Here is a 115,064-nt window from a genome sequence, read left to right on the forward strand (position 1 = left end):
CCTGTCTCAGGAGTCACACAGACAACACGACGCCGGTCCCCCGTCGTCGCGGAAAGGACGGCCTCCATGGTCATCGCCCTCCCCCCGGCGACGGTGCCACCGAACGCAGTCATCCCGACGCACGTGGTCAGCCACAGCACCCCGGCCCCGCACGGCTGGACGAACTACACCGTGAGGAGCGGTGACACGCTCATCGGCCTCGCCGCGACGTTCCGCACGACGCCGCGCACACTCGCGGCCAGGAACGGCATCAGCGATGCTCGGCGCCTCTGGGCCGGGAGCACCATCCAGGTGCCGGCCCGCGCGAGGGCCGCGGCCAAGGCGGCCCCGCGCGCCACCGCACGCAGGCTCGGCACCCACACGGTGCGGGCCGGCGAGACGCTCTCCGACATCGCCGCCCGCTACCGCACCACCGTGCCGGCGATCGCCAAGGCGAGCGGCATCTCGCCGCGCTCGTTCATCTTCCCCGGCCAGAAGCTGCGCCTCTCGACCGCCGCCGCTCCGGCGCGAGCGACCGCGAAGTCCGCGGCTGCGGCGAAGTCGCGGGGGACGGCATACCGCGTCCGCAACGGCGACACCCTGCTCGGGATCGCCGCCAGGCACGGCCGCACCGTCTCGGCCCTCGTCAAGGCCAACCGCCTGAGGGGCACGACGATCTACGCCGGCCAGCGGCTCGTCATCCCGGGCACCCCCGCGCGCAAGTCGGCGCCGAAGACCCTGCCCAACACGTTCGCCGGGCGCACGTACCCCGACAAGATCGTCCGCAACGCCGCTCGCAACCGCGCGATCCTCGCCAAGCGCTCGGTTCCCACGCGGGCCCAGACCAAGAAGCTCATCGCCTCGACGGCCCGTCGTCACGGTGTCGACCCCCGGCTGGCCCTCGCGATCTCGATGCAGGAGTCGGGCTGGAACCAGCGGCAGGTCTCGGTCGCCAACGCCGTCGGCATCATGCAGGTCATCCCGTCCGGCGGTGAGTGGGCCTCGTCCCTCATCGGCCGCAAGCTCGACCTGCTCGACCCCGAGGACAACGTCACCGCTGGCGTCGTCATGCTCCGGGCGCTCACCCGGATGGCCGCGTCGGAGGACCAGGCGATCGCCGGGTACTACCAGGGGCTGGCCTCGGTGCGCTCGCGCGGCATGTTCACCGACACCCGGGCCTACGTCGCGAACATCAAGGCACTCAAGGGCCGTATGTGACACCGGCGGGGTCGAGCACCGGGGTCCACGGGCCGCCTCCGGGCAGTCCGTACACTCGTCGGGTGTCCACCGCCCCCACCGACGACCTCGTCGGCGAGACCCTCGACGGCCGATACCGGGTCCTCGAGCGCCTGGCCGACGGTGGCATGGCCTCGGTGTACCTCGCGGTCGACACCCGGCTCGACCGGGAGGTCGCCCTCAAGGTCATGCGGCCCCACCTCGCCCGGGACGAGGCCTTCCGCTCGCGGTTCCACCGTGAGGCCCGGTCGGCTGCCCGGCTGTCGCACCCGGGCGTCGTCGCCGTCTTCGACCAGGGCGAGGACGACGGACGGATGTTCCTCGCGATGGAGTACGTCCCCGGGCACACCCTGCGCGAGGTCATCGAGGCCGAGGGTGCGCTGACGCCCCGGGCGGCGGTCGACATCATGCTGCCGGTGCTCGACGCCCTCGCGGCCGCCCACCGGGCCGGGATCATCCACCGCGACGTCAAGCCCGAGAACGTCATCCTCCGCGAGGACGGCGCCGTCAAGGTCGCCGACTTCGGGCTTGCCCGTGCCGTGACGTCCCACACCGTCACGTCCTCGTCCGGGCTGCTGCTCGGCACGGTCTCCTACCTCTCCCCCGAGCAGGTCGAGCGCGGGATCGCCGATGCCCGCAGTGACGTCTACGCGGCCGGGCTCCTGCTCTTCGAGATGCTCACCGGCTCCAAGGCGTTCGACGGGGACACGGCGATCAACGTCGCCTACCAGCACGTGCACGCCGGTGCGCCGCGGCTGCGTGACCGTGACCCGCATGCCCCGGAGATCCTCGACGAGCTCGTGGCGACCGCGACCTCTCGCGACCCCGACGGCCGCCCGGCGGACGCTGCCGCGTTCGCGACGCTCCTGCGCACCGCGCGGCGCGAACTCACCCCGGCCGAGCTCGACGACCGCCCCACCGCTGCCGCCGCCGGGGCCGCCGCCGCCACCGTCACCCGCACGACCGCCCTCCCGGTCGAGCGCCCCACGACCCGGGAGCGCACCCAGCACCAGCCGGCGTCCGCGACCTCCCTGCGCGAGCAGGTCCGCGGCGCACCTCCGGCCACCGCCGGCCTCCCGGCACGCACCTCCGGTCCGCAGGGGCGCCGCCGTGCCGTGTGGCCGTGGATCCTCGTCGTCGTGTCGGCAGCCATCGCGTCGGCGACCGCGTGGTTCTTCATCGCCGGTCCCGGCGCCCCGACCATCGTCCCGGCCGTCGTCGGCAAGCCCGTCGTCGCGGCCGAGTCCGCCCTGCGCGCCCAGCACCTCGACGCGTCGCGACGCGAGGGGTTCAGCGAGACGGTGGCCCGCGGGGTCGTCATCTCGAGCAGCCCCAAGGCCAACGACGAGGTCCGGCGCGGCACGGTCGTCACCCTCGTCGTCTCCAAGGGACCCGAGCGCTACGCCGTCCCAGCCCTTGCGGGCAAGAGCCTCGCCGAAGCGACCGAGCAGGTCACCGCGGCCAACCTCGCCCTCGGGAAGGTGACGGAGGCCTTCAACGAGAAGGTTCCCGACGGACAGGTGATCGCCACCGCCCCGAAGGCCGGCACCGCCCTCAAACGCGGCAGCGTCGTCGCCCTCACCGTGAGCAAGGGCCGTCAGCCGGTCCCCGTCGAGAACTTCACCGGCAAGCCGCTGGACGCCGCCAAGGCGGCGCTGGGCAAGGCCGGCCTCGTCGTCGAGGTGTCCGGCGAGGAGAACAGCGACACCGTGCCCGCCGGCTCGATCATCCGTCAGGAGCCCGCCGGCGGCACCCTCTTCAGGGGCGACAAGGTCACCGTCGTCACCTCCAAGGGACCGGTGCTCATCACCGTCCCCGGCGGCCTCATCGGCAAGCAGTTCACCGAGGTGCGGCAGATCCTCACCACGGCCGGGTTCAGGGTGACCGAGCGACAGGCCATCCCCGGCATCAACTTCGGCACGGTGCAGGGCCTGAGCCTGCCCGAGGGGTCGCAGCAGCCCAAGGGCTCCGAGATCGTCGTGACGACGGTCTGAGGTGACCGCACGCCCCTCGCCGGTCCACGACGGCCGAGCCCGTCTCGCCGTCCTGCTCCTGCTCGCCGTGACGGCGGTCTGGGGCTCGACGTTCTTCCTCATCCGCGACCTCGTCGACCACGTCCCGTCGGCCGACTTCCTCGCGGTCCGCTTCGGCATCGCCGCCGTGCTCATGTTCGCGCTCTTCCACCGGCAGACCCTCGCCCTGAGCCGGCGTGGGCTCTCGCTGGGCGCCGGTCTCGGCGTCCTGTATGCCGTCGCACAGCTCCTCCAGACCGTCGGCCTCGAGACGACCGCGGCATCCGTGTCCGGGTTCCTCACCGGCACCTACATCGTCCTCACCCCAGTCCTCGGCGCGCTCCTCCTGCGCGACCACGTCCCCCGCGCTGCGTGGATGGCCGCCGTCATCGCGACGTTCGGCATCGGCGTGCTCTCGCTGCAGGGCCTCGCGATGGGCTTCGGTGAGGCCCTCACCCTCGGCTCGGCCGCGGTCTACGCCCTGCACATCCTCGCCCTGGGTCGCTGGTCGACGGCCTCGACCGCCCTCGGCCTCTCGACCGTCCAGGCCGCCGTCATCTCGCTGGTGTGCCTGGTCGCGGCCGTGCCGGACGGCGTCACCCTCCCCGGGACGGGCGGGCAGTGGGTCTCGCTGCTCTACATGGCGGTGTTCGCCGGGGCGGGCGCGCTCATCGCACAGACGTGGGCGCAGGCCCACCTCACCGCGACGCGGGCCGCCGTCGTCATGGCGATGGAACCCGTGTTCGCTGCTCTCTTCGCGGTCGCGTTCGGTGACGAGGCCGTCACGTGGCGGCTGCTCGTCGGTGGTGGCCTCGTCCTGGGCGCGATGTACCTCGTCGAGCTGCGCGGGAGCGGTCACGAGGAGGGCGTGTCGGCGCTCGAGGACCCGCCGGCGGAGATCCTCCACCACGACGTCTGAGCGCCTGCGGCACTTTTCGACCAATTGGTCACGAAGTGCGGACCGGGCCTGCGGCACTTTTCGACCAATTGGTCACGAAGTGCGGACCGGGCCTGCGGCACTTTTCGACCAATTGGTCACGAAGTGCGGACCGGGCCTGCGGCACTTTTCGACCAATTGGTCACGAAGTGCGTACCGGGCCGGCCACGACCGTCCGGGTCGCTCAGGAGAGGAGGTCGACGAAGACCTCGGCCGCCGCGTCCGTCCCGGCGTCGTCGACGTCGAGGTGCCAGACCAGCCGCACGCCGGTGGGCCCGGCGGCATACGTCCGTATGCCGCGTGCCCCCGCTGCCTCGACGAGCTCGGCGGGTGCCCAGGAGGTCCCCGACAGGTCGAGCATGACGATGTTGGTCTCGACGCGGTCCGGTGAGACCACCGCGGGGGCGACCTCTCCCACGGCCGCGGCAAACCGGGCCGCGCGCGCGTGGTCGTCGGCCAGCCTCTCGACGTGGTGGTCGAGCGCGTGCAGTCCGGCAGCGGCGAGGATGCCGACCTGCCGCATGCCTCCACCGAATCGCTTGCGCCAGATGCGGGCCCGCGCCATGTCCTCGGCCGAGCCGACGAGCACGGACCCGACCGGAGCGCCGAGTCCCTTGGACAGGCACACGCTCACGGTGTCGAACTCCCGGCCGTAGTCGGCGAGCGGGATCCCGGTGGCGACGTGGGCGTTCCACAGCCGGGCACCGTCGAGGTGCAGGGCGACGCCGGCCTCCCGGCTGGCGGACCGCACCTCGCGGATCGCCTCGAGCGGCTGGATCGTGCCACCGCCGAAGTTGTGGGTGTTCTCGACGACGATGAGCGCCGTGCCGACCTGGTACGGGCCGGCACCTGTGCTCATGAGCCCCAGCGGGGCCGACGGCTCGAGCCTCCCGCGGTCGGCGGCCCAGCTGCGCGAGGAGATGCCGGACAGCACCGCCGCGGCACCGAGCTCGGCGCGCAGGACGTGCGCCAGGGAGTCGGCGATGACCTCCTCGCCGGCCGCGACGTGCAGTCGCATGCCCAGTTGGTTGGCCATCGACCCGGTCGGGGTGAACAGGGCCGCCTCGTGGCCGAGCAGCGCCGCCACGCGCGACTCGAGAGCGGCGACGGTCGGGTCCTCGCCGAAGACGTCGTCGCCCACGGGCGCCTGCGCCATCGCCGAGCGCATCGCCTGGGTCGGCTGGGTGAGCGTGTCCGAGAGCAGGTCCGCGACCCAGCGACGCGGCATACCGGGCTCCGCTGCGGGCGCCACGTCCAGGCTCACGGCTCGCGGCTGAGCATCTCGGCGACGAGGAAGGCCAGCTCAAGGCTCTGCTGGTGGTTGAGCCGGGGGTCGCACACCGTCTCGTAGCGCTTGTTGAGGTCGGCGTCCAGGATCTTCTCGGAGCCGCCGATGCACTCGGTGACGTCGTTGCCGGTGAGCTCGACGTGGATGCCTCCGGGCACCGTGCCGAGCCCCTGGTGCACCTCGAAGAAGCCGCGCACCTCGTCGACGACGTCCTCGAAGTCGCGTGTCTTGTAGCCGGACGCCGACTCGAAGGTGTTGCCGTGCATCGGGTCGCAGATCCACGTGACCGCGGCACCGCTCGCCGTGACCTTCTCGACGATCGCCGGCAGGGCGTCGCGGACGTGGCCAGCGCCCATGCGGGTGATGAAGGTGAGGCGCCCCGGCGTGCGGTCGGGGTCGACGAGGTCGATCATCCGCAGCAGGTCGTCGACCTGGGCCTTGGCCGAGACCTTGACGCCGATCGGGTTGTGGATGCGGCTGACGAAGTCGAGGTGCGCCCCGCCGAGGTCACGGGTGCGCTCGCCGATCCAGATGAAGTGGCCCGACGTGTCGTAGAGGTTCCCGGTGCGCGAGTCGACCCTCGTGAGCGGACGCTCGTAGTCGAGGATGAGCGCCTCGTGCGCGGCGAAGAACTCAGTCGTGCGCATCGCCTCGAAGTCGGCGCCACAGGCCGCCATGAACTTCATGGCCTTGTCGATGTCGCGGGCGAGCTTCTCGTAGCGCTGGTTCGCGGCGTTGGCGACGAAGCCACGGTTCCAGTCGTGGACGTGGCGCAGGTCGGCGAAACCGCCTGTGGTGAAAGCCCGCACGAGGTTCAGCGTCGCGCTGCTCGCGTGGTAGGCGCGCACGAGCCGCTGCGGGTCCGGGTGGCGGGCCTCGGGGGTGAACTCGAAGTCGTTGACCATGTCCCCGCGGTATGCGGGAAGGGTGACGTCCTCGCGGGTCTCGGTATTGCTGCTGCGCGGCTTGGCGAACTGCCCCGCCATCCGGCCGACCTTGACGACCGGGACCGACGCGCCGTAGGTGAGGACCGCGGCCATCTGGAGGATCGTCTTGATTCGGTTCTTGATGTTGTCGGCGGTCGCACCGGCGAAGGTCTCGGCGCAGTCGCCGCCCTGGAGGACGAACGCCTCGCCCCGGCCGGCCGACGCCATCCGGTCACGCAGCACGTCGCACTCACCGGCGAAGACCAGCGGCGGATAGGTCGAGAGCTCGGCGACGGCCGTCTCGAGGGCGGCAGCATCCGGCCAGACCGGCTGCTGGGCAGCGGGAAGGTCGGGAGTCGCCTCGAGGAAGGTGCTCAGGTCTGGGCCGATGGTCGTGCTCACGCGTCAAGGATAGGCGCGTCTCGTGATGTGGCCTGCGGCGCCCGTATGCCGGTCAGTCGCGCTGAGTACGTCTCCTCATGGTCTGCGTCAGGCGGCGACGCCACACTGGCATGGATGTTCGATGTGAGGAGACACGCGATGAGCTCTCGAACCAGTGCGACGGCGGCCCCCGTCGCGTTCTTCCTCGTCGTCGGCCTCGGTGCCTGCTCCGGCCGGATTGCGGGGATCGGGTGCACGGGAGCCACGCGCGACACCCTGACCTCGGTCACCCATGTCGACAGGGCGACGATGACCGTCAGCCCCAGCTATGACGACTTCAACCGATCGGTGTGCGGTGGGCGTATGGAGACGAGCTCGAGCGAGTCGTCCGTGATGGAGCACTACCGAGCGGAGCTCGAGCCAGACGGATGGACGGTGCAGGAGACGCAGCGCTCCGTGCTGCAGGCGAGAAGAGCGGACATGTGCCTCACGGTCGGGGCCGAGGGCGGTGCGTCCCGGCCGACGGCCGTCTACGTCAACGCCGGGCCCTGCCACGAGATGCGTGACTACGACCCGGGCGTGCTGTGAGACCGGGTCAGGGCGCGCCGTTCTGGCCGTCCTCGAGGCCCCGGGCGAGCGCGAAGCGCACGAGCTCGACCCGGTTGTGGAGGTGGAGCTTGCCCAGGGTGTTCTGGACGTGGTTCTGCACGGTGCGGTGCGACAGGACGAGCTCGGCCGCGATCTCCTTGTAGGACATGCCGGTCGCGACGAGCCTCAGGACCTCGGTCTCGCGGTCGGTGAGCTCGGGGATCGGTCGCGTGTTCGCGGCAGGAGTGGCCTCGGCCTCGGCGCCACCGGCGGCCATCCGCCGGAACTCCCCCAGCACGAGGCCGGCGAGACCCGGCGTGAAGACCGCCTCGCCGCGGGCCGTCGCGGCCACGGCGTCGACGATCTCCTGGCCGGAGGCCGACTTCACGAGGTAGCCGGTGGCGCCGGCCTTGATGGCGGCGAGGACGTCGAGCTGCTCCCCGCTCGCCGAGAGGATGAGCACCCGGGTCTCGAGGTCACCCAGGGCCCGGCACACCTCGTCGCCGCGCAGACCCGGCAGGTTGAGGTCGAGGACGAGGACGTCGGGCCGGGTCGCCCGCGCCCGCCGCACCGTCGACGGGCCGTCGGCGGCCGTGGCGACCACGTCCAGCCCGGCCTGCGCGAGGTCACGCTCGAGGGCACCGAGCCACAGCGGGTGGTCGTCGGCGACGAGCACCGTCGTCCGGCGCGACGTCGCGCCCTCGGCCGAGGCGTCGGTGGGGTGGTCGGTCATGCGGGCTCCTCGCGGGGGACGGTGATGACGACCCGGCAGCCGGCGCCGGGTCGGGTGATGACGTCTGCAGTGCCGCCGAGGTCGCGTACCCGGCCCACGATCGACTGGCTCACGCCGAGACGGCCGCGCTGGGACGCCGAGAGGAGGTGGCCCTGGTCGACCCCGACGCCGTTGTCGCGCACGGTCACCGTGACGGTGTCGCCGTGGTCCTCGAGGAGCAGCCAGGCCTTGGCGTCCTCCCCCGCGTGGCGGGTGACGTTGTCGAGGGCGGCGGCCACGGCGGCGTCGAGCTCCTCCGCGCGGTTCTCCTCCAGCGGCACGGGACCGCCCGGCAGGGACACGCTCACCCGTTCGCCCTCGTGGGCGCCGAGGAGCAGCCGCAGGTCACGGCGGATCTCCCCCGCCACCGAGGCAGCGAGGCGTGGCCCGAGGACCTCCTCGGACACGAGCCGGCGCAGGGCACGCTCCTGGTCGGCGGCCAGCGCCCCGAGCTCGGCGCCCTGGCCGCCGATCTCGTCGCCCCGGCGGTGGATGAAGGCGAGCGTCTGGAGGACCCCGTCGTGGACGACCCGGGCCAGCCGCTCGCGCTCGCGGAGCCGCTCGCGCTCGGCGAGCACCTGCTCGTAGCGCTGCAGACCCTCACGCGCGAGGTCGACGGCCAGCCCGATGAGCCCGCCGAGCAGGAAGAGCAGCAGGATGTTGTGCCACGTACCGCCGTTCGGCGAGCCGATCTCGATGAGGTCTGCGGCGGAGACGATGGCCGCGACGACCAGCCCGCCCACGCGTCCGTGCAGCACCCCGCCCCCGACGACGCACCCCGCCGCCCACATCGTCGGCAGTGTCAGCGTGCCGGCGGCGACGTCCTCGGGGTGGTCGGCCAGCAGTGTCGCGAAGATGCCCCCGACGGCGAGCGCCACCTCGACGGCGAGGAGCCATGTCGTGCGCCGACGGAAGACGAGCAGCAGCAGGCTGAACCCCATGAGGACGGCGATGACGGTGAACGCCACCCACGGGCGCAGCATCGTGTCGTGGCGACCCCAGACGAGGACGCCGGCGTAGAGGGCCGCCGCGGGGCGAAACCAGTCGAGACCGCGGGAGAACGCCTCGACGATGACCGGCTCGGTGCGACCGGTGCGGACCGACCTCGTGGTGACACCGAACAGCGCCCCCCGGGGCCTGACCGTCTCAGCCCGCACGTTGCTCGTCGGCACCTCGGGTCCCGTCGCTGGTCTCGCCCGCGTCGAGCTCGCGCTCGAGCTCGTCGACGGCGCGGCCGGGCTTGGCGGCCTCGGCCTGCTCACGCTGGAGGATCCGCTTGGCCCGGGTGATCCGGTCCTTCATCGACCCGGCATACATGTCGACGTACTCCTGGCCGGAGAGCTCCATGAGGGCGTACATGACCTCGTCGGTGATCGAGCGCAGGACGAAGCGGTCGTCCTCCATGCCCTTGTAGCGGGAGAAGTCGAGCGGCTTGCCGATGCGTACACCGACCCGCATGACCTTGGGGATGACCTTGCCGGTGGGCTGTGCCTTGTCGGTGTCGATCATCGCGACGGGGATGACCGGGACACCGGCCTCGAGCGCCATCCGCGCGACGCCGGTCTTGCCCTTGTAGAGCCGTCCGTCGGGAGAGCGCGTGCCCTCCGGGTAGAGGCCGAGGAGCTCACCGCGGCGCAGGATCCGCAGGCCGGAGCTCAGGGCCGCCTCGCTGGCCTTGCCTCCCGAGCGGTCGACGGGCACCTGGCCCACGCCCTTGAAGAACGCGGCGGTGAGCCGGCCCTTGAGACCGACCCCGGTGAAGTAGTCGGCCTTCGCGAGAAAGGTCATGCGGCGCGGCACGACGAGGGGAAGGAAGATCGAGTCGGAGAAGGAGAGGTGGTTGCTCGCGAAGATCGCGGCGCCGGTCTCGGGGATGTTCTCCTCGCCGTCGACCCATGGCCGGAACAGAAGCCGCAGGATCGGCCCCAGGAACACGGTCTTGAGCACCCAGTAGAACACCAATGTCCCTTCCGTCGAGTCCAGCACGACTCTAGTGCACGAGCGCGGACGGCCCGACGGACTAAAGAGGAGTCGGGACGTGTTGCCGAAGACGTTCCCGGTCACGGACGACTCGTGACGTGGCACCATTTCTCCTGTCCGTCCCAGCACCCGTGAGGCAGCCATGAACGACCGTGACATCGATGCGGAGTTCGACGCGATCGTCGCCCACTGGGACGACGGCGCCGCGTCGAGCACCCCTCCGGCGCCGCGGACCGTCCAGGACATCACTGCCGCGTATGCCGCACTCTCGCGTCCCGAGGTCGACTCACCCGCCCCGGTGGACGAGCCTGCGGCCGACGCCGCCCCTGACTCCCACGCCGGCGCCGACGCCACCACCGACTCCCCCGTGGATCGGACGTCCGAGCAGGTGCCGGACACCACGAGGGACCGTGTGCAGGACGTCGCCCCGCCGATCGCGCAGGAGCCTGTGCGAGAGGTCGTCGTCCCCCTTCCGGTGCACCGCGACGAGCCCGAGGATCAGGCCGGATCCGCGCCGGAGGCCTGGCGTCAGGGGCACAGCACCGACGAGGAGGACGAGCACTTCGAGCCGCCGCCGGTGCAGCTGCCCCCGGGCGAGGACATCGGCTACTGGGGCGCGCTCCTCGGACTCGTCGGCGGACCGCTCGTCCTGCTCTGGGTGGTGCTGTCCAAGCCGTTCTACGCCGGGTGGTGGACGCTCGGGGCCATCCTCATGTTCTTCGGCGGCTTCGCCCTGATGGTCCTGCGACAGCCCAGGGACCGCGACCCGTTCGACGACGACAACGGCGCCCGCGTCTGACCACGGCAGGCCCTCACAGGGCGTGGGACCCACCACGCGACGTGGGTTCCGGTCACGTCGGCCGACCTGATCGGTGCGGCGACGTCACCCGTTCCGGCCGTCGGTGACGTCACCCGCCGACGCCTGCTCGGCGGGCTCCGTCGCCACCTGGGCCGCCTCCGACTCGGCCTCCTGCACCATCTCCTCGGTCACCGACTCGCTCGCCCGGGCCGAGGCATCCTCCGCTCGCTCCTGCACGACCGAGGGCTCCTCGAGGCGGATGTCGACCCAGGTCGGACGGTGGTCGCTGCCGGCGACGAGGTCGGCCTCCGGGATGTCCAGGGCCACGTGCGGCTCGGCCTGCAGGCCCGACGACGCGAAGATGACGTCGAGGACGCGCCGGGGCCTGATCGCCGGGAAGGTGGGGGTCATCGGCGAGACCGGGCGCATGACGCCGGCGAACGCCTTCCACGCGTCACCGGACTCGTTCTCGTTGAGGTCACCGGCGAGGACGACCTCGCCGCCGACGTTGACGGCTCGCAGGATGACCTGGGCGTGCGCAGCCCTCTCGCGGGCGTCGAGACTGAGGTGGACGCTGGCCACGGCGATGGGCTCGCGCCCCGGCGCGGCCACGCGGGCGAGCGCGAAGCCCCGGGTCCGCTGCAGGAACGCCACCCGCAGGCGCTGGTGGCGAGACTCGACGACGTCGACGCGCAGGGACGTGAAGATCGTCGTCCCACCGCTGCCGCGGTGCCGCCCGGACCAGTACATGCCGCAGTCGCGCGCGAAGTTGGCGACCCGGTGCGTCGAGAACAGCCGGCGTGGCACCTCCTGGAGGCAGAGCACGTCCGGGTCGATCGCGCGCACGACGCGCGCCGCGGCATACGGGTCCTCGAGGAAGTCCCTCGTGTTGTAGCTCGCGACCCGGATCGTGCTCACGGTGTGGCCGCCCCCACCGTCACGAGGGCGACCCGTTGCGGGCGAGGTCGGCAGCGCCGATGAGGCCGGCCTCGTTGCCGAGGCGGGCGGCGACGATTTGCGCCTCCGGCCGGTAGCCGCGACCGGTGAGCCGGCGGCGGAAGGTCTCTCGCGCCGGTCCGAGCAGCAGCTCCCCGGCGGCGGAGACGCCGCCGCCGATGACGAACGTGCCGGGGTCGAAGGCGGCCGCGAGGTTGGCGATGCCGATGCCGAGCCAGTGCCCGATCTCGGCGAGGAGCTCGGTCGAGGTCGGGTCGCCGTCACGGGCGGCTTCGGTGACGATCGGCCCGGTGAGCTCGTCGGCCCGACCGTCCACGCGCGCGGCGAGGTCGGTGGCGACCGGAGAGTTGGCGAGGATCATGGCCCGGGCCTCACGCACGAGGGCGTTGCCGGAGGCGTACTGCTCCCAGCAGCCGCGGTTGCCGCACTCGCAGCGCTGCCCCTCGGGCACGACCTGCATGTGCCCGAACTCGCCGGCGATGCCGTAGCGACCGCGGATGAGCTCGCCGTGCATGAGGATCGCGCCACCGATCCCCGTGCCGAGGTTGACCATCACGACGTCGGACTCGCCCTGGGCCGCGCCGAAGCGCCACTCCGCCCAGCACGCGGCGTTGGCGTCGTTCTCGACGAGGATCGGCGAGTCGATGCGCTTGCTCAGGGCGTCGCGCAACGGCTCGTGCCGCCACGACAGGTGCGGCGCGAAGACGACGGTGGCCCGGTCGGCGGCGACGAAGCCGGCCGCGCCGATGCCGACGGCGGTGACGTCCGGGCGCTGCGAGCGCAGCTCCTCGACGACGTCGACGATGGTGTCCTCGACGACGCGGGGCCGCTTGGAGCGGTGCGGGGTGTCGCGGCGGGCCCGGACGAGGACCTGTCCGTCCTCGTCCACGACTCCACCGGCGACCTTGGTCCCGCCGATGTCGATGCCGATCGCCAGGCTCACGGGGCGTCCTCCTCGTCGACGACGGTGATGGGTTCGGTGCGAGGTGTGCGCTCGCTCGTCGAGTGGCGCTCGGTCGCGTTCGCGCCTGCGGACTCCGTATGCCGGCTGGCCAGGTCCGCGAGGACCGTCGCCGCGGTCGTGGCGAGGTCAGCGAGCCGGCTGAGGGTCTCGGGACTCACGCCGCGCAGTGCGGTGACCGAGCGGCAGACCGGGCACCACGTGCAGGACTCGGCATCGCCCATCGCCACGTGGACGTGCTCGCCCTCCTGCTGGTCCGGGTCGTCGAGGTCCTCCTGTGCCGTCGGGCCCTCGTCCGGGCGGGGCTGCGGCCCCCGCCCCAGGGCCTCGAGCAGCCGGGTGGCCTCCTCGGCCACGGAGCCCACGGCGGCGTCGAGTCGCGCGTCAGCGTCCACGGGGCCACACCTCCTCATCACGTTCGAAGCGCACCCGGAGCATCCCGGAGCGCACACCGGCATTCTTGACGATGCAGCGTCTGAGCACCGAAGGCAACGCGATGACCCTGCGCACACCACCCACGTCGACGACGAGGTCGTCACCGCGGCGGGCGAGGTCGACGTCACCGGACCGCGCGAGCGGGAGTGACAGCAGGAGCACGAACTCCTCGCCGTCGGCCTCGACGTGCAGGCCGCCCACCCGAACCGGCGCCTCGAGCGGGGCGAGCTCGCCCGCGAGGGTCGTCGTCCGGTCGGCGAGGTCCGCGAGCGCGTCCGGGCCGGTCGGCTCCCCCGCGAGATAGGGCGCGACGAGCACGGGCGTGCCGTGGAACGACGCCGTGATCGTGGCGATCCCGGCCGACTGCGCCGCGTTCCAGGCCGCGCGCCACGGGTCGTCGTCGACGGGGATGACCCGGTTCACGACGACCGCGTCCACGGCATACCCGTGCAGTGACAGCGACGTGAGGATGCGGCGGGCCTCGGCGATGACGACGTTCTCGGGCGTGAGGACGATGCGCACGCTCGCGCGCTCGGAGGTGAGCAGGGCACGGACCTCCGCCATGTGGGCCCGCCAGGTCGCGATGACGTCGAGGACCGCGCCGTCGGGCATCGGCAGCCCTGCGGCCTTGGCGGCGGCCGGTCGCATCGCGGTGAGCAGGCGGCGCTGTGCCGGCAGCAGGCGGTCGAGGTGCCACCCGAGCACCTCGGGCAGGGCGAGGAGCCGCAACGTCTCGGCGGTCGGAGCGCAGTCGACGACGATGACGTCCCATTCGCCGCTCGTCGCGTGGTGACCGAGGGTGAGCAGAGCGCTGATCTCGTCGGCGCCGGGCAGGGCGGTGAGCTCCTCGGCCACGACGGGGTCGACGCCGACCGAGTCGAGCACGGTGAGCAGGTAGTCACGCAGGGTCCCCCAGTCGGCGGCCACGCTCGTGCGCGACCCGACGGCCTGGGCATGCAGCCGCTCCTCGACCGGCAGCGTCTGCTCCCACGAGGGGGACGTGCGCAGGTCGACGTCGAGGGCGTCGCCGAGGCTGTGCGCCACGTCCGTGGACATGACGAGGGTCCGACGGCCCACCCGGGCCGACTCGACCGCCATCGCGGCGGCGGTCGTCGTCTTGCCCACGCCACCCTTGCCGGTGACGAGCACGACGCGAGGTGGCGTCGCGGGGGCCGGTTCGGCGGGGTCGACGCGGTCGGCGGTGTCGATGGGGTGGGCTGGGCCGATGGCAGCGGTGGGGTCGGTGGCGCTCAGGCGAGGGACTCGGCGCGCTTCTTGAGCTCCTTGAGCGCCGTGTCGGTGATGAGCTTCTCGGCCTTGCGCTTGAGCATCCCGATCATCGGGATCTTGACGTCGACGGCGAGGTTGTAGTCGACCTGCGTGCCGCCCTCGCTCGGCGTGAGCGTGTAGGAGCCGTCGAGCGCCTTGAGCACCCCTGCGCGGACGAGCTTCCAGGAGACGAGGCCGGAGCCGTCCTCGGCGATCCCGTCCCAGTCGTACTCGAGGACGTAGGTGTCCTTGACCGCGCCGGCGTCGAGGACGTACTCGACCTGGTCGGCCCAGCCGTCGCCGTCCTCGCTGAGGATGCTGACCCGCTTCACCTGCTCGGCCCAGTCGGGGTAGGCCTCGAAGTCGGCGATGACGTCGAGCACGGCGCCCGGTTCGGCGGCGATGTGGATGGACGACGACGTGCTTTCTGTCATGGGCGCAGGTTACCCAACCGTCGCTACCTCTAGGATCGGAGTACGGCAGATGTCGCGTCTGTCGCACAACCGCTGGTGACCAGGCCCTGACGATGACGTCGATCGGTCGGCCGAAGGAGAGCACGTTGCACGAGAAGTCCACTCCCGCCCTCGCCCCCGCGACCACCGAGGGCAGCCTGGCTGACCTGCCCGCCCGCCATCGCCGCGACAACCCCGGCAAGGCCGTCTTCGCCAAGCGTGCCGGTTCCGGCTGGAGCGACGTCTCGGCCAAGGAGTTCGCCGACGAGGTCGACGCCCTCGCCAAGGGTTTCCTCGCCGCCGGCGTCACGCCCGGCAGCGCCGTCGGCATCATGTGCCGCACCCGCTACGAGTGGACCCTCACCGACTTCGCCCTCTGGACCGCCGGCGCCATCCCCGTGCCGATCTACGAGACCTCCTCGCCCGACCAGGTCGAGTGGATCCTCAAGGACTCCGACGCCGTCGGCGTCGTCCTCGAGACCGAGAAGCACAAGAGCGCCCTCGTCGGGGTGTCCGGCAACCTGCCGACGCTGGCCCACAGCTGGGTCATCGACAACGGTGACCTCGACACGCTCGCCGCGTCCGGTGCCGCCACCGACGACGCCGCCCTGGAGGCCGCACGCGCCGACGTCGACCGCAGCTCCACCGCGACGATCATCTACACGTCCGGCACGACCGGCCGCCCCAAGGGCGTCGAGCTCACCCACGGCAACTTCCTCGACCTCACCGAGAACACCGTCGAGAAGCTCAAGGAGGTCGTGAGCAGCGAAGGCGCCTCGACGCTGCTCTTCCTCCCCCTCGCCCACGTCTTCGCCCGCTTCATCGAGGTCCTCTGCGTGGCCTCCGGGGCCAAGATGGCGCACTCGGCCGACATCAAGACCCTCCTCGACGACTTCGCGAGCTACCAGCCGACCTTCATCCTCGCCGTGCCGCGCGTCTTCGAGAAGGTCTACAACTCGGCCGAGGCCAAGGCCGTCGCCGGCGGCAAGGGCAACATCTTCGCCAAGGCGGCCGAGACCGCCATCGCGTGGTCCGAGGCCAAGGAGTCCGGCTCGGTCGGCTTCGGCCTCAAGGCCAAGCACGCCGTCTTCGACAAGCTCGTCTACGGCAAGCTGCGTGACGCCATGGGCGGCAAAGTCCAGTACGCCGTCTCCGGTGGCGCCCCGCTCGGCACCCGCCTCGGCCACTTCTTCCGCGGCATCGGCGTGACGATCCTCGAGGGCTACGGCCTCACCGAGACGACCGCGCCGATCACCGTCAACCTGCCCGAGCGCCTCAAGGTCGGCACCGTCGGCCCGCCGCTCCCCGGCACCACCGTCCGGATCGCCGAGGACGGCGAGATCCTCGTCAAGGGCGTCAACGTCTTCGCGACGTACCGCAACAATCCGGATGCCTCGGCCGAAGCCATCCGCGACGGCTGGTTCCACACCGGCGACATCGGTGAGCTCGACGAGGACGGCTACCTCAAGATCACCGGCCGCAAGAAGGAGATCCTCGTGACGGCCGGCGGCAAGAACGTCGCCCCCGCCGTCCTCGAGGACCGCCTGCGCGCCCACCCCCTCGTGTCCCAGTGCATCGTCGTCGGTGACCAGAAGCCGTTCATCGCAGCGCTGCTCACCCTCGACGAGGAGATGCTGCCGATGTGGGCCGCCAACCACGGCCTCGAGGGCATCACCCCAGCCAAGGCGCGCACCGACGAGACCGTCCTCGCCGAGCTGCAGAAGGCCGTCGACGAGGCCAACAGCGCCGTCTCCAAGGCCGAGTCGATCCGCAAGTTCGCCGTACTCGAGGCCGACTTCACCGAGGAGTCGGGCCACCTGACGCCGTCGCTCAAGCTCAAGCGCAACGTCGTCATGCGCGACTTCGCGGACGAGGTCGATGCGCTCTACGGTGGCTGACCCCACCTCGCGCTCGACCTCCTCCACGCGCACCACCAGCATGACGTCGTATGCCGTCGTCCTGGCTGTGCTGTGGCTCGCCTGCCTCGGCGTCCTCCAGTGGAGCGTCGTCCGGTTCCGCGTCCCGATCGTGCTCACCCTCACGGTGGGCGCGATCGGGCTCGGTGTCTGGCTGTGGCGTCGCACCGAGATCCGTTCTGCCCCACCGTGGCTGGTCCCCGTCGTACTGCTGGCGTCGGTGGCTATCACGTGGTCGGTGCCGCTCTTCAGCTACCTGCGAGACGGCTCGCTGACGGCGGCGCTCGCCACCCTGACGGTCGTCGGGGTGGGCTGCGCCGCGCTCCTGGCGCGGCCGAGCGCGGCGCTGGCGCGGACGGCATACGGGCTCGCGGTCGTCGGCCACGTCGTCACGGCGGCGATCACCACGATCGGCGACCCGGCTCCGAAGATCGACGTCTGGGTGACGCTCCAGCAGGCGAGCGACGCGCTCGCCCGTGGCGAGAACTTCTACGACATGAGCTGGACCGACTCCCCCGGGATCCAGGACGCGTTCACCTACCTCCCGTGGACGACCGTGCTGCTCGCGCCGGGCCGGTGGCTGGGCGGCGACGTCCGGTGGGCGATCGCGTTCTGGTCGGTCGTGCTCTTCGTGGGCATCTGGGCGCTGGCCCGCCCGCGAGAGGGTGACGCCCCGAGCAGCGCCTGCGTCACCGCCTTCCGGGCCGCGGTGCCCGTCGCCGTTCTCGTCGTCGCACCCGGGACCCTCACCCAGGTCGACCAGGCGTGGACCGAGCCGCTGCTGGCTGCCGGCATCGTCTGGTGGGCCGTGCTCGTCCGTCGCGGCCACGCGTGGTGGGCCGTCGTGCCGCTGGCGCTGGTCTGCGCGAGCAAGCAGCACTTGGCCCTGCTGCTCCCGCTGCTACTCCTGTGGCGGCCGTTCGGCCCCCGTCGCGCCGTTGCGACTGGGGCGTTCACCGGGGTCCTCATCGCTCCGTGGTTCCTGGCCTCACCGTCGGACTTCGTCCACGACACCGTCACCCTGCTCGTCGGGTTCCACCCGATCCGGTTCGCCAACACCTGGTACCTCTACTTCCTCAACGAGCACGGCGTGACGCTGCCGTTCTGGGTGACGGGCCTCGTCGTGCTCGGTGCACTCGGGGTCGCGGCGGGGCTCATCCACCGCCGCCAGCCCGAGGTCGACGAGCTGCTGCGCTGGTTCGCGTTCGTGCTGCTGGCGGCCAACCTCGTCAACAAGCAGGCCTTCTACAACCAGTTCTGGCTCAGCGCCGCACTCGTCGCGGTCTCGCTCGCCGTGCCACCCCGGGAGCGCGCGGTCAGTCCTCGGAGCTCACCAGAGCCGCGATGACGTCCGGCCAGAGCCAGGGGCCGAAGTGGTTGACGCCGTCGATCGCGGTCACCTCGGGGCGGCCAGCCGGTTGAGCTCGGACAGCCACGCCTTCGTGAACGCCGCCCTGGTCGTGCCGAGCACGTCGACGAAGGCCCGGTCCATCGCCGTGTCGGCGGCGGCGGAGGAGCTCGTCACCGTGGACGCCTCGTGGAACCGTTGCAGGCTCGCCTCGCCGTGACGACGGGCGATGAGGTCCACGGCGAGCCAGGACGCGAGGTAGCTCGGTGCGATCTCGCCCTGGCTCGGGTCGAAGTCGGCCTGGGTCGGCAGACGTCGAGGACCCGCGCCGTCGCGCACCTCGGCCAGCAGCGGCGCCGCGAGGTCGGCCTTGCGCCGCCCCGACGCGGCGTAGCCCACGTGGTCGGCGTAGCCCTCGGTGAGCCACAACGGGGCAGCGCCGGCGAGCGAGCTGCGGACGGCGACGTGGGTGGACTCGTGGGTGAGGACGAACTGGCGACCCTCGGGCGTGAGCCGGGCGAAGGCGTCGGGATTGAGGACGATGCGGTCCCCCGTGGCACGGCCGTCGGCACCGACCGGGCCGTCGGTGATCGCGGCGACCTGACCGAGGTCGTCGGCCCGCCCGACCTGCTCGCGGAAGGCGGTGGCGTCGCCCGGCGCGACGACGGTCACGCGACGTGGCCACGGGCGCTTCCAGCGCTTCGACACCTCCGCGACGGCGCGGTCGGCCATCGCGGCGTATGCCGTGAGCGTCGCCTCGTCGAGGGTGCCGGTCACGGTGCTGGCGCGGCCCCGGACGGTGCGGGCTCCGGCCAGCGGGCTGGGCGACTCGGCGCCGGCCGGGGGTGAGGCGGCGAGGGTGGGCAGGGCGGTCGGGGCGGGCTGGGCGGTCTCGGGACCCGTCGGCCGGGCCACGGTGGCACTGGGCGCCGGGGTGGCTGCGTCACGGTCGCACGCGGAGGTGAGCACCAGCGCCGACGAGACCAGCGTGACGGCGAGGGCGCGACGGGCACGCGAGGTGCGCCACGGCATACGCAACGTCAGGTCGGTCGGGGGCACGGACCCATCGTGTCAAACGGCACTCAGCCGACGGCACGCCCGAGGGCGAACGGGACCCGCTGGGAGCGGACGGTCGCGGCGGACTCGGCCGTGACGAGGCCCGCGCGCACACACGCCGTGACGGCGGCCCGCTCGTCGGTGTCGAGGGGCAGGTCGCTGCCGAGCCCCATGGACTGGGGGTCGAGCAGGGCGGTGACCATGCAGTCACCGCAGTGCAGGTCGCGCACCGGACAGCGCGAGCAGACGATGGTCAGGCTGTCGTGAGTCAGGTCGTGGGTCATGTCATCACCTCTTTCATCGGGTTGCCACCACGCTAGGAGACCCCACCGACAGTGCCTCGCGACCGCCGCGCCGCACCGCCTCCGCCGGGCTGTCGGACCACGCACCTAGCCTCGCTCGCATGCGGATGGTCCAGGGCACGCTCGACGAACTGGGGACACCCCTGTCGGACGTGACCTTCGTCGTCGTCGACCTCGAGACCACCGGTGGCAGCCCGAGCGAGTGCGGCATCACCGAGATCGGTGCGGTCAGGGTGCGCGGGGGCGAGGTGCTCGGGGAGTTCCAGACCTTCGTCAACCCCGGCGAGCCGATCCCCGCCTTCATCTCGGTCCTCACCGGCATCACCGACGCGATGGTGCGCGACGCCCCCCGGGTCGAGCCGGCCCTCGTGGCGTTCCTCGAGTTCGCGGCCGGGTCCGTGCTCGTCGCCCACAACGCCGGCTTCGACATCTCCTTCCTGCGAGCGGCGTGCGCGCGCGCCGACCGCGACTGGCCGCGCTTCCCCGTCGTCGACACGGTGCACCTGGCCCGACAGCTCGTGAGCCGGGACGAGGTGCCCAACCACCGGCTGGCCTCCCTCGCCCGGCTGTTCGGCGCCTCCACGACCCCCGACCACCGTGCCCTCCACGACGCCCGGGCCACCGTCGACGTGCTCCACGGGCTCATCGCCCGCGTCGGCTCGCTCGGGGTGCACTCGCTCGAGGAGCTCAAGGCCTACTCCGCCAAGGTGCCCGCAGCCACCCGCCGCAAGCGACACCTCGCCGACGGCCTGCCCGAGGCGCCGGGGGTCTACATGTTCAAGGACGCGCAGGGGCGAGTCCTCTACGTCGGCACGTCGGTGTCGATCCGCACCCGCGTCCGCAGCTACTTCACGGCGTCCGAGCAGCGACGCCGCATGGCCGAGATGGTCCGCATCGCCGAGTCGGTGACCCCGGTCGTCTGTGCGACGGCGCTCGAGGCCGAGGTGCGCGAGCTGAGGCTCATCGCCGAGCACAAGCCGCGCTACAACCGCCGGTCAAGACACCCCGAGCGCACCTGGTGGGTCAAGCTCACGGTCGAGCCCTTCCCCCGGCTGTCGATCGTGCGCCACGTCGCCGACGACGGCACCCGCTACATCGGGCCGTTCGCGTCGCGCGGGTCCGCCGACGACGCAGTGGCCGGCGTCCACGAGGTCCTCCCGCTGCGCCAGTGCCTCGAGCGGCTGTCGGCCACGAAGCCCCGCTCCGCGTGCGCCCTAGCCGACATGGGTCGGTGCGGTGCCCCCTGCACGGGAGCCCAGAGCGTCGAGGAGTACGCCGCCGTCGTCGCCGAGGCGGTCGAGCTCCTCGCCGGCGACGCCCGCCGGGCCGTCTCCACCTGGCGCGAGCGGATGGACCGGCTCGCCGAGCAGGAGCGCTTCGAGGACGCCGGGGTGGTGCGCGACCGGATGATCAGCCTCGTGCGTGGCGCCTCCCGCGCCCAGCGGCTCGACCCGCTCGCACGCACCGCCGAGCTCGTGGCCGCACGGCGCAGCGAGACCGGCGGTTGGGAGGTCATGTGCATCCGGCACGGTCGCCTCGCCGGGAGCACGGTGGCACCTCGCGGAGCCGACCCGATGCCCTACGTCGAGGCGCTCCGAGCCAGCGCCGAGGTCGTGCCGGCCTCGCTCTCCCCCGCCACGGCGGCGACGCCCGAGGAGAGCGAGCGGATCCTGCGCTGGCTCGACGCGCCCGGAGTGCGCCTCGTCGACATCGACGGCGAGTGGACCTGCCCGGTCGGCGGCGCCACGGGGGTGCGCCACGAGCTCGAGCCGGTCGAGACGTCCCGTCGCCTCGCCGCGGGCTTCCGGTCGGCCTAGGCTCGCTCGCGTCGTCGGCGGTGGCATGACGCCACCGCGCTCTCGAAGCCGAGGAGTGGTGTGAGTGTCCTATCCCCCGCGTCTCTACACGGGTGAGTCCGGCGAGAGGTCGGCCTGGGTGAACCCCCTCCATGTCCCTCCCGGTGGGCTGCACGGCTTCCGCAACGAGGACGGACCGGCCACGATGCTCCTGCACTTCGCCCCCGGTGCGCCGCGGGAGCCGTACTTCGAGGGTCTGGCGCAGGGGGGCGGGGTCGCGGCGATGGCCGACGACGAGCGCGAGGAGTTCATGGCCGCGCACGACAACTTCTGGGTCGAGGAGTGAGCCGACTACGCTGCGAGACGTGATCACAGCCATCGTTCTCATCACTGCCGACGTCGACCGGATCCCCGAGGTGGCCCAGGAGGTCGCCGAGCTCGACGGCGTGAGCGAGGTCTACTCGGTCGCCGGTGACGCCGACCTCATCGCCATGGTGCGCGTGCGCCAGCACGACGAGCTCGCGAGCGTCATCGCCGACCGGCTCAACAAGGTCAAGGGCGTCACCGGGACGGCCACCCACATCGCCTTCCAGACCTACTCGAAGCACGACCTCGAGGCGGCCTTCAGCCTCGGTCTCGAGTAGACCCCCGAACCCGGCAAACCCGAGCCGGGTATGCCGTCCCGAGCCGCATCGGGGCGGCGCGGGAGCGCTGGCCCGGCCGGCGACCCATCCGCTCAGGCGGACGCGCTCAGGCGGACGCGGCCTCGCGACTGGCCGTGACCCAGCGGTCGAGCTGGGCCGCAGCGTCACCCGAGTCGATCGCCCGGGCTGCGGCGGCGATGCCGAGCCGGATGGCCTCGTGGATGTCGGCATCGGAGAGGCCGTCGGCGCCGGCCGCAACGGCCAGGGCAGTCCCCGCGTTGAGGAGGACGGCGTCGCGGGCGGGGCCCTGCTCGCCGGCGAACACGCGACGAGCCACCTCGGCGTTCTCGTCGGCCAGTCCGCCCTTGATGCTGTCGATGGTCCCGACGTCGAGCCCGACGTCGGACGGGTGCACCGAGATCTCGGTCAGCGCGTCGTCGCGCACCCACAGGAGGGTGGTCGGGCCGGCGATCGACATCTCGTCGAGCCCCTCGTCACCGCGGAAGACCGCCGCCGTCGTCCCCCGGTCCGCGAAGACCCCAGCGATGACCGAGAGGAAACGGGCGTCCGCGACGCCGACCGCGGCATACGTCGGCTGTGCGGGGTTGGTCAGCGGGCCCAGAAGGTTGAACGCCGTGGCGACCCCGAGCTCGGCGCGCGCCGGCCCGGCGAAGCGCATCGAGGGGTGGAAGGTCTGCGCGAAGCAGAAGGTGATCCCCGCGTCGAGCGCGACCTGGCGCACCTGCTCGGGGGTAAGGGTGAGGTTGACCCCGAGGGACTCGAGGACGTCTGCGGAGCCGGACTTGGAGGAGGCCGCGCGGTTGCCGTGCTTGACGACGCGCAGGCCGGTCGACGCGATGACGACCGACGACATGGTGGAGATGTTCACGGTCCCGAAGCGGTCGCCGCCCGTGCCGACGATGTCGATGCTCTCGCCCGGCACGTCGATCCGACGGGCGTGCTCGAGCATGACGTCGGCAAGCCCGCGGACCTCGGCCACGGACTCGACCTTCGAGCGCAGGGCGATGAGGAAGCCGGCTACCTGGGCGACGCTCGCCTCGCCGCTCATGATCTGGTCCATCGCCCAGCGCGACTGCTCGAGCGAGAGGTCCTCGCGGGCCAGGAGCCGGGTCAGCAGGTCGGGCCAGGTCGGGCCCGGAGGGACCGTGGCCCCCACGTCAGCGGGCCGAGCTGCGCCGGCGTGCGAGGCCGGCGATCGCCTCGGCCACCTTGATCGGGTCGAGCGGGTGCGGCACGGCGTCGTCGGCGAGCGACCACGCGGCGAGCCAGCCGTCCTGGGGGCGACCGGTGAGCACGAGGACGGGCGGGCAGTCGTAGATCTCGTTCTTGAGCTCGCGGCACAGGCCCAGGCCACCGTTCTTGGCCGCCTCACCGTCGAGGACGACGACGTCCCAGCCGCCGGCGTCGAGCGCCTCGGTCACGGCGAACGCCGTCGCGCACTCGAGCCATCGGGTGACCTCGACGTCGCGCGCGGGGCGCCGGCCGGCGGCGGCGCGCACGGCGTCGCGCGTGGTGATGTCGTCGCTGTAGAGGAGGACCGCCACCTGGTGGACTTCGGCACCTGAAGTGGGGGCCGTCCCCGCCGTCGCGAGGTGGTCCGCGTGGGGGGCCGCGTGCGCTGAGGTCATGCCCCTCATCCTAGCCACGCGCCAATTGTGGACCGGACACCACCAAAGCCGGGGTCGGTGCAGCGCTCGACAGGGTTTGACGACATAATGACGCTCGTGGCGACTGCAGAAGCAACGACTCGAGTGTCCGGTCCGGTTCCCAGCATCCCGGACTACGGTCCGGCGACCCGTCCCAACATGGTTGCGGTCGGGACGATGGTCTGGCTCGCGAGTGAGCTGATGTTCTTCGCAGCCCTCTTCGCGTTCTACTTCTCCCTCCGGGGCAACCTCCCCGACCTCTGGGACGAGCGCGCAGCGCAGCTCAACGTGCCCTTCGCCTTCGCCAACACGATCGTGCTCGTCGTCTCCTCGGTGTGGTGCCAGCTCGGCGTCTGGAAGGCCGAGGCAGGGCAGGTCGCGCGCACCGGCTCGCTCCTCGCCGTCAAGGAGTGGGGCATGCGTGAGTGGTACGTCCTCACCTACGTCTTCGGCTCGATCTTCATCGCGGGCCAGGTCTACGAGTACGCCCACCTCGTCCACGAGGGCATCACGCTGAGCACCGACTCCTACGCGTCGATCTTCTACCTCGCGACCGGCTTCCACGGCATGCACGTCACCGGCGGCCTCATCGCCTTCCTCCTCATCATCGGGCGGACCTTCACGACCCGCCGCTACACCCACCTGCAGGAGACGGGCGCCGTCGTCACCTCGTACTACTGGCACTTCGTCGACGTCGTGTGGATCGCGCTCTTCGCGATGATCTACCTGCTGAAGTGAGGTGTCTCCCCTGCCGACTAGCCTGACCTGCTCCCCCGGACCACACATCCCCGAGACCCCGACAGGACCCACGCCGTGAACGCACTGGCCGCCCGCCGCCGCCACCCGGCAGCGATCGCCATCCTGCTCATGCTCGGCCTCCTCGTGACCGGCTTCGCCTATGCCGCGGTCGCGCCGCAGCCGGCGAAGGCCGAGACGAGCTCGGCCGAGGACGTCGACGCCGGCAAGCAGCTCTTCCAGGCCAACTGCGCGTCCTGCCACGGCGTCAACGCCGAGGGACGTGCGACCGGCAACGGCGACAAGATCGCCGGACCCGCGCTCGCCGGAGTCGGCGCCGCGGCCGTGGACTTCCAGATGGGCACGGGTCGCATGCCGATGCGCGCACCCGCGGTCCAGGCGCCTCGCGGCGAGGTGCAGTTCAGCCAGGAGGAGATCGACCAGGTCGGCGCCTACATCGCGTCCCTGGCCCCCGGTCCGGCCGTCCCGTCCGAGGAGGACGTCGACGCGTCCCAGGGCGACCCGGCCAAGGGTGGCGAGCTCTTCCGCGTCAACTGCGCCATGTGCCACAACTTCGCCGGGTCCGGCGGAGCCCTGACCCGCGGCAAGTACGCGCCCTCGCTCATGGGTGTCGAGTCCAAGCACATCTACGAGGCCATGGAGACCGGCCCGCAGTCCATGCCGGTCTTCAACGACGGCAACATCGCCCCCGAGGACAAGCGCGACATCATCGCCTTCCTCAAGTCCATCGAGGAGGCTCCCCAGCAGGGCGGGCACGCCCTCGGTTCCCTGGGCCCGGTGACGGAGGGCTGGTTCGCCTGGTTCTTCGGTCTGGGCCTGCTCGTCGCTGCCGCCGTCTGGCTCGGGCAGAAGTCCGCCTGAGCCATGCCGGCCACCGCTTCCCACTCTCCGTCGACAGGATCGATCATCCGATGAACGAGCAGGACAGCCACCCCACCGGAGGCGAGGTCACCCCCACGGGTGAGTTCGGCTCCAGTGCAGTTCGCCTCGACCAGGGGCACGTCGTCGGAGACGGCGGCATCCCTGCGCGCTTCCAGAACCCGGGGTTCGAGCCCCACGCCGTGCGTGGCGCGGACCTCGACGAGGCCGCCGCCAAGCGCGCCGAGCGCATCGTCGGCGGGCTCTTCGTCATGTCGATCCTCGGCACGCTCGGCTTCATCGTCGCGTACTTCGCGATCGACTCCGAGGCGACCGTGTTCGTCCCCGGCACCGGTCGGACCAACGCGGTCCACGTCGTCCTCGGCATCTGCATGGCGCTGTCGCTGCTCGGCATCGGGCTCGGCGCGGTCCAGTGGGCCAAGACGCTCATGAACGACCACGAGGAGGTCGAGATGCGGCACCCGCAGCGCTCGGCCGACGAGGACCGCAAGAAGTTCGTGCAGATCCTCTCCGACGGCGACGAGAACGCGCAGCTGTCGCGCCGCCCCCTCATCAAGTACGCCCTCGGTGGCGCCCTCGGTCTCTTCGCGGTCCCGGTCGTCCTGCCGCTCATCGGCGGACTCGGTCCGATGCCCGGGGACGACCTCTCGGTGAGCTTCTGGAACGGTGAGCAGGAGGAGGACGGCAAGTACCCCAACGAGCCGCTGCGCCTCATGCGCGACCCGCAGAACACACCCATCAAGGCCAGCGAGGTCACGATCGGGTCGGTCTTCCACGTCATGCCCGAGGGCCTGCTCGACCTCGAGGAGCACATCCTCGAGGCGAAGGCCAAGGCTGCCGTCATCGTCATGCGTCTCGACCCTGACGACATCAAGTCCCAGAAGGAGAAGGACTGGGGCCACCAGGGCATCGTCGCCTACTCCAAGATCTGCACCCACGTCGGTTGCCCCGTCGGTCTGTACGAGCAGCAGACCCACCACCTGTTGTGCCCCTGCCACCAGTCGACGTTCGACGTGACGCAGGACTGCAAGGTGATCTTCGGCCCGGCCAAGCGGCCTCTTCCCCAGCTGCCGATCACCGTCGATGATGAGGGCTACCTCATCTCCAAGGGCCCGTTCAAGGAAGCCCCTGGGCCGAGTTTCTGGGAGCGTGGTTCCGCATGAGCACCGACACCTTTCCTGCCGGCCGCCCCGCCGACCGTCTGCGTGACGGTGACGAGGACGTGACCCCCGCTCCCAGCGCCGTCGCGCGCAAGGTCGGAGGTGTCGCGGGCTGGATCGACGACCGGACCAACGGAGCCAAGGGCGTCAACTACCTCCTGCGCAAGGTCTTCCCGCACCACTGGTCGTTCATGCTGGGCGAGATCGCGATGTACTCGCTCATCATCTGCCTGCTCTCCGGCGCGCTCCTCACGATCTGGTTCGTGCCGAGCGCCGGCCACACGATCTACGACGGCTCCTACGTCCCCCTGCGTGGACAGCAGATGTCGGAGGCCTACGCGTCCACGCTCGACATCTCGTTCGACATCAAGGGCGGCCTGCTCATCCGCCAGATCCACCACTGGGCCGCACTGATGTTCCTCGTCGGCCTGACGGTGCACATGTTCCGGGTCTACTTCACCGGCGCCTTCCGCAAGCCGCGCGAGCTCAACTGGGTCATCGGCACCGTCATGGCCCTGCTGGCCGCCATCGAGGGCTTCGCCGGGTACTCGCTCCCCGACGACCTCCTCTCCGGCACCGGTATCCGCGCCATGGAGGGCTTCGTCCAGACGGCACCGGTCATCGGCTCCTACCTCGCCTACGCGATCTTCGGCGGCCCCTTCCCGGGTGAGGCGATCATCCCCCGCCTGTATGCCGCGCACGTCCTGCTCATCCCGGCGATCCTCGTCGGCTTGTTCGTGGCGCACGTCGTGCTCGTCGCCGTCCACAAGCACACCCAGTACCCCGGTCCCGGCCGGACCAACGACAACGTCGTCGGTCACCGCGTCATGCCGGTGTATGCCGCCACCGCGGGTGGGTTCTTCTTCATCGTCTTCGGCATCATCACGGCGATCTCGGCCCTGTTCACGATCAACCCGATCTGGGCCTACGGTCCCTACGACCCGTCGCCGGTGACCGCCGGTTCGCAGCCCGACTGGTACATGGGCGCCTACGACGGGGCCCTGCGCCTCCTGCCGGGCTGGCTCGAGTTCAGCGCCCTCGGCTTCACCATGTCGCTCAACATCGCACTCGGGGCGCTCGTGCTCCTCCCGCTGGTCTACATCGTCCTGGGCGCCTACCCATTCGTCGAACGTTGGGTCACCGGTGACGACCGTGAGCACCACCTGCTCGACCGGCCGCGCAACAACCCCACGCGCACCGGCATCGGCATGGCCGGCATCGTCGCCTACTCGATCTTCATGTTCGCCGCGGGCAACGACATCATCGCCATCAAGCTCGGCATGTCGATCAACGACATCACCTGGGTGTTCCGGATCGGGCTCTTCGTCCTCCCGCCGCTGGCCTTCTGGGTCACCAAGCGGATCTGCCTGAGCCTGCAGCGCCGTGACCGCGACCTCGCACTGCACTCCCGCGAGTCGGGCCGGATCATCCGCGGCGCTGACGGCTCGTTCCACGAGCGGCACGACGAGCTCTCGGACCACGATCGCTGGATCCTCGTCCAGCACGAGCCGGTGGCACCCCTCCAGCTCGAGCCCGAGTACGACGAGAACGGCGTGGCGCGTCCCGCGGCCCGCAAGGACCGCCTGCGTGCCAAGCTCTCGCACTTCTACTTCAAGGACGCGGTCAACCCGGTCACGCCGGCCGAGCTGGCGGCGGCCCACCACGACGGCCACCACGCGGAGGCTCTCGAAGCGCCCTTCGACTACGAGGGCATCGAAGGCGACGGCGACGGCGACGGTGGCAGGGGCGGCTTGGGTGCCGACACCGATGCCGGTCGCGGCATCGGCAGCGCCAGCCGGCTCAGGGAGTGACCCCTCCCCTCGGCCGCTGAACTCAGGCCGACTCATCGAAGCGGCCCTCCGGACCTCGTCCGGAGGGCCGCTTCGTGTCTGCGGTGAGCTCGCCCGGTGGGGCGCGCGGGACGAGCTGGCCGAGACAGCTCATCGGACTGCCCGACAGGCGGCCCGGCGGCGTCGCAGGCTGGGGCGTGGCGTGACAGGGTTGGGCCGTGGATCCCATTGCGCCCGAGGAGTTCGAGTCGATCGTCGAGGAGGCTCTCGACGACGTGCCCGAAGAGCTCATGGCCATGCTCGACAACGTCGTCTTCCTCGTCGAGGACGAGCCTCCCGCCGATGACCCGGACCTCCTCGGCGTCTACGATGGAATCCCCCTGACCGAGCGCGACGCGGGGTGGGGCCTGGGCAACCTTCCCGACCGGATCACGCTGTTCAGGGGGCCGCTCACGCGGATGTGCGACGACCTCGAGGACCTGCGCGAGGAGATCGCCGTGACCGTGGTGCACGAGATCGCCCACCACTTCGGCATCGACGACGCGGCGCTGCACGACCTCGGCTGGGGCTGACGAGGGTGAGTGAGGCACGCGACCGACGTCTTCTGGCGTGGATGGGGGCAGGGCTTCTCGCGGGCGGGATGCCCGTCCACGAGGTCGAGGAGGACGTCCGCGACCTCGCCTCGTCCCTCGGACACCCCAGCGCCCAGATCGCCTGCTCCCCGACGGGACTGATGGTCTCCCTGCGATCCGGTGAGCCGGCGACCTTCGAGCAGGTGGACGGCGGCCTGCGCCTCGACCAGCTGGCCGACGTCCTTGCCCTTCGATCCGGACTGAGCTCCGGGCGGAGCACCCCCGACGACGCGCTGGACCAGCTGGCCCGCCTTCGCGCCCAACCGCACCGCTACCGGACCTCGGGCTTCGTCGGCGGGGGCGTGCTCTCCGGGATCGGGATCGGGCTCATCCTGGCTCCGGCGCTCGCGTCGTTCCTCTTCACCGTCGTGGTGGCCCCGCTGACTCCCCTGTTCCTGCTGCTCGCCGGCCGAGGTCGAGCGCTGCGCACCCTCACGCCGTTCCTGGCGGGCTTCGCCGTGGCCCTGCTGGCCTTCCTCGCCGCGGGTCAGGGCTGGCTGGACGCACCGCTGCGCACGCTCGTCGCACCGATCGCCGTGCTGCTTCCCGGTGCGCTGATCGTCACCGGGCTGACCGAGCTCGCCGCCGGCGCCATGGTGGCGGGGAGCTCGCGCCTGGCCTTCGGCCTGGTGCAGCTGCTCCTCTTCGTCCTGGGCGTCGGGGCGGCCCTCGCCCTCGTGGGCGGACCTGACGGCCTGCTGGAGACGACGTCACCCGCGAATCTTCGATGGTGGGCTCCGTTGGTCGGACTGGCGGTCGTCACCATCGCGATCGCCCTGCTGGAGTCCGTCCCGGTGCGCCAGCTGCCGTGGCTGGGCGGTGCGATCCTGGCGACCTTCACCGCACAGTCCCTGACGCTGACGCTCGTCGACGAGCGCTGGGCCGGCGCCTTCGTCGGCGGGGCCGTGGCCGCGCTGGCGTCGACGCTGTTGGAGTACGTCCGGCCGGAGCTGCCGCGGATGGTGGCCTTCCTCCCGAGCTTCTGGCTGCTCGTCCCGGGTTCACTGGGCCTGATCTCGCTGGCCCAGTTCGAGGTCGGTCCGGGGGAGGCGGCGATTGCCCTCGTGGACGTCGTGGCGGTGGTCGCCGCCATCGCCCTCGGCGTCATTGTCGGAGCGGCCCTGGCCGCTCCGCTGCGTCAGCTCGCGCGTCGGCTGGGGCTTCCCCACCTGAGACGTCTGATGAGCACCCGACGCCTGACGAGGTGAGCACTCCGTCCCAGAACGACGGGACCGGCCTGCGTCGTCAGACGCGGCCGGTCCCGTCGTTCTGCTGCAGACCCGAGGGTCAGAGGGCGTGCGGGCCCCTCCAGTACTCGAAGACCCAGCCGATGAGCGCGGGGACGGCGAAGAACGCACCCACCGCCACGATCCACCAGCCGACCGCGAGCCCGAGGAAGATGAGCGCCGAGGTCAGCGCCAGGAAGAGCGGCCACCAGCTGTGCGGGCTGAAGAAGCCGTAGTCACCCGCGATGTCGCTGATCTCGCCGAGCGGGTCGTCCTCCGGAGGGACGCCCTCGAGCTTGCGACGGGTGATGTTGAGGTAGCCGCCGATCATGAAGCCGAGGAGCGCACCGAGCGTCAGCCCGACGACGCCGACGGGTTCGGTCCACCCGTTCCAGACGCCGTAGATGACCGCCATGGATGCGGCGAACACCCCGAGGAGGTAGCCGATCCGTTCCATCGCCAGCATGGGTCAGTGCTCCTGCTTCTTCGTCGAGGACATCGCTTCGTCGCCGAGGTCGGCCGGGCCCATGGCCCGCACCAGACCGCTGCGCTCATAGCCAGCAGGCGCGGCCTCGGGGTGGTTGAGGTCGAACGCCGGGCGCTCGGAGCGGATCCGCGGGATCGAGTTGAAGTTGTGCCGCGGCGGCGGGCAGGACGTCGCCCACTCCAGTGAGGCGCCGTAGCCCCACGGGTCGTCGGTCTCGACGAGCGGCGCGTAGCGCCACGTCTTCCAGACGTTGTAGAAGAAGGGGATCATCGAGGCGCCGAGAAGGAAGGCACCAGCGGTCGAGATCTGGTTGGCGACGGTGAAGCCGTCCTCGGGGAGGTAGTCGGCGTAGCGGCGCGGCATACCCCAGATGCCCAGCAGGTGCTGGATGAGGAAGGTCGTGTGGAAGCCGATGAACAGCATCCAGAAGTGGACCTTGCCGAGCTTCTCGTCGAGCATCCGACCGGTGAGCTTGGGCCACCAGAAGTAGAACCCGCCGAACATCGCGAACACGACCGTCCCGAAAACGACGTAGTGGAAGTGCGCCACGACGAAGTAGCTGTCGGTGAGGTGGAAGTCCAGGGCCGGGCTGGCGAGGATGACGCCGGTGAGCCCGCCGAAGAGGAAGGTCACGAGGAAGCCGATGGCCCAGAGCATCGGGGTCTCGAAGGTGACCTTGCCGCCCCACATCGTGCCGATCCAGTTGAAGAACTTCACGCCCGTGGGCACCGCGATGAGCATCGTCATGATCGCGAAGAACGGGAGCAGGACCTGGCCAGTGCCGTACATGTGGTGGGCCCAGACCGAGACCGAGAGGGCCGCGATGGCGATCGTCGCGTAGACGAGCGTCTTGTAGCCGAAGATCGGCTTGCGCGAGAACACCGGGAGGATCTCGGAGATGATCCCGAAGAACGGCAGCGCGATGACGTAGACCTCGGGGTGGCCGAAGAACCAGAAGATGTGCTGCCACAGCATCACGCCCCCGCTGTCGGGGTCGAAGATGTGCGCGCCGAACCGGCGGTCGGCGCCGAGCGCGAAGAGCGCGGCGGCCAGGGCCGGGAAGATGAGGAGCACGAGGATCGAGGTGATGAGCACGGTCCACACGAAGATCGGCATCCGGAACATCGTCATGCCGGGGGCGCGCATCGTCAGGATGGTCGTGATGAAGTTGACCGACCCGAGGATCGTGCCGAAGCCGGCGAGCGCGAGACCGAAGACCCAGAGGTCGCCGCCCATGCCCGGGCTGTAGGACGCGTCCGACAGCGGCGTGTAGGCGAACCAGCCGAAGGCTGCGGCTCCACCCGGGGTGAGGAAGCCGCCGGCGGCGATGAGGCCACCGAAGAGGTAGAGCCAGTAGGCGAACATGTTGAGCCGCGGGAACGACACGTCGGGCGCGCCGATCTGCAGCGGCATGAGCGCGTTGGCGAACGCCGCGAACAGGGGCGTCGCGAAGAGCAGCAGCATGATCGTGCCGTGCATGGTGAAGAGCTGGTTGAACTGGTCGGGGTTGTCCACGACCTGCATGCCCGGCTGCATGAGCTCGGCCCGGATGATGAGCGCCATGAGGCCACCCATGAGGAACCAGGCGAACGAGGTGATGAAGTAGAGGTTGCCGATGACCTTGTGGTCGGTCGTCGTGGCCCACTTGACGACGGTGGCCCCCGGGGACACCCGCGGGTGACGGACGGCCTCTCGCCCACGAAGCATCGTGCGGGATTCGGTTGCGGCGCTCATCTGGTCAGTTCCTCAGTTCCTCGGGCAGCTTCTGCTGCTCGCCCGGCACGAGATCCTCGCGGTTCAGGTCGGTCCCGAGCATTCCGGTCTGACCCCGCGACTTCAGGTCGGCCATGTGCGCGTCGAACTCGGCGCGGGGGACGACCTTGACGTTGAACAGCATCTGGGAGTGGTAGGCACCGCAGAGCTCGGCGCACTTGCCCTTGAAGGTGCCCTCCTCGGTCGGCACGACCTGGAACTTGTTGACCTTGCCCGGGATCATGTCGAGCTTCTGGAGGAACTGCGGCACCCAGAAGGAGTGGATGACGTCGCGGGAGGTGAGCACGAACTCGGTGCGCTCACCGACCGGGAGGTACATCGTCGGGATGGTCTCCTCGGCGCCGGGCGTGCCCGTCAGGATCGCCTGCGTGCCGACCTCGTGGACGTCGTCCTCGACGTAGTTGAAGTCCCAGGACCACTGCTTGCCGACGACGTTGACCGTGACCGCGGGGTCCTCGCTGGTATCGAGCAGCGTGGTCTGGTCACGCGCGGTGTAGAAGAAGAAGACGGCGATCATGAAGATCGGGACGATCGTGTAGAGGATCTCGAGCGGCACGTTGTAGCGCAGCTGCACCGGAAGCTCGTTGTCGTCGCGGCGTCGTCGGTAGGCCACGACGCACCACCCGATGAGGCCCCAGACGAGCGCCCCCACGACGAAGAGGGCGATCCAGGCGCCGATCCAGAGGTCGCGCACGCGCTCGGAGTTCTCGGTCACTCCGCTGGGGAGGTAGCCGTCCTTGAACTCACCCAGCTCGCATCCGCTGAGCGCCACCATCGCACCCACGGCCACAGCGGCCCACAGGGCCACTCGGCGACCGCGTGAGCGGGGGTTGAAGTGGTCGTGCTGAGGCACCGTGGCACCCTCCTGCGTCGTCTGCTGGAACACGAGGAAACACTAGTGCATGGTGCGGAGCTTCGAAGGGACGGGTGGAGTTACGGTCGAGGCGTGCTGGACGCCCTCCGCAGCCCTCTGCACCCTGCTGCCCGAGAGACCCTCCTCGCCGCTCTCGACGCCGGCTGGGCCGATCCCCGGCGCCTCCACCGGGAGGGACGCCGGGCCCGCCACCTCCTCGACCGGGCCCGCGAGAGCCTCGCCGCGTCGCTCGGCACCCGACCCGACGAGCTGTCCTTCCACCCGAGTGGCTCCCACGCGCTGCGCGTCGGGGTCGCGGGGCTGCAGCACGCCCGACGGCGCGCCGCCACGCGGATCGTCACCTCCGCGGTCGACCGGGCGGTGCTCATCCAGGAGGCCCTCGAGGCCGACCCGGACGGCACCCTCCTCCCGGTCGACCGCCTGGGCCGGGTCGACCCCGAGTCCCTGTCGATCGCCCTTCGGCCGGACGCCCCCGGCGACGCCCCGGTTGCCCTCGTCGCGCTCCAGCACGCCAACGCCGAGGTCGGGACGATCCAGCCGGTCACCGCGCTGCACGACGTGTGCCGGGCCGCGTCCGTCCCCCTCCTCGTCGACGGCACAGCCTCCCTCGGGCGCGTCGAGACGCCAGACGAATGGGACGTCCTCGTCGGCGACGCCTCGACGGTCGCCGGTCCCCCGCTGGGTGTCGTGGCCGTCCGCACGGGGACGCGGTTCGGCCTGCCGGGACCCCGCTGGGAGCCGGAGCACGGCCGCGAGGTCGAGGACCCCTGGGTGCCACTGGCCCTCGCCGCTGCCGAGGCGTGGCAGCAGTCGGTCCACGCACGCGACGAGGAGGCGATCTCGGCCCGCGCCCTCACCGACCGCATCCGGGCCGCGGCAGCCGCCGTCCCCGACGTCGAGGTGGTGGGCGACCCCGACGACCGGCTGCCCCACGTCGTGACCTTCAGCGTGCTCTACGTGGACGGCGAGAGCATCGTCGAGGCGCTCGACGAGCGCGGGGTCGTCGTGGCGTCCGGGTCGGCCTGCACCTCCAGCCGGCTCGAGCCCAGCCATGTCCTCAGGGCCATGGGAGTGCTCACGCACGGCAACGTCCGCGTCACCCTTCCGCTCGCCGCCGTCCGGCCCGATCGCGCCGACGACGTCGAGGCGCTGTGCCGCGAGCTCCCGGCCGTGGTGTCCGGCCTCAGGGACAGGCTTGGGGTGAGCGACCTGTGAGCCCACAGGTCGGGCCCGAGCCCACCATCTCCCCTGGACCGGGTCCTGACCTCGACGCGCGTGGGCTCACGTGCCCGCTGCCCGTCATCCGGCTCGCCCGCCTCGCCCGCGACCTGCCCGCCGGCAGCACCCTCCACGTGCTCGCCGACGACCCGGCCGCTGAGGCCGACATCCCGGCGTGGGCCCGGATGCGCGGCCACACGGTGGCACTCGAACGACGAGGTGGGCACACGGCATACGTCGTCGTCCTCGGCTGACCGTCAGCCGAAGTCGAGGTCGGGAGCCGTCAACGCCTCACCCAGCGCCTCGAGGTAGCGCCGGCGTGGCCACTCGACGACGCCCAGGCGTTCGAGGTGCTCGGTGCTCCACTGCACGTCGATGATGCGTCGCTCGTCCCCGTCCGCGCCGACGATGTCGACGAGGGCCGCCAGGGCCACCTTGGAGGCGTCACGCACCGAGTGGAACATCGACTCCCCCGCGAAGAGCCCACCGATCGCGATGCCGTAGAGGCCGCCCACGAGCTCCCCGTCGCGCCAGGTCTCGATGCTGTGCGCCCAGCCGAGCCGGTGCATCTCGGTGTATGCCGTGACGACCTCGTCCGTGATCCAGCGCCCCTCCCGCTCGGGGTCGGCGCAGCGCCGCATGACGTCGGAGAACGCCGTGTCGACGCGGACCTCGAAGCGCGCCCTCGACTTGGTGAGCGATCGCCGCTCGCGGAAGTCCCCGGGGAGGAGGACGCCGCGCGGCTCCGGTGACCACCACCCGATCGGCCGCGTGCCGTGGTCGCCCAGGCCCATCGGGAACAGTCCGGCCCGGTAGGCGGACAGCAGGGTGCCGGGAGCCAGGTCGGCACCTGCCGCCACGAGGTCCTCACCCTCGGTGGGCCGCAGGTGGCCCAGGGCCCACTCGCTCGGGGGCGGCTCGGTCGGGGGGAACGGGACGGTCACGGCCGTGCGGTCAGGGCCTCGCGCACGTGATGTGCGGCTCGACGTCGGCGGCCGACTCGTCTCCGTAGGACTGGGCGAGGCGGTCGAGGAACGCGGACGTGTCGAGGACGTACTCCTGGGTCCCGACCGTCTCGAGGACGTAGGTCGCGAGGAGCGAGCCGATCTCGGCGCAGCGGCGGTACTCGAGCCCTGCGGAGAGCCCGGTGAGGAAGCCCGCACGGAACCCGTCGCCGACACCGGTGGGGTCGGCCCGGCGGGTCTCGCGCGCGATGGGCACCTCGATCGGGTCCTCGCCGCGGGTGACGATGACGGCGCCGTCCTTGCCCTTGGTGATGACGCGCGTCGTCACCTGGGCCGCGATGTCGTCGGCGCTCCAGCCGGTCTTCTGCTCGGTGAGGTGCGCCTCGTACTCGTTGGTGAAGAGGTAGTCCGCACCCTCGATGAGCTTGCGGATGAAGGGTCCGTCGGCGAACGCCAGCTGCTGCGACGGGTCGGCGACGAAGGTGAGTCCGCGCGTCCGGCACTCGTCGGTGTGGCGCAGCATGGCCTCGGGGTCGTTGGCGCCGACGAGGACGAGGTCGAGGCCGCTCTCGGCGATCGGTCCGAGCTCGATGAGCCTGGCCTCGCTCATCGCGCCGGCGTAGAACGTCGCCATCTGGGCCATGTCGTCGTCGGTCGTGCAGACGAACCTGGCCGTGTGCCGCGAGTCGGAGATGTGGACGTGGTTGCAGTCCACGCCGTGACGGGTCAGCCAGCTGCGGTAGTCGCCGAAGTCCTCCCCGGCGGCGCCGACGAGGAGCGGCCGCTGGCCGAGTGCGGCCATGCCGAAGCAGATGTTGCCTGCCACTCCCCCGCGCCGGATCTCGAGCGTGTCCGCGAGGAACGACACCGAGATCTTGTCGAGCTGCTCGACGACGAGGGAGTCGGCGAACCGGCCGCGGAAGGTCATGAGGTGGTCGGTCGCGATGGACCCGGTGACTGCGATGCGCACGTCGGCAACCTACCCCGTCGCAGTCACCACGCCCCCATCCCGGCTGCGGCGCAGGCTGCGCCTCACGGCTGCGGCTCGCGGCTGCGGCTCGCGGCTGCGCCACTCCGCAGTCGCAAGTACTTGACATTGCACAGTACTGGCCATCACAGTGAACCCATGACGGCCCACGACCCGCAGATGCTCAAGGGAGTCCTCGGGCTCCTCCTCATGAGCGTGCTGTCGACCGGCGACAACTACGGCTACGGCCTCGTCACGCAGCTTCGGGCAGCCGGGTTCGAGGACCTCGCCGAGGGCAGCGTCTACCCCGGCCTGACCCGGCTGGAGTCAGCGGGCCTCCTCGAGTCCCACCTCGTCCGCAGCGACTCGGGGCCCGCCCGCAAGTACTACCGCCTCACCGCTGCCGGCCACACCGAGCTCCGTACCCGGCGCACGGCGTGGGAGCACCTCGTCCAGTCCGTGCACACGGCGACCGCCACCACGCTTCGTCCAGGGGAGAACGCATGAACACCATCGACCGGCTCCGGATCGAGTCCGCCATCCTGCGCTACGACTTCTGGCTCGAGATGCGTGGCGTGGGCGGGTCTCGTCGCAGGGACCTGCGCCGAGAACTCCGCGCCAACCTCACCGAGGCCGGTGCCGACGTGGGCACGACCGCGGCCCTCTTCGGCATCGGCTCCCCCAAGGAGCTCGCGTATGCCGCGACCGACGCCGACCCGTCCCGTCCGAGGTGGTCTCAGGGCCTCATGTGGGCGGCGGGGACCCTCCTGGTCCTCCTGGTCTGGCTGGCGATCACGAGCCTCAACCTCGTCCAGGCGGTGGAGGCCACGGGATCGACGCAGGCGGTCGACGTGAGCCCCTTCCCGTGGTTCGGCACGACCTTCACGGTCCAGTCCTCCCCCGGCGTCCTCGAAGCGAGCATCTCGCCGCTGTGGCAGCTGCTCGCCGGCCCGATGCTCGCGTTCCTCCTCGTCGCCCAGCCGTGGCGGCTCCTGCGTCGTCGACGGCCAGCCGCCCTGACCGGGGCGCCGACCGCCGGCGGCGGGCGCGCCTGACCCGGTCCGCGACCCGAGCGGGACCAGGCGTCGCGGGTCTTGTCTGCGGCAGCATCGACCCAGCAGAGTGCAGGGCATGGACACTCCCCGCTGGCAGGACGCCGACTTCACGGGCCTGAGGGCCATCGTCTTCAACTGCACGCTCAAACGCTCGCCCGAGAAGAGCCACACGCAGGGGCTCATCGACGTGAGCACCGCGATCATGGAGAAGCACGGGGTCGAGGTTGAGGTGCTGCGCCCCGTCGACCACGACATCGCCACCGGCGTCTACCCCGACATGACCGAGCACGGCTGGGAGAGCGACGCCTGGCCCGAGATCTGGGAGCGGGTCCTTGCCAGCGACATCATCGTCATCGCCGGCCCGATCTGGCTCGGGGACAACTCGAGCGTCACCAAGCAGGTCATCGAGCGCCTCTACGCCATGAGCGGCCTGACCAACGACCGGGGCCAGTACATCTACTACGGCAAGGTCGGCGGGGTGATCATCACCGGCAACGAGGACGGCATCAAGCACTGCGCGTCCAACGTCCTCTACAGCCTGCAGCACCTCGGCTGCTCGATCCCGCCGAACGCCGACGCCGGCTGGATCGGCGAGGCAGGGCCGGGCCCGTCCTACCTCGACGAGGGCAGCGGTGGTCCGGAGAACGAGTTCACCCAGCGCAACACGACCTTCATGACGTGGAACCTCATGCACCTCGCGTGGCTGCTCAAGGAGCAGGGTGGCTTCCCTCCCGGCGGCAACGAGCGGGTCAAGTGGGACCAGGGCGCGAACTTCGACCACCCGAACCCCGAGTACCGCTGAGGCGAGGCGGCTGCACCCCGGTGCGGGACGGCATACGGCGAAGGGCCCCTCACCGCCGTGGTGAGGGGCCCTTCGGTATGCCGTGGTGTCGACTCAGCTGAACGAGTCGCCGCAGGCGCAGGAGCTGCCCGCGTTGGGGTTGTCGATGGTGAAGCCCTGCTTCTCGATGGTGTCGGAGAAGTCGATCGTGGCCCCCTCGAGGTAGGGACCGCTCATCCGGTCGACGACGACCTCGACACCGTCGAAGTCGCGGACCAGGTCACCGTCGAGCGAGCGCTCGTCGAAGTAGAGCTGGTAGATGAGGCCGGAGCAGCCACCGGGCTGCACGCCCACGCGCAGGCGGAGGTCGTCACGACCCTCCTGCTCGAGGAGCGACCGGACCTTGCCGGCAGCCAGGTCGGTGAGGAGGACGCCGTGGGCCGGGGCCTCGGCGGCCGTGTCGGCGGACGTCTCAGTCTTGGTGTCGAGCTCGCTCATGGGTGACTCCTGTGATGCGTCGGGGCTCGGGTGGTCTGTGGTCCTGCACGAGGTCGCAACTGCCGGCGACCGCGATCTGTTCCCGAACGTCACCTCAGGATACGTCCACCGGGCGACATCACCGACCAGCGGACCACGTTCTGGCCACCCGAGCCGCCCTGGCGCGCAGGGTTCCGACCGGGTCGAGCAGGGCCGCGTCGAGCTGTTCGGGGGTCTCGGCGACGGCATACGTGCCGCTGATCCCGAGCCCCATCGTCTCGCGACGGCCCACGAGGACCTGCCCCGCGAGGACGACGGTGGGCAGGCCGGCCTCGAGCGCGGCCTCGGCGACGCCGGACGCGACCTTGCCGTGCAGGCTCTGCCAGTCGAAGGTGCCCTCACCGGTGATGACGAGGTCGCTCCCCCGCACGACGTCGTGGAAGCCCACCGACTCGAGGACGAGCTGGACACCGCTCACGCGTCGCCCACCGAGCAGGAGCAGGGCGTAGCCCAGGCCTCCGGCGGCACCGGCCCCCGGCTCGCGCTCGAGCCGGCGCGGGGCGCCCGACAGCAGGTCCAAGGGTTCGGGGAGGGTGCGGGCGACGATCTCGGTGAAGCGGCCGAGGGCACCCTCGAGCTCCTGGGCGACCTCGGGCGTGGCTCCCTTCTGGGGTCCGAAGACGGCGCTCGCGCCCTTGAAGCCGAGCAGCGGGTTGTCGACGTCGGTCGCGATGACGAGGTCGACCTCTCGGAGCTGCTCGCGGACCGCCAGCAGACCGGAGAGCGCGTCGTCGGGCGCCGTCGCGAGGGCGCGGCCACCGCGCGCGAGGTCGTGCGCGGGACCCGCACCGAGGGCGGCCAGCAGGCCCGCACCGGCGTCGTTGGTGCCGCTGCCCCCGAGCCCGACGACGACCCGGTCGGGCTTCTCCTCGAGGGCGGCCAGCAGGAGCTCACCGACCCCCCACGTGCTCGTGAGGGCCGGGTTGCGCTCGTCCGCGGCCAGCAGGTGCAGGCCTGCGGCCTGGGCGGACTCGACGTATGCCGTCCGCCCGCCGTCGCGCTCGACGACGAGGACCGCTCCGGGCACCTCGCGGCCGAGCGGGTCGCTCACCGTGACGGCGACGGTGTCACCCTCCAGCGAGCGGCCTAGCACGTCGATGAAGCCGGGACCGCCGTCGGAGAGCGGGAGCAGGGTCAGCGCGTCCCGTGGTGCGGTGTCGTGCCAGCCGGCGGCCATCGCCTCGGCCGCCTGGGTCGCGGTGAGGGTTCCGGTGAAGCAGTCCGGGGCGATGACGACGTGCACGGCACGCACGGTATCGGGTCCGTGCGGGTCGGTGGAACGGCCGAGGGCCGGCCACCGTGTCGGTGACCGGCCCTCGGGCTGGGTTGCTGACGGCTCAGGAGAGCGGGCCGTCGTGGTCGTGGTCGTCGTGCAGGCCACCACCGCTGAGCGTGCCGGCGCCGACGGGCTCGCCCTCGACCTGCTGGCCGGGGGGCGAGGCCGGACGGCCCTTGCCGCCGTTGACGTCCGCGGTGCTCATCGCGTAGGTCACGACGGCGTGGGCCATGGCGTCGGAGTTCTCGTCGACGGCCGTGACGTTGACGTTCGCGATCGTGTCGCAGGCCTGGTGGTAGCAGGCGTCGTAGGCGACGCCGGCGGTGCCACCGAAGACGGCCGCCTGCTCTGCGGTCTTGACGCCCTCGGCGCCGGTGAACAGGCCACCGGCCGGGATGCCCTCGGCGATGAAGGGCCCGTAGTCACTGCGCCCGGAGAACGGCGTCTCCTCCGACGGGAGGTTCTGCGAGGCGAAGTAGTTGTGGAACAGCTCCTCGATGGCGCCCGAGCCCTCCGGGCCCTCGGCGGCGCTGGGGCCGACCGGGAACCGCGAGTTGTCGCCGTCGTAGACGAACCGGACGTAGTTCGGCGAGCCGACCATGTCGAAGTTCAGGTAGAGACCGATGTCGGCGAGGCCCTCCGGGTCGTTCTCGACGAGGTCGGCGACGTAGTGCTCGGAGCCGAGAAGACCGAGCTCCTCCGCACCCCACCAGCCGAAGCGGACGGTGTTCTTGGGCGTGGCCTTGGCGAACTGCTCCGCGACCTCGAGGAGGGCGCCGCTGCCGCTGCCGTTGTCGTTGATGCCGGGGCCTGCGATGACGCTGTCGAGGTGGGCACCGGCCATGACGATGTTGTCGTCGTTGCCCGCGGCCGTCTCGGCCAGGACGTTCCACGTCTGACGGATCTCGGACTCGGTGTCGGTCTTGACCCGCACGACGGGGGCCTGGAGGGAGGCCAGCTCCGCGCCGACGGCGTAGCTCGCGCCGACGACGGGGATGGTGACCCCGGGTCCGCCGAGGGTGCCGGCGACCGCGGCGGTACGGCCCGGCTGGCCCTCGTTCATGACGATGACGGCCGAGGCCCCGGCCGCCTGGGCGAGCTGGGCCTTGAGACCGAAGTTGCAGGTACCGCGCTGGACGAGGGCGATGTTGCCGGCGGGGAACCCGGCGAAGGCGGATGCGTCACAGGCGGAGACGGTCTGTCCGGCCGGCGCGGTCGGCGGCAGCGTCAGCTGGACGGCCGTGACCGGGGCGGTGACGTTTCCGGAGCCGGAGTAGGTCATCGTGGCGAAGTCGGTGCCGACCACGTATGTCCGCGGCGACGGCGACAGGCGCTCCATCTCGGCGGGCGAGTTCTCGCGGTAGAACGGGAAGTCGAACTCCTGCACCGTGGGCGTGTAGCCCGCGGCAGTGAGCCGGTCCACGACGTAGTCGCGGGAGGCGGCGTACCCCGGGGTTCCCGAGGCGCGGGTGTCGTCGTTGGCATCCGCGATGGCCTGGAGGTTCTCGAGGTGCTCCATGACGCCGGCCGAGGTGACGGCCTTGCGCAGCTTGGCAGAGGTGTTGTTGGCGGGGTCTGCACCGGCCGGCGCGGACGCCGCCAGCACGAGGGCCGCTCCGCCGGCCGCTGCTCCGAGCCGGAGCCACAGGGCGCGTGTGAGGTCCTGTTTCTTCACGTGTGGTGCCTTTCAGTGACGGCCACCTGCCCCATTGCAGGTGGTCTCATGGCCCGAGCGGGGCTCGGGCCATGGTCACCGTAGGGGCGCGCGGCACGCCTGCGCCAGACCTCCGTCAAAGATCATCCGGAAACCACCCCGAACCGCCTGCCCCTCGGTCCGGTGGCGGGTCGGACAGTCCCGTGGTTGGGTCGAAGGACCACGACCTCCAGGAGACACACCCATGCGCCTGCGTCACCTCGCCCTTGCGGCCCGGGATGCTCATCGACGGCGACGACGCGGTGACCTCGTTCACGAGCCGGGGCTTCGACTGGGGCGGGCACTGGACCTCGCTCAGGGACTACCAGCACAGGGAGATCCGCCAGCCATGAGCTGAGCACACCCAGCGGCTGAGAAGGCGGGAGGCGCACCGGCGTCGGTGACCCAGCACACCGGCATACGATCGTGCTCGTGACGACCACGCCTGCCGCTCCGCTCCCCCTCCTCGTCCTCGGCCAGGGCCGCGACCTGCGCTCCGAGCGGGGCGTCGAGTGCCCCGGTGACCTGCCGTCACCGTCGGACCCCGGCCTCGTCGCGCGAGCCCGGGCGGCCAAGGAGGCACTCGGGGACAAGGTCTTCGTCCTCGGGCACCACTACCAGCGCAACGAGGTCATCGAGTTCGCCGACGTCACCGGCGACTCGTTCAAGCTCGCCAAGGAGGCCGCCGCCCGGCCGCACGCACCGTGGATCGTCTTCTGCGGAGTCCACTTCATGGCCGAGTCGGCCGACATCCTCACGAGCGACGAGCAGACGGTCATCCTCCCCGACCTGGCCGCAGGCTGCTCCATGGCGGACATGGCCGCCATCGCCCAGGTCGAGGACTGCTGGGACGAGCTCGTCGCCGCCGGTGTCGCCGAGGACACCGTCCCCGTCACCTACATGAACTCGTCGGCCGCGATCAAGGCGTTCACCGGGCGTCACGGCGGCACGGTCTGCACCTCGTCCAACGCGAAGACCGCGCTGGCCTGGGCGCTGGACCGGACCGGCGGGCTCGGCGGTTCGGGCAAGGTCCTCTTCTTGCCCGACCAGCACCTCGGCCGCAACACCTGGACCCGTGACCTCGGTGGCTCTCTCGAGGACTGCGTGGTGTGGGACCCGCACCGCCCGATGGGTGGGCTGACCGTCGAGCAGGTCACGGCCGCCCGGATGATCCTGTGGCGCGGTCACTGCTCGGTCCACGGCCGGTTCACGACCGAGGCGGTCGCGGCGGCGCGTGCCGAGATCCCGGGCGTCAAGGTCATCGTGCACCCCGAGTGCCGGCACGAGGTCGTCGAGCTGGCCGACGAGGTGGGCTCGACCGAGAAGATCATCCAGACCATCGCCGCGGCACCGGCCGGCACCGCCTGGGCCGTCGGCACCGAGCTCAACCTCGTCCAACGACTGGCCCAGATGTTCCCCGAGCAGCGGATCGCCTTCCTCGAGAAGAACGTCTGCTACTGCTCGACGATGAACAGGATCGACCTCCCGCACCTCGTCTGGGCGCTCGAGTCACTCGTCGACGGGCGGGTGGTCAACCCGATCCGGGTCGACGCCCAGGTGGCGGCCGATGCGAGGCGCGCCCTCGACCAGATGCTCGCGCTGCCGGGTGAGACCTCGAAGGACTGACGCACCGACGGGGTCAGGTGATCCGGACCCACGTCCGAGGGCCCGGGAGGCACCCGTCGCTCGGGCTCGTCGTCCTCATCTGACCCCCGGTGATGGTGACAGAGGAGAGGATCAACGGGCAGCTCGGTTGCACGCCCGAGTCGGGCAGGAAGACGGGTGAACCGTCCTCGCGCAGCGTGACGCGGCCCCGCTGGTCGGGGTCAGTCAGCCCGTCACCGTCGTCGTCGAGGACGTACCGGAGAAGACCACTGCGCCACGGGTCGCCCACGACGAGCAGCGTGTGGGTCTCCACGTGCAGCCAGACGCCGTGGAGGAAGGGTGATCGACTTCCGGGGCCCACCTCGGAGAGGGCTCGGGGAGACAGCTCTCCATCGAGGTAAGGCGCTGGAGAGATCCGCTCCAGCGAGAGCTGATCCGGCTCGTCCTCGCCCGTGCAGGAGTTCTTCGGGAACGTCGCCAGCACCACTCCCGGGCTGACTGTTCGGAGGTGCAACGGCCGGTCGCAGCCCTCTTCTCGCACTGTGTAGAGGTCGCCGGATCGTGACACGACATGAATGGGAAGCTCGCCCGCGAGGTAGCCGCCCGCAGTGGAGTAAGTCCCTACTCGACCGTCGGCGGTGAACACCCAGACCCAGGGGCTCTCCGGCACGTTCTGCCACGTGCCGACGATGTCGGCCGGGATCAGGGGCTGGTCCGACGTCGGCGCGCCCGCCGGGCTCGGCGTCTGCGAGTCGTCCGCGGAGAGGGCGAGCCCTCCGGCGATGGCAGCGGCCACCACCACGGCCGCGGCGGCCAGCCCCCACCGCCGTCGGGCCGGGGGAACCACCGGCGGCCCGCCGCGAAGTCGCGGGGCCGCCAGGGCGCCCATCAGTTCGGCCTCCAGCCGGGCGATGTCGCCGTCGGTGACGTCCAGGTCGTCGACGACGTGATGCAGCGCCTCGCGCGTGCGTGCCTCCACCTCGCTCACGGCGCCACCTCCATCCGCTCGTGCAGGGCGGCCAGCGCCCTGCTGGCATGCTTCTTGACCGAGCCGACGGACACCTGCAACAGGTCTGCCGTCTGGCGCTCGGTGAGGTCGAGGTAGTAGCGGCACACGATGACCTCCCGCTGGCGCTGCGGCAGGTCGCGCACCTGCCCGGCGATGCGCATCGAGGCCTCGTGCGCGAGGGCCTCGGCGTCGACACCTGGGCGCGACACGAGCTCGGGCCGCAGCGGCTCGGTGTCCACGACCCGCCGGGCGCGTCTGCGGTGCACGGAGCGGCACCGGTTCACGACGGCGGCCCTGAGATAGGCGTGCATGGCCGACCGGTCACGCAGGGAGCGCCAGTTCCGGTGCAGCGAGAAGAACGCGTCCTGCACCGCCTCCTCGGCAGCACCCCGGTCGCCCGTGAGGGCGTAGCCGAGGCGGACGAGGTCAGCGCAGTGTGCCCGGAACAGGACGGCGAGCGCCTCGTCGCGGCCGAGCTCGGCCACGGCGCCCGGAGCACCGGACCCTCGCTCACCGACCGACCGCAGAAGTGGACTCACACCAGCAGAGTCGCACCGCGGAACGGAAAGGTTGACCGCCTCGCGGAATTGGTCCGCGCATGGTCACCCGGGCACCGCCAGAGGTGGCCATGACGGGTCAGGACGAGGAGCCCGCGACCGGTCGAAGGGCCGTGAGACCGCCGGCAGCGGTCAGGCGATCCGCCTCCAGATCTGGGTCGCGCCTGCCGGCAGGCATCCGCCGCCGGCGGGGCCGGTCGTCGTGGTCATCGTGTTGTGGAGGATCGACAGCGAGGCGAACGCCAGCACGCAGGCCGGCCGCTCCGTCGAGGCGTCCGGGCGGAACACCGGCGGGGCCGTCGGGGACATGACCACACGGCCCTGCTGGTCCGGGTCCGACTTCCCGTCGCCGTCGTCGTCGAGGGTGTACCTCAGGACGCCAGTTCTCCAGGGTTGTCCGATGCCGAGCAGCGTCCCGGACTCGACATGGAGCCAGACTCCGTCGACGAGGCTGGACTGCGGGAGGAAGCCGGGCTCCTGCGACGGGGGCGGCGTCGCGAGCTCCCCGCCCAGGTACGGATCGGGCGAGACTCGCTCGAGCAGGATCGCCTCGGGGGCCGGACCCAGGTCGGGGTCGCACGTGGTCGCCAACGCCCAGAGTTCGACGGCCCCCGGACGCCTCTCCCTGATCCGTACCGTCTCGTCGCACCCGTCCTCCGAGTGGACCGTGTAGACGTCACCGGACCGGGAGAGGATCCGGCCGCTGACGTCACCGCCCTCGAGGTAGTCGGCGGCTCCGGGGTCCCTGCCCACGCCACCGTCGGCCGCGAAGACCCAGACGCCCAGGCTGTCGGGCACGGCTCGCCACGCACCCACGAGGTCGACAGGGACCAAGGGCCGGTCCGACGCCGGTGGCCGGGTACGACGCTCCACCGCCACGCGGTCGTCCCCGGACACTGCCAGGACGCCCGCAACCGCGGACGCCGCCACGGCAGCGACCACCAGACCCCACCGGAGACGCCACCGACGAGCTCCGTCGCGTTCTCGCGGGCCGACCAAGGACGTGAAGAGCTCCTCCTCCATCCGGGCCAGGTCGTCGTCGGTCACGCTGAGTCCGTCCACGACGTGGTGGAGGGCCTCACCCGTGCGTGACTCCACAGGGTTCGGCGCGACCCCTCCCTGCTGGCCGTCCAGCGTGGCCAGCGCGCGATCCGACTGCTTCTCGACCGAGCCGACGGACACCTGCAGGAGGTCTGCCGTCTCCAGCTCGGTCAGGTCCAGGTAGAGACGGCACACGATCACCTCGCGCTGCCGCTGGGGCAGCTCCCACACCTGCTCCGTGAGACGCCATGCGGCCTCGTGCGCCAGGGCCTCGGCATCCGCCCCGTGCAGGACGGCACCGTCAGGTCGCAGTGCCTTGGAGACACGAACCCGGCGCACGCGGCCACTCTCGATGGAACGGCACCCGCTCACCACGGCAGCTCTCAGGTGGGAGCGCATCGCCGAGCGGTCGCGCAGGGTTCGCCACTTCCGGTGCAGTGCGACGAACGCACGCTCCACCGCCTCCTCGGCAGCGCCCCGGTCACCCGTGAGCGCACACCCCAGTCGGACGAGGTCCGTGCCGTGAGCCCTGATGAGCACCGCCAGCGCCTGCTCGCGATCGAGCTCGGCGACGGAACCCGGTTCCCCGGGCCCCCTCTCGCCGGCCGCTCGCAGGAGAGGGCTCACACCTCCAGAGTCCCACCGACGCGCCGCTGGGCCACCCCGCTGGCAGAAATGGCCCCTCGCTGGTCACCCGGGCCCCACTGCACGTGACGCCCTCGGGTCAGTCGGGATCAGACAGCGACAGGTCAGGTCGAGACGAGGCCGTCCGGGCCGACGTGCGGGTTGTGAGCTGTCGGCACACGCTCGCCCTCGGGCGGCGGCCCGGGCGGCGTGCCGTCACCGAAGGGACGTCCGCCGAGCGACTCACGCCCGTGCGGCGTCGCCCATCCTGCGAGGTCGGGACCGGCCGGGACCACCCCGGTCGGGTTGATGTCGCGGTGGACCTCGTAGTAGTGGCTCTTGATGTGCACGAAGTCCGTCGTGTCACCGAAGCCCGGCGTCTGGAAGAGGTCACGGGCATAGGCCCACAGCACCGGCATCTCGCTGAGCTTCTGCCGGTTGCACTTGAAGTGCCCGTGGTAGACGGTGTCGAAGCGTGCCAGTGTCGTGAAGAGCCGCACGTCGGCCTCGGTGATCGTGTCGCCGACGAGGTAGCGCTGCGAGGAGAGTCGCTCCTCGAGCCAGTCCAAGGCTGTGAACAGCCGCTCGTAGGCCGTCTCGTAGGACTCCTGTGTCCCCGCGAACCCACAGCGGTAGACCCCGTTGTTGACCTCGGTGTAGACGCGCTTGTTGACCTCGTCGATCTCGGTGCGTAGGTGCTCGGGGTAGAGCTCCGGCGCACCCTCGCGGTGGTGCTCGCTCCACTCGCCCGAGAGGTCGAGGGTGATCTGCGGGAAGTTGTTGGTGACCACTCCCCCGCTCGGAACGTCGACGACGGCGGGGACGGTGATCCCCTTCGGGTAGCCGGGGAACCGGGCGAGGTAGGCGTCCTTGATCCGCGGGATCCGCAGCACCGGGTCGAGCCCGTCCGGGTCGAGGTCGAAGGTCCACGAGTCCGAGTCGTGCGTCGGTCCGCAGATACCCATCGAGATCGCGTCCTCGAGCCCGAGGAGCCGTCGCACGATGATCGCGCGGTTGGCCCACGGGCACGCGCGGGCGACGACGAGCCGGTAGCGGCCGGCCTCGACGGGCCACTGCTCACCGTCGCGCGTGATCCGGTCCTCGATGTATGCCGTGTCGCGGTTGTACTCGGCCTCGACGTAGGTGCCCGGCTGGGAGCCGGTGCTGGGGTCGGCGCGCATGCCGTCAGCCCCGCCCCATCGCACCGAGACGGGCCAGGAGCGCGGCCTCGGCCACGCAGACGTTCTCGAACTCACCCAGGTGGAGCGACTCGTTGGCACCGTGGGCCCGGGTGTCGGGGTCCTCGACCCCGGTGACGAGGATGGCGGCGTCGGGGAAGCGCTCCGCGAAGGCTGCGACGAAGGGGATCGAGCCACCGACGCCGATGTCGACCGGCTCGGTGCCCCAGGCGTCGGCGAAGGCGGCACGCGCCTGGTCGTAGACCGGACCGCTGGCGTCCGCGGCGAAACCGGCCCCCTGGTCGTCGAGCGTGACCTCGACCCTGGCCCCCCAGGGCGCGTGCTCGCGCAGGTGGGCCTCCAGCGCGGCGAACGCGTCCGCCGGCACCTCGTCGGCGGCGATCCGCATCGACAGCTTGGCCGAGGCGGTCGGCACGAGGGTGTTGGAGGACTTCTCGACCGATGGTGCGTTGATCCCGATCGTCGTGAGCGACGGCTTGGTCCACATCCGCGAGAGCAGCGAGCCGGAGCCGATCGTCGACACCCCCTCGAGGAGGCCGGACTCCTCGCGCAGCCGCTCCTCGGAGAAGTCGAGGTCCGCAGCCTCGCCCGCCTTGAGCCCGGCGACGGCGACGTTGCCCTCGTCGTCGTGCAGCGTCGCGATGAGCCGGACGAGGGCGGTGATCGCGTCGGGGACGGCGCCGCCGAACATGCCCGAATGGACGCCGTGGTCGAGCGTGGAGACCGTGACGACGACACGGATGAGGCCACGCAGCGTCGTCGTCAACGCGGGGGTGCCGATGTCCCAGTTCATCGAGTCGGCGAGGACGATCGCGTCGGCGCGCAGCTTGTCCCCGTGGCGCTCGAGGATGGTCATGAGCGAGTCGGAGCCGACCTCCTCCTCGCCCTCGACGAACACGGTGACCCCGACGGGCAGGTTGCCGGCGTGCGCTCGAAGGGCAGCGACGTGCGCCATGATTCCGGCCTTGTCGTCGGCTGCGCCGCGGCCGTAGAGGCGGCCGTCGCGCTCGGTGGGCTCGAAGGGCGCGCTGTCCCAGTCGGCGTCGTCGCCCGGGGGCTGCACGTCGTGGTGGGCGTAGAGCATGACGGTGGGCGCACCCTCGGGTCCGTCGACGTGGGCGATGACCGCGGGGGCACCGCCCTCGCGCACGATCTCGACCTCGAGCCCCTCGGCCCGGAGCAGCTCGGCCGTCGCCTCGGCCGACGCGTCAACGTGCGCCTGGTCGAAGGCCGGGAGCGACACGCTCGGGATGCGGGTCAGTGCCTCGAGGTCGCTGCGCAGTTCGGGCATGAGGCCGCGGATGGTCTCGCGCAGGGCGGAGAGCTGATTCAGGTCGGTCGAGTTCGTGGAGTCGGTCACGCGTGCGACCCTACTCAAGCCGAGCACGCGACCGAGGACCCAGCCGGACGGCATACACTCAGCCGGTGTTCGGACGCAGCAAGACCACCAACGAGAAGCTCGCGGAGCAGGCCGCCCTGCCGGCACGCGAAGGCGCCAAGAACCGTCCCACGCCCAAGCGGCGGGAGCAGGAGGCGGCGCGCAAGCGGCCCCTGGTCGAGACCGACCGCAAGGCGGCGCGCACCGCAGACCGGGCCAAGCGTCGCGAGCAGGTGGCCAAGCAGCGTCAGGCGATGCTCACCGGCGACGAGACCTACCTGCCCGCGCGCGACAAGGGCCAGACCAAGCGCTTCATCCGCGACTACGTCGACGCCCGCTGGGGCATCGCCGAGTTCATGCTGCCCGTGATGCTCATCGTGCTGGCGCTCTCGTTCGTCCGCCAGCCGTGGGCGATGCTCATCGTCTTCGCTCTCGTCTACGGCCTCATCCTCGCGGCCGTCGTCGACACGTTCCTCATGTGGCGCCGGGTCAGGAAGAAGCTCACCGAGAAGTTCGGTGAGGCTGCGGTCCAGCGCGGCGATGGCTTCTACGCCGCGATGCGCGCCTTCCAGATGCGGCGCACCCGCATGCCGCGCCCGGTCGTGGCGCGCGGCGAGTACCCCGCCTGACAACCACTTAGACGGAGACGTCGAGCGGCATCGGTCCGTAGACCTTGTCGCCGTCCCGGTGCAGCGTCACCGCGGCGATGCCCGCCTCGGCGAGCTCGCGCCACACCTCGCCGAACCAGTTCTCGGCGTCGGACTGCGTCGGGAACGCGGTCTCGGTCGTCGGCTCGCCGGTGACGGCGGCGCCGTCGGCGTCCTCGTAGGTCCAGGTCCAGGCCTCGGTCACGACGGGTTCTCCTCTGGTGGGGCGGGGGTCCCGCTCACCCTGACGGTCGGCTCGATGACGACCTCCGAGGTGAGCGAGCTGGCGATGAAGCAGCCCTGGTGGGCTTCGTGCATGAGCTCCTCGAAGCGCGCGACGTCACTGCCGGGGGCCACGACGACCTTGGGTCGCAACGTGATCCGGGTGACGCGCATGGGGTTCTCGCGTCGTGGCATGAGCCCCTCGGCGTCGTCGGTGTAGCCGAGGACGTCAAGTCCTGCCGACGCGGCGACGTGGAGGAACGACAGCATCTGGCACGAGCTCGCGGCGAGCACGAGGAGCTGCTCGGGGTTGGCGCGGGTCGGGTCCCCGCGGAAGTGCGGGTCGGCGCTCAGCGCGAACGCCGCGTCCGCCGGCGGGACCGCTCCCTCGTGGTTGCGCGTGTATGCCGTGTAGCCGCCGGCCGTGGACCCGCCGGAGCCGTCCCAGGCGAGCGTGGCGCGATAGATGTGGTCGGCCATGGTGCGCGCCCGTCAGGCCTCGCGGACGCCGACCTCGACGAACGGCGGCTTGGTCACCGTCGCCGTGACCTCGCGGCCGCGCACGTCGATGACGACCTCGTCACCGATCGCCACGGAGCGCTCGAGCTGGGCCAGCGCGATGCCCTCCTTGCGGGTCGGGCTGAACGTCCCGGACGTCACCTCCCCGACGACCTCGCCGTCCTTGAGCACGGAGCAGTGCGCCCGTGGGATGCCGCGACCGGTGACGACGAGCCCGCGGTTCAGGCGGGAGGTCTTGGCGGCACGCTGCTCGGTGAGCGCCTCCTTGCCCCAGAACGCCTCCTTGTCCCAGCCGACGGCCCAGGCAGCGCCGGCCATGACCGGGGTGATCTCGGTGCTGAGGTCGTTGCCGTGAAGCGGGTAGCCCATCTCGGTGCGGAGGGTGTCGCGCGCGCCGAGACCGGCCGGCATACCTCCCTGGTCGGCGACCGCGGCGGCGAGCGCGTCCCAGAGACCGGGGGCAGCGTCCCAGGTCGGCACGAGCTCGTAGCCGCGCTCACCGGTGTAGCCGGTGCGGCAGACGATGACGGGCTGCCCCTCCCACTCGGCCTCGGCGAAGGACATGTAGTCGTGGTCGACCGGCAGGCCGAGGGCGGTGAGCACCTCGTCGCTGAGCGGTCCCTGGACGGCGAACACGGCATACGCGTCGTGGAGGTTCTCGACCTCGATGCCCTCGGGGGCAGCCGCGCGCAGCATCTCGACGACCGCGGTCGTGTTGGCCGCGTTGGGGATGAGGAAGACGTCCTCGTCGCTGCGGACGTAGGCGATGAGGTCGTCGACGACACCGCCGTCGTCCTGGCAGCACATCGTGTACTGGGCCTGGCCCGGGCCGATGCGGCGCAGGTCGTTGGTGAGGCACGTGTTGACGAAGTCGACCGCGCTGACGTCGCCCGCACGACCGCTCACCCGCGCCTTGCCGAGGTGGCTCACGTCGAAGAGGCCGACCCGCTCGCGCACCGAGGTGTGCTCGGCGACGACGCCGCCCCCGGGGTACTCGATCGGCATCTCCCAGCCGCCGAAGTCGGCCATCTTGGCGCCGAGGGCGACGTGCCGGTCGTGGACGGGAGAATGCAGCAGATCGGTCATGTGCGCACGCTATCGCGCGGCCGTGACGACCGTCGCGGCTAGGGTGCCACGCGAAGGGGTGACGATCTCACCCGCCCGCAACGACGCCAGGAGTGACCGCAGTGCCCAGCCTGAACCTCACCACCCGTGACCTCGCGACGCTCAAGGTCGACGCCCTCGTCGTCGGCTCCGTCTCCACCGCCTCGGGTGCCGGGCTCGCGTCCGACCACGGCCTGCCCAAGGCCGCCGCGAAGCACCTCGACGCCGTCCTCACCGACCTCGAGGCGAAGGGCAAGCCGGGCGAGGTCGTGCGTGTCGTCGCCGTCCCCGACGTGGCCGCCACTGCTGTCGTCGTCACGGGTCTCGGCGCGGCCGACGACGTCACTCCGGACGTGCTGCGCGCCGCGGCCGGATCGGCCCTGCGCTCGGTGGCGACGAAGTCCTCGGTCGCCGTCGCGCTGCCGGCCGCCGACGAGGCCGCGCTCGCGGCTGTCGCCGACGGTGCGTATGCCGGCTGCTACAGCTTCGACGCCACCTCGACCAAGGCGTCGACCGGGGCGAGGAAGGCCGCTCCGGCCAAGGCCGCAGGTCCCAAGGTCACCGTCGTCTCGACCCTCGGTCAGGGCAAGGGTGTCAAGGCCGCCGTCGAGCGCGCCGCCGTCATCGGCGCCGCCCGCGACCTCGCGCGCGACCTCGTCAACACCCCGCCGAACCTCCTCACGCCGCAGACCTTCGTCGAGCGCGTCAAGGCCGCCGTCGCGGCGTCGCCGGGCAAGGTCACCGTCTCCGTCCTCGACGAGAAGGCCCTCGCCAAGGGTGGCTTCGGCGGCATCGTCGGCGTCGGCCAGGGCTCGGCCAACCCGCCGCGCATCGTGACGATGACCTACTCCCCCAGCGGGCGTGGCGCCAAGGGCGGCTCGGTTGCGCTCGTGGGCAAGGGCATCACCTTCGACTCCGGCGGCCTGTGCATCAAGCCGGCCGGGAGCATGCTCACGATGAAGTCCGACATGGCGGGCGCGGCGGCCGTCGCGGCGACCGTCCTCGCGGCCGCCGAGCTCGGCGGACCCGTGTCCGTCACCGGCTACCTCTGCCTCGCCGAGAACATGCCGAGCGGCACCGCCCAGCGCCCCGGCGACGTCGTGACGATGCGCAACGGGACGACCGTCGAGATCATCGACACCGACGCCGAGGGACGCATGGTCCTCGGTGACGGCATCTGCCTCGCGAGCGAGGCCAAGCCCGACGTCATCGTCGACATCGCCACCCTCACCGGTGCGCAGATGGTCGCCCTGGGCAGCCGGGTCGCCGGCGTCATGGGCAACGACGACGCGTTCCGCACGGCGGTCGTCGAGGCCGGCACTGCCGAGGGCGAGGACTCCTGGCCCATGCCGCTGCCGCGCGAGCTGCGCCCCGGACTCGACTCGGTCGTCGCGGACATGGCGCACAAGGCCGACCGGTGGGGCGGCATGCTCACCGCCGGACTCTTCCTCCAGGAGTTCGTCGGCGAGGGCATCTCGTGGGCCCACGTCGACATCGCCGGCCCGTCGTTCAACGAGAAGGGCGCGGACGGCGCGATCCCCAAGGGCGGCACCGGCTACGGCGTCGCCATGCTCGTGCGCCTCATCGAGTCCCGCACCGCCTGACCGCCCTCCTGACGCACTGATTGCCCCATGCGGCGCCGGAAGGCGCCGCATGGGGCAATCAGTGTGTGCTTGTCAGACGGACTTGCGGCGGAACATCTGCTCCCGGCCGGAGGTCTCCGGGCCGTGACCGTGGTCGACCTTGGACCGGTCCGAGTGGTCCGACACGTCGGCTCCACCGTGGGCGTGCTTCTTGTCCAGGGCCTCTCGGAACTTCTTCTTCATGTCCTCGCTCGGGGTCGGGCGCGGACTCTTCGAATCGGACACGGGGCCTCCTGGATCGGTGGTGCGGTCACCCTCACTCTCGCACGCCCTCAGCCCGCCCTGCCACACGCTTCTGCGGCGCATGTCGGCCAACCGCCTGACCTGGACCATGAGCGGGTGTCATCGTGTGCAGATGTCCGCGGGCGCGAGGTGGGACCGGGTGACGCTGGGACCCCAGCGGCGCCGGCGTCGCATGCTCCGGCGCCTCGCCGAGCTCGACCGGCTCGACGCCCGGTCCGCCTCCGTGGACAGCTCACCGTGGCGACCCCCTTCCCAGGCCATGTATGCCGTCCCGCCGGTTGCGCGCCGACGTCGCCTCACCCTCCTCCCCCTCGTCGTCACGGTCGGCGTGACCGCCGGACTGCTGTGGGTTCGGACGGCGGCGACCGACCAGATCGACCACGTCGCCAGCCTCATCCCCGTGTCGGACGCACGGCCACCCCTGGCGGCCGACGCGACCCTGGCCAGGCTGGCGCCTCAGCCGATCTCCCCCGGTGGATCGAGTGGCTTCACCTTCATGATGGAGAACGACCTCGGCGCGGCGGCCTACGACCCGTGCCGCCCACTCCATCTCGTCGTCAACGGCGAGGCCGCGCCAGCGGGGGCCGACACCATCCTGCGCGACGCGCTCGCCATGGTCGCGCCGGCCGCCGGCCTCCACGTGGTCGTCGACGGACCCACCGACGAGCGGGCGCAGGAGAAGCGCCCGGTGGTCGACCGCGGCCGCTACGGCAACCGGTGGTCACCCGCCCTCATCGCGTGGACCACCCCCGCGAGCGACCCCCGGCTCGATGGGGCGACGGCCGGCATCGGTGGCAGCCAGGCGATGACCGACGCCACCGGCCGGCTGCGCAACGTCACCGGCATGGTCCACCTCGACGGACCCGACTTCACCCAGATGCTGACTCGGCCCGAGGGTCGCACCGAGGCCGTGGCGGTCGTCGCCCACGAGCTGGTCCACCTCTTCGGCCTGGGTCATGTCGAGGACGACGGCCAGCTCATGGGGGCGCGCTACGAGGGCCAGGCCGGTCTCGGTGACGGGGACCGCCGCGGGCTCGCCCGACTGGCGGCCGCACCCTGTGCCCGCGGGGTGTGAGACCCCTGCTTCAGCGTGCGGGTCAGCGGCGACGCTGGCGTGAGTTCCAGTCGCGCATGCGCTGCGGGTAGCCGGTCTGGTTCACGTCGTACGTCGGCAGCTGGAGCTCGGTCGCGAGGCGGAAGCCGTCCTCGCGCGACGGCACGGCGCGGCGCATCCACTCCCCGTCGTGCGCGATGAGGATGACCGTCGTGGCCGTGACGTTGGTGGCCGGCTCGACGAACGCCTCGACCCCCCGCCGGGTCGTCGCGAACTCCTGGAAGTTCGCCCGGGCCCGGCGCAGGTCGTCCTTGGAGGGCGCACTCGCACCCGGTGCAGGAGCTCCCCGCTTGCCTCGCCTCCACCACGCCATGGGCCCACGATACGGGCGAGGACTGGGCGCTCGCTGTGACTCGCCAGGGTGGGCGGACGGCATACGGGATCGCCTGGAGGTCCCTCGGACCTCCTGTGACGCGGGCCACGGCGCAGTGACAGGATGGGCCGGAACTGGCGCGACGTCGACGAGACCCGATCGGCGGGCGCGCCCTGATGCCACAGAGGGAGCAGCACCGATGCCGGCCACCGCCGAGGACAGCTACGACGTCGTCATCCTGGGAGGCGGGAGCGGCGGCTACGCCTGCGCCTTCCGCGCCGCCGAGCTCGGGCTGCGAGTGGCCCTCGTCGAGAAGGCGAAGCTCGGTGGCACGTGCCTGCACGTCGGCTGCATCCCGACCAAGGCACTCCTGCACGCCGCGGAGGTCGCCGACAGCGCCCGTGAGAGCGCACAGTTCGGGGTGCGGGCGACGTTCGAGTCGATCGACATGGCCGGGGTCAACGCCTACAAGGACGGGGTCGTCGGTCGCCTGCACAAGGGCCTCATCGGGCTCGCCAAGGCGCACAAGGTCGACATCGTCGAGGGCACGGGTCGTCTCGTGGACCGCTCCACCGTCGAGGTCGACGGCCGCCGGGTGACGGGCAAGCACGTCGTCCTCGCGACCGGCTCCTACCCGAAGTCGCTGCCCGGCCTCGAGATCGGTGGCCGGATCATGACGAGCGAGCAGGCACTCCAGCTCGACCACGTCCCCGACCGCGTCGTCGTGCTCGGCGGCGGCGTCATCGGCGTCGAGTTCGCCTCGGTCTTCCGGTCCTTCGGCTCCGAGGTCACCGTTGTCGAGGCGCTCCCCCGGCTCGTCGCCGCCGAGGACGAGGCCGTCTCCAAGGTCCTCGAGCGCGCCTTCCGCAAGCGCAAGATCACCGCGAAGACGGGTGTGAAGTTCACCGGCGCGACCCAGGACGGCGACGTCGTCACCGTCTCGCTCGAGGACAGCACGAACATCGAGGCCGACCTGCTCCTCGTCGCGGTCGGGCGTGGTCCGGTCACCGACGACCTCGGGTTCGAGGAGGCCGGTGTCACCCTCGACCGCGGTTTCGTCACGACCGACGACCGCCTCCGGACCAGCGTCGAGGGCGTGTATGCCGTGGGAGACATCGTCCCCGGCCTCCAGCTCGCGCACCGCGGCTTCCAGCAGGGCATCTTCGTCGCCGAGGAGATCGCCGGGCTCACGCCCGCGACCATCGTCGAGAGCACGATCCCTCGCGTCACCTACTGCGACCCCGAGATCGCGTCGGTCGGCCTCACCGAGGCCCAGGCCCGCGAGGTGCACGGCGAGGTCGAGACCTACGAGTACAACCTCGGTGGCAACGGCAAGTCCCAGATCCTCCAGACCCAGGGCTTCGTCAAGCTCGTGCGCTCCAAGGACGGGCCCGTCGTCGGCGTCCACATGATCGGCGCCCGCATGGGTGAGCAGATCGGCGAGGCCCAGCTCATCGTGGGCTGGGAGGCCCACGCCGAGGACGTCGCACCGCTCATCCACGCCCACCCGACCCAGAACGAAGCACTCGGCGAGGCCCATCTGGCGCTCGCTGGCAAACCGCTGCATGCTCACAACTAGAGTTGACGCACGCCACCGTCGATAGGAGAACAGACACCATGTCCGAACGTGTGACCATGCCCGCCCTCGGCGAGTCCGTGACCGAGGGCACCGTCACCCGGTGGCTCAAGAACGTCGGTGACCAGGTCGAGGTCGACGAGCCGTTGCTCGAGGTCTCGACCGACAAGGTCGACACCGAGATCCCCTCGCCGGTTGCCGGCACCCTCCAGGAGATCCTCGCCGAGGAGGACGAGACCGTCGCCGTCGGCGCCGACCTCGCCGTCATCGGCGACGGTGCCGCGTCGGGTGGCGACTCCGGCGCGCCCGCCGAGCAGTCCGGCGACGAGCAGGTCGAGCAGGCCGCTGAGGCTCCCGCCGAGTCCGCTGCCGCGAGCGACGACAACTCGGGGCAGTCCGGCGACGGCGACGCCGTCGACTCTCCCCAGCAGCAGGACGAGGTGGCCGCCGCAGGTGACGAGGGTGGGCAGGAGCCGGCAGCTCCGCACACCGATGCTCCCGCCGATTCCGCGCCGGCGCAGTCCGCTCAGTCCAGTGGCGGCGGTGGCGGTGGCGGTGGCGGTGGCGGCACGACCGTGACCATGCCCGCCCTGGGCGAGTCCGTGACAGAAGGCACGATCACCCGCTGGCTCAAGGCCGAGGGCGACGAGGTCGCCGTCGACGAGCCCCTCCTCGAGGTCTCGACCGACAAGGTCGACACCGAGATCCCCTCGCCGGTCGCCGGCACGCTGAGCAAGATCCTTGTCCAGGAGGACGAGACCGTCCCGGTCGGCGCCGACCTCGCTGTCGTCGGTGGCGGCGACGGCGGGTCCCAGTCCGCCCCTGCCGCCGAGTCCGCCCCGGCCGCCGAGCCTGCTCCGGCGCAGGAGCAGGCAGAGGCACGCGCCGAGAAGGAGGCTCCAGAGCAGGAGGCTCCCGCACAGGAAGCCCCCGCACAGGAGGCTCCCGCGGAGTCCGAGACCCCGGCGCAGGAGGACGCGAGCCAGCAGCAGGCCGCACCGGACGAGCCGTCCGCGTCGGAAGGTGAGGTGGCCCAGGCCGCAGCCCCGGCTCCGGCCTCCGCCCCTGCGGCCCAGGCACCTGCTCCCGCCTCCACGTCGGCCTCGGCCGCTGACTCCGGGTCCGGCGACGAGTCCCAGGACGCCTCGGCCTACGTCACCCCGCTCGTGCGCAAGATCGCTGCCGAGAACGACATCGACCTCGCCAGCGTCAAGGGCACCGGCGTGGGTGGACGCATCCGCAAGCAGGACGTCCTCGCGGCCGCCGAGGCCGCCAAGGCTCCGGCCGAGGCACCCGCGGCACCGGCTCCGGCCGCTGCGGCTCCGGCACAGTCGTCGGGCTCCAAGGCCGCCGCGCCCGAGAGCGGGCTGCGTGGCACGACCCAGCCGATGACGCGGCTGCGCAAGGTCATCGCCAAGCGCATGGTCGAGTCGCTCCAGACGTCGGCACAGCTCACGACGGTCGTCGAGGTCGACGTCACGAAAATCGCGCGACTGCGCGACCGCGCCAAGAGCGACTTCGCCCGACGCGAGGGCACCAAGCTCAGCTTCCTGCCCTTCTTCACGCTGGCCGCCATCGAGGCGCTCAAGGTGCACCCCACGGTCAACGCGAGCATCGAGGGTGACAACGTCATCTACCACGGCAGCGAGAACGTCGGGATGGCCGTCGACACCGACAAGGGCCTCCTCGTGCCGGTCGTCAAGAACGCCGGAGACCTCAACATCGCCGGCCTCTCGCGCAACATCGCCGAGCTGGCGGAGCGCACCCGGACCAACAAGATCACGCCCGACGACCTGGCCGGCGGGACGTTCACGATCACCAACACCGGCTCGCGCGGCGCGCTCTTCGACACGCCGATCATCAACCAGCCGCAGGTGGCGATCCTCGGCACCGGCGCGGTCGTCAAGCGACCCGTCGTCGTCAAGGACTCCGACGGTGGCGAGACCATCGCCATCCGTTCGATGGTCTACCTCGCCCTCTCCTACGACCACCGGATCGTCGACGGCGCCGATGCCGCCCGGTTCCTCACCACGGTCAAGGAGCGTCTCGAGGAAGGCGCCTTCGAGGCAGACCTCGGGCTCTGACCTCCATGACACAGCGCATCGCCGTCGCCGGCTCGACCGGACTGATCGGGGGTGCGCTGTGTCGTTCCCTGCGTGAGCGGGGGGACGACGTCGTCCGCCTCGTCCGTCGCCCCTCCGAGCACTCCTCCGAGGTGCAGTGGGACCCTGCGTCCCGCCATCTCGACCCGCATGTCCTCGACGGCGTCGACGCGGTCGTCAACGTCGCCGGGGCCAGCCTCGGAGGCCGCCGGTGGTCACCCGAGTTCAAGGCCGAGCTCATCCACTCGCGCACCGACAGCACCACGGCACTGGCTGAGGCGATCGCACCGAGCGGACGCCCGATCCACCTCGTCAACGGCTCGGCGGTGGGCTACTACGGCGACCGTGGTGACGAGGTGCTCACCGAGGAGAGCGAGGGCGGCTCCGGCTTCCTCAGTGACCTCGTGCGCGCGTGGGAGGGGTCCACGGAGCCGGCCAGGGCCGCCGGCGCACCGGTCGCCCTCGTCCGGACGGGCATCGTCCTCGCCGCGCAGGGCGACGCCTTCAAGCCGCTCCTGCTGCTCACCAGGCTGGGCCTCGGCGGGCCGTTGGGCAACGGTCGGCACTACTGGTCGTGGATCACGCTCGCGGACGAGGTCCGCGCGATCCTGCACGTCCTCGACAACCGGCTCGAGGGCGCGGTGAACCTTACCGGACCGGACCCGGCCACCCAGCGCGAGATCGTCGCCGAGATGGGCCGTCAGCTCCACCGACCCACGCTGCTCCCGGCACCGGCGTTCGCCCTCCGCGCTGTCCTGGGCGAGATGTCGAGCGACATCCTCTCGAGCCAGCGTGCCCTCCCCCAGCGCCTGCTGGCCAGTGGCTTCGAGCACGAGCACGCCACCCTGCCGGACGCCGTCCGGTGGATGCTCGCGGACGGTTCCTAGGTGTGATGTCCATAGAGGTTGTCCCGCCCTGCGGCGGTGAGTCGGGCTGACAGGTGAAGGCCTCCGGTTGTGAAGTGGAGCTGTCGAGGAACCGCTTCACCAACCAGGAGGCCTTCGTGTCCCACGCTAACGCGACCCTGACCCCGATCACCCGACTGCGCTTGGCGCGCCTGATCGTTGATGCCGGCTGGACGTACTCAGCGGCCGCGACGATGTTCATGGTCTCGCCGCGTACGGCCAAGAAGTGGGCTGACCGGTACCGCCTCGAAGGACCAGCCGGGATGGGCGATCGCAGCTCACGGCCGCACCACAGCCCGACCAAGACGCCCAAACCATTGGTGCGAGCCATCGTGGGCCTGCGGTGGCGCCACAGGCTCGGGCCGGTACAGATCGGCGGTCGGCTCGGGATCCCGCCATCCACGGTGCACGCCGTGCTGACCCGGTGTCGACTCAACCGGCTCTCCCGGATCGACCGGGTCACCGGCGAGCCATTACGCCGCTACGAACACGACCACCCAGGATCACTGATCCACGTCGACGTCACCAAGTTCGCCAACATCCCCGATGGCGGCGGCTGGCGCTACGTCGGCAGAACCCGAGGCCGACGCAACAAGGAGGTCACAGCTCAACGAACCGGTGAACGCGGCCACGCCTACCGACCACTGATCGGCACCGCGTACCTGCACACCGTCATCGACGATCACTCCCGTGTCGCCTACGTCGAGATCTGCTCCGACGAGAAGGCCACCACCGCAATCGCGGTCCTGCAGCGCGCGGTGACCTGGTACGCCCAGCGTGGCGTCACCGTCGAACGGGTCCTGTCCGACAACGGGTCGGCCTACAAGTCTCACGCGTGGCGCGATGCTTGCGAACAACTCGGCATCACCCCGAAGAAGACCCGTCCCTACCGACCACAGACCAACGGCAAGATCGAACGCTTCCACCGCACCCTGGCCGACGGCTGGGCCTACGCACGCCAGTACGACTCAGAAGACCAACGCAGAGCCGCGCTGCCCCGATGGATCCACTCCTACAATCACCACCGACCCCTCCGCACTCGGAGGCAAGCCACCGGTCACCCGACTGACCAACCTCCCTGGACATCACACCTAGGCGACGCGGACGTCGTGCACCCGCCAGCCGGCGCGCGTGCGGACGAGGTCGAGGAGCACGGGCGCGGCCGCGACGGCGGGCCTGCTCACCTCGCCCGACGGGCCACGCACGACGTGCGCGCCGGTGTCGATCCGCGTGCGGAGGGTCACCGAGTCGTCTCGCTCGGCGACCACCTCGGCTCGGCGGACCACGAAGCTGAGGCCGACGTAGCGTTGGCCCGACCGCTGCACCCCCGCCAGCACCGCAGCGTCGCGGACCCAGGCCGGTGACCCGGGCGCATCGACCTCCACCAGTCGGGCCGCGACACCGGACGACCAGGCGTCCGCCCTCGCATCTGCGAGGACCTGAGCCAGGGCCACCGGGTCACGGGACGCGGCGTCGGCGGCCATACGCGGATCGGCCCCTCCCCCGTTCGCAGTCCCTGCGTCCGCCACTCCCCCGTTCGCGGCCCGTGAGTCCGGTGCTCCCGAGTTCGCAGTCCCGGCATCGCCGGAGACACCTCCCGCCGACGCCTGACCCGTCACGGTGCCCGACGATGAGGTGGCACTGGCCTCGTCGCGGTCTCCCCGCCAGGACAGAAAACCCAGCACCAGCGCACCGACGACGGTCACGACCGCGACCCACGGGAGGATCATCCGCAGACCGTGGACTGCACGCCGCGCGATGGCCCCGGCCCCGGCGCTCGGGCCCGCCGACCACGCACGATCGCCGAACGCGCCCAGCCCGCGCAACCCTCGGCGCACCCACCCGTGCGCCTGTCCGCTCACCCCGGCCCCGGCAGCGGGTCGCGCCGCGGCACGGATCCGTCGGGTGAGCAGGCTGACGTCGGTGTCTGCTCCCGCCTCCTCGAGCGCGAGGACGAGCGGCTCTGGGTCCGCACTCCCGAAGACGGCCACGGCCAGCTCGTCGGCGTCCGGCCGGTCCTCGGGACGCGTGCGCAGCGCCCGTTCGACCGCGTCGGCGAGCAGGTCAGGCACGCCGGGCGCCCGGTCGCCCAGTCGCCCACGCAGGACCGCCGGTCCGGGCGCCTCCCCGGTGAGGCAGAACCAGGCCAGTGCGCCGACGGCGTGCACGTCGGAGGCCGGGCTGGGCAGACCTCCGGCCATGACCTCCGGCGCCACGAAGCCCTCCGTGCCGCGCAGCTCCGCCAGGCCCTCGCCGACGATCCGGGCGACACCCAGGTCGGACACGAAGGGGCGGCCGTCGAGGTCGAGCAGCACGTTGTCGGGCGACAGGTCGCCGTGGACGATCCCGACACCGTGGAGCCTGGCCAGCGTGGCGGCCACCGGGCTGAGCACCGTCACGACTTCGCCCGGTCGCAGGTGCCCGCGGGCCCGGACGACCGAGCCCACCGTCCCTCCGGCGAGGTGGTCGAGGACGAGGGCGACCTCGCCACTGGGCAGTGCCAACGCCTCGTGCAGGCGCACGAGGTGCGGGTCCCGGATGCGACCGAGGATCGCGAGCTCGACGAGCGCGTCGTCGACGTCCACCGCCTGCACGACCTTGACCGCGACGCTCCGACCGTCCGGAGCCGTGGCCGACCAGACGGTGCCGGTCCCACCGTGGCCGATCGGCTCGACGACGTCGTAGCCGGGCAGGCTGGGAGCGGCGTGGTCCACGATCCGGTGGCGGCCGGCATACCGGGTCGTCGCGGTGAGCTCCGAGGTCTCCATGGACCCACTCTCACCGACATCGCAGACACGGCCGAGAGCTTTTCCACAGGCCCGGCTAGGGTCACCGGATGCCCGCCTCGCAGCCCACGATCCTCGCCACGTCCGGTGGCTACCGCCCCGCCAGCCGCACCTACCTCGAGTTCGACGCGCTGGTCCACCACGCCGTCGAGCTCTCCGGCGCGCAAGGACGCCCGAAGGTCGCCTTCCTCGGCACCGCCGGCGGCGACCAGCGCTACTTCAACGACCACGTCCACCAGGCGGGTCGCGTCGCGGGCTTCGAGATCTCGACGGTCGACCTCTTCCCGATGCCCAGCGTCGAGGACATCGCCGAGCACCTCCTGGCCCAGGACGTCGTCTGGGTCAACGGTGGCTCGGTCGCCAACCTGCTCGCCGTGTGGGGCGTGCACGACGTCGGCACCGCCATGCGCGCCGCCTGGGAGGCCGGTGTCGTCCTGTCGGGTGTCTCGGCGGGATCGATCTGCTGGTACGCCGGTGGCACGACCGACTCCTTCGGCCCCGAGCTGCGGGCCGTCACCAACGGTTTGGGGCTTCTCCCCTACGGCAACGGCGTCCACTACGACTCCGAGTCGCGGCGGCGGCCCCTCGTCCACCGGCTCGTCGCTGACGGCACCCTCCCCGAGACCCACTGCACCGACGACGGCGTCGGCCTCGTCTACCGCGGCACGGAGCTCGTCGAGGCCGTGTCCGAGCGGGACGGCAATGGCGCCTACGTCGTCACGCGCCAGGGGGACGAGGCGGTCGAGGAGCGGATCGAGCCGCGCCGCCTCCCCAACCCCTGAGCCTCAGCGAAAGCGTTCGGCCGTCTCCTGCAGTCGGATCCTGTGCCTCTGCCAGTAGTCGGCGTCGCCGTCGGGCATGTTGGGAGCGCTCGGACGCATCCCGACGGCTCCGTCGACCGTCTCCCTCAGGATGTCGGCGTGGCCGGCGTGGCGAGCCAGGTCCGTGATGACGTGCACCAGGAGGAGGTGCAGCGGGACGTCCCGACCTCGTTCACCCCACCACGGCACGGTGCCCGTGGCGTCGAGGTCGAGCTCGTCGATGAGCGCGTCCGCGTGACCAGCGACCCGCTCGTGCAGCTCGAGGATGTCGGCTCGTGACTCGGACTCCGTGGCCCACAGGTCGATGTTCGGCTCGTCGTCCATCGCGGCGTACCACGCGGGAAGGTCCGGCAGCGGCCGCCCGAAGCACTCACCGAAGTAGCCGGCCTCGACTCCGGCGCAGTGCTTGACCAGTCCCAGCAGGTTGGTCCCGGTGGGGGTCATCGGTCGGCGGATGTCATAGTCGTCGAGCCCGTCGAGCTTCCACCGCAGGGCCTCGCGCTGGCCGCGCAGATAGCGGTGGAGGACGGTCTTGGGGTCGTCGGCCATCAGGACTCCTCGGACCGGGGTCGGGTGCCGGGGGTGATGACCTCGACGACGCGGCCGTCGTCGGCGCTGGTGCGGGCCGCGTCGATGACGGCCAGCGTGTGGACGGCGTCCATGGGGTCGACGGGCAGGGCCGCCTGGACGTCGGCGGCTCCGAGCGCCGCACCCACGGCGCGGTAGTAGTCGACCTGGGTCGCGGCTGTGGTCCGGACCGGCTCCCGCTCGTCCGCGCGGTAGAGCCAGCCGCAGTGCTCCGCGTCGGCGTCGGCGGTGTCGGGGAAGACGTTGACGTCGTTCTCGAAGTCGTTCTGGACGTAGGCCGCGTCGCGCCCCAGCAGGCGCACGCGCGGACCCGGGGCACCGGCGACCGAGGTGGCGCCGAGGTGCGTGGTCACGCCCGACTCGTGACGGCATACGAGGAAGGCGTCGTCCTCGGCGGGAGTGGTGTGCGACTCGACCGTGGCGAAGACGGTCGCGACCGGACCGAAGAGCTGCACGGCCATGTCGACGAGGTGCGAGTGGAGGTCGAGCAGGATGCCTCCGCCCTCGGTCGGCGGGGCGTTCTCGCGCCAGCGGTCCTTGGCCACCGGGCGCCACCGCTCCCAGCGAAGCTCGCACCGGAACGGTTCTCCCGCAAGGCGATCGGCGACGACCGTGGCGAGCGTCGCGAACTGGTGGTCGTAGCGCCGGTTCTGGAAGACCGTGAGCGGGACCTCGGCGCGGGCGGCGGCGTCGACGAGCCCAAGGGCGTCGTCGGCGTCGACGGCCAGTGGCTTGTCGACGACACACGGTATGCCGGCCGCGATCACCTTCTCGGCGTGCTCCACGTGGCTGCCGCTCGGCGTCGCGAGCACGACGACGTCGAGCCCATCGACCCGCAGGAGCGCATCGAGGTCGTCGACGACCAGGGCGTCAGGGAAGTCCGCGGCGACCTCCGCCCTGCGCTCGGGGTTCGAGGTGGCCACCGCCGCGAGCTCGAGGCCCGCGTCACGGATGAGGGGGGCGTGGATCCCACGTCCGGCCGATGCATAACCCGCCAGTCCGACTCTCACCATCCACCGGACCCTAGTGGGCAGCGGTGTCGGCGGTCTCCCCGACCGGCTCGACCGCCTCGTCCCTGCTCCCCGTGCGCCGGTCACCGGCCAGCCGGGCCGGCCACCAGACCGCGGGACCGATGTCGTGGGCCATCGCCGGTACGAGCAGGCTGCGGACGACGAACGTGTCGAGGATGACGCCGAACGCGACGATGAACGCCACCTGCACGAGGAAGACGAGCGGCAGCACCGTGAGCGACGAGAAGGTCGCGGCGAGGACGATGCCGGCGCTCGTGATGACGCCACCGGTGACCGCCAGACCGACGAGGATCCCGGGTCTCGTCCCACGGCGCACGGACTCCTCCCGTACCCGGGTCATGAGGAAGATCGAGTAGTCGATCCCCAGTGCCACGAGGAAGACGAAGCCGTAGAGCGGGATCGCCGGGTCGCTGCCACCGAAACCGAGGAGGTGGTCGAAGACGAGGGCCGAGACCCCGATCGTCGCCGCGAACGACACGACGTTGGCCACGACGAGCAGCAGCGGCGCGACGAGCGAGCGCAGCAGCAGGCAGAGGACGAGGAAGATGACGACGAGGATCGCGGGCACGATGACGCGCAGGTCGCGGCCACTCGCCTCGAGGACGTCGAGGTTGATCGCGGCCTGACCGCCGACGAGGGCGTCGGGGCTCACGGAGTCGAGCGAGGTCCGCAGCCGCCGCACGGTCTCCTCGGCCTCCGCGCTGTCCGCGGCTCCGGTCGCGGTGCCCTGCACGAGCTGCAACCCGTCGACCGGGTCCGCCTCGGGAGCCGGCTGACCGGGGACGGGGGGCGTCAGCCCGACGTAGGCGGACTCGATCCCGGCGTCGGCGTCGAGGGCCGTTCTCACCGCTTCGGCCTGCGCGTCCGGGACGACGACTTGGATCGGGCTCCCCGCGCCCGCCGCGAAGTGCCGCTCGATCGCCTCCTGCGCGTCGACCGAGTCGGTGGCGACGAGGAAGGTGTCCTTGATGGTGACGCCCTCGGCCTTGAACGTCGGCGCGAAGGCCGCCGCGGCGAGCAGTGCAACGAGGGTGAGGACCCACGTGCGGCGGGGATGGCGGCCGACCAGCCCTGAGACCCGTCCCCAGAGCGAACGGGTGCCGACGGCGTCCTCCGCGTGGCGGTGGTCGATGCGAGGAGCAAACGGCCAGAACGCCTTCCGCCCGAAGAGCAGCAACACCGCTGGCAGGAACGTCAGCGACGCCAGGAGGGCTCCGGCCACCCCGAACGCCCCCACCGGACCCAGGCCCGCCGTGTTGCGCAGCGACGCGAGCATGAGGCACAGCAGTCCGAGGATGACCGTGGCGGCGGACGCCACGATGGGCTCGACGGAGCCCCGCCACGCCCTGCGCAGCGCCACCCAGGTGCTCTCGTGCTCGTGGAGCTCCTCGCGGAAGCGGCTCACGAGGAGCAGCGCGTAGTCGGTGGCCGCACCCACGACGAGGATGAACATGATCCCCTGCGACTGGCCCGACAGCTCGATCGTGCCGTTCTCGGCGAGCGGCCGGACGACGAGCACGGCCAGGCTCAGTCCGAAGATCGCACTGAGCAGGACGGCGATGGGCAGGATCGGGCTGCGGTAGACGACGAGCAGGATGATGAGGACGACGACGAGCGCGACGATGAGCAGCACCCCGTCGATGCCGGCGAAGGCCGCGGAGAAGTCGGCGACGAGCCCGCCCGGACCACCCACGCTCGTCGTCAGGCCGGTGCCGTTCAGGGCCACTCGTGCCTTGACGCGGACCTCCTCGGCGGCCGCAACGATCGGCGCCTCGCCGTCGACGACGTCGGAGACCGCCGTCTCCCTGAGCGGGATGATGACGAGGGCCGCCCGCCTGTCCTCGCTCGGGACGGGGACGATCTGTGCCCCGGAGACGATGTAGTCGCCCAGGGTCCTGTCCATGCCGGGCAGCGGCACCGACGGCAGCTCACGCCCGAGCTGGAGGAGCGCGAAGCCGTCACGCTCGTCGAGCTCGCCGCCGTCCGGCTTCTCGGCGATGAGGAAGAGCGGGATCTCCGGCTCGTCGCTGAACCGGCTCACGGCCTCGAGCACCGCGGTCGACTCGGCGTCGGTCGGCAGGAAGGAGGCGTTGTCGTTCTTCTGGACCTCCGAGAGGCGTCCCGTCGCCGGTCCGCCGACCGCACCCACGGCCAGCCAGCAGAGCAGGACGACGAGAGCCCCGAGCAGCATCCGTCGGGGTCGGCGCGATCCGGGCTCAGCCCTGCGGTGCCTCACGGACCTCACCCTAGGTCGCAGCAGCGCTAGAGGGAGGCGAGACTGGAGGTTCGCGCACGGCATACGGTGGGGTCATGCGTTTCGTGCACCTGGGCTTCGCTCCCGACTACGTCGACTACCTCGACGGCTGGGAGCGCCAGCGCGAGGTGCACGCCGCCGTCGCCGAGGGCCGCGAGCCCGACACGACCCTGCTGCTCGAGCACGCGGCCGTCTACACCGCCGGCAAGCGCACACTGCCCGAGCAGCGGCCGTTCGACGGCACGCCGGTCGTCGACGTCGACCGCGGCGGACTCATCACGTGGCACGGTCCGGGCCAGCTCGTCGGCTACCCGATCGTCGCGCTTCCCGAGGTGCCGATCGACGTCGTCGCGCACGTGCGCCGGCTCGAGGACGCGATGATGCGGATGACGCGCGAGTTCGGCGTCGAGACTGTCCGGGTCGAGGGCCGCAGCGGGGTCTGGGTCCTCGAGGACGACCGCGGACCCGACCGCAAGCTCGGCGCCATCGGCGTGCGGGTGAGCAGGCGGACGACGATGCACGGCTTCGCCCTCAACTGCGACGCCGACCTCTCGTGGGCCGACAACATCGTGGCGTGCGGCATCGCCGACGCGGGTGTCTCCTCGATCAGCCGCGAGGCCGGTCGCACGGTCACCGTCCAGGACCTCCTCCCCTACGCCGAGAAGCACCTCACCGACGTCCTCGGCTGAGTCGCGTCCACGACGGAACACGCCCGGAGCCAGCGGAGAACCGCCACACTGAGGATGTGGACAACCTCCCCGCCATCATCCAGAACGCCCCGGAGTACGCGCCGTGGGCCATTCTCGGCGCATTGGTCGGCACAGCCATCGGGTTCTGGGCCAACAACCGCGATGGTGTGGACCTCCCCGACCCTTGGGCGTTGGGCGGCATCGGCATGCTCGCGGCGGTCACGATCCGCTGGCTGGCCCTCGGGTGAGCTAGCCGGAGTGGTGCTCGGTTCCGGAGCGGACACGACGCGCGGCAAAGCGACGACCGAGCGAGCAGACGGCTGGCGCTCGCAGCCCATGCCGTGGAAGCAGTTCTTGGACGCCGCGCACGGTGCCTGCCCCGCAGTCACCCACGTCCTCGGCTGAGTCGCGTCAACGACGGCTTCGTATGCCGCGCGCTCCCCTCGCGCGGCCCCTGGTTCGGCCCGCGCCCGTCGAGGTAGCGCAACACGCCGCGCTCGGTGACGGGCGATGTGCGTTTCTCGCTACCTCGACGGGGTGCCACCCCGTGACACCGGCCGGATGTGGGGGGTGTCTCACCCCCGGCGTACTCTGGAGCGCGTGACTGTCGCACCCGAAGGACGTCGTCTCCTGCGTGTCGAGGCCCGCAACGCCGAGACCCCGATCGAGCGCAAGCCCGAGTGGATCCGCACCACCGCCAAGATGGGCCCGGAGTACACCCAGCTGCACTCGATGGTGAAGAAGGAAGGCCTCCACACCGTCTGCCAGGAAGCCAGCTGTCCCAACATCTTCGAGTGCTGGGAGGACAAGGAAGCCACGTTCCTCATCGGCGGTGACGTCTGCACCCGCCGTTGCGACTTCTGCGACATCGCCACAGGCCGCCCGACGAGCCTCGACCTCGACGAGCCCCGTCGCGTCGCCGAGTCGGTCCAGCAGATGGGCCTGCGCTACTCCACCGTCACCGGTGTCGCGCGCGACGACCAGCCCGACGGTGCCGCCGGCCTCTACGCCGAGACGATCCGCCAGATCCACGCCCTCAACCCCAACACGGGTGTCGAGATCCTCCCGCCCGACTTCGGCGCCAAGCCCGAGCTCGTCGGTCAGGTCTTCGACGCGCGCCCCGAAGTGTTCGCCCACAACCTCGAGACGGTGCCGCGGATCTTCCGCCAGATCCGGCCCGCGTTCACCTACGAGAAGTCGCTCAAGGTGCTCTCGATGGCGCGCGACGCCGAGCTCGTCACCAAGTCCAACCTCATCCTCGGCATGGGCGAGGAGGACCACGAGGTCGAGCAGGCCATCGCGGACCTGCACGACGCGGGCTGCGACATCCTCACCATCACCCAGTACCTCCGTCCCTCGAAGCTGCACCACCCGATCGACCGGTGGGTCAAGCCCGAGGAGTTCGTCCACTGGAGCACGGTCGCCGAGGACATGGGCTTCAAGGGCGTCATGGCCGGACCGCTCGTCCGCTCGTCGTACCGCGCGGGTCGCCTCTGGGCCACGGCGATGACGAAGTGGGGCCGCCCGATCCCCGAGCACCTGTCGCACCTCGCACAGGCCGCCGGCGACCCCGCCCGCCAGGAGGCCGCGTCGTTGGTGGCGCGTGCCGAACGGGCCGTATCCTGATCCTCGAGAACTCGCTCGCACCGGCGCGCAGCCCGCGCGCCACACCCTGACGCAGGAGCACGCACCCCGTGGCCAAGGCCAAAGAGACCACCGCAGAGAAGAAGCCCGGACGGTTCGCCGAGATCCGCCAGGGCTATCGCGCCGTCAAGCAGATCGACCCGAAGATCGGGTGGTTCATGCTGCTCGCCGCACTGGTGACGTTCGCCGTCATCGTCGGCATCGGCTTCCTGCTCGGTGGCCTGTGGCGCTGGTACCTCATCCTCATCGCCATCCCGGCCGCACTGCTCGCGGCGACGTTCGTCATGAACCGCCGGGGCAACAAGGCCATGTACGGCATGCTCGAGGGCCAGACCGGTGCCGCCGGCGCCGCGCTCCAGAGCATGGGCCGCCGCGGCTGGTACGCCTCGACCGAGCCCGTCGCCATCGACGCCAACCGCGCCTCGAAGCCGAGCGACCTCTCCGGGTCCGCGATGGTCTTCCGCGCCCTGGGCCGTCCCGGTGTCGTCCTGATCGGCGAGGGCCCCAAGCAGCGCGTCCTCAAGCTGCTCAAGGCCGAGGAGAAGAAGGTCAGCCGCGTCGCCCCCGGCGTGCCCGTCCACCTCTGGGTCGTCGGTGACGGCGACGACGAGGTCAAGGTGAGCAAGATCAGCTCCAAGCTGACCCGCATGCGCCCGGTCCTCACCAAGGACGAGGCGTCGGTCGTCAACAAGCGGCTCAAGTCCCTCGGCGGCCTGCGCAGCGGCGTACCCGCCGGCATGGACCCGACGCGTGCCCGGGTCGACCGCAAGGCCATGCGCGGCAAGTAGTCCCACGCCCGCCTGTCGGAATCCCCTCGCCTCGCGAGGTTGGCCGGGTCTAGCGTGCGGCGTATGCCGTCCGCTCCCACCCTCGCCGCGTTCGCCGGGGCGTCGCTGCTGCTCATCCTCTTCCCGGGCCCGTCCATGCTGTTCCTCGTGGCCCGGGGCGCCGCGGGTGGACGTCGCGTCGGGGTGATGTCGGCGCTCGGTGTCGGGTCGGCAACGGCCACGTTCGTCCTGGCGACGGCCCTTGGTCTCACCGCCGTCCTCGCCACCTCGGCGCTGGCGCTGTCCGTGCTGAGGTTCGCGGGGGCGGCCTACCTCGTCTGGCTGGGGATCGGCGTGCTGCGAAGCCGGGCCACGACGTCCGCGCCCGAGGCGCCGCGGCTGACGGTTCGGCAGAGCGACTGGACGAGCTGGCGACAGGGCTACCTCGTCGGCATCGCCAACCCCAAGGTGGCACTGTTCTTCCTCGCGTTCTTCCCCCAGTTCCTCGACCCCGCACGCGGGTCGATGACCGGGCAGATCCTCGTCCTCGGTGTCGTCTTCGTCCTCATCGGGCTCGTCTTCGACACCAGCTACGGGGCGCTCGCCGGCACGATCTCCACCCGGATGGCCCGGCGGCGGGGACGCAAACGCTCGGCCAGGGGCAAGGTCGCGATCGGGCTGACCTACATCGGTCTCGGCGGCTTCACTGCGGCCACCGGGTCGCGCGCGCTCTGAGGTTCAGCGACGTGCGATGACCGTGCCGGCGGCCGCGTCGTGGAAGCCGCGCCCGTTGCGGTCACTGAGGACCGCCGGCACGAACAGGCAGAGCAGGGCCGTGCGGATGACGACCTGCAGCGGGAACGCGCCGGGTCGCACCTGCAGCACCTGGAGCCCGAGCAGGGCCTGTCCCGGCGTGGCCGCGAACGCCGTGATCGACAGCACGTTGAGCACCGCGAGGAGCCCGAGCGGGACGAACGACTGCGCTCCCCCGGCACCCAGCTCGGCACCGAAGGCGACGGCGGCGAGCAGCTGCACGAGCACCCAGTCGACGAGCAGGCCGAGCCCGCGCCGCCACAGTGGAGCCATCGACCCGGGTCCGGACGCCGGCATGCCCAGGTGCTCACCGGCATACGACTGCGGTTCCTCCGTGCTCACCCGAGGACTGTATGCCGTCGCCAGATGGACCGTTCCGACGGGTCGCCGCGCGCTCTGGCAGGGTGTAACACCGGTGAAACATTCGGGTCATGGCCGAGAAACCGCGCACCTCTAGGGTTCTCGACATGTCCGGGCACCGCCCGCCGTTCCCTTTGCCTAGGAGGCCCCACTTGTTCAGCTCTGCTGACGAGGTCCTGTCGTTCATCAAGGACGAGGACGTCAAGTTCGTCGACATTCGCTTCTGTGACCTGCCCGGGGTCATGCAGCACTTCAACGTGCCGGCCGAGTCGGTCGACGTGGACTTCTTCACGAACGGCCAGGCCTTCGACGGATCCTCGATCCGTGGCTTCCAGGCCATCCACGAGTCCGACATGAAGCTCATCCCGGACGTGAAGTCCGCCTACCTCGACCCGTTCCGTGAGCACAAGACGCTCATCATGAACTTCTCGATCGTCGACCCCTTCACCGACGAGCCCTACAGCCGCGACCCGCGCAACATCGCGGCCAAGGCCGAGGCCTACCTCACGTCGACCGGCATCGCCGACACCGCCTACTTCGGTGCCGAGGCCGAGTTCTACGTCTTCGACGACGTGCGCTTCGAGACCAAGGCCAACGCCTCCTACTACTACATCGACTCCATCGAGGCTGCGTGGAACAGCGGTCGCGAGGAGGAGGGTGGCAACAAGGGCTACAAGACCCGCTACAAGGGTGGCTACTTCCCCGTCCCCCCGGTCGACCACTTCGCCGACGTGCGCGACAACATCTGCCTCAACCTGGACAAGGTCGGCATCAAGGTCGAGCGCAGCCACCACGAGGTGGGCACGGCTGGTCAGCAGGAGATCAACTACCGCTTCGACACGCTGCTCGCGTCGGGCGACGACATGATGAAGTTCAAGTACGTCGTCAAGAACACGGTGTGGCAGGGCGGCAAGACCGCGACCTTCATGCCGAAGCCGATCTTCGGTGACAACGGCTCGGGCATGCACACCCACCAGTCGCTCTGGAAGGACGGCGAGCCGCTGTTCTACGACGAGCGCGGCTACGGCGGTCTCTCCGACCTCGCCCGCTGGTACATCGGTGGCCTGCTCAAGCACGCCCCCGCGGTGCTCGCGTTCACGAACCCGACGGTGAACTCCTACCACCGTCTCGTCCCGGGCTACGAGGCGCCGGTCAACCTCGTGTACTCGGCGCGCAACCGCTCCGCCTGCGTGCGCATCCCGATCGCCGGTGACTCCCCCAAGGCCAAGCGCATCGAGTTCCGCATCCCGGACCCGTCGTGCAACCCGTACCTCGCGTTCGCGGCGCAGCTCATGGCCGGTCTCGACGGCATCCGCAACCGCATCGAGCCGCCGGAGCCGGTCGACAAGGACCTCTACGAGCTCCCGCCCGAGGAGCACGAGGCCATCGAGCAGGTCCCCGGTTCGCTGCCGGCCGTGCTCGACGCGCTCGAGGCCGACCACGAGTTCCTGCTCGAGGGTGACGTCTTCACCCAGGACCTCATCGACACGTGGATCGAGTGGAAGCGCAAGAACGAGGTCGACCCGATCCGCTTCCGTCCGCACCCGCACGAGTTCGAGATGTACTTCGACATCTGAGCAGCGAGGGCGGAGGTAGGGGCCGACGAAGGAGGCACCTGCCGGAGCCCGAGGTGCCAGATGGCGAAGCGAGAAGTCGACATCTGAGCACATCCGCAGGTCAGAGGCCTAAGAGGCCCTCTGAGTCCGCAGCGAGTCCGCACGAGCAGCCGCACTTGTCCCACGGCGCCCGTGCGGACTCGTCTGCGTCCGGCCATGCGTGGCCGCCGGTGAGGAGAGCGGGCGCCATCGCCGGGCGAGGTCTGGCTCGGACCGCCTGGACGTCGACCCCGGTGTCGACGTTGTCGGCCTTTCCCAGTTCAGCAATGGCCCACCGTGGTGACGGTGGGCCATTGCCACTGACGAGAGCGTCAGGTACTGCCGAGGTCAAAGGTCAGTTGTCGACCTTGAGCACACCACAGACAGCCGGGTCGGTCGCCTCGGCAGGCAGGTTCGGGTCGAGCTCGCTGGCACCCGCGCCCTCGAAGTCGTAGATGCCGTTGCCGTTGTAGTCCACCCCGTGGATGACGAGGACCCCCTCACCCTCGCGGATGGAGTCGGCGATCTGCTTGGCGGTGCCGCCGCCCCCGGTGTAGCCGGTGCCGGCGACGCGGGTGAACGCGATGTTGTCGCGGCTGTAGTGGTAGGAGCCGTCGTCGGAGACGGGGAACCGGGTGACGTCGAGGAAGCTGGCGGGGGTGGTGTCCCCGGTGGTGTTGAGCGAGACGACGACCGGTCCGTAAGCCGGGATGCCTTCGACGGTGTTGATGCGGCCGTCATTGTTGTCGTCCAGGGCCAGCGTCGGGCACTCGTTGAGCGCCTCCTGCCCGTAGTGGATGTGCTGGGCGTGTGGGGCGTCAGGGGTCAGGCCGTGGGCGTGCACGTCGATGTTCTGGATGTTCTGGTTGCGCACAGTGGCAGTGGCAGTGCCGGACGCGCCGGAGCCGTTGAGCTCGTCGAGCTGCGCGCTCAGGGTCACGGTTCGGTCTGCCCCACGACCTGCCGGGCTGGGGTGCGCCGAGGCCGAACCGGTACCGAGCGACGCAGCCGCAACGAGTGCGAGTACCGAGGTGCCGAGAAAAGCCGTTGTGGTTCGCTTCATGATTCGCTCCTGGGGGATGTGTGACCAGGGAGGCGATCTCGGTGGTCCCTCTCTGTTCGGAGCCGCACGCCCGCCGGATTGGCGCGCGCATGAGCCGGTCCGGTCACCCGGCCGCAGTTCGGCGGACAGAGCGTGCATGGCAGCAGCCAGAGATGACGTGGACCCGGGCCCCGGGGTGCTGCAGCTCTGGACCGTCTCGTCGCTCGCGAGCCTTCGGGCCGCGAGGGCCGGCGTGAGTCGACCGTGCCATGGCACCGTCGGCTCGACGTCCGTGGGTGTCAGCAGGTGTGAGCGGGGTTCCACATCGAGATGCCCTGGTGCATGCCGGGGTTGTGGGTCTGGTCGAAGCCCATGGACTGCGCACATTCTCGAACATGCTGGCCGTAGGTGTCAGCGTCAGTGGGTGCTGCCGATGCCGATGCCGATGCCAGAACCACCCCCAGGACAACGGATGCTGCAGCAGACGCAAATCTCAGTGCGAAGCGTGTCATGTGACGTTCCTTCTGTCCGTGAGTGGTTGGTGCCGGGGTCGATGACACAACCCTCCTCGCCCGACCCACCTCACGCAGTCGCATTCCCATGAAGGTTCCCTGAAGATGCGTGGCCCCCGCCAGGACCCTCACCCCAGTCTGCCCCTACGCCCCTCCCGGACTCCGATGGGAGCAGGCACTCACCCACCGCACTCGGCGAGCCCCCTGCTCATGGTCTCTCCGTCCCGGACGAACGTCTGCACGCCCCAGAAGTTGTTGCCTTCCGGATCGAGATGGCCGCCCACCTCGACCAGCCCGCAGGTCGACGTGTCGGCCGGGTTCGTGCACTGGATCTGCACTGACCGTAGTCCTCCGCTGTAGTACGACAGGTACGCCAGGCTCGGATCGAGCGGGTCCGTGGCGACCTCGTGAACCCAGAGGTCACCCAAGCCGAACGCGTTTGCCGGGTCGTGTGCCTCCGGAATGGCGAACGTGTCGATGGCCGGGTCCGCTTCGGGATAGGTGGTGCTGATGTCGCTGTTGAACATCAGGTGGAAGGCCTCATGAGGCGAGCACACGGCGACGATCTCGTCGACGAAGGCCCCTGAACCACAGAACGCGTCGTCGGGATCGACGTGACGGTTGACGAGGACCACGGCATCCCAACCAGCCAATGCCGCCTCGTGCGCCTTCTCACCCGGGAAGCACGCCTCCTCAGGTGCGCTCGGGTCACCCGACGGGCCGCGCTGAAGCACCAGAATGCTCTCCTCGCGCAGGCGCAGGATGCCCGCCGTATCTTCGCCTCGGCTCCTGACTCCTGGCGCGTCCTCGAGGCGACGTCCAGTACGACCGCCTCTGCAAGGACGCCAGCCTCCTGCGCGGCGAGATCGGCTCGCTGCCGGCCATCCAGCTCGGCGATGGTGTCGACCAGGACATCCCTCGGGCGCGCGCGTTGCTGGGCGCCTGACCCGAGGCTGCGGAGGCGCTGGCGAGCGAGGACGCTCCGACGACCGACGGCCCTCAGACGCGCGGGTCCTCCTGCGGTTCGGACCCGCCCCAGTAGAGCCACTCCCACCCGTCCCCGGTGCGCCCGAACACCCCTGTCGTCCAGTAGGGCACGTCCTCGCTCCCCTTCCGTCCCGCGACCCGCACGTGTCCGAGCACCTGGGCCCAGGCGACGTCCCCCCGACTCCAGACGGTCACGGTTGCGGGAACCCAGAGCCTTGCAGTGCTCGCGATGTGTTGCGCCACCGGGACGACCTCCTCGGGCCCGTACATCAGCTCCTGCAGATCCGACCCTGCGACCGCGACGTCAGCGGCCCCGAAGACCGAGGCGACGTCGCCGCCGGGAGTCGACATCGCGGCATACGTCCGCTCGACGAGGGCGCGGATCTCGGCGGTGGTCTTCTCATCGGTCGTCACAGGAACGAAAATAGACCCGTCGGTTTCCCCTCACATCCCGTATGCCGGGACCTTCGGCCCGTGCCAACGGCGGCGTCCGCGGCGGACGCTGGAGGGAGCCGAGACGAAGGAGGAGGCCATGCGAGCGCTTCCAGGTGACCACATCATCCTGGCCCCACCGTCCGTGGACGGGACGCTTCGCGAGGGCGAGGTGATCGAGACCCGAGGTGAGGATGGGCAACCGCCGTACGTCGTGAAGTGGAGCGACGGCCACGAGGCGCTCATCTACCCCGGCCCGGGTGCGGTCCTGCGCATCCTGTCCGCTGAGGGTTCGGAGCCCGTCGCGACCCCACCACCCGCGGCAGCGGAACCACCGCCGGAGCACGCTCCGTCGGGGGTCCACCTCCACGCCAAGGACTGGACCGTGCGGATCAGCGTCCTCGGCGACGACGACGACGCCGAGGCACGAGTGGTGCTCATCGCCGACTCGCCGCGTCACCTCACGGCCCACGGTCACAGCCGCCGCAGCTCCAGCGACTCTCCGGTCCCGGAGATCGGTGACGAGGTCGCCGTCGCGCGAGCCCTGCGGCGCCTGGCCGACAGGCTGCTCGACACCGCGGCCGACGACATCGAGGACCGCACCGGCGAGCACGACGTGACGCTCCGCGCCCGTTAGCCCGATGAGAGCTGGTCGGCGAGGTCCGTGAGCGAGGCGCACGTGAGGTCGGGAGCGGTGAAGTACTCGGGGTACGGACCGCCGGTCCGGCTCACCCATGCGGTCGCCAGGCCCGCCCGAGCCGCCCCGTCGACGTCCCATGGATGCACCGCCACGAGCATGGCCTCGGCGGGGTCCACGCCAGATTGCTCGAGCGCGTACGCGTAGGCACCCCCGGCGGGCTTCCAGACACCCGCGTCCTCCACGGACAGCAGGGCCTCGAAGTGCTCACGGATGCCGGCCCGCTCGAGCAGCCCTTCGGCGACCGAGGCTGAGCCGTTGCTGAGCGTCAGGAGTCGGATTCCTGAGCTGGCCAGCGCCCTCACCCCCTCATCGACGTCGGGATGAACCGGCAGGGCCGCAAAACCCTCCATGACGTGCGCCACCGCGTCCTGGACGCCGCGGTTCAACGGTTGCCCATGGAGGGTCACCCGCAGAGACTCGGCTGCCAGCAGAGCGAAACGTCCGCTTGCGTCGACCGCTGTCAGGGCGAAGCCGTCGCGCAGCAACCCGGAGAACCAGGTCCCGGCCAAGTCCCGCACCGCGCCGACGTCCTCGAACCTCTGGCCCATGGACGACATGTCCGACAGGGTCTCGTTGACGTCGAAGACGAGCACTCGCGGCCGTCCTGGCCTGACCGGAGCCAGACGGTGGTCCTGTCCCGCTGCGGTTCCCGCGGCACTGTCGGCAGGGGTCATGCACGTCACTGTATGTCGAGGCACGGCGCCGTGCTCTCACAGGCGAGACGTGCCGTCGTAACCGCCCTTGGGCGCGCGCAGACCGAAGAGTGCTCCCACCGTGGGGGCGACGTCGACGGTGCGGGCCACCTCGGTGCGCACCTGCCCGATGGCGATCCGCCGCGAGCCGCCGCCGACGAAGAACGGGATCGGCTCGGTGACGGGGTGCCCGTGGTTGCCGGGGATGGGGTTGGAGTACACAGCCGGGTCGCTGAACCGCCAACCCGCCTTGCAGTAGGCCACGACGTCGCCCGCCTCCGGACCGAGGCGCAGGTCCGCGGGGAGGTGCGTCGACAGGACGCCGGGGACCGCTTCGACGACCTGCCGGAGCCGTGCCACACCGTCGGCCCGTCCGGCCTCTGACCCCGTCCAGTACAGGAGGTCGGCACCACCGTTCTGGGAGATCACCACGTTGCCGGCCAGGAGCGGATCTGCCTCGACCACCGGCGCGAGGGAGATGACCCTGGTGGGCACCGACCAGTCCATCGAGTGGTCGGCGAGCACCACGATCACGGAGCTCTCCCAGCGGCCGGTGTCCTTCAGGTGCTGCACGAAGCGCCCCACCTGCTGGTCGGTGGAGCCCAGCGCCGCAGAGCGGGCCACGTCCAACGAGACCGACCCGGTGAGGTCGCTGTGGCCGACCCGGTCGATGTCGCCGAGGTTGGTGAACACGAGGTCGGGGTCGACGCTGTCGACCATCGAGATGAGCGCGTCCGTGGTGAAGGCGTCGGGTGCGTGGTTGGTCCCGGGCACGAGTGGTGACGGCTCCCAGCGGTACGTCGCCCGGGTGCCGAAGATCCCGTACAGGTACGCCTTCGACAGCACCGTGCCGGTGCGGTGGCCGGCGGCGTTCAGCCGCTCGAGAACCGTGGGGAACCGTAGGTCGGTGGGGCGGTCGAGGTCACGGACCACGCCCTCGAGCCGGTCGTGGACAGCGTTGGCCGGCACACCGCTGCGGTCGGGACGCACGCCCGTCATCATCATGACGTGGTTGGGGATGGTCTCCATGACCGGCAGCGACCTGGCGTTCGGGTACCAGGTGCCTCCCTCTCGGAGCGCGTGCAGGTTCGGCGTCAGTCCGGCGGTGATCTCGTCGGGGCGGCAACCGTCGGTGACGAGGACGTACACGCGAGTGCGCCCCACCGCCGCCGTGGACAGCGGGGCTCCCGCCGCCGCCGAGATGACCACCACGCCGAGGGCTCCGGCCGACCGCAGGACGCTGCGCCGGGACGGGCTGCCGGCACCCGGCATACGGGATCCGGGGTTCATCGCGCCGCTCCGGTCGCCCGGGCCAGCGTGTTGGTCCCGACGGCCACGCGCCAGCCGGTCGACCACGTGGACGTGGCCGCGCGGTCGGCACGGTCGCTGACGACGTACCAGTCCATCTGGGCCTCCCGCGCGGTGATCGTCAGGACCGAGTACCCGTGGCTGTCGAAGTCGAGGTGCTTGACGTGGCGGTTGCTCGTCATGATCGCATTTTCGACGGCGAGCGAGCTCGTCCTCGGCGGCGAGCCGGTGATGTCGTCGAGGTTGTTCGAGGTCACGGAGGTCGCCACGAGCTCCACACCGGCGGTGCGGCTGAGCGGGTAGGTGCCCGGGTCGACCGGCAGCTCGCACGCCCACCCGGAGTGGATGTCACCGGTGAGGAACACCGTGTTGGCGACCCCACGGTCGGCGATGAAGTCGATCAGCTCGCGACGGTCGGCGGTGTAGCCGTCCCACTGGTCGACGTTGTACGCCACCCCGTCAGGGGGCAGCAGCCCGGTCATGTCGACCACCGGTCCCGCGACGTGCTGGTCGAGCGGCGGGAAGAGCACCGGGCTGACCATCACCGGGTTGCCGACGAGCTTCCACACCGCGTCGTTCTCGACGAGACGGTCCTTGAGGTACTGCATCTGCGCCTCCCCGGTGATCGTCCGCGACGGGTCGGCGACGGCGGCCATCTCCGTGGGCTCGACCTGCCGGCTGCGGTAGCTGCGCAGGTCGAGCATCGTGAGGTCGGCGAGCCGACCGAACTGAAGGTGCCGGTAGAGCTGCGCTCCGTCACCGACGGCGGCCGTCCCCGACATCCGCACCGGCATCCACTCGTCGTATGCCGTCCGTGCCGCGGCCTTGCGCGTGGCCCAGTCGCCGTCGCCGGACTGGTGGTTCTCGGCGCCGTCGCTCCAGGCGTCGTTGGCGCTCTCGTGGTCGTCCCAGGTCGTCACCCACGGCGCTGCGGCGTGAAGGGCCTGCAGGTCGGGGTCGGTCTTGTACTGGGCGTGGCGCTGACGGTAGTCGGCCAGCGACACCATCTCGTGGACCGGCTCGTGGGGCCGGATGACCCTGTTGCCCTGGCCGTGGGCGTAGGTGCCGGTGCCGTACTCGTAGAGGTAGTCCCCGAGGTGCAGCACCGCGTCGAGGTCGCCGCGGACTGCCAGGTGGCGGTAGGCCGAGAAGTACCCTGCCTCCCAGTTGGAGCATGACACCACGGCGAGACGGAGCCGGTCGGGTGAGGCGGTCGCTGCCGGCGCGGTGCGGGTGCGCCCGACAGGTGAGTGCGCGCCGCCCAGGGAGAAGCGATAGAAGTATGCCGTTCCAGCGGCCAGTCCGGCCGCGTCCACCTTGACGGTGTGGTCTCGCTCCGGGCCCGTCACGGTGGAGCCCTTCGCGAGAACGCGGCGGAAGTCCGGGTCGGCGGCCACCTGCCAGGAGACGGTCACACGGGGCCCGGCGCCGGACCCCGGCAACGAGGCGTCGGTCGGGGTCACCCGGGTCCAGAGCAGGACGGCGTTCGGGAGCGGGTCACCGGAGGCGACGCCGTGACGGAACGGGCCGGATGGGGCGCGCACCTCGGGCACGGACCTGCCCGTGGCCAGGGCCGATGATGCGGTCGGCCCGGTCGCCCAGAGGGCGCCTGCGACGGCGGCTGAACCGGTGAGGAGAGTGCGTCGTTCGATCATGGTCACCCACCGTGCCGATCCATGGTGACGAACGGGTGACGGACGGGTCAGAGGATGTTCACCTGACGTTCAGTCGTCGTCGGAGTCGAAGAGGTCCTGCCCGTCGATGGTCTCGGCCGTCTCGTCGATGGCCTCGACCGTCGCGGTCGGCTCGGCCTCGGCGGTGGGGCGACGGTCGAGGTGGACGCCGGCGATCATGCACCGCACCGACCCACCGGCGAGCTCGATCGTGGGGATGTCGACGGCGAGGATCTCGCACGACTCCTCGATGGCCGCCACCTGGTCGGGACGCAGGCTGCGCCTCGCCCGAGCCGACATCGCCATGACGTAGCGGCGCCTGCCCTCGGCGGTGCGTCCGCAGAGCTCGACGGCGTTGCCTGCGAACTCCCGGATCTGCTCCTCGGTGAGCTCGACGATCGTGCGACCGGTCACGGAGAGCCGCTCACGGACCTGCTCCCGGCGGACCTCGTCGTGGATCATCTCGAGGGCGATCATGGCGACGTCGGTGCCGATGCACGCGATGACGTTGGTGTGGTAGACCGGCACACCCTCGGAGTCGACGGCGTCGAAGGCCATCGGCTCGTAGCCGAAGTCGGTGCAGAAGCGCTCGAGCACCGCGATGTCGGCCCGGTGGCTCCGCGCGGTGTAGGCGACGCGCGACACGTGGTCGAGCACCATGGCGCCGGTGCCCTCGAGGAAGATCCCGTCCGGTTCGAGGCCGGAGTAGTCGACGATCGCCTGGACGCGGTAGTCCGACTTGAGCATCTCGAGGACGTCGGCACGACGCTCGTGGCGCCGGTTCGAGGCGTACATCGGGTAGACCGCGACGTAGCCCCCGGCGTGGGTGGACAGCCAGTTGTTGGGGAAGACGCTGTCGGGACGCGTGTGGTCCTCGTCGGCGAAGACGTGGACCGTGACGCCGGCGGCGCGCAGGGCGTCGGCCAGGGCATCCATCTCGGCCAGGGCCGTGGTGGAGACGGCGACATCGGACTGGCCTGCGGGGACGTCACGCTGGAAGGCGTTGTCGGCCGCCGTGGCGGGATTGGGCAGGAACCGTTCGGCACGGATCAGCACGACTGCGGAAGGGGCCTGAGCACTCACGGACGGAATGTAGTCCATGAGCCCCGCCGCACTCGAACTCCCCCGGGCGCCCCGAGGCCCGGACCCCGTGCCCAGGGCACGGAGCTCGGGCCCAGGGCACGGAGTTCGGGCCCGGCCCGGTAAGCGCGCCAGGCCCCGGTCGAGCCTAGAACCCGCCCCCGAAGTCCCCTCCACCGAAGTCGGCGCCGCCGAAGTCCCCGCCACCGAGATCCGAGCCACCACCCAGGTCCGACCCTCCGGCCTCGGTGGTCTCTCCACCGGCACCGCCCTCGCCACCACCGGCTGCCTCGCCGCCACCATCGGCGGCGCCGGCCTCGCCGGCCTCGCCAGCCTCAGCCGCTTCGGGCGACGAGCCGTAGTCGTCGAACAGCGCGTCGGCGATGGCCGTGCCCACGACCACACCGGCGATCGTCCCCATCATCGACCCCATGAGGGTGCCACCCATGCCCGCGCCACCGAAGCCGCCGCGACCGAACGTCCGCTCCATGGTGCCGGGCTGGCGCATCTCGGCCCGGGTCGCCGCCCGGGCGAGGTCCTGGGGCTCTGCGCTCGTAGGCGCTTCCCCCTGCGGCGCGTCCTGGGTCAGCCCGGTGAGCACCTGCTGCCGCTGGTCGGGGGTGAGACGCGCGAAGGCCTCGGCGTGCACCTGCTCGAGCGTCTCGGGCGGCGCGGTGCGCAAGAGGTAGCGGTAGCGGGCGATGGCCCGCGCGTCGTCACCGCCCTGGACCTGACCAGTCGAGCCCTCACCCCGGAAGTGCTGCGGCTGCTGGCCCTGACCAGAACCGCCCTGTGACCACGACCCACCTCCGGATCCCGGTGCTCCGCCCTGTCCCTGCATGCGCGGCTCACGGCCGAGGAGCCTGTCGAGGAAACCCATGTCCATCCTCCCGTCGTGCCGCGTCGTCGACACGGCGTCACGTCCAGCATGCCTCACGCGGGCGCGTCAGCGGGTGAGCGCGAGCGACCCCAGCGCGACGAGCCAGCTGACGAAGCTGCCCACGAGGAAGTACTCGGTCACCTGGTCGATGCCGTCGCCCTTGATCGTCGCGTCGTCCTTGGCCGACTGGAGCTCCGGGAACCGGATCAGGCCCTTGGCGGCGATGACGATGCTCGCGGCGGTGACCTGGCCGGCGAGACCGAGCCCGAGGATGAAGATGCGCTCCATGGGGCCGAGCAGCCGCCCACCCTTGAGCCTGTCGGACGGCTCGCTCTCTCGGCCAGGTCTGGTGCGTCCGGACGGCCTCATCGCACCCACGCTCACGAGGACGAGCCTGACGATGACGTTGCCGGTGGCGAGGTTGGCGACGAAGAGGCCGGCCACGAGCAGCAGACGGTCGACCGGCTCGTCACCGGCGAACGGCAGGTCGGCCCAGGCCATCCACTCGGCGAGCGGGCCGTTGGCCGTGGAGGCGAACCCCGAGGCCGCGACGAGCGCAACCGCCGCGCCGCCCAGGACGAGAAGAGCCTCGGCATGCCCCCCACCGCGGCGCAACGAACGCTCGGACAGCGCCACCCACCCCACCAGGGGCACGATCGACGCGGTCAGGGCGACGAGGTCCGCGGCACCGGTCAACCCTGCGAGCAGCCCGACGCCGATCGTCGTGACGGCACCGATCGGGACGGCCGCCGCACGGACCAGCCTGGAGTCGACGGCGCGGAGCAGGTCGGCGACACCGACGCCGAGCAACCAGACGGCGAGCCACGTCATGGCAGCGTCCTCAGCAGCTCGTGGCAGCGCATGATGACGGCGAGACCGTCGGCCCGCACGCGCTGCGAGACCGCCGAGGGGCTGATCCCGTCGGCCTCGGCGAGCTCACGTTGTGTCATCCCCTCGAGCAGTCCTCTCAACAGTCGCCCCGATCTCTCCGACAACGAGCCAACCATGTGGTCCTGACACTGCAGGGCCGCCTCCACCGCGACGCTCGTCCCCATCTCGTCCTGCTCTCCCTCGGCGAGCCGGTATGCCGTGTGGACGTGGGCCAGAGCAGCCCGCCGGGCCTGGTCCTCCACGGCGACGATGGCCTCACGGGCCGCCCACCAGGCCGGCCCGTCCTTGATGCCGCGCGCCTCGTCGAGGGTGGTCGTCGTGCCCCGTCCGAGGCCGTAGCGGGTCTCCGCGTGCGGGCGGAGGGCCAGCCGGGCGCGCAGGGCCGCGTCAAGGGCGGAACCCAGGTTCGGGTAGACGCCCTGGAACTCGTCTCCCACCGTGATCTCGAGAGGTTCGAGGTGCTCGACCCGCTCGTTCGTCTCGGCGAGCGCGGCCTCGATCGCGCGGTGGAGGCCACGTCGGTCCTTGCTCGCCCGGGACTCCACGACGTCCCCGATGAGGACGACAGGTGGACGCTGAACTTCGACCATGTCCAGATCATACCTTCATCCTGAGCATATTCAGCCTTTTCCTTCACTTCGGCCATGTGAAGCCATGTCCTCAACGCCTCCACCTCCGGTCGTTCCTGCGAGTCCGTCCGCGCGCCGACCCCGTTCGGGTCCAGAATGGGAGCACGGACCCGAGGGGTTCGTGACGACGGGGCCACCGGTCCCGGGCCGCGAGGCTCCCGCCGCCAGACCACAGAGTCGTGGAGGCGTCATGAGTGGCATCACATCCCCCATCCCCACCGCGAGGATCGTCGTCGGGATCGACGGGTCCGCGCACGGATGGGCGGCGCTGGCGTGGGCCGCCGAGCTCGCTTCGCAGCGGTCACTCTCCGTGCACCTCATCCATGCCTTCGCGCCGGACATCCCGATGCTCGGCTTCGGCAGCACCGACCAGAGCTCGATCAAGTCCGAGGGTGAGCGGCTGCTCGCCACCGCACGGGCGAGGGCCCACGCGGTCGACCCGACGCTCACGGTGACGACATCACTGCCCCCGGGCTTCGCCTCACCCGCGCTGGTCAAGGCCTCCCACGACGCCACCATGGTCGTCCTCGGGGCCGTCGGACACGGACTGCTCAGCCGGGCGACGATCGGCGCGGTGGCCCAGCAGGTCGCTGCCCACGCCACCTGTCCGGTCGTCATCGTCGGGCACGAGGGCCACAGCGAGACGCCGCACCACCGGGTCGTCGTCGGCGTGGACGGCTCGGCGCCGTCGGCAGCCGCTCTCCACACCGCGTTCGACTACGCCGCCTCGCGACAGGCCGAGCTCGTCGTCGTCCACGCGTGGGAGGCCAAGGGACCCGAGGACCCGACGCTGCAGACGGACTCGAGCTGGCCGGCATACGAGAGCGACCTCGAGCAGAAGGTGGGCCGGGAGATCGCGACGAGCAGCACCGCACACCCCGACGTCAAGGTCCGACACGAGGTCGTGCGGAGCTCGCCCGTGGCCGCGCTCATCCAGGCTGCCGACACAGCCGACCTCGTCGTGGTCGGGGCACGCGGCACCGGTGGCTTCCCCGGGCTGCACCTCGGCTCAGTCTCGAGCAGGCTCCTCGGCCGGACGGCGTGTCCGCTCGTCCTCGTGCACCCGCGGACACTCTGACCTCGCGGGAAGGCGCGCGGTCGCACCGAGCTGGTCGAGGACGAAGGCCCACTCCCACGCCACCTGCTCCCACGCTGCGTAGCGTCCACTGCGGCCACCGTGCCCGGCCGACATCTCGGTGCGCAGCAGGATGGGTCGCGTCGCCTCGTCGTTGGTGACCGTCGCCCGCAGGCGAGCGACCCACTTCGCCGCCTCGGTGAAGAACACGCGGGTGTCGTGCAGGCTCGTCGTGGCCAGGATCGCCGGATAGGCCTGTGCCGCAACGTTCTCGTAGGGGGTGTAGCCCTTCATCACGGCGTAGACCTCGGGGTCCTCGAGCGGGTTGCCCCACTCCTCCCACTCCCCCACGGTGAGCGGCAGGTCGGGCCGCAGGATCGTCGTGAGCGCGTCGACGAACGGCACCGCGCCGTGCGCGACCCGGAAGCGGCCGGGCGCGAGGTTGAGCACCGCGCCGACGAGCAGGCCCCCGGCAGAACCGCCCTCGAGCCCGAGGCGGTCCGGAGCCACCCAGCCGAGCTCGACGAGCCGGTCGGCGCAGGCGACGGTGTCGGAGAAGGTGTTGGGCTTGGCCAGCAGCTTGCCCTGGTCGTACCAGTGCCGACCCATCTCGCCGCCGCCGCGCACGTGGGCGGTCGCGTGGACCACCCCGCGGTCGAGCAGGGAGAGCCGGGCCACGGAGAAGTAGGGGTCGCTCGAGTGCTCATAGGCCCCGTATGCCGTGAGCAGCCCGGGGTGGGTCCCGTCCGGTCCGAGGTCGGCCCGGTGCACGACCGAGATCGGCACCCGGGTGCCGTCCGAGGCGGTGGCCCACTCGCGGCGCTGGACGTAGTCGGAGAGGTCGACGTCACCCAGGACCGGCTGCTGCTTGAGAACGGTGCGCTCCCCGCTGACGAGGTCGAGCTCGAGCACGGTGTGCGGGGTCACGAACGACTCGTAGACGACCTGGACGCGGGTCTGACCGGGCTCGGGGTTGTCTCCCAGCCCGACGGCATAGATCGGCTCGTCGAAGGAGACCGGGACGGGTGCGGCATACCCGGACTCGTCCGCGGCGTCGACGCGCAGCACCGAGAGCGACGTCAGCCCGTCGCGCCGCAGGGAGAGCACCGCGACCTCGTCGAACGCGTCGACCCCGAGGAACCGCTCACCCTGACCGGCCGCGAGCAGCGGACGCCACTGCTCGTGGCTCGTCGCGTCGAGCGGCGCCCAGGCGAGGTCGGAGTCGGGGTTGTCGGTGTTGTGGACGATGAGCAGCCGGTCGGACGCCGGCTCGACGTCGTACTCGACACCGTCACGCCGGGGTGCCACCACACGGAAGTCGGCCTCCGGCGTCGTCGCGTCGAGCAGGCGGACCTCGGAGGTGGTCTTGGACCCGAGGGCGAGGATGACCCACCGGTCGTCGCGGCTGGAGCCGACGCCCATCCAGAAACGCTCGTCCGGCTCGTCATGGACGAGCACGTCGGTGGCCGGGTCGCTCCCGACCACCCGTCGCCAGAGCTGGTGGGGCCGCCATGCGTCGTCGACGCGCGTGTAGAAGATCGTGCGCCCGTCGTGGGAGAACTCGACGCCGTAGCCGATGCCGGTGATCGCGTCGTCGAGCGTCGCGCCGGTCTCGAGGTCGCGCACGACGAGGTCGAAGCGCTCGTCGCCCGTGGTGTCGGTCGCCAGGGCGAGCCGGGTGTGGTCGGGGCTCACCGTGAGGGCGCCGATCGCGAAGAACTCCGAGTCGCCGGCCTCGACGTTGCCGTCGACGAGCACCTGCTCACCCTCGGGCGTCTCGCCCGGAGCGATGACCGGGCGCTGCGACGGGTCGGTCACCGGCACTCGGGCGTGGATGGCGTACTGCTGGCCCTCGACGGTGCGCGAGTAGTACCACCACGGACCGGACCGCACCGGGACCGACAGGTCGGTCTCGAGCACCCGGGACTTGATCTCGCCGAAGATGCTGTCCCGCAACGGTTGCAGGTGCGTGGTGCGGGCGTCGGCGTAGGCGTTCTCGGCCTCGAGGAGGGCGAGCACCGCGGGGTCGTCGCCGTCGCGCAGCCACTCGTAGGGGTCGACGACGCGGTCGCCGTGGTGCTCGCGCACGTGCTCGCGCGTCACTGCCCTCGGCGGAGTCGGCGAGGCCTGTGCGGTCTGTTGCGTCGGCTCAGCCACCGGTGAGGCACCTCGGGCCCAGGAGAACCTTGAGGTCGCCGAAGAGCGACTCGGTCGCGTTGACCCGCAGCGCGTCGTCGAGCTTGATGAGGGTGCTCCTGCCCGGTTTGGTGAGCTTGAGGTGGACCTCGGTCGTGCCGGGGTGGTTGGCCAGGACGCCCTTGAGCTCCTCCATCCGCCCGGTCGTCGCACGCAGGGTGTCGAGGGTGACGACGACCGGCCCTCGCGGCCCCTCCGTGAGCTCGGGCAGCGTGAGCTCCTGCGCATAGATCGACACGGAGTCGTCGCGACGGTTGACCTTGCCCCGCACGACCGCGACGACGTCCTGCGAGAGCATCGTCGACACGGTGAGGTAGGCGCTCGGGAAGAAGAGGCACTCGATCGCACCCTCGAGGTCCTCGACGGTCGCGATGGCCCAGAGATCGCCCTTCTTGGTGCGCTTGACCTGGAGCCCGGTGATGAGGCCGGCGACGGTGACCATCGAGCCCTCGGGCTTGCCGTCCTCGGCGCTCAGCGTCGCGATCGCCGTGTCGGCGTGCTGCTGGAGGACGTGCTCGACACCGAAGAGCGGGTGGTCGGAGACGTAGAGGCCGAGCATCTCGCGCTCGAACGTGAGCAGGGTCGACTTGTCCCACTCGACCGTGGGGACGGGGGTGAGCCCCATCATCGCGTCGGGACCGCCGGCGTCGCCGTCGTCACCGAAGGCGCCGAACAGCGAGTCCTGGCCGATCGCCTCCTGCCGCTTGACCGAGACGAACGCGTCGACGTACTCCTCGTGGATGCGCAGCAGCCCGGCGCGCGTCTCGCCCAGCCCGTCGAAGGCGCCGCCCTTGATGAGCGACTCGATGGTGCGCTTGTTGCAGACCACGGCCGGGCACTTGGAGAGGAAGTCGCGGAACGAGGTGAACGCGCCCTTCTCCTCGCGCGCGCCGATGATCGCCTCGACGACGTTGTGGCCGACGTTGCGGATGGCAGCCATGCCGAAACGGATGTCGGTGCCGACGGCGGCGAACCGGGCGACGGAGTCGTTGACGTCGGGCGGGAGGACCTTGATGCCCATCCGCCGGCACTCGCCGAGGTAGAGGGCGGACTTGTCCTTGTCGTCGCCGACGCTCGTGAGCAGGCCGGCCATGTACTCGGCCGGGTAGTTGGCCTTGAGGTAGGCGGTCCAGTACGAGACGAGCCCGTATGCCGCGGTGTGGGCCTTGTTGAACGCGTAGTCGGAGAAGGGGACGAGGACGCCCCACAGCGCCGCGATCGAGGCCTCGTTGAAGCCCTTGGCCTTCATGCCCTGGGAGAAGGGGACGTACTCGGCGTCGAGGACCTCCTTCTTCTTCTTGCCCATGGCGCGGCGGAGGAGGTCGGCGTTGCCGAGGGTGTAGCCGGCGAGCTTCTGGGCGATCTCCATGACCTGCTCCTGGTAGATCACCAGGCCATAGGTCGTGCCGAGGATCGGCCCGAGGGCGTCGATCATCTCCTGCTGGAGCTTGCCCTTGAGCATCGGGTCGAGCGGCGTGAGCTCCTGCTTGCCGTTCTTGCGCAGCGCGAAGTTGGTGTGCGCGTTGACGCCCATGGGGCCGGGTCGGTAGAGCGCGAGGGCCGCGGAGATGTCCTCGAAGTTGTCCGGCTGCATGAGCTTGAGCAGTGTGCGCATGCCGCCGCCGTCGAGCTGGAAGACCCCGAGCGTGTCGCCGCGGGCGAGCAGCTCGTAGGTCGCCTTGTCGGTCATGTCCTTGGACAGCGCGTCGAGGTCGAGGTCCTCGTCGCGGTTGGCCTTCACGTTCTCGATCGCGTCGTCGAGGATCGTGAGGTTGCGCAGGCCGAGGAAGTCCATCTTGACCAGGCCGAGCGTCTCGCAGGTCGGGTAGTCGAACTGGGTGAGGACCTGCCCGTCCTGGAGCCGCTTCATGATCGGGATGACGTCGATGAGCGGCTCGCTCGACATGATGACGCCGGCGGCGTGGACGCCCCACTGGCGCTTGAGGCCCTCGAGGCCCTTGGCCGTCTCGACGATCTCCTTGAAGTGCGGCTCGGTCTCGACGAGCTCGCGGAACTCCTTGCCCTCGCCGAAGCGCGGGTGCTCGGGGTCGTAGATGCCGGACAGCGGCACACCCTTGCCCATGACGTCCGGCGGCATGGCCTTGGTGAGCTGCTCGCCGACGTTGAACGGGTGGCCCATGACCCGGGCCGAGTCCTTGACCGCCTGCTTGGCCTTGATCGTGCCGTAGGTGACGATCTGCGCGACCCGCTCGGCGCCGTACTTCTCGGTGACGTAGCGGATGACCTCGCCGCGCCGGCGCTCGTCGAAGTCGATGTCGAAGTCCGGCATGGACGCGCGCTCGGGGTTGAGGAAGCGCTCGAAGATCAGCCCGTGCGGGATCGGGTCGAGGTCGGTGATCTTCATCGCGTAGGCGCACATCGAGCCGGCACCCGAGCCACGACCCGGACCCACGCGGATGCCGTTCTTCTTGGCCCAGTTGATGAAGTCGGCGACGACGAGGAAGTAGCCGGGGTAGCCCTTGGAGACGATGACCTCGATCTCGAAGTCCGCCTGCTTCTGCGCATACTCCGGTATGCCGTCCGGGAACCTCTCGCGCAGGCCGGTCTGGACCTCCTTGATGAACCAGGAGTCCTCGCTCTCCCCCGGCGGGCAGGGGAACTTCGGCATGTAGCGGCCCTCACCCTCGGTGAAGGACACCTCGCACATCTCGGCGACGAGGAGGGTGTTGTCGCACGCCTCCGGCAGCTCGCGCCAGATGTGGCGCATCTCGGCAGCGGTCTTGAGGTAGTAGCCGTCACCGTCGAACTTGAACCGGTTGGGGTCCATGAGGGTCGAGCCGGACTGGACGCACAGCAGGGCGCCGTGCGCCTGTGAGTCCTCGGGGTAGGTGTAGTGGCTGTCGTTGGTCGCGAGGAGCGGGAGGTCGAGCTCCTTGGCCAGCCGCAGCAGGTCCTTGATCGTGCGGCGCTCGATCTCGTTCTGGTGGTCCATGACCTCGCAGAAGTAGTTCTCGGCGCCGAAGATGTCGCGGTAGTCGCTCGCCGCCTGCTTGGCCAGGTCGTACTGGCCGAGGCGGAGCCGGGTCTGGATCTCGCTCGAGGGGCAGCCGGTCGTGGCGATGAGGCCCTGGCCGTGCTGGTCGATGAGCTCGCGGTCGAGGCGCGGCCACTTGGCGTAGACCTGGTCGAGCGAGGCCTGGCTGTCCATCTGGAAGAGGTTGCGCAGGCCGTTGTTGTTCTTGGCCAGCAGCGTCATGTGAGTGTAGGCGCCGGAGCCGGAGACGTCGTCGCCGGGACGGGTGCGCTCGTCACCCCACTTGACGCGCGTCTTGTCGGTGCGGTGGGTGCCCGGCGTGACGTAGGCCTCGAGCCCGATGATCGGCTTGACGCCGGTCCCCTGGGCCTTGCGCCAGAACTCGTGCGCCCCGTAGAGGTAACCGTGGTCGGTCATCGCGAGGGCCGGCATACCGAGCTCGGAGGCCCGGGTGAAGAGATCCCCGATCCGAGCCGCTCCGTCCAGCATGGAGTACTCGGTGTGGACGTGCAGGTGGACGAAGCTGTCCGTGCTGTCCGGGGCTGGGGAGGAGGTGGGCGACGACATCGTGGATCATCCTAGGTCGCTCCGGCGACAGCCCCGAACGGCTCGCCACGGTGTGGCGGATGTGACCCGTGTGACTGGCGGAAGAGCCCCGAGGGACGCCGTCAGAGGCGGTCGAGGGCGTCCTGGAGGTCCTGCGGGTACTGGCTCTCGAAGGTGACCCACTCCCCGGTGCCCGGGTGCTCGAAGCCCAGCCCGACGGCGTGCAGCCACTGGCGCTCGAGCCCCAGCTTCTTGGCCAGCGTCGGATCGGCGCCGTAGGTGAGGTCACCGACGCACGGGTGGCGCAGCGCCGAGAAGTGCACCCGGATCTGGTGGGTGCGCCCTGTCTCGAGGTGGATCTCCAGCAGGCTCGCGTGGCGGAAGGCCTCGAGGAGCTCGTAGTGGGTGACGGCGTGCTTGCCCGACTCCATGACCGCGAACTTGTAGTCGTGGCCGGGGTGGCGCCCGATCGGGGCGTCGATCGTGCCGACGAGCGGGTCGGGGAGGCCCTGGACGAGCGTGTGGTAGGTCTTGTCGACCGTCCGCTCCTTGAAGGCCCGCTTGAGCAGCGAGTAGCCGCGCTCGCTCTTGCAGACGACCATGAGGCCGGACGTGCCGACGTCGAGCCGCGACACGATGCCCTGGCGCTCGCTGGCGCCGCTCGTCGAGATGCGGTAGCCGGCCGCCGCCAGGCCGCCGAGGACCGTGGGCCCGGTCCACCCGACGCTGGGGTGCGCGGCCACGCCGACCGGCTTGTCGACGACGACGATGTCGTCGTCGTCATGGATGATCCCCATGCCCGGGACGGGTTCGGCGATGACCTCGAGCGTCGGGCTCGGGTCGGCGCTCGGCAGGGTCACCTCGAGCATGTCGCCACCGTGGACACGGTGGGACTTGCCCACGCTCGCCCCGTTGACGCTGACGCCTCCGTCGGCCGCGAGGTCGGCGGCGCGGGTGCGCGAGAGCCCGAAGAGGCGCGCCATCGCGGCGTCGACGCGCTCGCCCTGGAGGCCCTCGGGGACGAGGACGGTGCGGCTGTCAGACATCGTCGCCCCCCTCGCTCTCGTCGTCGTCCTGGCCGGCTTCGTGCCGGCCGTGCGTCACGCCTTCGAGGGGTATGCCGCGCAGCGCGAGGACCGCTCCCATGCCGGCAGCGACGACGATCGCGATGTCCGCGACGTTGCCGATGAACAGCCCGAAGTAGTCGATGAAGTCGACGACGTGGCCGCGACCGAACCCCGGCGCGCGGAAGATCCGGTCGATGAGGTTGCCGATCGCACCACCGAGGAGCATGCCGAGGGTGACGGCCCAGCCTCCGTGACCGACCCGGACGGCGGCCCGGCCGACCCAGACGACGATCGCCAGGGCCACGAGGGTGAGCAGCCACGTGACACCGTCACCGAGGGAGAAGGCCGCACCCGCGTTGCGGATGAGGTTGAGCCGCAGCAGCGGGCCGAGGAGGTCGCGCGGCTCCCCCGGCGTGAGGGCGCCCAGCGCCCACACCTTGGAGCCCTGGTCGAGCACGAGCGTGAGGACGCCGACACCGATGAGGAGCGCAAACAGCCGCGACCGGCCCTGGCGTTCTTCCGGGGCCGGTGCGGGGGTGGACTGGGGGCTGGAGGTCAGCGGCGTTCCTGTTTCATCTTGCATGTCATGCATAGGGTCGCACGAGGTGCGGCCTGGAGGCGAAGTTTGCCGATCGGCTGGCCGCAGGACTCGCACACTCCGTAGGTCCCGTTGTCGAGCCGCTCGAGCGCGTGCTCGTTCTGGTGGAGCATCTCGCGGGCGTTGTCGGCGAGGGCGATCTCCTGCTCGCGCTCGTAGGTCTTGGCCCCGGCGTCGGCCTGGTCGTCGCCGGCGCCGTCACCGGAGTCACGCAGCAGGTCGGACAGCTCGGACTCGGCCTGCGCGAGCTCGGCACGCAGCTGGGCGACGTCCGCCTCGATCCCGGCACGGACCTCCCGCAGCTCCTTGGCGGTCCACGGTGACTCATCCTCTTTGACGACGAGGGAGACCTTCTTGGTGGCCTTCCTCGCGGGAGCCTTCGTGGCGGGAGCCTTCGTCGCCGCAGCCTTGGTGGCGGGAGCCTTCTTCGCCGCAGCCTTGGTGGCTGGAGCCTTCTTCGCCGCAGCCTTGGTGGCGGGAGCCTTCTTCGCCGCGACCTTGGTGGCGGGAGCCTTCTTCGCCGCGACCTTCGTGGCCGGAGCCTTCTTCGCCGCAGCCTTGGTGGCCGGAGCCTTCTTCGCCGCGACCTTCGTGGCCGCAGCCTTCGTGGCCGGAGCCTTCTTCGCCGCGACCTTCGTCGTCGAGCCCTTCTTCGCGGTGGCCTTCTTCACCGCCGCGGAGGCCTTGGCACCCGCCTTCTTCGCCACCGCCTTGACGGAAGCAGCCTTGCCGGATCCAGCCCTGGTGGCCCCCGAGGGAGCGCGCTTGGCAGCCATGCCTGTCCTCACTCGTCAACAAAGGTCGGGCCCGGGGGGCTCGACCACGTGCGGCGAGGATAAGCCCTGATCAACGGCACCACAACGCAAAACGCCAGACGACCTGCGACGGCACCATCCGGCATACGGCCGCCTAACACGCCGAAGGGCACCCGGTCGGACCGGGTGCCCTTCGTGCGAGCTGGGATCAGTGACGTGTCACTGGTTCTGCTTGGCGGCTTCCTCGACCTCGACGTCGACCGCGGTGTGGTCGAGCTCCTTGAGCTGACCCTCGATGTAGGTCTTGAGGCGACCGCGGTAGTCACGCTCGAAGCCGCGCAGCTGCTCGATCTTGCGCTCGAGCACCGCACGCTCCTCGCTCAGCTCCTGGAGGATGGCGGCCTTGCGCTGCTGCGCCTCGTGGACCATGCCCGTCGAGCGCTCGCGGGCCTCGGTGATGAGCTCCTCGCGCTTGCTGTTCGCCTCGGCGAGCATCGTGTCGTGCTGCGTCTGGGCCGTGCTGATGAGCTCGTCGTGCCGGGCCTGGGCGGTGCTGATGAGCTCGTCGTGCCGGGACTGACCGGTGTTGATGAACTCGTGGTGCTTGGACTCACCGGTGGAGATGAGCTCGTCGTGGCGGGACTGAGCCTCACGGAGGAGCTCGTCGCGGCGGGACTCACCGGCGGAGACGTGCTCGTCGTGCAGACGCTGGGCCAGCGCCAGGACGCCCGCAGCCGAACCGGCACCGGCACCTGCGCCGGCGAGCGCTGCGAGGTCGCCGGCCTGCCCTGCGTCGGGCTGGGCACTCACCTTGGCGGCGCGCTCCTGCGCCTCCGACTCGGCCTTCTCGGCCGCGGCCTGGGCCTTCTGGATCCGGTTCTGGGCCTCGCGCTCGGCCTCCTCGACCCGCGCACGCAGGGTCGCGATCTGCTCGTCGGCGCTGCTGTTCGCCTTGTCGTAGATGGCCTGCCGGTCCTTGGCGTTCTTGGCGGACGCAGCCTCGCGCTCGGCACACTCACGGTCGCGCTCGGCGGCGATGGAGTCGCGCTCCCCGACGAGCGAGTCACGCTCGCCACGCAGGCCGTCGCGCTCACCCACGAGGGAGTCGCGCTCACCGACGAGGGAGTCGCGCTCACCGACGAGGGAGTCGCGCTCACCGACGAGGGAGTCGTGGCGGCCACGGAGGTCGGCGATCTCGCGCTCGGACTCGGCCAGTGTGCCCTCGAGCTCGCGCACCCGCGCCTCGAGCTCGTTGTTGCGCCGGGAGAGGCCGTCGACCTCACCCTGGTCCTGGGAGAGCTGGTTCTTGCCCTCGAGCTCCTCGAGCTCGCGCACCCGGGCCTCGAGCTCGGTGTTGCGTCCCTCGAGCCTGGCGATCTCGGCGGAGCGGTCGGGAGTGACGGCGGCCGGCGCCGGCATCGCGGCGGTGACGGGCTCGAGCCCGCGACCCTGCCGGCAGTCGTTGAGCTGCTTGCGCACCTCTTCGTCCGTCTTCGTCATCCGACGCATCTCGGCGACGATGTCATCGAGGAAGTCGTCGACCTCGCGCTCGTCGTAGCCGCGTCGGAACTGGGTGGTCGTGAACGTCTTGTTGAGGACGTCCTCGGGCGACAACGCCATGTCAACTCCTCTGTATCGATCGGTTCAGGGTGCCCTGTGCCGCAGAGGACACAGGGGCTCAGCGATCCAGCCTAGAGGATCGCAAGAAGAAGGTAGAGACCGAGCACCAGGACGAGAAAGCCCAGGTCGATGGAGGCCCCTCCGAGGCGCAGCGGCGGGATGACCTTGCGCAACGCTTTGAGCGGCGGATCGGTCAGGGTGTACACCGCCTCGGCGATGACGAGCACCACCCCGCGCGGCCTCCAGTCGCGGGCGAAGACCCGGATCCAGTCGAGGACGAGCCGCCCGAAGACGACCAACAGGTAGAGCCAGATGATGAATTTGAGCGTCGAGAGCACGGCGTCCATGGCGACAGTGTGCGTGAACGGCCTGTGGGTCCGCTGGGCCGGGGGTCAGCTCTGGTTGAACAGGGTGCGCCCGGGCACGGCCACGGACTCCTCGGCATTGACCTCGACCGTCGACGGCGAGAGCAGGAACACCTTGGCGGTGACGCGCTCGATGGCGCCGTGCAGGCCGAAGACGAGACCAGCGGCGAAGTCGACGAGGCGCTTGGCGTCGGCGTCGTCCATGTCGGTGAGGTTCATGATGACCGGCGTGCCCTCGCGGAAGTTCTCGCCGATGGTCTTGGCCTCGTTGTAGGTGCGCGGGTGGATGGTCGTGATCCGCGAGATCCCCGACGCCTCCGTGGTCCGCACGACCTGGGCCACGCTGCGACGCGTGGTCAGGGGCGTGACCTCGGCCGGGCGCTCACGCGTCTCCCGGTCATCGGCCGCCTCGTAGTCGTCGGCCGAGTCGTACTCGTCGTAGGCCTCGTCGTAGTAACGGCCCTCGTCCTCGGCCAGCCCGAGGTAGACCATCGTCTTGCGCAGCGCGCCAGCCATGAGTACTCCTTGTGCGAATCGGCGGTCACCATGACCGTGTTCGTGAAAAGAAGTTACCCAAGTGACGGACGGGAACCGAGTATTGCCGTCCCGACACGCAGGTGTGTCGCTCCCTCGGCAACGGCCTCCTCGAGATCGGCGCTCATCCCGGCCGAGATCCACGTCGCCTCCGGATGACCTGCCCGTATGCCGTCCGCGACCTCCCGCAGCCGCGCGAAGGCCGGCCTGGCCTCGGCACCGAGCGGTGCCACGGCCATGACACCGCGCAGCCGGAGCGAGCCCGCCTGCGCGACGAGGTCGGCGAGTTCGGGCACCTGCGCCGGCGCAGCGCCTCCCCTGCCGTCGGCGTCGTCGAGCGCGACCTGGAGCAGCACGTCCAGCCGCCGGCCGTGCCGGTCGGCCGCGCGGTCGAGGGCCGTGACGATCTTCGCCCGGTCCACGGACTGCACGACGTCGGCGTAGGACGCGACGTGGGCGGCCTTGTTGGACTGGAGCTGGCCGATGAAGTGGACGGTGACGTCGTCACGACGGTCGAGCTCGGCCACCTTGGTGCCGGCCTCCTGGTCCTTGTTCTCGCCGATGTGGCGGACGCCGAGCTCGACGAGGAGGTCGACGTCGCTGACGGGGAAGTACTTCGTCACGACCACGAGCTCGATCTCCGCCGCATCCCGGCCGGCCGCGGTGGCGGCGCGCTCGATCCGGGCGTGCACCTCCGCCAGGCGGGCCGCCAGCTCCTCGCGGCGTCCGGTCACGACGCGCTCCGCACGATGACGCCGGCGAACCGTCCCGTGGTCCCGTCGCGGCGGTAGGAGAACAACGACCGCTCCTCGCGCGCGCAGCCCGGGACCCACGAGAGGTCCTCGACGCCGGCATCGCGCAGCTGCGCCACGACTCCGGCGGCGACGTCGATCGCCGGGGTTCCCGTCCACGACACGGCGCTGGCCTCCGGGCTCACCGAGGCCGCCGCCTCGCGCATCTCCGCGGGAACCTCGTAACAGCGACCGCACACGCTCGGACCGACGACGGCCGCGATCCGTCGCGCACCCAGGTCACGCATCGCCTCGACCGCCTTCGCCACGATCCTGCCCGTCATGCCGGGGCGCCCCGCGTGGACGGCACCGATGACGCCGGCCTCCTGGTCGGACATCAGCACCGGCGTGCAGTCGGCGACGAGGACAGCCAGGGCGAGGCCGGGCTCGGCGGTCACGAGGCCGTCGACGGCGAGCGGACCGGCAGGCTTGTCGGTGACGGCGGCGACGTCGCTGCCATGGCACTGGTCCATGAAGACGAGGCGCGAGACATCGACGCCGAGCTCGCGAGCGACGCGAATCCGGTTCTCCCGCACCGCATCCGAGGCATCGCCGACGTGCCCACCGAGGTTGAGGCCGGCATACGGGGGTTCGCTCACCCCGCCCGCGCGGTCGGTGAACGCGCGGCGGATCCCGCCCAGGTCGTCACGCCAGAAGAACACGGGTCCACCGTAGACGCGCCGAGGGCGACCGGCCACGGCCGGTCGCCCTCGGGGTGCGCGCAGGTCAGCGCGCCAGGTGCAGGTGCCTCACTTGAGGAAGTCGGGCACGTCCAGGTCGTCGCCGTCGTCGAAGGTCACCGTCCGCGGCGGCGCCGGACGCTGCTCGGCCTCAGCGCTGCGATGCGCGTGAGCCGAGTCGCCGGGCTGGCGCACCGGCTCCGCCGCCCGAGCGACCGGCGGGACCGCCGAGGCCTGCACCGGCTGGGGCTCGACGTGGACCGGGCGCTGCGCCCCGTTGCCGTTCTGCGGCGCGGTCTGTCGCTGCGGCGGGGCCTGGGCCGGGGACGCCTGCTGCTGGGCCTGGGCTGCGGCCTGCTGCGCCTTGCTCGGACCCTGGATGCTGCCGATGCCGCGCTCGTCGGGGCGCTTGGCGGGCGTGCCACCGTCGAACCCGGCGGCGATGACGGTGACGCGCACCTCGTCGCCGAGGGCGTCGTCGATGACCGCGCCGAAGATGATGTTGGCCTCGGGGTGCGCGGCCTCCTGGACGAGGCGGGCGGCCTCGTTGATCTCGAAGAGGCCGAGGTCGCTGCCACCCTGGATCGAGAGCAGGACGCCGTGGGCTCCGTCGATGCTCGCCTCGAGCAGCGGGCTGGAGATGGCGAGCTCGGCGGCCTGGACCGCGCGGTCCTCGCCACGAGCCGACCCGATGCCCATGAGCGCCGACCCGGCTCCCTGCATGACCGACTTGACGTCGGCGAAGTCGAGGTTGATCAGGCCCGGCGTCGTGATGAGGTCGGTGATGCCCTGGACACCGGACAGCAGCACCTGGTCGGCGCTGCGGAACGCGTCGAGCATCGACACGGCGCGGTCGCTGATCGACAGCAGCCGGTCGTTGGGGATGACGATGAGGGTGTCGACCTCCTCGCGCAGGCTGGCGATGCCGGACTCGGCCTGGTTGGCGCGACGGCGCCCCTCGAAGGTGAACGGGCGCGTGACGACGCCGATGGTGAGGGCCCCCAGGCCCCTGGCGATGCGCGCGACGACCGGGGCGCCACCGGTGCCGGTGCCGCCACCCTCACCGGCGGTGACGAACACCATGTCGGCGCCCTTGAGGACCTCTTCGATCTCCTCGGCGTGGTCCTCGGCGGCCTTCTTGCCGACCTCGGGGTCGGCGCCGGCGCCGAGCCCGCGGGTCAGCTCACGGCCCACGTCGAGCTTGACGTCGGCGTCGCTCATGAGCAGTGCCTGCGCATCGGTGTTGATCGCGATGAACTCGACGCCCTTGAGACCGACCTCGATCATCCGGTTGATGGCGTTGACACCACCTCCACCGATGCCGACGACCTTGATGACGGCCAAGTAGTTCTGTGGTGTTGCCACGGTGTGGGCCTTCCCTGAGAGTGCTGAGTTCGGTGCTGGTGTTCGAAACTGCGTGGTCCGACGCCCTGCGAAGTCTCGACCTGAAGTCAAGAGTCACAGTTTGGTCACGACTCGATGGTGTGACGCTAGGCGTCCGTACGGCGTCATGCAACGAGCGCGCGGGCGTGTCGTGGCCGAGTCCGGACCATTCTTGCTCAACAGGACCACGTGGGTCACATCACCCCCACCAGCCCCAGGGGTCACGCCGGGCGACGGCTTACTTCGCGCTCGGGGACGGTGACGGACCGCCTCGCGTCACGGGCGTGTCGGGGGCGCTCACGTCGATGACCTCGGGCTTCGTCGGGACCAGTGCGCGCAGGATGGCGAGCTTGCGGTCGGCATCGTCCGCCCCACCCCACACGACCTCGATCCCGCCGAGCGTGAACGAGACGAGGTTGGCCGTGCTCACCTCGATCGCGGACACCTGGCCGGCGAGGTCGGGCGGCAGCGTCCGGACCATCGAGAGGGCGGCCTCGAGGGCCTCCTTCGTCGTTCCCTTCGACGACGCGGCCCTCACCAACGGGACGCCGGGCGGCGGAGCGGTCACGGTGTCGTACGCGACACCTGTCGCATCCACAACCTCAAGTCGACCCTGAGGGTTTCTGAGCACGAGAGCAGCCTGCCTGGCGACGACCCGGACGCGCAGGGTGGCGGGCCAGCCGCGCTCGGCCGAGACCTCGGCGATCGTCCTCCGGCTGCGCACGCGGTCCTCGACGTCGTCGAGGTCGACCCGAGCCAGCGGAGTCCCGTTCGGGACCGCGACGAGACGGGCGACGGCGGCTCGATCCGCGCCCGTGACGCCCGTGACCTCCACCGTGCGCACGGCGAACACCGGGCTCCAGAAGGCGAGCCACCCGAGACCGGCGACGAGGGCGAGGGACAGGACGGTCCAGAGTCCGCGCAGCCAGGGGCGCCGTCGTCGCTGCAGTGCGCGCTCCCGGAACCGGGGGTCGGCCTGGGGCAGGCCACGGGTCGACACACCCACGCCGCTCACCGCTCCCCCAGCGCGCTGAGTACGTGGGTCGCCAGCTCGGTGACGTCGCCGGCACCGACGGTGAGCACGAGGTCGCCGTCGGTCGCGACCTCGGCCAGCCTGAGGGCGATCGACTCGAAGGTGCCGCCGACGGTGACGTCGCGCTTCCCGGACAGCTCTCGCAGGGGCGCTGCGATGACCTCGCTCGTGATGCCCTCCATCGGCTGCTCCCGGGCGCCGTAGACGTCGAGCAGGACGACGGTGTCGGCCGGCGCCAGGCCGTTGGCGAAGCCGTCGGCGAAGTCGCGGGTGCGCGAGTAGAGGTGCGGCTGGAAGGCGACGTGCAGCCGCCCGCCGCGTCGGCGCGCGATCTCGGCAGCAGTCGAGACGACGGCGGCCACCTTGCCCGGGTTGTGGGCGTAGTCGTCGACGACGGTCACCCCACGCACCTCGCCACGCACCTCGAACCTGCGGCGCGCCCCGTCGAACCCGGCAAGTCCGTCGAGGACGCGCACGGGGTCGGCCCCGAAGCCCTCGGTCGCGGCGAGGTACGCCGCGGCGGCGTTGAGGGCGTTGTGCGCGCCCGGTGTCGCGAGGTGCAGCGTCTCTCGGCTGCCCCCTCGCAGCGCGAAGGTCGTCGTGGTGCCGATGCCCTCGGCGTCGGTGTGGTGCTCGGAGAGCCGGAGGTCGGCCGCGGCGTCGAAGCCGTAGGTGACGACCCGGGTGCCCGACGCCGCCACGCGTGCGGCGAGACGCGCCGAGCCGGCGTCGTCCGCGCAGGCGACGAGGAGCCCGCCCGGACGGAGGGAGGCCGCGAACTCGGCGTAGGCCTTCTCGACCTCGTCGAAGGTGCCGTAGAAGTCGAGGTGGTCCGGCTGCACGTTGGTGACGATCGCGACCTCGGGCCGGTAGACGAGGAAGGAGCCGTCGCTCTCGTCGGCCTCGACGACGAAGACGTCGCCGTCGGCCCACGCGGCGTTGGTGCCCTGACCGGTGAGCTCTCCGCCGGAGGCGAACGACGGGTCGAGGCCTGCACCCTGCAGGGCGACCGTGAGCATCGACGTCGTCGTGGTCTTGCCGTTGGCTCCGGCGACGGCAGCCGGACGCGAGTCCTGCATCGTGGCGGCCAAGCCCTGGGACCGGTGCAGCACAAGGCATCCGGCCTCGCGGGCGGCGGTGAGCTCGACGTTGGACTCGGGGATGGCCGAGGAGATCACGACCGTGTCGACGTCGCGGACGTTGGCGGCGTCATGGCCGACCACGACGTGTGCACCGAGGGCCCGCAGGCTCTGGAGAACGGCGCTGTCCTTGGCGTCGGAACCGCTGACGTCCACACCGCGCGCCAGCATGATCCGGGCGACGGCGGACATGCCCGCGCCGCCGATGGCGATGAAGTGGACCCGGCCCAGCGTCTCGAGCCCGGGGACCTCGCTCGCGAAGTCGAACCGGGGGTTGCGCGACATCGTCAGACCTTCCTGGACGCGGCGTCGGCGACGAGGTCGGCCAGCAGCTCGTCACCGTCGCGCTCCCCCACCGAGGCCGCGGCCGCGGCCATGTCGGTGAGCCGGGCGGCGTCGCGCAGCAGCGGGACGAGCGTCGTCTCGACCCAGGCGGAGCTGAGGTCGGCGTCCTCGACGAGCAGTCCTCCTCCGGCGGCGATGACCGTCTCGGCGTTGAGCCGTTGCTCCCCGTTGCCGATGGGCAGCGGGACGTAGACCGCCGGCAGCCCGACCGCCGTGAGCTCGCAGACGGTGTTGGCGCCCGAGCGTGCCACGACGATGTCGGCGGCGGCGTAGGCGAGCTCCATCCGGTCGGCGTAGGGGACGACGACGTAGGGAGCGCCGGCGTCGGCCTCCTCGACGGGGAACTCCTTGCCGACACCGGTGATGTGGAGGACCTGGACGCCCGCCGCCCGGAGCGTGGACATCGCGCCACGGAAGGCCTCGTTGATCCGCTGCGCGCCGAGCGAGCCTCCGGTGACGAGGACGGTCGGCCACTGCGGGTCGAGGCCGAACGTGGCCAACGCCTCGGCACGGCGGGCCTTGCGGTCGAGCAGCGCGATCTCGCGGCGCAACGGCATACCGGTCACGGTCGCGCCCGGCAGCGACGTGCCGGGGAAGGTGACCGCGACGTGCGTCGCGAAGCGTGAGCCGAGCTTGTTGGCCAGGCCGGGACGCGCGTTCTGCTCGTGGATGACGACGGGTATGCCGCGGCGTCGCGCCGCGAGGTAGGCCGGGGTCGAGACGTAGCCACCGAAGCCGACGACCACCCGAGCACCGGACGAGGTGAGGGCCGCGTCGGCGGCCGCCACGGCGCGGCGAAGCGACCCCGGGAGCCGAAGGAGTTCGGCCGAGGGCCGGCGTGGCATCGGCACCTTGGGCACGACCTCGAGGTCGTAGCCGCGGGCCGGGACCAGGCGCGCCTCCAGCCCCTCTGCGGTGCCGAGGGCGACGATGCGCACGTCGGGCTCGCGGCGGCGCAGGCAGTCGGCGAGAGCCAGCAGGGGCGAGACGTGACCGGCCGTGCCACCGCCCGCGAGCAGGACGGAGCCGATGGTCGACGGCGCGCTCATCGGCTCGACCGCCGCATCGGGAGGACCGCGAAGGACCTCTTCACGAGCGAGGGGCGTCCCGAGAGGGCCTTGGCGCAACCGGGCTCGGCCCGGGCGAACGAGAGCAGGATGCCCAGGGCGAGCATCGTCGTCACGAGGGAGGACCCACCCGAGGACACGAGTGGCAGCGGGACGCCGATGACGGGGAGCAGTCCGATGACGGCGCCGACGTTGATCATGGCCTGGACGATGATCCAGCTCATGATGCCGGCCGTGGCCACCCGCACGAAGAAGTCCGAGGACCGCATGACGAGCCGGTAGCAGGCGAGGGCGAGCACGACGAAGAGCGCGAGCACCATGATCGTGCCGGGGAGCCCGAGCTCCTCGCCGATGATCGCGAAGATGAAGTCGTTGTGCGGCTCCGAGAGCCACTCCCACTTCTCGCGGGACTGCCCCAGACCGACGCCCGTCCACCCGCCGTCGGCAAGGGCGTAGCGGCCGTGAATCGACTGGCGGGCGGCGCCGAACTGGTCGGTGTCGCGCCCGAGCCACACGTCGAACCGGCCGAGGCGGTTGGGGCTGGTGATGACGAAGGTGGTCGCCACCGCCGCGAACCCGGCTGCGGCGAGGGCGAACCAGCGCCCCGGGACGCCGGCGGTGAAGAGCACGCCGGCGACGACCGCCGACATGACGAGGACCGTGCCGAGGTCGTGGCCGAGCAGCACGAGACCGATGGCGAGCATCGCCACCGGAAAGACGTAGGGCACCAGCGCGTGGCCGACCTGGGCGAGCCTCTTGCGCTTGGCGGAGAGGATGACCGCGCCACTGAGCGCCAGCCCCACCTTGAGCAGCTCCGAGGGCTGCATCGTCACGAAGCCGAAGTCGAGCCAGTTGCGGTTGCCCTGGACGTCGACGCCGAGCGGTGTGAAGACGAGCAGCTGGAGGACCAGGCCGACGACGAGCACCGGCAGCGACAGGCGCTTCCACATCGGCACCGAGAGCCGGGACGCGACGAGCAGGGCGATCCCACCGATCACCGCAAACACCATCTGGCTGATGACGATCGAGTAGGCGGAGCCGGAGTCGGTGGCCTGGAGCGAGGAGACGGTCGAGGCGGACAGCACCATGATCAGCCCGAAGCCGACGAGCACCGTCGTGACCCCGACGAGGACGTAGTAGGTGGTGACGGGACGGTCGAGGCGCTCGAGCCACCCGGGGACGGCGCCGAAGCCTCGCTCCGTCCTCGACCCGGTCATGCTGCTCACGGACTCACTCCCCCGGTGCTGCTCGGCGGAGCACCGCCTCGGCGAAGGCGTCTCCGCGCGCGCCGTAGTTGACGAACATGTCCATGGACGCCGCGGCGGGCGCGAGCAGTACGACGTCGCCCGGCTGGGCGAGCGACGTGGCCTCGGTGACGACGCGGTCCATTGCTCCAGTGTCCGTGTCGGCGACGTCGACGACGGGGACATCGGGCGCGTGTCGGGCAAGCGCGTCGGCGATCGCCGCCCGGTCGCGTCCGAGGAGGACGACGCCCCGCAGCCGGCCCGCGGCAGACCTCACGAGGTCGTCGACGTCGGCGCCCTTGAGGAGGCCACCGGCGACCCAGACGACGTGCTCGTATGCCGTGAGCGACGCTGCGGCCGCGTGCGGGTTCGTGGCCTTGGAGTCGTTGACGTAGCGGACGTCGTCGATCGTGGCGACGTGCGCGATGCGGTGGGCCTCGGGTCGGAAGGCCCTCAGGCCGGCCCGCACCGCCCCGGCGTCGACGCCGTGGGCCCGCGCCAGGGCGGCCGCGGCCAGCGCGTTGGCGACGAGGTGCGGCGCGACGTCGGGCGCGTCACCGCGCAGGTCCTCGATCGAGGCGAGCTCGGCGGCGGCGTGCCGGCGCTGCTCGACGAAGGCCCGGTCGGCGAGGACGTCGCCGACGACACCGAGCATGGACGGGGCCGGGGTGCCGAGGGTGAAACCGACGGCGCGACAACCCTCCTGGACATCGGCCTCCTCGACGAGGCGCTCGGTCTGGGGGTCGTCGACGTTGTAGACGCACGCGATCTCGGTGCCCTCGTAGACCTTGCCCTTGGCCGCGAGGTAGGAGTCGTAGTCGCCGTGCCAGTCGACGTGGTCGGGCGCGACGTTGAGGCAGGCTGAGGCTTGGGGCCGGATCGAGTCCGACCAGTGCAGCTGGAAGCTCGACAGCTCGACGGCGATGGCGTCGAACGGCTGCGGGTCCATGACCGCCTCGAGGATCGGGGTCCCGACGTTGCCGGCGCTGATCGCCCTCTCGCCCGCGGCACGCAGGATCGAGGTCAGCATCTGCACGGTGGTCGTCTTGCCGTTGGTCCCGGTCACCGTGAGCCATGGCGCCGCGCCCTCGAGCGGACGCATGCGCCACGCCAGCTCCACCTCGCCCCAGATGGGAACCCCGGCCTCGGCCGCGGCGACCAGCAGGGGCTGGGTCGGCGCCCACCCCGGTGAGGTGACGACGAGGTCGACGGGGTCGGACGGCATACGGGAGACGTGCTCTGGACCGAAGCGGAGCTCGGCGTCGAGGATCTCGAGGATGCGGGCGCGCTCGGCCATGGCGGGCGAGGAGTCGGGAGCCGAGCCGTCGACGACGACGACGTGGGCGTGCCGCTCGAGCAGGGCGTCCGCGGCGGCGAAGCCGCTCACGCCGAGACCGGCGACGAGCACGCGAAGGCCGGCCCAGTCGGCCTCGCGATGGGTGAGGTGACTGAGCCTCGCGAGCCGCTGGGTGATCTCGTCGGTCATGCCGCGCCCACGACCCATTCGGCGTAGAAGAGGCCCAGCCCGAGCGCCACGAAGAGGCCGGCGATGATCCAGAAGCGGATGACGATCGTGACCTCCTGCCAGCCGAGGAGCTCGAAGTGGTGCTGGAGCGGGGCCATCCGGAAGACCCGTTTGCCCGTCGACTTGAACGACGCGACCTGGATGATGACCGACAACGTGATGGTGACGAAGAGGCCACCGAGGATGACGACGAGGAACTCGGTGCGGGTGACGATGGCGAGTCCGGCTAGAAGGCCGCCGAGCGCCAGCGAGCCCGTGTCACCCATGAAGATCTTGGCGGGCGAACCGTTCCACCAGAGGAACCCGAAGCAGGAGCCCATCGCCGCTGCGGCGACGATCGCGAGGTCGAGCGGGTCGCGGACCTCGTAGCACTTGATGCCGGCGTTGGTCTGGCAGTTCTGGTTGAACTGCCAGATGCCGATGAGCACGTAGGCCGCGAACGTCATCACCGAGGCGCCGGTCGCGAGGCCGTCGAGGCCGTCGGTGAGGTTCACGCCGTTGCTCGTGCCGGCGATGATGACGTTGGCGAAGAGGATGAAGAGGAGGACCCCGACGATCGTCCCGGCGAACGCCAGGTCGAGGTTGGTGTCACGGACGAACGAGATCTTCGTCGAGGCCGGTGTCCGGCCGCGGTCGTTGGGGAACTGCAGCGCGAGGATCGCGAAGATGACGGCCACGAGGGTCTGCCCGAAGAGCTTCTCCTTGGACCGCAGGCCGAGGCTGCGCTGCTTGCTGATCTTGATGTAGTCGTCGAGGAACCCGACGAGGCCGAGCCCCGCCATGAGGAAGAGGACCAGCACCCCGCTCCAGCTCGGAGCCGTCCAGAACGCCAGGTGGGCCATCCCGTATGCCGTGATCGTCGCGGCCACGATGACCGCGCCACCCATGGTGGGAGTGCCGCGCTTGGTGTGGTGGGACGTGGGGCCGTCGTCCCGGATGAACTGGCCGTAGCCGCGCCTCACGAGCACCTTGATGAACATCGGGGTGCCGAACAGCGCCACGACGAGGCTGACCACCGCAGCGACGAGCACGGCCTTCACTGGGGGTCCTCCTGGGGGGCGTTGTCGAGGGTGGTCAGTCTGTCTCCGAGCCACCGTAGACCTGCATCGCGGCTGGACTTGAACAACACGACGTCCGGCGGGGCGACTTCCGATCGGAGCAGCGCCTCCGCCTCGCCGGCGTCCTCGACCCAGCGGATCCGGGTGCCCGGGACGGGTGCGACGTCGGCCATGGGCCGCGCGGTCGTGCCCACGACGACGAGCTCGTCGACGCCGCGGCGCTGCGCCTCCGCACCGACCTCGGCGTGGTCGCCGTCGGACCCGTCGCCGAGCTCGAGCATCGATCCGAGGACGGCCCAGGTGCGGCGGCCGCGACCCATGACCTCGAGGGCCGCGAGGGCGGCGCGCATGGAGTCGGGGTTGGCGTTGTAGGCGTCGTTGACGATCGTCACGCCGTCGGGGCGCTCGGTGACCTCCATGCGCCACCGGCTCACGACACCCGCGCCGGAGACCGCGGCCGTCACGACGTCGAGCGGCAGTCCGCACTCGAGCGCGACCGCGATGACGGCCAGCGCGTTGCCGACGTGGTGGCGCCCGACGAGGCGCAGCGTGAGGGAGGCGTCGCCGACGGGGGTGACGGCCCGGAAGCTCGCCCGCCCGTCGCTTGCCACGTGCACGTCCTCGGCCCGGACCGTCGCGTCGGGGGCCTCGCCGACGAGCACGACGCGCGCGTCGGTCCGGTCGGCCATGGCGCGCACGACCGGGTCGTCGGCGTTGAGGACGGCCACGCCGTCACGGGGCAGTGCGGTGACGAGTTCGGCCTTGGCGCGCCCGATCGCCTCCCGAGAACCGAACTCGCCGACGTGGGCGGTGCCGACGTTGAGGACGACACCGATCCGAGGCGGGGCGATCCGGGTGAGGTACTCGATGTGTCCCACCCCGCGCGCCCCCATCTCGACGACGAGGAAGCGGGTCTCGTCGGTGACGCGGGTGACCGTGAGAGGGACGCCCACCTCCGAGTTGTAGGACCCGACCGGCGCGATCGTCGGCGCGCTCGCCGCGAGCACCGTGCCGAGGAGGTCCTTGGTGCTCGTCTTGCCGGAGGAGCCGGTGATCCCGATGACGGTGAGGTCGGTCGCGCGGTCGAGGACGGCGCGCGAGATGGCGACGAAACCGGCCTGGACGTCGTCCACGACGACACAGGGCAGGTCGTCGACGGGGCGGCTCGTGAGCGCGGCGACGGCTCCGTTGTCGCGGGCCGCGGCGACGAACCGGTGGCCGTCCATCCGCTCACCGACGCGCGCGACGTAGAGGCTGCCGGGCTCGGCCTCGCGCGAGTCGGTGACGACGGCACCGGTCACGACCGGCGCCTCCGCGGAGGTGGTGAGCCCGTGGACCGAACCGCCGGTGACCGCCGCGATCTCGGTGAGCGACAGGGCGATCACGACGTCCCCTGCTCGGTGCTGCCGGCCCCGAGGGCGGCTCGCAGCTCGTCACGGTCGTCGAAGGGGTGGACGACACCCGCGACCTCCTGCCCGGTCTCGTGGCCCTTGCCGACGACGGCGACGACCGAGCCCGGGCCACCCTCACGGGCGAGCCGCACACCCTCGCGGATGGCCTCACGCCGGCCCTCGACCTCGACGAGCACCGAGTCCGCGCCGACCGAGCGCGCGCCCTCGAGGACCGCGGCACGGATGGTGGCCGGGTCCTCGTCACGCGGGTTGTCGTCGGTGACGACGACGGCGTCGGCGAGCCCCGCCGCCGCCCGTCCCATGCCGTGGCGCTTGCCCCGGTCGCGGTCGCCACCGGCACCGAGGACGACGACGAGCCGCCCGGTGGTGGCCGGCCTGAGAGCGGCGAGGGCTGCCTCCACGGCATCGGGCGTGTGGGCGTAGTCGACGACCGCGAGCAGGTCCTCGGCAGCGTCCGCGGGGGCGACCTTCTCCATCCGGCCGGGAACGTGCGGGTCGGTGAGGATGGCCCGGCTCACGGCGTCGGTCTCCTCGCCGAGGAGGACCAGGGCGACGGCCGCCATGGCGGTGTTGGCGACGTTGAAGTCACCCGGCAGGGCCGAGCGCAGGTCGAGCTCGATCCCCCTCCCCCGCAGCATGAAGCGCGACGGGTCCTGCGCGTCGACCTCGACGGTCCAGTCGGCCTCCCGGTCCGCCACGGTCGTCAGGGTGGTCACGGGCACGCCCGACCTCTCGACGAGCCGTCGGCCCCAGATGTCGTCGACGCAGACGAGCCCGCGCAGCGAGTGCTCCGGGGTGAACAGTCTCGCCTTCGCACCGAAGTAGTCCTCCATGTCGGCGTGGAAGTCGAGGTGGTCCTGGGACAGGTTCGTGAAGAGGGCGAGGTCGTAGACGACGCCGTCGACCCGGTGCTGGCTCAGGGCGTGGCTCGACACCTCCATGACGCAGGTGTCCGTGTCGCGCTCCTCCATGACGGCCAGGATCGCGTGCAGGTCGGTCGACTCCGGCGTCGTGCGCACGCTCTTGACGTGCTCGTCACCGATCCGCGTCTCGACGGTGCCGATGAGACCGGTGCGGTGCCCGAGGACCCCGAGCGCACTCGAGACGAGGTATGCCGTCGTCGTCTTGCCGTTGGTGCCCGTGATCCCGACCATGGTCAGGCTCTGGTCGGTCGTGTCGTAGATCCGTGCCGACAGGGCGCCGAGCACCGACCTCGGGTGTTCCACGACGATCACGGGGAGAGTGACCCCCGCGTCACGCAGACGCGCGACACCGTCGGCGTCGGTGAGCACCGCCGCCGCACCGGCAGCCACGGCCTGCGCCGCGAAGTCGGCGCCGTGCGCGCGGGCTCCCGGCAGGGCGGCATACAGGTCACCGGGCTGGACGGCACGGGAGTCGAGGGTCACTCCGGTGACACCCACGTCGAGGCCGGTCGAGTCGTCCGTGGGTGCGCCGGCGAGCAGCGCGAGCTCACGCAGGCTCGAGCTGTCGCGGGAGGCGGGTCGGGGTGCAGACACGACCAGTCAGACTACTTGGAGCCGCGACGTGCCTTGTCACGCAGTGTGTCGGGGTTCGACGCGGCCTCCCCGGGGGTCACCGACAGTGTGATGGCGTCCTTGGTCGTCCCGGTCGGCGGGACCTTGAGCTCCTGGAGGGCGTAGGTCATGACGTCCTGGAAGACCGGGGCGGCGACGGTTCCGCCGTAGATGCTGGCGCTCGGTCGCTGCAGGATCACGGCTACCACCAGCTCGGGGTCGTCGGCAGGGGCGTAGCCGATGAAGCTCGCCGTCTTGCCGCTGTAGCGGCCCAGCCGGGCGTCGTAGAAGTCGGCGGTGCCGGTCTTGCCCGCGACCCGGTAGCCGGGAATCTGGGCCTGTGGCGCGGTGCCCTCCTTGGAGACGACGCCCTCGAGCATGGCGTTGACCTGGGAGGCCGTCTGCTCGGACACGACGCGCGTGCCCGGCTTGGTCGCGGCCCTGGTGAAGGAGCCGTTCTCGGCTGTCGTGCCCTCGACGAGCGACGGGGTCATCCGCAGGCCGCCGTTGGCGATCGTCTGGAAGACCGAGGCCGCCTGGATGGCCGTGACCGAGAGTCCCTGACCGAACATCACCGTCGAGCGCTGCGTCCCGCTCCACTTCTCGGCCGGCGAGAGCAGGCCGGCGGACTCACCGGGGTAGCCCATGCCCGACTTCGACCCCAGGCCGAACTTGCGGTAGTACTCCTCGAGCTTCTTGGGCTCGAGGGTCTCACCGATGAGGATCGTCCCGATGTTGCTCGACTCGGCGAGCGTCCCCGCGACGGTGCGGTAGAGGGTCGGGTGGTCGTGGCTGTCCTTGAAGTTGGCGTCGTAGCGCTGCATCCGGTTGGGGATGATGACCGGCTGGCCGGGCGTGACGAGCTTCTCCTCGAGCGCGGCCGCGACGGTCATGACCTTGGCGGTCGAGCCGGGCTCGAACACGTCGTTGAGGGCCTTGTTGACGAGGCTGCCCTTGGCGCTCGCGATGTCGTTGGGGTCGTAGGTCGGGTAGGACGCCAGGGCGAGGATCTTGGAGGTCTTGGCGTTCATGACGACGGCCGTGCCCGACTGCGCCCCCATCCGGGCCATCTGCTGCGCCAGGGCGTTCTGGGCGTACCACTGGATGTTGGAGTTCACCGTGAGGGTGACGTCCTGGCCATCGTCGGCCTTGACGCCGCCCTGGCGCCCGCCGGGGATCTTCGAGCCGTCGGGGGCCTTCTCGAACACCGAGTAGCCGGCCTTGCCCTTGAGGGCCTGGTCCATCATCGACTCGAGGCCGCCGCCGGCCGCGCCGTCGTTGGTGACGAAGCCGACGAGTGAGGCCGAGGTCGGCCCCTGGGGGTAGACACGCTCTGGAACGGCCTCGGCCGAGTCGCGGTAGATGCCCGGGATCCCGAGGTCGGCGATCCTGCGCCAGGTCAGGGGGCTCACCTTGCGGTCGAGCACCTGGTAGCGACCGCTGCCGCCGAGCCGGGGGCGCAGCTCGTCGGCGGACTTGCCGAGCAGCGGCGCCAGCGCACGGGCGGCCAGGTCCACGGCCGCACCGCTCGAGGCGGGGTCGCAGGTCTTGGTGCTCTTCTGCTTGTAGGTGCAGACGGCGGTGGGGTCGGCCACGACGGTCTCGCGCGCCCGGCTCGAGGCGAGGACGACACCGTCGGAGGACGTGATCTTGCCGCGCAGCGCCGGGATGACGACCTTCTCGGTGCGCTGCTCGAGCGCCTGCGCCGCCACGGCGGAGGAGTCGAAGCCCTGGATGCGCAGGAGCTGGGCCGCGAAGATGCTGAAGACGAAGAGGACCGCGATGGTCATCCCGCGCATGCGGCGCCTCGGGTTGCCCGGTGAGCGCGTGGCCCTGGGGCGCGCCGGCGGTCGCCTCGGCGGACCGGTGCGCCGCGAGGTGCCCCTGGCCGAGGAGGCCCGGGACGAGGAGGCCCGGGACGATGTCGCACGCGAGGCCGTCGCGCGCGACGCGGCCGCCGTGGTCGACGCCTTCCTCGGCGTGGCTCCCTTGGGCGTTCCGGCCTTCGGCCGACCGGAGGCCGGAAGGCCCTCGCTGGTGCGGCCCTGGCTGGTGCGGCCCTGGGCCGGGCGGCCTTGGGACGTGGCACGCCGCGGCGCGGATGCGGAACCCTGGGCCGAGGGTCGCTGCGTGCGCGTCGCACCTGCCGCTGGAGGCTGCCGCTTCTTGGCCGGACGGGCTGCCGGGCGCGCGGCACCGGACCCACCGGACCGCCGCGGCTCACGCCCGCGCGGCGGAGGGGGCGGGGTCCGTGGGGTCACGGCGTCGTCGTGGGAGTCGGGGTGGCCGCCTGGCTCGGCGTGCGCTGGGTCGCGGACGACCGGGCGGAGGGCGAGGCCGAGGGGGTGGACGGTGGACCGGTCCGCGGCGTCGGCCGCGCGACGTCGGAGGCCCGAGGCGAGGGCTTCTTGGTCGACGTCGTCGTCCGCGTCTCCCCCGTGCGGGCGTCGACGCTCGTGGTCGTGACCTCGATGCTGTCCCCCTTGACCGTCGTCACCGTCGTCGTCGTCACGGTGCCCACCGTCTCGACCGTGGCCTGGGGAGTCATGGCCGGGCGGGCTGCCGCGGCAGCCGAGCTGCCTTGTGTGGCAACAGTAAATTCCTTCTGGGCCGTGGCCCCCTCCGCCACGCCGAGCACCTTGCCGTCGCTCAGCCGCAGGAAGGCCGCGGTCTCCGACGGGACCATCCCCATGTCGAGGGCGCGCTGGGCCAGAACCGCCGGAGCGCTCTGGGCGTCGATCGCGTGGCTCAGCGCCTCCTCGGCGTCGGCGAGCTGGTTCGACTGGTCCTGGAGGTCGCCGAGGACGAACGACCCCTTGGCCATCGAGGTGTTGAGCATGAGGACACCGAGCAGGCCGGCGACGAGGAGCGCAAGGCACGCGGCGACGAACATCGGCTGCCCCTGCTGGGGCTGCTGACGGACGACGCTCAGCGGCTGGGGCCGGGTGGGCCTGGCCGGCGAGCGGTGGAGTGGACGTGCGGTGGCGGTCGTGGTCATCGCCGGGCCCCCTTCGTGGAACGTGTGCGTTCTGCGACCCGCAGTCGTGCGGAGGCGGATCGAGGATTGGTGGACTGCTCGTCCGCGGGGGGCTCCTCGGCCCCTCGGGTCAGCAGTCGGAGGTATGCCGCGTGCTCCGGGAGCTCGACCGGCATACCGGGTGGTGTCGTCGAGGTGGCACCGGCGGCCAGGGCGCGCTTGGTGATCCGGTCCTCGAGCGAGTGGTAGGACAGGACGGCGATGCGGCCGCCGACGGCGAGCACGTCGATGGCGCCGACGACGGCGCGCTGCCACGCGCCGAGCTCGTCGTTGACCTCGATGCGCAGAGCCTGGAAGGTCCGCTTGGCCGGGTGGCCGCCCGTCCGCTGCGACGCCGCCGGCACCGCATCCCGGAGCAGCTCGACGAGACGCGCGGAGCGGGTGAACGGCTCGGCCTCGCGCTCACGCACGATCGCCGAGACGATCCGCTTGGCGAAGCGCTCCTCACCGAAGTCGCGCAGCACCCGGATGAGCTCGCCGGGAGCGTAGGTGTTGAGGACCTCGGCGGCGGTGATCCCGCTCCCCTGGTCCATCCGCATGTCGAGGGGCGCGTCCTGCGCGTAGGCGAAGCCCCGATCGGCCTCGTCGAGCTGCAGCGAGGAGACACCGAGGTCGAACAGCACCGCCTGCACCTGCGTCAGCCCGGCGTCCGCGACGACGTCCGCGATCTCGTCGTAGACCGCGTGCACACCGCGGAACCGGTCACCGAAGCGGGCGAGACGCTCCCCCGCGAGCGCGAGGGCCTCCTCGTCGCGGTCGATGCCGATCACCGTGGCCTCAGGACAGCGCTCGAGGAACGCCTCGGCGTGCCCGCCCATGCCGAGGGTGCCGTCGACGAGCACCGACCCCGGCGTCGTGAGTGCCGGGGCCAGGAGGTCGACGATGCGGTCGCGGAGCACGGGTACGTGCCGCTCGTGCGCGGCTCCCCGTGACTCCATCTGGCTGCTCCTCGTCTCTGCTGCGTGGGTGTGACTGTGTGGTGGTGCGGTGGTGTCGGGCGGTGGCGTCTGGTGGTGGGGTCGATCCCTGCGGTGGTGCCTCCCCGGCCCCTGGTCCCCATCCGTCCGGGGCCCGGCACGGGGGAAGTCGTGTCGGGAACCGGTCGGCTGGAGGCCAGGAGCCGGGGTGAGGTCACATGAGTCCGGGGATGACCTCCTCTGACTGCTCGGAGTAGGCCTGCTCGGTGCTGGCGAGGTAGTCGTTCCACGCCTCGGTGTCCCAGACCTCCACGCGCGACCCGGTCCCGATGACCGTGCATTCGCGGGACAGCCCGGCGTACTGGCGCAGGTGCGCGGGGATCGTCACGCGTCCCTGCTTGTCGGGGATCTCGTCGCTGGCGCCCGAGAGGAAGACGCGGATGTAGTCGCGGACGGCGCGGTTGGTCGTCGGCGCCTCCTGCATCTGCTGGGTCACCTTCGTGAACTCGTCCATGGGGAAGACGTAGAGGCAGCGCTCCTGACCTCGGGTGACGACGAGGCCGGTCGAGAGGCGCTCGCGGAACTTGGCGGGGAGGAAGAGACGGCCCTTGTCGTCGAGGCGCGGCGTGTGAGTACCGAGGAACACCGCGCTCACCTCCCCATTCGCTTCGACCCGTGGGCGACACTTCTCTCCGGTTTCCCCCACTTTACTCCACCTTTACTTGAAATCAAGTCGTTATGGAGATCTGTAAGGGCTTTTTACGCAGGTCAGAGCCGGTGGTGCAAAGTGGGGCACTTCCACAGTCCGAGCCGATGCAGCGGCGCTGGAGAGCCACGGACGATGCCCGTATGCCGTGTCCGTACCCCTGCTCGTACCTGCACGTTCGCTGTGAACTGCGTTTTCGGGGCCGAGGCCCTCCCCCGGTGGAGCGTTGTGGGGCAAGATCGAAGACCCCGGCGGCGCAGGGCCACGGGAGCACTCATCCCAGGAGAAGCGGTGCCGGCACACGACGAGGTCCACCAGACCCACGAGCACGTCCGCAGCGATCGGGCGCCGCACTCCGGTGCCGCACTCGACCAGGTCCTCCAGGTCGCCAGCTCGTTGCAGAACGCGATGAACACCGTGATCGAGGGCAAGCCGGCCGCGGTGCGGACGGCTGTCATCGCGCTGCTCGCCGAGGGCCACATCCTCATCGAGGACGTCCCGGGCGTCGGCAAGACGATGCTCGCCAAGACCCTCGCCCGCTGCATCGACGCCTCCGTGCGCCGGGTGCAGTTCACCCCGGACCTGCTGCCGAGCGACATCACCGGCGTCAGCGTCTTCAACCAGGACGTGCGCGACTTCGAGTTCCGCCCGGGCGCGATCTTCGCCAACGTCGTCGTCGGCGACGAGATCAACCGTGCCTCGCCCAAGACCCAGTCGGCGCTGCTCGAGTCCATGGAGGAGGCGCAGGTCACCGTCGACGGCACGACGTACGCGCTGCCGCGTCCGTTCATGGTCCTGGCGACGCAGAACCCCATCGAGATGGAGGGCACCTACCCCCTGCCCGAGGCACAGCGTGACCGCTTCATGGCGCGGATCTCCATGGGCTACCCGTCGGCGCGCAGCGAGCTCGACATGCTCGACCAGCACGGCGCCGGTTCACCCCTCGAGGCGCTCCACCCCGTCACGGATGCCGTGACCGTCAACCAGATGATCGAGTCCGTGCGACAGGTGCACGCCTCCCAGGCCCTCAAGCAGTACGTCGTCGACGTCACCCAGGCCACCCGCACGAGCTCGGCGCTGCGTCTCGGAGCCTCCCCCCGGGCGAGCCTGCACCTGCTCCGGGCGAGCCGCGCCCACGCCGCGCTCGCCGGTCGCGACCACGTCCTGCCCGACGACGTGCAGTCGATGACCATCCCCGTGCTCGCCCACCGGCTCATGCTCACCGGCGAGAGCCAGCTCGCGCACCGCTCCGCGGCCGACGTCCTCACCGACCTGCTCCAGCGCGTCCGCGTGCCGGCACCGACCCGCTGAGGTCCCGGTGCGCCGGTTCCGCGAATCCCTGACGACGCGAGGCGCCGCGTTCCTCGCGTCCGGGATCGTCCTCGTCCTCTCCGGCCTGGCGCTGGGGCAGCACGATCTCAGCCGGATCGGCACGGCCCTGTGCGCCCTTCCCCTGCTCGCGGGCATGCTCGGCCGGCGCCACGACCTCGCGCTCGTCGTCGAGCGTGAGGCGCGCCCGTCCCGGGTGACGATCGACGAGCCCGCCGTCGTCGGCGTGACGATTTCGAACCCCTCGATGTCCCGCTCGCCCGTGCTGCTCGCCGAGGAGCACCTCGACTACTCGCTCGGCGACCGGCCCCGGTTCGTCGTCCCCGGACTTCCCGGTGGCGGCGAGACGCACGTGGAGTATGCCGTC

The 115,064-nt window shown here is 71.0% G+C and carries 110 protein-coding genes and 1 pseudogene (1 of these 111 cut by a window edge); 41 read left to right on the forward strand and 70 right to left on the reverse strand.

Annotation, left to right across the window (positions count from 1 at the left end):
- Positions 1-66: 66 nt before the first annotated feature.
- The 3 genes from LL946_RS18240 to LL946_RS18250 all read left to right on the forward strand — a co-directional run bounded on the left by LL946_RS18240 (position 67) and on the right by LL946_RS18250 (position 4,146).
- Entirely contained in the window at positions 67-1,197 is a 1,131-nt protein-coding gene (locus LL946_RS18240) for a LysM peptidoglycan-binding domain-containing protein (RefSeq protein ID WP_404383244.1), read from the forward strand.
- 62 nt (positions 1,198-1,259) lie between these two features.
- Entirely contained in the window at positions 1,260-3,209 is a 1,950-nt protein-coding gene (pknB, locus tag LL946_RS18245; protein WP_404383246.1) for a Stk1 family PASTA domain-containing Ser/Thr kinase, read from the forward strand.
- Between the two features lies 1 nt (position 3,210).
- Positions 3,211-4,146, forward strand: a complete 936-nt coding sequence (locus LL946_RS18250) for a DMT family transporter (protein WP_404383248.1) — start codon at positions 3,211-3,213, stop codon at positions 4,144-4,146.
- A gap of 202 nt (positions 4,147-4,348) precedes the next feature.
- Here LL946_RS18250 and LL946_RS18255 read toward each other — a convergent pair whose 3' ends face one another.
- The gene (locus tag LL946_RS18255) at positions 4,349-5,428 is read right to left on the reverse strand and encodes a threonine aldolase family protein (RefSeq protein ID WP_404383250.1); all 1,080 of its coding nucleotides are present in this window, start codon (positions 5,426-5,428) and stop codon (positions 4,349-4,351) included.
- Positions 5,425-6,780, reverse strand: coding sequence for a class II 3-deoxy-7-phosphoheptulonate synthase (locus tag LL946_RS18260; protein ID WP_404383252.1), 1,356 nt, complete (start codon positions 6,778-6,780; stop codon positions 5,425-5,427). The genes LL946_RS18255 and LL946_RS18260 overlap by 4 nt, the downstream gene beginning before the upstream one ends.
- A gap of 138 nt (positions 6,781-6,918) precedes the next feature.
- Between LL946_RS18260 and LL946_RS18265 the strand changes: the two genes are divergently transcribed.
- Positions 6,919-7,347 (forward strand): hypothetical protein, encoded by a 429-nt coding sequence (locus LL946_RS18265; protein ID WP_404383254.1) that lies wholly within the window; start codon positions 6,919-6,921, stop codon positions 7,345-7,347.
- Positions 7,348-7,354: 7 nt separating this feature from the next.
- Here LL946_RS18265 and LL946_RS18270 read toward each other — a convergent pair whose 3' ends face one another.
- The 3 genes from LL946_RS18270 to LL946_RS18280 are packed head-to-tail and all read right to left on the reverse strand — an operon-like array spanning position 7,355 to position 10,078.
- Complete coding sequence (locus LL946_RS18270; RefSeq protein ID WP_404383256.1) at positions 7,355-8,080, reverse strand: response regulator; 726 nt, start codon at positions 8,078-8,080, stop codon at positions 7,355-7,357.
- Complete coding sequence (gene macS / locus LL946_RS18275; RefSeq protein ID WP_404383258.1) at positions 8,077-9,291, reverse strand: MacS family sensor histidine kinase; 1,215 nt, start codon at positions 9,289-9,291, stop codon at positions 8,077-8,079. Before macS ends, LL946_RS18270 begins: the two co-directional genes overlap by 4 nt.
- The gene (locus LL946_RS18280) at positions 9,266-10,078 is read right to left on the reverse strand and encodes a lysophospholipid acyltransferase family protein (protein ID WP_404386945.1); all 813 of its coding nucleotides are present in this window, start codon (positions 10,076-10,078) and stop codon (positions 9,266-9,268) included. The genes macS and LL946_RS18280 overlap by 26 nt, the downstream gene beginning before the upstream one ends.
- Positions 10,079-10,241: 163 nt before the next feature.
- Between LL946_RS18280 and LL946_RS18285 the strand changes: the two genes are divergently transcribed.
- A complete protein-coding gene (locus LL946_RS18285; RefSeq protein WP_404383260.1) occupies positions 10,242-10,898 on the forward strand; it encodes a hypothetical protein in 657 nt (218 codons plus the stop codon).
- Between the two features lie 84 nt (positions 10,899-10,982).
- Here LL946_RS18285 and LL946_RS18290 read toward each other — a convergent pair whose 3' ends face one another.
- From LL946_RS18290 to LL946_RS18310, 5 genes are all read right to left on the reverse strand, one after another.
- Entirely contained in the window at positions 10,983-11,816 is an 834-nt protein-coding gene (locus LL946_RS18290) for an endonuclease/exonuclease/phosphatase family protein (RefSeq protein WP_404383261.1), read from the reverse strand.
- Positions 11,817-11,835: 19 nt separating this feature from the next.
- On the reverse strand, positions 11,836-12,798 hold the full coding sequence (locus LL946_RS18295) for an ROK family glucokinase (protein WP_404383263.1): 963 nt from the start codon (positions 12,796-12,798) through the stop codon (positions 11,836-11,838).
- A complete protein-coding gene (locus tag LL946_RS18300; RefSeq protein ID WP_404383265.1) occupies positions 12,795-13,211 on the reverse strand; it encodes a hypothetical protein in 417 nt (138 codons plus the stop codon). Before LL946_RS18300 ends, LL946_RS18295 begins: the two co-directional genes overlap by 4 nt.
- Positions 13,201-14,400 (reverse strand): ArsA family ATPase, encoded by a 1,200-nt coding sequence (locus LL946_RS18305; RefSeq protein ID WP_404383267.1) that lies wholly within the window; start codon positions 14,398-14,400, stop codon positions 13,201-13,203. Before LL946_RS18305 ends, LL946_RS18300 begins: the two co-directional genes overlap by 11 nt.
- A 101-nt stretch (positions 14,401-14,501) precedes the next feature.
- A complete protein-coding gene (locus LL946_RS18310; RefSeq protein ID WP_404383269.1) occupies positions 14,502-14,954 on the reverse strand; it encodes an SRPBCC family protein in 453 nt (150 codons plus the stop codon).
- A gap of 125 nt (positions 14,955-15,079) precedes the next feature.
- Here LL946_RS18310 and LL946_RS18315 point away from each other — a divergent pair, with 125 nt between their 5' ends.
- On the forward strand, positions 15,080-16,870 hold the full coding sequence (locus tag LL946_RS18315; RefSeq protein WP_404386947.1) for an AMP-dependent synthetase/ligase: 1,791 nt from the start codon (positions 15,080-15,082) through the stop codon (positions 16,868-16,870).
- A complete protein-coding gene (locus tag LL946_RS18320) occupies positions 16,863-18,236 on the forward strand; it encodes a hypothetical protein (RefSeq protein WP_404383271.1) in 1,374 nt (457 codons plus the stop codon). The genes LL946_RS18315 and LL946_RS18320 overlap by 8 nt, the downstream gene beginning before the upstream one ends.
- A gap of 48 nt (positions 18,237-18,284) precedes the next feature.
- Here LL946_RS18320 and LL946_RS18325 read toward each other — a convergent pair whose 3' ends face one another.
- Together LL946_RS18325 and LL946_RS18330 are read right to left on the reverse strand one after the other, a co-directional pair.
- Positions 18,285-19,295 (reverse strand): hypothetical protein, encoded by a 1,011-nt coding sequence (locus LL946_RS18325; protein WP_404383273.1) that lies wholly within the window; start codon positions 19,293-19,295, stop codon positions 18,285-18,287.
- Between the two features lie 23 nt (positions 19,296-19,318).
- Positions 19,319-19,576 (reverse strand): hypothetical protein, encoded by a 258-nt coding sequence (locus tag LL946_RS18330; RefSeq protein WP_404383275.1) that lies wholly within the window; start codon positions 19,574-19,576, stop codon positions 19,319-19,321.
- A 119-nt stretch (positions 19,577-19,695) separates the two neighbouring features.
- Here LL946_RS18330 and LL946_RS18335 point away from each other — a divergent pair, with 119 nt between their 5' ends.
- The 3 genes from LL946_RS18335 (at position 19,696) to LL946_RS18345 (ending at position 22,034) form a co-directional block, all read left to right on the forward strand.
- On the forward strand, positions 19,696-21,411 hold the full coding sequence (locus tag LL946_RS18335) for a DEDD exonuclease domain-containing protein (RefSeq protein WP_404383277.1): 1,716 nt from the start codon (positions 19,696-19,698) through the stop codon (positions 21,409-21,411).
- Between the two features lie 64 nt (positions 21,412-21,475).
- Positions 21,476-21,736 carry a hypothetical protein gene (locus LL946_RS18340; RefSeq protein ID WP_404383279.1) on the forward strand — a complete coding sequence of 87 codons (261 nt, stop codon included), beginning with the start codon at positions 21,476-21,478 and terminating at the stop codon, positions 21,734-21,736.
- Between the two features lie 19 nt (positions 21,737-21,755).
- Positions 21,756-22,034 (forward strand): Lrp/AsnC family transcriptional regulator, encoded by a 279-nt coding sequence (locus tag LL946_RS18345; protein WP_404383281.1) that lies wholly within the window; start codon positions 21,756-21,758, stop codon positions 22,032-22,034.
- 106 nt (positions 22,035-22,140) lie between these two features.
- Here the strand turns inward: LL946_RS18345 and trpD are convergent, their stop codons facing one another.
- Both trpD and LL946_RS18355 read right to left on the reverse strand, forming a co-directional pair.
- Positions 22,141-23,211: an anthranilate phosphoribosyltransferase gene (gene trpD, locus LL946_RS18350; protein WP_404383283.1), complete on the reverse strand. Its 1,071-nt coding sequence runs from the start codon at positions 23,209-23,211 to the stop codon at positions 22,141-22,143.
- Position 23,212: 1 nt separating this feature from the next.
- The gene (locus tag LL946_RS18355; protein ID WP_404383285.1) at positions 23,213-23,683 is read right to left on the reverse strand and encodes a hypothetical protein; all 471 of its coding nucleotides are present in this window, start codon (positions 23,681-23,683) and stop codon (positions 23,213-23,215) included.
- Between the two features lie 87 nt (positions 23,684-23,770).
- Between LL946_RS18355 and LL946_RS18360 the strand changes: the two genes are divergently transcribed.
- From LL946_RS18360 to LL946_RS18385, 6 genes are all read left to right on the forward strand, one after another.
- Positions 23,771-24,439: a heme-copper oxidase subunit III gene (locus LL946_RS18360; protein ID WP_404383287.1), complete on the forward strand. Its 669-nt coding sequence runs from the start codon at positions 23,771-23,773 to the stop codon at positions 24,437-24,439.
- A 75-nt stretch (positions 24,440-24,514) separates the two neighbouring features.
- Entirely contained in the window at positions 24,515-25,318 is an 804-nt protein-coding gene (locus tag LL946_RS18365; RefSeq protein ID WP_404383289.1) for a c-type cytochrome, read from the forward strand.
- A 50-nt stretch (positions 25,319-25,368) separates the two neighbouring features.
- Positions 25,369-26,499 carry a Rieske 2Fe-2S domain-containing protein gene (locus LL946_RS18370; RefSeq protein ID WP_404383291.1) on the forward strand — a complete coding sequence of 377 codons (1,131 nt, stop codon included), beginning with the start codon at positions 25,369-25,371 and terminating at the stop codon, positions 26,497-26,499.
- Entirely contained in the window at positions 26,496-28,307 is a 1,812-nt protein-coding gene (locus LL946_RS18375; RefSeq protein WP_404383293.1) for a cytochrome bc complex cytochrome b subunit, read from the forward strand. The genes LL946_RS18370 and LL946_RS18375 overlap by 4 nt, the downstream gene beginning before the upstream one ends.
- 197 nt (positions 28,308-28,504) lie before the next feature.
- Entirely contained in the window at positions 28,505-28,858 is a 354-nt protein-coding gene (locus tag LL946_RS18380; RefSeq protein ID WP_404383295.1) for a metallopeptidase family protein, read from the forward strand.
- A gap of 5 nt (positions 28,859-28,863) precedes the next feature.
- Positions 28,864-30,126, forward strand: a complete 1,263-nt coding sequence (locus LL946_RS18385; RefSeq protein ID WP_404383297.1) for a threonine/serine exporter ThrE family protein — start codon at positions 28,864-28,866, stop codon at positions 30,124-30,126.
- Positions 30,127-30,205: 79 nt separating this feature from the next.
- On the opposite strand, the gene LL946_RS18390 is transcribed toward LL946_RS18385, so the two are convergent.
- The 3 genes from LL946_RS18390 to coxB are packed head-to-tail and all read right to left on the reverse strand — an operon-like array spanning position 30,206 to position 33,290.
- The gene (locus LL946_RS18390) at positions 30,206-30,610 is read right to left on the reverse strand and encodes a cytochrome c oxidase subunit 4 (protein WP_404383299.1); all 405 of its coding nucleotides are present in this window, start codon (positions 30,608-30,610) and stop codon (positions 30,206-30,208) included.
- 3 nt (positions 30,611-30,613) lie between these two features.
- Complete coding sequence (ctaD, locus tag LL946_RS18395; protein WP_404386949.1) at positions 30,614-32,338, reverse strand: cytochrome c oxidase subunit I; 1,725 nt, start codon at positions 32,336-32,338, stop codon at positions 30,614-30,616.
- 31 nt (positions 32,339-32,369) lie between these two features.
- Complete coding sequence (gene coxB, locus LL946_RS18400; protein WP_404383301.1) at positions 32,370-33,290, reverse strand: cytochrome c oxidase subunit II; 921 nt, start codon at positions 33,288-33,290, stop codon at positions 32,370-32,372.
- Positions 33,291-33,350: 60 nt separating this feature from the next.
- Between coxB and LL946_RS18405 the strand changes: the two genes are divergently transcribed.
- Together LL946_RS18405 and LL946_RS18410 are read left to right on the forward strand one after the other, a co-directional pair.
- Positions 33,351-34,493 carry a cysteine desulfurase family protein gene (locus LL946_RS18405; RefSeq protein ID WP_404383303.1) on the forward strand — a complete coding sequence of 381 codons (1,143 nt, stop codon included), beginning with the start codon at positions 33,351-33,353 and terminating at the stop codon, positions 34,491-34,493.
- On the forward strand, positions 34,490-34,750 hold the full coding sequence (locus LL946_RS18410; protein ID WP_404383305.1) for a sulfurtransferase TusA family protein: 261 nt from the start codon (positions 34,490-34,492) through the stop codon (positions 34,748-34,750). Before LL946_RS18405 ends, LL946_RS18410 begins: the two co-directional genes overlap by 4 nt.
- A gap of 3 nt (positions 34,751-34,753) precedes the next feature.
- Here the strand turns inward: LL946_RS18410 and aat are convergent, their stop codons facing one another.
- Both aat and LL946_RS18420 read right to left on the reverse strand, forming a co-directional pair.
- Positions 34,754-35,440: a leucyl/phenylalanyl-tRNA--protein transferase gene (aat, locus tag LL946_RS18415; RefSeq protein ID WP_404383307.1), complete on the reverse strand. Its 687-nt coding sequence runs from the start codon at positions 35,438-35,440 to the stop codon at positions 34,754-34,756.
- 10 nt (positions 35,441-35,450) lie between these two features.
- On the reverse strand, positions 35,451-36,431 hold the full coding sequence (locus LL946_RS18420; protein ID WP_404383309.1) for a carbohydrate kinase family protein: 981 nt from the start codon (positions 36,429-36,431) through the stop codon (positions 35,451-35,453).
- Between the two features lie 156 nt (positions 36,432-36,587).
- On the opposite strand from LL946_RS18420, the gene LL946_RS18425 reads away from it, so the two are divergent.
- The 3 genes from LL946_RS18425 (at position 36,588) to LL946_RS18435 (ending at position 38,285) form a co-directional block, all read left to right on the forward strand.
- Complete coding sequence (locus LL946_RS18425; protein WP_404383311.1) at positions 36,588-36,935, forward strand: PadR family transcriptional regulator; 348 nt, start codon at positions 36,588-36,590, stop codon at positions 36,933-36,935.
- Positions 36,932-37,483, forward strand: a complete 552-nt coding sequence (locus LL946_RS18430; protein ID WP_404383313.1) for a hypothetical protein — start codon at positions 36,932-36,934, stop codon at positions 37,481-37,483. Before LL946_RS18425 ends, LL946_RS18430 begins: the two co-directional genes overlap by 4 nt.
- Positions 37,484-37,559: 76 nt before the next feature.
- A complete protein-coding gene (locus LL946_RS18435; RefSeq protein ID WP_404383315.1) occupies positions 37,560-38,285 on the forward strand; it encodes a flavodoxin family protein in 726 nt (241 codons plus the stop codon).
- 93 nt (positions 38,286-38,378) lie between these two features.
- Here LL946_RS18435 and LL946_RS18440 read toward each other — a convergent pair whose 3' ends face one another.
- The 3 genes from LL946_RS18440 to LL946_RS18450 all read right to left on the reverse strand — a co-directional run bounded on the left by LL946_RS18440 (position 38,379) and on the right by LL946_RS18450 (position 41,752).
- Positions 38,379-38,762: a HesB/IscA family protein gene (locus tag LL946_RS18440; RefSeq protein WP_404383317.1), complete on the reverse strand. Its 384-nt coding sequence runs from the start codon at positions 38,760-38,762 to the stop codon at positions 38,379-38,381.
- A gap of 118 nt (positions 38,763-38,880) precedes the next feature.
- Positions 38,881-40,044 carry a glycerate kinase gene (locus LL946_RS18445; protein ID WP_404383319.1) on the reverse strand — a complete coding sequence of 388 codons (1,164 nt, stop codon included), beginning with the start codon at positions 40,042-40,044 and terminating at the stop codon, positions 38,881-38,883.
- A gap of 94 nt (positions 40,045-40,138) precedes the next feature.
- A complete protein-coding gene (locus LL946_RS18450; RefSeq protein WP_404383321.1) occupies positions 40,139-41,752 on the reverse strand; it encodes a M28 family metallopeptidase in 1,614 nt (537 codons plus the stop codon).
- 182 nt (positions 41,753-41,934) lie between these two features.
- Between LL946_RS18450 and LL946_RS18455 the strand changes: the two genes are divergently transcribed.
- Together LL946_RS18455 and nadA are read left to right on the forward strand one after the other, a co-directional pair.
- Entirely contained in the window at positions 41,935-42,123 is a 189-nt protein-coding gene (locus tag LL946_RS18455; protein ID WP_404383323.1) for a M15 family metallopeptidase, read from the forward strand.
- Positions 42,124-42,202: 79 nt separating this feature from the next.
- Positions 42,203-43,396 (forward strand): quinolinate synthase NadA, encoded by a 1,194-nt coding sequence (gene nadA / locus LL946_RS18460; protein ID WP_404383325.1) that lies wholly within the window; start codon positions 42,203-42,205, stop codon positions 43,394-43,396.
- Positions 43,397-43,409: 13 nt separating this feature from the next.
- On the opposite strand, the gene LL946_RS18465 is transcribed toward nadA, so the two are convergent.
- From LL946_RS18465 to LL946_RS18485, 5 genes are all read right to left on the reverse strand, one after another.
- Complete coding sequence (locus tag LL946_RS18465) at positions 43,410-44,363, reverse strand: hypothetical protein (protein ID WP_404383327.1); 954 nt, start codon at positions 44,361-44,363, stop codon at positions 43,410-43,412.
- Positions 44,360-44,923, reverse strand: coding sequence for an RNA polymerase sigma factor (locus LL946_RS18470; protein WP_404383329.1), 564 nt, complete (start codon positions 44,921-44,923; stop codon positions 44,360-44,362). Before LL946_RS18470 ends, LL946_RS18465 begins: the two co-directional genes overlap by 4 nt.
- A gap of 150 nt (positions 44,924-45,073) precedes the next feature.
- On the reverse strand, positions 45,074-46,609 hold the full coding sequence (locus LL946_RS18475) for a sigma factor-like helix-turn-helix DNA-binding protein (RefSeq protein WP_404383331.1): 1,536 nt from the start codon (positions 46,607-46,609) through the stop codon (positions 45,074-45,076).
- 122 nt (positions 46,610-46,731) lie between these two features.
- A complete protein-coding gene (locus LL946_RS18480; protein WP_404383333.1) occupies positions 46,732-47,787 on the reverse strand; it encodes a glutathione S-transferase family protein in 1,056 nt (351 codons plus the stop codon).
- A gap of 4 nt (positions 47,788-47,791) precedes the next feature.
- The gene (locus tag LL946_RS18485; RefSeq protein WP_404383335.1) at positions 47,792-49,165 is read right to left on the reverse strand and encodes a dipeptidase; all 1,374 of its coding nucleotides are present in this window, start codon (positions 49,163-49,165) and stop codon (positions 47,792-47,794) included.
- A 65-nt stretch (positions 49,166-49,230) separates the two neighbouring features.
- Between LL946_RS18485 and LL946_RS18490 the strand changes: the two genes are divergently transcribed.
- Positions 49,231-49,812 (forward strand): DUF3043 domain-containing protein, encoded by a 582-nt coding sequence (locus LL946_RS18490; RefSeq protein WP_404383337.1) that lies wholly within the window; start codon positions 49,231-49,233, stop codon positions 49,810-49,812.
- Between the two features lie 7 nt (positions 49,813-49,819).
- Here the strand turns inward: LL946_RS18490 and LL946_RS18495 are convergent, their stop codons facing one another.
- Genes LL946_RS18495 through gcvT form a run of 3 tightly spaced genes read right to left on the reverse strand, consistent with a single transcriptional unit; the run spans position 49,820 to position 51,657 of the window.
- Positions 49,820-50,035 (reverse strand): hypothetical protein, encoded by a 216-nt coding sequence (locus LL946_RS18495; RefSeq protein WP_404383339.1) that lies wholly within the window; start codon positions 50,033-50,035, stop codon positions 49,820-49,822.
- On the reverse strand, positions 50,032-50,532 hold the full coding sequence (locus tag LL946_RS18500; RefSeq protein ID WP_404383341.1) for an OsmC family protein: 501 nt from the start codon (positions 50,530-50,532) through the stop codon (positions 50,032-50,034). The genes LL946_RS18495 and LL946_RS18500 overlap by 4 nt, the downstream gene beginning before the upstream one ends.
- A gap of 12 nt (positions 50,533-50,544) precedes the next feature.
- Complete coding sequence (gene gcvT, locus LL946_RS18505; RefSeq protein ID WP_404383343.1) at positions 50,545-51,657, reverse strand: glycine cleavage system aminomethyltransferase GcvT; 1,113 nt, start codon at positions 51,655-51,657, stop codon at positions 50,545-50,547.
- 101 nt (positions 51,658-51,758) lie between these two features.
- Here gcvT and LL946_RS18510 point away from each other — a divergent pair, with 101 nt between their 5' ends.
- Positions 51,759-53,279: a leucyl aminopeptidase gene (locus LL946_RS18510; RefSeq protein ID WP_404383345.1), complete on the forward strand. Its 1,521-nt coding sequence runs from the start codon at positions 51,759-51,761 to the stop codon at positions 53,277-53,279.
- A 72-nt stretch (positions 53,280-53,351) separates the two neighbouring features.
- Here the strand turns inward: LL946_RS18510 and LL946_RS18515 are convergent, their stop codons facing one another.
- On the reverse strand, positions 53,352-53,543 hold the full coding sequence (locus LL946_RS18515; RefSeq protein WP_404383347.1) for a DUF5302 domain-containing protein: 192 nt from the start codon (positions 53,541-53,543) through the stop codon (positions 53,352-53,354).
- Positions 53,544-53,700: 157 nt separating this feature from the next.
- On the opposite strand from LL946_RS18515, the gene LL946_RS18520 reads away from it, so the two are divergent.
- Positions 53,701-54,636, forward strand: coding sequence for a matrixin family metalloprotease (locus LL946_RS18520; RefSeq protein WP_404383349.1), 936 nt, complete (start codon positions 53,701-53,703; stop codon positions 54,634-54,636).
- 22 nt (positions 54,637-54,658) lie between these two features.
- Here LL946_RS18520 and LL946_RS18525 read toward each other — a convergent pair whose 3' ends face one another.
- A complete protein-coding gene (locus LL946_RS18525) occupies positions 54,659-54,988 on the reverse strand; it encodes a hypothetical protein (RefSeq protein WP_404383351.1) in 330 nt (109 codons plus the stop codon).
- A gap of 199 nt (positions 54,989-55,187) precedes the next feature.
- Between LL946_RS18525 and lpdA the strand changes: the two genes are divergently transcribed.
- From lpdA to LL946_RS18545, 4 genes and pseudogenes are all read left to right on the forward strand, one after another.
- Complete coding sequence (gene lpdA / locus LL946_RS18530; RefSeq protein WP_404383353.1) at positions 55,188-56,567, forward strand: dihydrolipoyl dehydrogenase; 1,380 nt, start codon at positions 55,188-55,190, stop codon at positions 56,565-56,567.
- Between the two features lie 38 nt (positions 56,568-56,605).
- A complete protein-coding gene (gene sucB, locus LL946_RS18535) occupies positions 56,606-58,648 on the forward strand; it encodes a 2-oxoglutarate dehydrogenase, E2 component, dihydrolipoamide succinyltransferase (RefSeq protein ID WP_404383355.1) in 2,043 nt (680 codons plus the stop codon).
- Between the two features lie 5 nt (positions 58,649-58,653).
- Positions 58,654-59,553, forward strand: coding sequence for a TIGR01777 family oxidoreductase (locus LL946_RS18540; RefSeq protein WP_404383357.1), 900 nt, complete (start codon positions 58,654-58,656; stop codon positions 59,551-59,553).
- Positions 59,554-59,669: 116 nt separating this feature from the next.
- Positions 59,670-60,666 (forward strand): annotated as a pseudogene (locus LL946_RS18545) (IS481 family transposase).
- Here the strand turns inward: LL946_RS18545 and LL946_RS18550 are convergent.
- Positions 60,663-62,339: a protein kinase gene (locus LL946_RS18550; RefSeq protein WP_404383359.1), complete on the reverse strand. Its 1,677-nt coding sequence runs from the start codon at positions 62,337-62,339 to the stop codon at positions 60,663-60,665. The pseudogene LL946_RS18545 and the gene LL946_RS18550 sit on opposite strands and share 4 nt — an antisense overlap.
- Before the next feature lie 68 nt (positions 62,340-62,407).
- Between LL946_RS18550 and LL946_RS18555 the strand changes: the two genes are divergently transcribed.
- Positions 62,408-63,139: a Type 1 glutamine amidotransferase-like domain-containing protein gene (locus tag LL946_RS18555; RefSeq protein ID WP_404383361.1), complete on the forward strand. Its 732-nt coding sequence runs from the start codon at positions 62,408-62,410 to the stop codon at positions 63,137-63,139.
- 3 nt (positions 63,140-63,142) lie between these two features.
- On the opposite strand, the gene LL946_RS18560 is transcribed toward LL946_RS18555, so the two are convergent.
- From LL946_RS18560 to LL946_RS18570, 3 genes are read right to left on the reverse strand one after another with little or no spacing between them, the layout of a single operon-like run.
- Positions 63,143-63,727 carry a DinB family protein gene (locus LL946_RS18560; RefSeq protein WP_404383363.1) on the reverse strand — a complete coding sequence of 195 codons (585 nt, stop codon included), beginning with the start codon at positions 63,725-63,727 and terminating at the stop codon, positions 63,143-63,145.
- Complete coding sequence (locus LL946_RS18565; protein WP_404383365.1) at positions 63,727-64,779, reverse strand: Gfo/Idh/MocA family protein; 1,053 nt, start codon at positions 64,777-64,779, stop codon at positions 63,727-63,729. The genes LL946_RS18560 and LL946_RS18565 overlap by 1 nt, the downstream gene beginning before the upstream one ends.
- A 10-nt stretch (positions 64,780-64,789) precedes the next feature.
- Positions 64,790-67,033, reverse strand: a complete 2,244-nt coding sequence (locus LL946_RS18570; protein ID WP_404383367.1) for an MMPL family transporter — start codon at positions 67,031-67,033, stop codon at positions 64,790-64,792.
- A gap of 74 nt (positions 67,034-67,107) precedes the next feature.
- Here LL946_RS18570 and lipB point away from each other — a divergent pair, with 74 nt between their 5' ends.
- The 5 genes from lipB (at position 67,108) to LL946_RS18595 (ending at position 70,886) form a co-directional block, all read left to right on the forward strand.
- Complete coding sequence (gene lipB, locus LL946_RS18575) at positions 67,108-67,740, forward strand: lipoyl(octanoyl) transferase LipB (protein ID WP_404383369.1); 633 nt, start codon at positions 67,108-67,110, stop codon at positions 67,738-67,740.
- Positions 67,741-67,796: 56 nt separating this feature from the next.
- The gene (locus LL946_RS18580; protein ID WP_404383371.1) at positions 67,797-67,988 is read left to right on the forward strand and encodes a hypothetical protein; all 192 of its coding nucleotides are present in this window, start codon (positions 67,797-67,799) and stop codon (positions 67,986-67,988) included.
- Between the two features lie 352 nt (positions 67,989-68,340).
- Complete coding sequence (lipA, locus tag LL946_RS18585) at positions 68,341-69,366, forward strand: lipoyl synthase (protein ID WP_404383373.1); 1,026 nt, start codon at positions 68,341-68,343, stop codon at positions 69,364-69,366.
- Between the two features lie 68 nt (positions 69,367-69,434).
- Positions 69,435-70,172: a DUF4191 domain-containing protein gene (locus tag LL946_RS18590; RefSeq protein WP_404383375.1), complete on the forward strand. Its 738-nt coding sequence runs from the start codon at positions 69,435-69,437 to the stop codon at positions 70,170-70,172.
- A gap of 63 nt (positions 70,173-70,235) precedes the next feature.
- Positions 70,236-70,886 carry a LysE family translocator gene (locus tag LL946_RS18595; RefSeq protein ID WP_404383377.1) on the forward strand — a complete coding sequence of 217 codons (651 nt, stop codon included), beginning with the start codon at positions 70,236-70,238 and terminating at the stop codon, positions 70,884-70,886.
- A 3-nt stretch (positions 70,887-70,889) separates the two neighbouring features.
- On the opposite strand, the gene LL946_RS18600 is transcribed toward LL946_RS18595, so the two are convergent.
- Entirely contained in the window at positions 70,890-71,306 is a 417-nt protein-coding gene (locus LL946_RS18600; RefSeq protein ID WP_404383378.1) for an RDD family protein, read from the reverse strand.
- A 170-nt stretch (positions 71,307-71,476) separates the two neighbouring features.
- Here LL946_RS18600 and glnA point away from each other — a divergent pair, with 170 nt between their 5' ends.
- The gene (glnA, locus tag LL946_RS18605) at positions 71,477-72,901 is read left to right on the forward strand and encodes a type I glutamate--ammonia ligase (protein ID WP_404383380.1); all 1,425 of its coding nucleotides are present in this window, start codon (positions 71,477-71,479) and stop codon (positions 72,899-72,901) included.
- A 373-nt stretch (positions 72,902-73,274) separates the two neighbouring features.
- Here the strand turns inward: glnA and LL946_RS18610 are convergent, their stop codons facing one another.
- The 3 genes from LL946_RS18610 to LL946_RS18620 all read right to left on the reverse strand — a co-directional run bounded on the left by LL946_RS18610 (position 73,275) and on the right by LL946_RS18620 (position 75,874).
- Positions 73,275-73,982, reverse strand: coding sequence for a hypothetical protein (locus LL946_RS18610; protein WP_404383382.1), 708 nt, complete (start codon positions 73,980-73,982; stop codon positions 73,275-73,277).
- 670 nt (positions 73,983-74,652) lie between these two features.
- Positions 74,653-75,207, reverse strand: coding sequence for a hypothetical protein (locus tag LL946_RS18615; protein WP_404383384.1), 555 nt, complete (start codon positions 75,205-75,207; stop codon positions 74,653-74,655).
- Between the two features lie 265 nt (positions 75,208-75,472).
- A complete protein-coding gene (locus LL946_RS18620) occupies positions 75,473-75,874 on the reverse strand; it encodes a nuclear transport factor 2 family protein (protein WP_404383386.1) in 402 nt (133 codons plus the stop codon).
- A gap of 118 nt (positions 75,875-75,992) precedes the next feature.
- On the opposite strand from LL946_RS18620, the gene LL946_RS18625 reads away from it, so the two are divergent.
- A complete protein-coding gene (locus LL946_RS18625; protein ID WP_404383388.1) occupies positions 75,993-76,529 on the forward strand; it encodes a dsRBD fold-containing protein in 537 nt (178 codons plus the stop codon).
- Here LL946_RS18625 and LL946_RS18630 read toward each other — a convergent pair.
- From LL946_RS18630 to LL946_RS18660, 7 genes are all read right to left on the reverse strand, one after another.
- A complete protein-coding gene (locus tag LL946_RS18630) occupies positions 76,526-77,266 on the reverse strand; it encodes a haloacid dehalogenase type II (RefSeq protein WP_404383390.1) in 741 nt (246 codons plus the stop codon). The genes LL946_RS18625 and LL946_RS18630 overlap by 4 nt on opposite strands.
- Before the next feature lie 36 nt (positions 77,267-77,302).
- Positions 77,303-78,574 carry an alkaline phosphatase family protein gene (locus tag LL946_RS18635; protein ID WP_404383392.1) on the reverse strand — a complete coding sequence of 424 codons (1,272 nt, stop codon included), beginning with the start codon at positions 78,572-78,574 and terminating at the stop codon, positions 77,303-77,305.
- The gene (locus tag LL946_RS18640; protein WP_404383394.1) at positions 78,571-80,247 is read right to left on the reverse strand and encodes an alkaline phosphatase D family protein; all 1,677 of its coding nucleotides are present in this window, start codon (positions 80,245-80,247) and stop codon (positions 78,571-78,573) included. The genes LL946_RS18635 and LL946_RS18640 overlap by 4 nt, the downstream gene beginning before the upstream one ends.
- 69 nt (positions 80,248-80,316) lie before the next feature.
- On the reverse strand, positions 80,317-81,348 hold the full coding sequence (gene ctlX, locus LL946_RS18645; protein ID WP_404383396.1) for a citrulline utilization hydrolase CtlX: 1,032 nt from the start codon (positions 81,346-81,348) through the stop codon (positions 80,317-80,319).
- 145 nt (positions 81,349-81,493) lie between these two features.
- Positions 81,494-82,225, reverse strand: a complete 732-nt coding sequence (locus LL946_RS18650) for a hypothetical protein (RefSeq protein ID WP_404383398.1) — start codon at positions 82,223-82,225, stop codon at positions 81,494-81,496.
- 66 nt (positions 82,226-82,291) lie between these two features.
- A complete protein-coding gene (locus tag LL946_RS18655) occupies positions 82,292-83,056 on the reverse strand; it encodes a hypothetical protein (protein ID WP_404383400.1) in 765 nt (254 codons plus the stop codon).
- Positions 83,053-83,706 carry a SatD family protein gene (locus LL946_RS18660; protein ID WP_404383402.1) on the reverse strand — a complete coding sequence of 218 codons (654 nt, stop codon included), beginning with the start codon at positions 83,704-83,706 and terminating at the stop codon, positions 83,053-83,055. Before LL946_RS18660 ends, LL946_RS18655 begins: the two co-directional genes overlap by 4 nt.
- 229 nt (positions 83,707-83,935) lie before the next feature.
- On the opposite strand from LL946_RS18660, the gene LL946_RS18665 reads away from it, so the two are divergent.
- Complete coding sequence (locus tag LL946_RS18665; protein ID WP_404383404.1) at positions 83,936-84,823, forward strand: universal stress protein; 888 nt, start codon at positions 83,936-83,938, stop codon at positions 84,821-84,823.
- On the opposite strand, the gene LL946_RS18670 is transcribed toward LL946_RS18665, so the two are convergent.
- From LL946_RS18670 to mraZ, 23 genes are all read right to left on the reverse strand, one after another.
- Positions 84,755-86,977, reverse strand: a complete 2,223-nt coding sequence (locus tag LL946_RS18670) for a S9 family peptidase (RefSeq protein ID WP_404383406.1) — start codon at positions 86,975-86,977, stop codon at positions 84,755-84,757. The genes LL946_RS18665 and LL946_RS18670 overlap by 69 nt on opposite strands.
- Positions 86,970-90,578 (reverse strand): DNA polymerase III subunit alpha, encoded by a 3,609-nt coding sequence (gene dnaE, locus LL946_RS18675; RefSeq protein ID WP_404383408.1) that lies wholly within the window; start codon positions 90,576-90,578, stop codon positions 86,970-86,972. The genes LL946_RS18670 and dnaE overlap by 8 nt, the downstream gene beginning before the upstream one ends.
- 101 nt (positions 90,579-90,679) lie before the next feature.
- Positions 90,680-91,603: an RluA family pseudouridine synthase gene (locus LL946_RS18680; protein ID WP_404383410.1), complete on the reverse strand. Its 924-nt coding sequence runs from the start codon at positions 91,601-91,603 to the stop codon at positions 90,680-90,682.
- Positions 91,596-92,207 (reverse strand): signal peptidase II, encoded by a 612-nt coding sequence (gene lspA / locus LL946_RS18685; RefSeq protein ID WP_404383412.1) that lies wholly within the window; start codon positions 92,205-92,207, stop codon positions 91,596-91,598. The genes LL946_RS18680 and lspA overlap by 8 nt, the downstream gene beginning before the upstream one ends.
- Positions 92,180-92,998: a TraR/DksA family transcriptional regulator gene (locus tag LL946_RS18690; protein WP_404383414.1), complete on the reverse strand. Its 819-nt coding sequence runs from the start codon at positions 92,996-92,998 to the stop codon at positions 92,180-92,182. The genes lspA and LL946_RS18690 overlap by 28 nt, the downstream gene beginning before the upstream one ends.
- Before the next feature lie 198 nt (positions 92,999-93,196).
- Entirely contained in the window at positions 93,197-94,597 is a 1,401-nt protein-coding gene (locus LL946_RS18695; protein ID WP_404383416.1) for a DivIVA domain-containing protein, read from the reverse strand.
- Between the two features lie 71 nt (positions 94,598-94,668).
- Positions 94,669-94,944 carry a YggT family protein gene (locus tag LL946_RS18700; RefSeq protein WP_404383418.1) on the reverse strand — a complete coding sequence of 92 codons (276 nt, stop codon included), beginning with the start codon at positions 94,942-94,944 and terminating at the stop codon, positions 94,669-94,671.
- A 45-nt stretch (positions 94,945-94,989) separates the two neighbouring features.
- Positions 94,990-95,478, reverse strand: a complete 489-nt coding sequence (locus LL946_RS18705; RefSeq protein WP_404383420.1) for a cell division protein SepF — start codon at positions 95,476-95,478, stop codon at positions 94,990-94,992.
- Between the two features lie 53 nt (positions 95,479-95,531).
- On the reverse strand, positions 95,532-96,230 hold the full coding sequence (locus LL946_RS18710) for a YggS family pyridoxal phosphate-dependent enzyme (RefSeq protein ID WP_404383422.1): 699 nt from the start codon (positions 96,228-96,230) through the stop codon (positions 95,532-95,534).
- Entirely contained in the window at positions 96,227-96,949 is a 723-nt protein-coding gene (gene pgeF / locus LL946_RS18715; protein ID WP_404383424.1) for a peptidoglycan editing factor PgeF, read from the reverse strand. Before pgeF ends, LL946_RS18710 begins: the two co-directional genes overlap by 4 nt.
- An 87-nt stretch (positions 96,950-97,036) precedes the next feature.
- On the reverse strand, positions 97,037-98,332 hold the full coding sequence (gene ftsZ, locus LL946_RS18720; RefSeq protein ID WP_404383426.1) for a cell division protein FtsZ: 1,296 nt from the start codon (positions 98,330-98,332) through the stop codon (positions 97,037-97,039).
- Positions 98,333-98,588: 256 nt separating this feature from the next.
- A complete protein-coding gene (locus LL946_RS18725) occupies positions 98,589-99,356 on the reverse strand; it encodes a cell division protein FtsQ/DivIB (RefSeq protein ID WP_404383428.1) in 768 nt (255 codons plus the stop codon).
- A gap of 5 nt (positions 99,357-99,361) precedes the next feature.
- On the reverse strand, positions 99,362-100,807 hold the full coding sequence (murC, locus tag LL946_RS18730; RefSeq protein ID WP_404383430.1) for a UDP-N-acetylmuramate--L-alanine ligase: 1,446 nt from the start codon (positions 100,805-100,807) through the stop codon (positions 99,362-99,364).
- Positions 100,808-100,809: 2 nt separating this feature from the next.
- Positions 100,810-101,916, reverse strand: a complete 1,107-nt coding sequence (gene murG, locus LL946_RS18735; protein ID WP_404383432.1) for an undecaprenyldiphospho-muramoylpentapeptide beta-N-acetylglucosaminyltransferase — start codon at positions 101,914-101,916, stop codon at positions 100,810-100,812.
- Positions 101,913-103,151, reverse strand: coding sequence for a putative lipid II flippase FtsW (ftsW, locus tag LL946_RS18740; RefSeq protein ID WP_404386951.1), 1,239 nt, complete (start codon positions 103,149-103,151; stop codon positions 101,913-101,915). The genes murG and ftsW overlap by 4 nt, the downstream gene beginning before the upstream one ends.
- Before the next feature lie 13 nt (positions 103,152-103,164).
- On the reverse strand, positions 103,165-104,682 hold the full coding sequence (gene murD / locus LL946_RS18745) for a UDP-N-acetylmuramoyl-L-alanine--D-glutamate ligase (RefSeq protein ID WP_404383434.1): 1,518 nt from the start codon (positions 104,680-104,682) through the stop codon (positions 103,165-103,167).
- Entirely contained in the window at positions 104,661-105,743 is a 1,083-nt protein-coding gene (gene mraY / locus LL946_RS18750; protein ID WP_404383436.1) for a phospho-N-acetylmuramoyl-pentapeptide-transferase, read from the reverse strand. Before mraY ends, murD begins: the two co-directional genes overlap by 22 nt.
- On the reverse strand, positions 105,740-107,146 hold the full coding sequence (gene murF, locus LL946_RS18755) for a UDP-N-acetylmuramoyl-tripeptide--D-alanyl-D-alanine ligase (RefSeq protein ID WP_404383438.1): 1,407 nt from the start codon (positions 107,144-107,146) through the stop codon (positions 105,740-105,742). The genes mraY and murF overlap by 4 nt, the downstream gene beginning before the upstream one ends.
- Complete coding sequence (locus LL946_RS18760) at positions 107,143-108,690, reverse strand: UDP-N-acetylmuramoyl-L-alanyl-D-glutamate--2,6-diaminopimelate ligase (protein ID WP_404383440.1); 1,548 nt, start codon at positions 108,688-108,690, stop codon at positions 107,143-107,145. The genes murF and LL946_RS18760 overlap by 4 nt, the downstream gene beginning before the upstream one ends.
- Before the next feature lie 11 nt (positions 108,691-108,701).
- Entirely contained in the window at positions 108,702-110,498 is a 1,797-nt protein-coding gene (locus LL946_RS18765) for a peptidoglycan D,D-transpeptidase FtsI family protein (protein ID WP_404383442.1), read from the reverse strand.
- Positions 110,499-110,965: 467 nt separating this feature from the next.
- Positions 110,966-111,706 (reverse strand): hypothetical protein, encoded by a 741-nt coding sequence (locus LL946_RS18770; RefSeq protein WP_404383444.1) that lies wholly within the window; start codon positions 111,704-111,706, stop codon positions 110,966-110,968.
- Positions 111,703-112,683, reverse strand: a complete 981-nt coding sequence (rsmH, locus tag LL946_RS18775) for a 16S rRNA (cytosine(1402)-N(4))-methyltransferase RsmH (RefSeq protein ID WP_404383446.1) — start codon at positions 112,681-112,683, stop codon at positions 111,703-111,705. The genes LL946_RS18770 and rsmH overlap by 4 nt, the downstream gene beginning before the upstream one ends.
- Positions 112,684-112,876: 193 nt before the next feature.
- Entirely contained in the window at positions 112,877-113,308 is a 432-nt protein-coding gene (mraZ, locus tag LL946_RS18780; RefSeq protein ID WP_147067033.1) for a division/cell wall cluster transcriptional repressor MraZ, read from the reverse strand.
- A gap of 456 nt (positions 113,309-113,764) precedes the next feature.
- On the opposite strand from mraZ, the gene LL946_RS18785 reads away from it, so the two are divergent.
- A complete protein-coding gene (locus LL946_RS18785; RefSeq protein WP_404386953.1) occupies positions 113,765-114,679 on the forward strand; it encodes an AAA family ATPase in 915 nt (304 codons plus the stop codon).
- Between the two features lie 7 nt (positions 114,680-114,686).
- Positions 114,687-115,064, forward strand: partial view of a DUF58 domain-containing protein gene (locus LL946_RS18790; RefSeq protein ID WP_404383449.1) — the 5' portion only. Its footprint extends 882 nt past the window's final position; only the first 378 of its 1,260 coding nucleotides appear in the window; the start codon lies at positions 114,687-114,689; its stop codon lies beyond the right edge, outside the window.

This window comes from Knoellia locipacati (assembly GCF_044791685.1).
Classification (GTDB): Bacteria; Actinomycetota; Actinomycetes; order Actinomycetales; family Dermatophilaceae; genus Knoellia; species Knoellia locipacati_A.

Coding starts and splice junctions, on each gene's coding strand:
- LL946_RS18240 (WP_404383244.1), top strand. CDS start 67: ATGGTCATCGCCCTCCCCCCGGCGACGGTGCCACCGAACGCAGTCATC.
- LL946_RS18265 (WP_404383254.1), top strand. CDS start 6,919: ATGAGCTCTCGAACCAGTGCGACGGCGGCCCCCGTCGCGTTCTTCCTC.
- LL946_RS18270 (WP_404383256.1), bottom strand. CDS start 8,080: ATGACCGACCACCCCACCGACGCCTCGGCCGAGGGCGCGACGTCGCGC.
- LL946_RS18285 (WP_404383260.1), top strand. CDS start 10,242: ATGAACGACCGTGACATCGATGCGGAGTTCGACGCGATCGTCGCCCAC.
- LL946_RS18310 (WP_404383269.1), bottom strand. CDS start 14,954: ATGACAGAAAGCACGTCGTCGTCCATCCACATCGCCGCCGAACCGGGC.
- LL946_RS18330 (WP_404383275.1), bottom strand. CDS start 19,576: ATGACCCACGACCTGACTCACGACAGCCTGACCATCGTCTGCTCGCGC.
- LL946_RS18335 (WP_404383277.1), top strand. CDS start 19,696: ATGCGGATGGTCCAGGGCACGCTCGACGAACTGGGGACACCCCTGTCG.
- LL946_RS18355 (WP_404383285.1), bottom strand. CDS start 23,683: ATGACCTCAGCGCACGCGGCCCCCCACGCGGACCACCTCGCGACGGCG.
- LL946_RS18360 (WP_404383287.1), top strand. CDS start 23,771: ATGACGCTCGTGGCGACTGCAGAAGCAACGACTCGAGTGTCCGGTCCG.
- LL946_RS18370 (WP_404383291.1), top strand. CDS start 25,369: ATGAACGAGCAGGACAGCCACCCCACCGGAGGCGAGGTCACCCCCACG.
- LL946_RS18375 (WP_404383293.1), top strand. CDS start 26,496: ATGAGCACCGACACCTTTCCTGCCGGCCGCCCCGCCGACCGTCTGCGT.
- LL946_RS18390 (WP_404383299.1), bottom strand. CDS start 30,610: ATGCTGGCGATGGAACGGATCGGCTACCTCCTCGGGGTGTTCGCCGCA.
- ctaD (WP_404386949.1), bottom strand. CDS start 32,338: ATGCTTCGTGGGCGAGAGGCCGTCCGTCACCCGCGGGTGTCCCCGGGG.
- LL946_RS18425 (WP_404383311.1), top strand. CDS start 36,588: ATGACGGCCCACGACCCGCAGATGCTCAAGGGAGTCCTCGGGCTCCTC.
- LL946_RS18430 (WP_404383313.1), top strand. CDS start 36,932: ATGAACACCATCGACCGGCTCCGGATCGAGTCCGCCATCCTGCGCTAC.
- LL946_RS18435 (WP_404383315.1), top strand. CDS start 37,560: ATGGACACTCCCCGCTGGCAGGACGCCGACTTCACGGGCCTGAGGGCC.
- LL946_RS18440 (WP_404383317.1), bottom strand. CDS start 38,762: ATGAGCGAGCTCGACACCAAGACTGAGACGTCCGCCGACACGGCCGCC.
- LL946_RS18480 (WP_404383333.1), bottom strand. CDS start 47,787: ATGCGCGCCGACCCCAGCACCGGCTCCCAGCCGGGCACCTACGTCGAG.
- LL946_RS18500 (WP_404383341.1), bottom strand. CDS start 50,532: ATGGCCGACCACATCTATCGCGCCACGCTCGCCTGGGACGGCTCCGGC.
- gcvT (WP_404383343.1), bottom strand. CDS start 51,657: ATGACCGATCTGCTGCATTCTCCCGTCCACGACCGGCACGTCGCCCTC.
- LL946_RS18525 (WP_404383351.1), bottom strand. CDS start 54,988: ATGGCGTGGTGGAGGCGAGGCAAGCGGGGAGCTCCTGCACCGGGTGCG.
- lpdA (WP_404383353.1), top strand. CDS start 55,188: ATGCCGGCCACCGCCGAGGACAGCTACGACGTCGTCATCCTGGGAGGC.
- sucB (WP_404383355.1), top strand. CDS start 56,606: ATGTCCGAACGTGTGACCATGCCCGCCCTCGGCGAGTCCGTGACCGAG.
- LL946_RS18540 (WP_404383357.1), top strand. CDS start 58,654: ATGACACAGCGCATCGCCGTCGCCGGCTCGACCGGACTGATCGGGGGT.
- LL946_RS18550 (WP_404383359.1), bottom strand. CDS start 62,339: ATGGAGACCTCGGAGCTCACCGCGACGACCCGGTATGCCGGCCGCCAC.
- LL946_RS18555 (WP_404383361.1), top strand. CDS start 62,408: ATGCCCGCCTCGCAGCCCACGATCCTCGCCACGTCCGGTGGCTACCGC.
- LL946_RS18560 (WP_404383363.1), bottom strand. CDS start 63,727: ATGGCCGACGACCCCAAGACCGTCCTCCACCGCTATCTGCGCGGCCAG.
- LL946_RS18565 (WP_404383365.1), bottom strand. CDS start 64,779: ATGGTGAGAGTCGGACTGGCGGGTTATGCATCGGCCGGACGTGGGATC.
- lipB (WP_404383369.1), top strand. CDS start 67,108: ATGCGTTTCGTGCACCTGGGCTTCGCTCCCGACTACGTCGACTACCTC.
- LL946_RS18595 (WP_404383377.1), top strand. CDS start 70,236: ATGCCGTCCGCTCCCACCCTCGCCGCGTTCGCCGGGGCGTCGCTGCTG.
- LL946_RS18610 (WP_404383382.1), bottom strand. CDS start 73,982: ATGAAGCGAACCACAACGGCTTTTCTCGGCACCTCGGTACTCGCACTC.
- LL946_RS18625 (WP_404383388.1), top strand. CDS start 75,993: ATGCGAGCGCTTCCAGGTGACCACATCATCCTGGCCCCACCGTCCGTG.
- LL946_RS18630 (WP_404383390.1), bottom strand. CDS start 77,266: ATGACCCCTGCCGACAGTGCCGCGGGAACCGCAGCGGGACAGGACCAC.
- LL946_RS18635 (WP_404383392.1), bottom strand. CDS start 78,574: ATGAACCCCGGATCCCGTATGCCGGGTGCCGGCAGCCCGTCCCGGCGC.
- LL946_RS18640 (WP_404383394.1), bottom strand. CDS start 80,247: ATGATCGAACGACGCACTCTCCTCACCGGTTCAGCCGCCGTCGCAGGC.
- LL946_RS18650 (WP_404383398.1), bottom strand. CDS start 82,225: ATGGGTTTCCTCGACAGGCTCCTCGGCCGTGAGCCGCGCATGCAGGGA.
- LL946_RS18655 (WP_404383400.1), bottom strand. CDS start 83,056: ATGACGTGGCTCGCCGTCTGGTTGCTCGGCGTCGGTGTCGCCGACCTG.
- LL946_RS18660 (WP_404383402.1), bottom strand. CDS start 83,706: ATGGTCGAAGTTCAGCGTCCACCTGTCGTCCTCATCGGGGACGTCGTG.
- LL946_RS18665 (WP_404383404.1), top strand. CDS start 83,936: ATGAGTGGCATCACATCCCCCATCCCCACCGCGAGGATCGTCGTCGGG.
- dnaE (WP_404383408.1), bottom strand. CDS start 90,578: ATGTCGTCGCCCACCTCCTCCCCAGCCCCGGACAGCACGGACAGCTTC.
- LL946_RS18680 (WP_404383410.1), bottom strand. CDS start 91,603: ATGTCTGACAGCCGCACCGTCCTCGTCCCCGAGGGCCTCCAGGGCGAG.
- lspA (WP_404383412.1), bottom strand. CDS start 92,207: ATGCAAGATGAAACAGGAACGCCGCTGACCTCCAGCCCCCAGTCCACC.
- LL946_RS18690 (WP_404383414.1), bottom strand. CDS start 92,998: ATGGCTGCCAAGCGCGCTCCCTCGGGGGCCACCAGGGCTGGATCCGGC.
- LL946_RS18695 (WP_404383416.1), bottom strand. CDS start 94,597: ATGGCGTTGTCGCCCGAGGACGTCCTCAACAAGACGTTCACGACCACC.
- LL946_RS18700 (WP_404383418.1), bottom strand. CDS start 94,944: ATGGACGCCGTGCTCTCGACGCTCAAATTCATCATCTGGCTCTACCTG.
- LL946_RS18705 (WP_404383420.1), bottom strand. CDS start 95,478: ATGGCTGGCGCGCTGCGCAAGACGATGGTCTACCTCGGGCTGGCCGAG.
- murC (WP_404383430.1), bottom strand. CDS start 100,807: ATGTCGCGCAACCCCCGGTTCGACTTCGCGAGCGAGGTCCCCGGGCTC.
- murG (WP_404383432.1), bottom strand. CDS start 101,916: ATGAGCGCGCCGTCGACCATCGGCTCCGTCCTGCTCGCGGGCGGTGGC.
- ftsW (WP_404386951.1), bottom strand. CDS start 103,151: ATGACCGGGTCGAGGACGGAGCGAGGCTTCGGCGCCGTCCCCGGGTGG.
- murD (WP_404383434.1), bottom strand. CDS start 104,682: ATGGGTCGTGGGCGCGGCATGACCGACGAGATCACCCAGCGGCTCGCG.
- LL946_RS18765 (WP_404383442.1), bottom strand. CDS start 110,498: ATGACCATCGCGGTCCTCTTCGTCTTCAGCATCTTCGCGGCCCAGCTC.
- LL946_RS18770 (WP_404383444.1), bottom strand. CDS start 111,706: ATGACCACGACCGCCACCGCACGTCCACTCCACCGCTCGCCGGCCAGG.
- rsmH (WP_404383446.1), bottom strand. CDS start 112,683: ATGGAGTCACGGGGAGCCGCGCACGAGCGGCACGTACCCGTGCTCCGC.